This is a genomic window from Ramlibacter sp. AN1133 (assembly GCF_037890035.1).
In the GTDB taxonomy this organism is placed as follows: Bacteria; Pseudomonadota; Gammaproteobacteria; order Burkholderiales; family Burkholderiaceae_C; genus Ramlibacter.
The window spans coordinates 240,444-349,311 of record NZ_JBBKTQ010000004.1; the positions used below are offsets into that span (position 1 = coordinate 240,444).

Annotated in this window: 100 protein-coding genes, 1 tRNA gene, 1 pseudogene and 2 riboswitches (1 of these 104 running past the window's edge); of the genes and pseudogenes, 43 read left to right on the forward strand and 59 right to left on the reverse strand. The window is 67.7% G+C overall.

Annotated features, from left to right (window positions below):
• The 12 genes from WG923_RS07365 to WG923_RS07420 all read right to left on the reverse strand — a co-directional run.
• Positions 1-645, reverse strand: the 5' portion of a protein-coding gene (locus WG923_RS07365; protein ID WP_340350299.1) for an EpsG family protein. 399 nt of this gene lie to the left of the window's left edge; only the first 645 of its 1,044 coding nucleotides appear in the window; its start codon is at positions 643-645; its stop codon lies beyond the left edge, outside the window.
• Positions 646-659: 14 nt separating this feature from the next.
• Positions 660-1,712: a glycosyltransferase gene (locus WG923_RS07370; protein ID WP_340350300.1), complete on the reverse strand. Its 1,053-nt coding sequence runs from the start codon at positions 1,710-1,712 to the stop codon at positions 660-662.
• The gene (locus WG923_RS07375) at positions 1,709-2,878 is read right to left on the reverse strand and encodes a glycosyltransferase (RefSeq protein WP_340350301.1); all 1,170 of its coding nucleotides are present in this window, start codon (positions 2,876-2,878) and stop codon (positions 1,709-1,711) included. Before WG923_RS07375 ends, WG923_RS07370 begins: the two co-directional genes overlap by 4 nt.
• A gap of 13 nt (positions 2,879-2,891) precedes the next feature.
• Entirely contained in the window at positions 2,892-4,463 is a 1,572-nt protein-coding gene (locus WG923_RS07380; RefSeq protein ID WP_340350302.1) for a hypothetical protein, read from the reverse strand.
• Positions 4,464-4,533: 70 nt separating this feature from the next.
• On the reverse strand, positions 4,534-5,871 hold the full coding sequence (locus WG923_RS07385) for a lipopolysaccharide biosynthesis protein (RefSeq protein WP_340350303.1): 1,338 nt from the start codon (positions 5,869-5,871) through the stop codon (positions 4,534-4,536).
• Between the two features lie 34 nt (positions 5,872-5,905).
• On the reverse strand, positions 5,906-6,970 hold the full coding sequence (pseI, locus tag WG923_RS07390; RefSeq protein WP_340350304.1) for a pseudaminic acid synthase: 1,065 nt from the start codon (positions 6,968-6,970) through the stop codon (positions 5,906-5,908).
• A gap of 23 nt (positions 6,971-6,993) precedes the next feature.
• Complete coding sequence (locus WG923_RS07395; protein WP_340350305.1) at positions 6,994-7,668, reverse strand: class I SAM-dependent methyltransferase; 675 nt, start codon at positions 7,666-7,668, stop codon at positions 6,994-6,996.
• Positions 7,669-7,676: 8 nt separating this feature from the next.
• Positions 7,677-9,743, reverse strand: coding sequence for a pseudaminic acid cytidylyltransferase (gene pseF, locus WG923_RS07400; protein WP_340350306.1), 2,067 nt, complete (start codon positions 9,741-9,743; stop codon positions 7,677-7,679).
• On the reverse strand, positions 9,740-10,900 hold the full coding sequence (gene pseC / locus WG923_RS07405) for a UDP-4-amino-4,6-dideoxy-N-acetyl-beta-L-altrosamine transaminase (protein ID WP_340350307.1): 1,161 nt from the start codon (positions 10,898-10,900) through the stop codon (positions 9,740-9,742). The genes pseF and pseC overlap by 4 nt, the downstream gene beginning before the upstream one ends.
• Before the next feature lies 1 nt (position 10,901).
• On the reverse strand, positions 10,902-11,900 hold the full coding sequence (gene pseB, locus WG923_RS07410) for a UDP-N-acetylglucosamine 4,6-dehydratase (inverting) (protein ID WP_340350308.1): 999 nt from the start codon (positions 11,898-11,900) through the stop codon (positions 10,902-10,904).
• Between the two features lie 72 nt (positions 11,901-11,972).
• Complete coding sequence (locus WG923_RS07415; RefSeq protein WP_340350309.1) at positions 11,973-13,007, reverse strand: NAD-dependent epimerase/dehydratase family protein; 1,035 nt, start codon at positions 13,005-13,007, stop codon at positions 11,973-11,975.
• Positions 13,008-13,134: 127 nt separating this feature from the next.
• On the reverse strand, positions 13,135-13,506 hold the full coding sequence (locus WG923_RS07420; protein ID WP_340350310.1) for a MarR family EPS-associated transcriptional regulator: 372 nt from the start codon (positions 13,504-13,506) through the stop codon (positions 13,135-13,137).
• A gap of 240 nt (positions 13,507-13,746) precedes the next feature.
• Here WG923_RS07420 and WG923_RS07425 point away from each other — a divergent pair, with 240 nt between their 5' ends.
• Entirely contained in the window at positions 13,747-14,475 is a 729-nt protein-coding gene (locus WG923_RS07425) for a pseudouridine synthase (protein WP_340350311.1), read from the forward strand.
• A 66-nt stretch (positions 14,476-14,541) separates the two neighbouring features.
• Here the strand turns inward: WG923_RS07425 and WG923_RS07430 are convergent, their stop codons facing one another.
• Entirely contained in the window at positions 14,542-15,519 is a 978-nt protein-coding gene (locus tag WG923_RS07430) for a UDP-glucuronic acid decarboxylase family protein (protein ID WP_340350397.1), read from the reverse strand.
• Positions 15,520-15,700: 181 nt separating this feature from the next.
• Here WG923_RS07430 and WG923_RS07435 point away from each other — a divergent pair, with 181 nt between their 5' ends.
• The 4 genes from WG923_RS07435 to WG923_RS07450 are packed head-to-tail and all read left to right on the forward strand — an operon-like array spanning position 15,701 to position 19,120.
• Positions 15,701-16,687, forward strand: coding sequence for a YncE family protein (locus tag WG923_RS07435; RefSeq protein ID WP_445322904.1), 987 nt, complete (start codon positions 15,701-15,703; stop codon positions 16,685-16,687).
• Between the two features lie 2 nt (positions 16,688-16,689).
• Positions 16,690-17,469 carry a polysaccharide deacetylase family protein gene (locus WG923_RS07440; RefSeq protein ID WP_340350312.1) on the forward strand — a complete coding sequence of 260 codons (780 nt, stop codon included), beginning with the start codon at positions 16,690-16,692 and terminating at the stop codon, positions 17,467-17,469.
• Positions 17,470-17,471: 2 nt separating this feature from the next.
• On the forward strand, positions 17,472-18,458 hold the full coding sequence (locus tag WG923_RS07445) for a sterol desaturase family protein (protein WP_340350313.1): 987 nt from the start codon (positions 17,472-17,474) through the stop codon (positions 18,456-18,458).
• A 50-nt stretch (positions 18,459-18,508) separates the two neighbouring features.
• Positions 18,509-19,120 (forward strand): YdcF family protein, encoded by a 612-nt coding sequence (locus WG923_RS07450; protein ID WP_340350314.1) that lies wholly within the window; start codon positions 18,509-18,511, stop codon positions 19,118-19,120.
• Between the two features lie 130 nt (positions 19,121-19,250).
• On the opposite strand, the gene WG923_RS07455 is transcribed toward WG923_RS07450, so the two are convergent.
• Positions 19,251-20,417, reverse strand: a complete 1,167-nt coding sequence (locus WG923_RS07455) for a nucleotide sugar dehydrogenase (RefSeq protein WP_340350315.1) — start codon at positions 20,415-20,417, stop codon at positions 19,251-19,253.
• A 102-nt stretch (positions 20,418-20,519) separates the two neighbouring features.
• On the opposite strand from WG923_RS07455, the gene WG923_RS07460 reads away from it, so the two are divergent.
• From WG923_RS07460 to ntrC, 6 genes are all read left to right on the forward strand, one after another.
• A complete protein-coding gene (locus WG923_RS07460; protein ID WP_340350316.1) occupies positions 20,520-21,377 on the forward strand; it encodes an EI24 domain-containing protein in 858 nt (285 codons plus the stop codon).
• Positions 21,355-22,170: a competence/damage-inducible protein A gene (locus tag WG923_RS07465; protein ID WP_340350317.1), complete on the forward strand. Its 816-nt coding sequence runs from the start codon at positions 21,355-21,357 to the stop codon at positions 22,168-22,170. Before WG923_RS07460 ends, WG923_RS07465 begins: the two co-directional genes overlap by 23 nt.
• 214 nt (positions 22,171-22,384) lie before the next feature.
• On the forward strand, positions 22,385-23,806 hold the full coding sequence (gene glnA, locus WG923_RS07470) for a type I glutamate--ammonia ligase (RefSeq protein ID WP_340350318.1): 1,422 nt from the start codon (positions 22,385-22,387) through the stop codon (positions 23,804-23,806).
• 230 nt (positions 23,807-24,036) lie between these two features.
• Positions 24,037-24,567 carry a hypothetical protein gene (locus tag WG923_RS07475; RefSeq protein ID WP_340350319.1) on the forward strand — a complete coding sequence of 177 codons (531 nt, stop codon included), beginning with the start codon at positions 24,037-24,039 and terminating at the stop codon, positions 24,565-24,567.
• On the forward strand, positions 24,518-25,612 hold the full coding sequence (gene glnL, locus WG923_RS07480) for a nitrogen regulation protein NR(II) (protein WP_445322905.1): 1,095 nt from the start codon (positions 24,518-24,520) through the stop codon (positions 25,610-25,612). The genes WG923_RS07475 and glnL overlap by 50 nt, the downstream gene beginning before the upstream one ends.
• Positions 25,613-25,648: 36 nt before the next feature.
• The gene (gene ntrC, locus WG923_RS07485; protein WP_340350320.1) at positions 25,649-27,151 is read left to right on the forward strand and encodes a nitrogen regulation protein NR(I); all 1,503 of its coding nucleotides are present in this window, start codon (positions 25,649-25,651) and stop codon (positions 27,149-27,151) included.
• Between the two features lie 227 nt (positions 27,152-27,378).
• Here the strand turns inward: ntrC and galE are convergent, their stop codons facing one another.
• Complete coding sequence (gene galE / locus WG923_RS07490) at positions 27,379-28,422, reverse strand: UDP-glucose 4-epimerase GalE (RefSeq protein ID WP_340350321.1); 1,044 nt, start codon at positions 28,420-28,422, stop codon at positions 27,379-27,381.
• Positions 28,419-29,198 carry an exodeoxyribonuclease III gene (gene xth, locus WG923_RS07495; protein WP_340350322.1) on the reverse strand — a complete coding sequence of 260 codons (780 nt, stop codon included), beginning with the start codon at positions 29,196-29,198 and terminating at the stop codon, positions 28,419-28,421. Before xth ends, galE begins: the two co-directional genes overlap by 4 nt.
• Before the next feature lie 158 nt (positions 29,199-29,356).
• Between xth and WG923_RS07500 the strand changes: the two genes are divergently transcribed.
• The gene (locus WG923_RS07500; RefSeq protein WP_340350323.1) at positions 29,357-30,343 is read left to right on the forward strand and encodes a Bug family tripartite tricarboxylate transporter substrate binding protein; all 987 of its coding nucleotides are present in this window, start codon (positions 29,357-29,359) and stop codon (positions 30,341-30,343) included.
• 190 nt (positions 30,344-30,533) lie between these two features.
• Here the strand turns inward: WG923_RS07500 and WG923_RS07505 are convergent, their stop codons facing one another.
• The 5 genes from WG923_RS07505 to WG923_RS07525 all read right to left on the reverse strand — a co-directional run bounded on the left by WG923_RS07505 (position 30,534) and on the right by WG923_RS07525 (position 34,458).
• Complete coding sequence (locus tag WG923_RS07505) at positions 30,534-31,139, reverse strand: DUF4337 domain-containing protein (RefSeq protein ID WP_340350324.1); 606 nt, start codon at positions 31,137-31,139, stop codon at positions 30,534-30,536.
• A gap of 2 nt (positions 31,140-31,141) precedes the next feature.
• A complete protein-coding gene (locus WG923_RS07510; protein ID WP_340350325.1) occupies positions 31,142-31,639 on the reverse strand; it encodes a dihydrofolate reductase in 498 nt (165 codons plus the stop codon).
• A gap of 94 nt (positions 31,640-31,733) precedes the next feature.
• The gene (locus WG923_RS07515) at positions 31,734-32,546 is read right to left on the reverse strand and encodes a thymidylate synthase (protein WP_340350326.1); all 813 of its coding nucleotides are present in this window, start codon (positions 32,544-32,546) and stop codon (positions 31,734-31,736) included.
• A gap of 143 nt (positions 32,547-32,689) precedes the next feature.
• Complete coding sequence (locus WG923_RS07520) at positions 32,690-34,102, reverse strand: FAD-binding oxidoreductase (RefSeq protein ID WP_340350327.1); 1,413 nt, start codon at positions 34,100-34,102, stop codon at positions 32,690-32,692.
• The gene (locus tag WG923_RS07525) at positions 34,099-34,458 is read right to left on the reverse strand and encodes a DUF2069 domain-containing protein (protein ID WP_340350328.1); all 360 of its coding nucleotides are present in this window, start codon (positions 34,456-34,458) and stop codon (positions 34,099-34,101) included. Before WG923_RS07525 ends, WG923_RS07520 begins: the two co-directional genes overlap by 4 nt.
• 23 nt (positions 34,459-34,481) lie before the next feature.
• Here WG923_RS07525 and WG923_RS07530 point away from each other — a divergent pair, with 23 nt between their 5' ends.
• Both WG923_RS07530 and WG923_RS07535 read left to right on the forward strand, forming a co-directional pair.
• Positions 34,482-35,693: a YihY family inner membrane protein gene (locus WG923_RS07530; RefSeq protein WP_340350329.1), complete on the forward strand. Its 1,212-nt coding sequence runs from the start codon at positions 34,482-34,484 to the stop codon at positions 35,691-35,693.
• Positions 35,693-37,120 carry a class I adenylate-forming enzyme family protein gene (locus WG923_RS07535; RefSeq protein ID WP_340350330.1) on the forward strand — a complete coding sequence of 476 codons (1,428 nt, stop codon included), beginning with the start codon at positions 35,693-35,695 and terminating at the stop codon, positions 37,118-37,120. Before WG923_RS07530 ends, WG923_RS07535 begins: the two co-directional genes overlap by 1 nt.
• Positions 37,121-37,200: 80 nt before the next feature.
• Here the strand turns inward: WG923_RS07535 and WG923_RS07540 are convergent, their stop codons facing one another.
• The 3 genes from WG923_RS07540 to WG923_RS07550 are packed head-to-tail and all read right to left on the reverse strand — an operon-like array spanning position 37,201 to position 40,587.
• On the reverse strand, positions 37,201-38,457 hold the full coding sequence (locus WG923_RS07540) for a cytochrome P450 (RefSeq protein ID WP_340350331.1): 1,257 nt from the start codon (positions 38,455-38,457) through the stop codon (positions 37,201-37,203).
• Positions 38,458-38,478: 21 nt separating this feature from the next.
• A complete protein-coding gene (locus tag WG923_RS07545) occupies positions 38,479-39,282 on the reverse strand; it encodes an alpha/beta fold hydrolase (RefSeq protein ID WP_340350332.1) in 804 nt (267 codons plus the stop codon).
• Between the two features lie 9 nt (positions 39,283-39,291).
• Positions 39,292-40,587: an O-acetylhomoserine aminocarboxypropyltransferase gene (locus tag WG923_RS07550; protein ID WP_340350333.1), complete on the reverse strand. Its 1,296-nt coding sequence runs from the start codon at positions 40,585-40,587 to the stop codon at positions 39,292-39,294.
• 107 nt (positions 40,588-40,694) lie between these two features.
• On the opposite strand from WG923_RS07550, the gene WG923_RS07555 reads away from it, so the two are divergent.
• The 9 genes from WG923_RS07555 (at position 40,695) to WG923_RS07595 (ending at position 48,159) form a co-directional block, all read left to right on the forward strand.
• On the forward strand, positions 40,695-41,159 hold the full coding sequence (locus WG923_RS07555) for a CBS domain-containing protein (protein WP_340350334.1): 465 nt from the start codon (positions 40,695-40,697) through the stop codon (positions 41,157-41,159).
• 159 nt (positions 41,160-41,318) lie between these two features.
• Positions 41,319-42,281 (forward strand): MYG1 family protein, encoded by a 963-nt coding sequence (locus WG923_RS07560; RefSeq protein ID WP_340350335.1) that lies wholly within the window; start codon positions 41,319-41,321, stop codon positions 42,279-42,281.
• 7 nt (positions 42,282-42,288) lie between these two features.
• Entirely contained in the window at positions 42,289-43,386 is a 1,098-nt protein-coding gene (gene aroC, locus WG923_RS07565) for a chorismate synthase (protein WP_340350336.1), read from the forward strand.
• On the forward strand, positions 43,387-44,574 hold the full coding sequence (locus tag WG923_RS07570) for an MFS transporter (RefSeq protein ID WP_340350337.1): 1,188 nt from the start codon (positions 43,387-43,389) through the stop codon (positions 44,572-44,574). It abuts the gene before it with no gap.
• 58 nt (positions 44,575-44,632) lie between these two features.
• Positions 44,633-45,070, forward strand: a complete 438-nt coding sequence (locus tag WG923_RS07575) for a signal peptide prediction (protein WP_340350338.1) — start codon at positions 44,633-44,635, stop codon at positions 45,068-45,070.
• Between the two features lie 67 nt (positions 45,071-45,137).
• Positions 45,138-45,329, forward strand: a complete 192-nt coding sequence (locus WG923_RS07580; RefSeq protein WP_340350339.1) for a DUF3606 domain-containing protein — start codon at positions 45,138-45,140, stop codon at positions 45,327-45,329.
• Positions 45,329-46,354: an aldo/keto reductase gene (locus WG923_RS07585; protein ID WP_340350340.1), complete on the forward strand. Its 1,026-nt coding sequence runs from the start codon at positions 45,329-45,331 to the stop codon at positions 46,352-46,354. The genes WG923_RS07580 and WG923_RS07585 overlap by 1 nt, the downstream gene beginning before the upstream one ends.
• 87 nt (positions 46,355-46,441) lie before the next feature.
• Entirely contained in the window at positions 46,442-47,449 is a 1,008-nt protein-coding gene (locus WG923_RS07590) for an SDR family oxidoreductase (RefSeq protein WP_340350341.1), read from the forward strand.
• A gap of 32 nt (positions 47,450-47,481) precedes the next feature.
• Positions 47,482-48,159, forward strand: a complete 678-nt coding sequence (locus tag WG923_RS07595; protein WP_340350342.1) for a DsbA family oxidoreductase — start codon at positions 47,482-47,484, stop codon at positions 48,157-48,159.
• Here WG923_RS07595 and WG923_RS07600 read toward each other — a convergent pair.
• From WG923_RS07600 to WG923_RS07610, 3 genes are all read right to left on the reverse strand, one after another.
• Positions 48,156-48,545 (reverse strand): response regulator transcription factor, encoded by a 390-nt coding sequence (locus tag WG923_RS07600; RefSeq protein ID WP_340350343.1) that lies wholly within the window; start codon positions 48,543-48,545, stop codon positions 48,156-48,158. The two genes, WG923_RS07595 and WG923_RS07600, sit on opposite strands and share 4 nt — an antisense overlap.
• Before the next feature lie 102 nt (positions 48,546-48,647).
• Positions 48,648-49,052 carry an Hsp20/alpha crystallin family protein gene (locus WG923_RS07605; protein ID WP_340350344.1) on the reverse strand — a complete coding sequence of 135 codons (405 nt, stop codon included), beginning with the start codon at positions 49,050-49,052 and terminating at the stop codon, positions 48,648-48,650.
• An 11-nt stretch (positions 49,053-49,063) separates the two neighbouring features.
• A complete protein-coding gene (locus WG923_RS07610) occupies positions 49,064-49,507 on the reverse strand; it encodes an Hsp20/alpha crystallin family protein (protein ID WP_340350345.1) in 444 nt (147 codons plus the stop codon).
• Positions 49,508-49,716: 209 nt separating this feature from the next.
• On the opposite strand from WG923_RS07610, the gene WG923_RS07615 reads away from it, so the two are divergent.
• The 3 genes and pseudogenes from WG923_RS07615 to WG923_RS07625 all read left to right on the forward strand — a co-directional run bounded on the left by WG923_RS07615 (position 49,717) and on the right by WG923_RS07625 (position 52,774).
• Entirely contained in the window at positions 49,717-50,712 is a 996-nt protein-coding gene (locus tag WG923_RS07615; RefSeq protein WP_340350346.1) for a TRAP transporter substrate-binding protein, read from the forward strand.
• Positions 50,678-51,274: pseudogene (locus tag WG923_RS07620) on the forward strand (TRAP transporter small permease); the annotation flags it as partial. The gene WG923_RS07615 and the pseudogene WG923_RS07620, both read left to right, overlap by 35 nt.
• A 219-nt stretch (positions 51,275-51,493) precedes the next feature.
• Positions 51,494-52,774, forward strand: a complete 1,281-nt coding sequence (locus tag WG923_RS07625; protein ID WP_340350400.1) for a TRAP transporter large permease — start codon at positions 51,494-51,496, stop codon at positions 52,772-52,774.
• Between the two features lie 9 nt (positions 52,775-52,783).
• On the opposite strand, the gene WG923_RS07630 is transcribed toward WG923_RS07625, so the two are convergent.
• From WG923_RS07630 to WG923_RS07665, 8 genes are all read right to left on the reverse strand, one after another.
• Entirely contained in the window at positions 52,784-53,527 is a 744-nt protein-coding gene (locus tag WG923_RS07630) for a sulfite exporter TauE/SafE family protein (RefSeq protein ID WP_340350347.1), read from the reverse strand.
• Between the two features lie 169 nt (positions 53,528-53,696).
• On the reverse strand, positions 53,697-56,591 hold the full coding sequence (gene gcvP / locus WG923_RS07635; RefSeq protein ID WP_340350348.1) for an aminomethyl-transferring glycine dehydrogenase: 2,895 nt from the start codon (positions 56,589-56,591) through the stop codon (positions 53,697-53,699).
• Positions 56,592-56,714: 123 nt separating this feature from the next.
• A complete protein-coding gene (gene gcvH / locus WG923_RS07640) occupies positions 56,715-57,092 on the reverse strand; it encodes a glycine cleavage system protein GcvH (RefSeq protein ID WP_340350349.1) in 378 nt (125 codons plus the stop codon).
• 19 nt (positions 57,093-57,111) lie between these two features.
• Positions 57,112-58,242 (reverse strand): glycine cleavage system aminomethyltransferase GcvT, encoded by a 1,131-nt coding sequence (gene gcvT / locus WG923_RS07645; protein ID WP_445322906.1) that lies wholly within the window; start codon positions 58,240-58,242, stop codon positions 57,112-57,114.
• A gap of 43 nt (positions 58,243-58,285) precedes the next feature.
• Positions 58,286-58,394, reverse strand: a riboswitch (glycine riboswitch).
• A gap of 8 nt (positions 58,395-58,402) precedes the next feature.
• Positions 58,403-58,488, reverse strand: a riboswitch (glycine riboswitch).
• A 151-nt stretch (positions 58,489-58,639) separates the two neighbouring features.
• On the reverse strand, positions 58,640-59,917 hold the full coding sequence (locus WG923_RS07650; protein ID WP_340350350.1) for a TRAP transporter large permease: 1,278 nt from the start codon (positions 59,915-59,917) through the stop codon (positions 58,640-58,642).
• 79 nt (positions 59,918-59,996) lie between these two features.
• Entirely contained in the window at positions 59,997-60,491 is a 495-nt protein-coding gene (locus WG923_RS07655; protein WP_340350351.1) for a TRAP transporter small permease, read from the reverse strand.
• A 121-nt stretch (positions 60,492-60,612) separates the two neighbouring features.
• Positions 60,613-61,584, reverse strand: coding sequence for a TRAP transporter substrate-binding protein (locus WG923_RS07660; RefSeq protein WP_340350352.1), 972 nt, complete (start codon positions 61,582-61,584; stop codon positions 60,613-60,615).
• A 128-nt stretch (positions 61,585-61,712) separates the two neighbouring features.
• Positions 61,713-63,395, reverse strand: a complete 1,683-nt coding sequence (locus WG923_RS07665; RefSeq protein ID WP_340350353.1) for an electron transfer flavoprotein-ubiquinone oxidoreductase — start codon at positions 63,393-63,395, stop codon at positions 61,713-61,715.
• Between the two features lie 126 nt (positions 63,396-63,521).
• On the opposite strand from WG923_RS07665, the gene WG923_RS07670 reads away from it, so the two are divergent.
• A complete protein-coding gene (locus tag WG923_RS07670; protein ID WP_340350354.1) occupies positions 63,522-64,304 on the forward strand; it encodes an SDR family oxidoreductase in 783 nt (260 codons plus the stop codon).
• Positions 64,305-64,317: 13 nt separating this feature from the next.
• Entirely contained in the window at positions 64,318-64,737 is a 420-nt protein-coding gene (locus WG923_RS07675; protein ID WP_340350355.1) for an acyl-CoA thioesterase, read from the forward strand.
• 133 nt (positions 64,738-64,870) lie between these two features.
• Here the strand turns inward: WG923_RS07675 and WG923_RS07680 are convergent, their stop codons facing one another.
• Positions 64,871-65,446 (reverse strand): peroxidase-related enzyme, encoded by a 576-nt coding sequence (locus WG923_RS07680; RefSeq protein WP_340350356.1) that lies wholly within the window; start codon positions 65,444-65,446, stop codon positions 64,871-64,873.
• Between the two features lie 172 nt (positions 65,447-65,618).
• Between WG923_RS07680 and WG923_RS07685 the strand changes: the two genes are divergently transcribed.
• Together WG923_RS07685 and WG923_RS07690 are read left to right on the forward strand one after the other, a co-directional pair.
• A complete protein-coding gene (locus tag WG923_RS07685) occupies positions 65,619-66,608 on the forward strand; it encodes a hypothetical protein (protein ID WP_340350357.1) in 990 nt (329 codons plus the stop codon).
• A 61-nt stretch (positions 66,609-66,669) separates the two neighbouring features.
• A complete protein-coding gene (locus WG923_RS07690) occupies positions 66,670-67,050 on the forward strand; it encodes a carboxymuconolactone decarboxylase family protein (protein WP_340350358.1) in 381 nt (126 codons plus the stop codon).
• Positions 67,051-67,061: 11 nt separating this feature from the next.
• Here the strand turns inward: WG923_RS07690 and WG923_RS07695 are convergent, their stop codons facing one another.
• Positions 67,062-67,610, reverse strand: a complete 549-nt coding sequence (locus tag WG923_RS07695) for a LuxR C-terminal-related transcriptional regulator (RefSeq protein ID WP_340350359.1) — start codon at positions 67,608-67,610, stop codon at positions 67,062-67,064.
• Positions 67,611-67,712: 102 nt separating this feature from the next.
• Here WG923_RS07695 and WG923_RS07700 point away from each other — a divergent pair, with 102 nt between their 5' ends.
• From WG923_RS07700 to WG923_RS07715, 4 genes are all read left to right on the forward strand, one after another.
• A complete protein-coding gene (locus WG923_RS07700; RefSeq protein WP_340350360.1) occupies positions 67,713-68,414 on the forward strand; it encodes a CoA transferase subunit A in 702 nt (233 codons plus the stop codon).
• A gap of 13 nt (positions 68,415-68,427) precedes the next feature.
• Positions 68,428-69,069 (forward strand): CoA transferase subunit B, encoded by a 642-nt coding sequence (locus WG923_RS07705; RefSeq protein WP_340350361.1) that lies wholly within the window; start codon positions 68,428-68,430, stop codon positions 69,067-69,069.
• Between the two features lie 2 nt (positions 69,070-69,071).
• Positions 69,072-70,451, forward strand: a complete 1,380-nt coding sequence (locus tag WG923_RS07710) for a CoA transferase (RefSeq protein ID WP_340350362.1) — start codon at positions 69,072-69,074, stop codon at positions 70,449-70,451.
• Between the two features lie 131 nt (positions 70,452-70,582).
• Positions 70,583-71,209, forward strand: coding sequence for a hypothetical protein (locus WG923_RS07715; protein ID WP_340350363.1), 627 nt, complete (start codon positions 70,583-70,585; stop codon positions 71,207-71,209).
• 42 nt (positions 71,210-71,251) lie between these two features.
• Here the strand turns inward: WG923_RS07715 and WG923_RS07720 are convergent, their stop codons facing one another.
• Together WG923_RS07720 and WG923_RS07725 are read right to left on the reverse strand one after the other, a co-directional pair.
• Entirely contained in the window at positions 71,252-71,824 is a 573-nt protein-coding gene (locus WG923_RS07720; RefSeq protein ID WP_340350364.1) for a DNA-3-methyladenine glycosylase, read from the reverse strand.
• Positions 71,817-73,670, reverse strand: a complete 1,854-nt coding sequence (locus tag WG923_RS07725) for an ABC transporter ATP-binding protein (protein WP_340350365.1) — start codon at positions 73,668-73,670, stop codon at positions 71,817-71,819. Before WG923_RS07725 ends, WG923_RS07720 begins: the two co-directional genes overlap by 8 nt.
• Before the next feature lie 143 nt (positions 73,671-73,813).
• Between WG923_RS07725 and imuA the strand changes: the two genes are divergently transcribed.
• The 4 genes from imuA to WG923_RS07745 are packed head-to-tail and all read left to right on the forward strand — an operon-like array spanning position 73,814 to position 79,736.
• On the forward strand, positions 73,814-74,551 hold the full coding sequence (gene imuA / locus WG923_RS07730; RefSeq protein WP_340350366.1) for a translesion DNA synthesis-associated protein ImuA: 738 nt from the start codon (positions 73,814-73,816) through the stop codon (positions 74,549-74,551).
• Entirely contained in the window at positions 74,517-75,977 is a 1,461-nt protein-coding gene (locus WG923_RS07735) for a Y-family DNA polymerase (RefSeq protein WP_340350367.1), read from the forward strand. Before imuA ends, WG923_RS07735 begins: the two co-directional genes overlap by 35 nt.
• Before the next feature lie 9 nt (positions 75,978-75,986).
• Positions 75,987-79,181, forward strand: coding sequence for an error-prone DNA polymerase (locus WG923_RS07740; protein WP_340350368.1), 3,195 nt, complete (start codon positions 75,987-75,989; stop codon positions 79,179-79,181).
• A 54-nt stretch (positions 79,182-79,235) separates the two neighbouring features.
• Positions 79,236-79,736 carry a DinB family protein gene (locus tag WG923_RS07745; protein WP_340350369.1) on the forward strand — a complete coding sequence of 167 codons (501 nt, stop codon included), beginning with the start codon at positions 79,236-79,238 and terminating at the stop codon, positions 79,734-79,736.
• A gap of 42 nt (positions 79,737-79,778) precedes the next feature.
• Here WG923_RS07745 and WG923_RS07750 read toward each other — a convergent pair whose 3' ends face one another.
• From WG923_RS07750 to WG923_RS07780, 7 genes are all read right to left on the reverse strand, one after another.
• Entirely contained in the window at positions 79,779-80,942 is a 1,164-nt protein-coding gene (locus WG923_RS07750) for a helix-turn-helix transcriptional regulator (protein ID WP_340350370.1), read from the reverse strand.
• 155 nt (positions 80,943-81,097) lie between these two features.
• Positions 81,098-82,843: a hypothetical protein gene (locus tag WG923_RS07755; protein ID WP_340350371.1), complete on the reverse strand. Its 1,746-nt coding sequence runs from the start codon at positions 82,841-82,843 to the stop codon at positions 81,098-81,100.
• 170 nt (positions 82,844-83,013) lie between these two features.
• The gene (locus WG923_RS07760; protein WP_340350372.1) at positions 83,014-84,039 is read right to left on the reverse strand and encodes a DUF898 family protein; all 1,026 of its coding nucleotides are present in this window, start codon (positions 84,037-84,039) and stop codon (positions 83,014-83,016) included.
• 640 nt (positions 84,040-84,679) lie between these two features.
• The gene (locus WG923_RS07765) at positions 84,680-85,546 is read right to left on the reverse strand and encodes an SIR2 family protein (RefSeq protein WP_340350373.1); all 867 of its coding nucleotides are present in this window, start codon (positions 85,544-85,546) and stop codon (positions 84,680-84,682) included.
• Complete coding sequence (locus WG923_RS07770; RefSeq protein WP_340350374.1) at positions 85,543-86,541, reverse strand: ParA family protein; 999 nt, start codon at positions 86,539-86,541, stop codon at positions 85,543-85,545. Before WG923_RS07770 ends, WG923_RS07765 begins: the two co-directional genes overlap by 4 nt.
• Before the next feature lie 448 nt (positions 86,542-86,989).
• The gene (locus WG923_RS07775) at positions 86,990-87,829 is read right to left on the reverse strand and encodes a hypothetical protein (protein WP_340350375.1); all 840 of its coding nucleotides are present in this window, start codon (positions 87,827-87,829) and stop codon (positions 86,990-86,992) included.
• Positions 87,830-87,901: 72 nt separating this feature from the next.
• Positions 87,902-88,573, reverse strand: coding sequence for a hypothetical protein (locus WG923_RS07780; RefSeq protein WP_340350376.1), 672 nt, complete (start codon positions 88,571-88,573; stop codon positions 87,902-87,904).
• Positions 88,574-88,932: 359 nt separating this feature from the next.
• Between WG923_RS07780 and WG923_RS07785 the strand changes: the two genes are divergently transcribed.
• Positions 88,933-89,006: transfer RNA gene (locus tag WG923_RS07785), tRNA-Gly, on the forward strand.
• Between the two features lie 7 nt (positions 89,007-89,013).
• On the opposite strand, the gene WG923_RS07790 is transcribed toward WG923_RS07785, so the two are convergent.
• A complete protein-coding gene (locus WG923_RS07790; protein WP_340350377.1) occupies positions 89,014-90,057 on the reverse strand; it encodes an aldo/keto reductase in 1,044 nt (347 codons plus the stop codon).
• Between the two features lie 141 nt (positions 90,058-90,198).
• On the opposite strand from WG923_RS07790, the gene WG923_RS07795 reads away from it, so the two are divergent.
• Positions 90,199-91,284, forward strand: coding sequence for a hypothetical protein (locus WG923_RS07795; protein WP_340350378.1), 1,086 nt, complete (start codon positions 90,199-90,201; stop codon positions 91,282-91,284).
• Positions 91,285-91,378: 94 nt separating this feature from the next.
• Positions 91,379-91,582 carry a DUF3606 domain-containing protein gene (locus WG923_RS07800; RefSeq protein WP_340350379.1) on the forward strand — a complete coding sequence of 68 codons (204 nt, stop codon included), beginning with the start codon at positions 91,379-91,381 and terminating at the stop codon, positions 91,580-91,582.
• 6 nt (positions 91,583-91,588) lie between these two features.
• On the opposite strand, the gene WG923_RS07805 is transcribed toward WG923_RS07800, so the two are convergent.
• From WG923_RS07805 to gabT, 11 genes are all read right to left on the reverse strand, one after another.
• Positions 91,589-91,936, reverse strand: coding sequence for a hypothetical protein (locus WG923_RS07805; protein ID WP_340350380.1), 348 nt, complete (start codon positions 91,934-91,936; stop codon positions 91,589-91,591).
• Positions 91,933-92,847 (reverse strand): DnaJ C-terminal domain-containing protein, encoded by a 915-nt coding sequence (locus tag WG923_RS07810; RefSeq protein WP_340350381.1) that lies wholly within the window; start codon positions 92,845-92,847, stop codon positions 91,933-91,935. Before WG923_RS07810 ends, WG923_RS07805 begins: the two co-directional genes overlap by 4 nt.
• A gap of 109 nt (positions 92,848-92,956) precedes the next feature.
• Positions 92,957-94,171: a nicotinate phosphoribosyltransferase gene (gene pncB, locus WG923_RS07815; protein ID WP_340350382.1), complete on the reverse strand. Its 1,215-nt coding sequence runs from the start codon at positions 94,169-94,171 to the stop codon at positions 92,957-92,959.
• 101 nt (positions 94,172-94,272) lie between these two features.
• Positions 94,273-95,121 (reverse strand): mechanosensitive ion channel family protein, encoded by an 849-nt coding sequence (locus WG923_RS07820; RefSeq protein WP_340350383.1) that lies wholly within the window; start codon positions 95,119-95,121, stop codon positions 94,273-94,275.
• 225 nt (positions 95,122-95,346) lie between these two features.
• Positions 95,347-96,825, reverse strand: a complete 1,479-nt coding sequence (locus WG923_RS07825; protein ID WP_340350384.1) for an NAD-dependent succinate-semialdehyde dehydrogenase — start codon at positions 96,823-96,825, stop codon at positions 95,347-95,349.
• A gap of 23 nt (positions 96,826-96,848) precedes the next feature.
• Positions 96,849-97,763 carry an agmatinase gene (gene speB / locus WG923_RS07830; RefSeq protein WP_340350402.1) on the reverse strand — a complete coding sequence of 305 codons (915 nt, stop codon included), beginning with the start codon at positions 97,761-97,763 and terminating at the stop codon, positions 96,849-96,851.
• A gap of 38 nt (positions 97,764-97,801) precedes the next feature.
• The gene (locus WG923_RS07835; RefSeq protein ID WP_340350385.1) at positions 97,802-98,635 is read right to left on the reverse strand and encodes an ABC transporter permease; all 834 of its coding nucleotides are present in this window, start codon (positions 98,633-98,635) and stop codon (positions 97,802-97,804) included.
• A 4-nt stretch (positions 98,636-98,639) separates the two neighbouring features.
• Positions 98,640-99,890 carry an ABC transporter permease gene (locus WG923_RS07840; RefSeq protein ID WP_340350386.1) on the reverse strand — a complete coding sequence of 417 codons (1,251 nt, stop codon included), beginning with the start codon at positions 99,888-99,890 and terminating at the stop codon, positions 98,640-98,642.
• Between the two features lie 9 nt (positions 99,891-99,899).
• Positions 99,900-100,928, reverse strand: a complete 1,029-nt coding sequence (locus WG923_RS07845; protein WP_340350387.1) for an ABC transporter substrate-binding protein — start codon at positions 100,926-100,928, stop codon at positions 99,900-99,902.
• Positions 100,929-100,963: 35 nt separating this feature from the next.
• Positions 100,964-102,103, reverse strand: coding sequence for an ABC transporter ATP-binding protein (locus WG923_RS07850; RefSeq protein WP_340350388.1), 1,140 nt, complete (start codon positions 102,101-102,103; stop codon positions 100,964-100,966).
• Positions 102,087-103,385, reverse strand: a complete 1,299-nt coding sequence (gene gabT, locus WG923_RS07855) for a 4-aminobutyrate--2-oxoglutarate transaminase (RefSeq protein ID WP_340350389.1) — start codon at positions 103,383-103,385, stop codon at positions 102,087-102,089. The genes WG923_RS07850 and gabT overlap by 17 nt, the downstream gene beginning before the upstream one ends.
• A gap of 134 nt (positions 103,386-103,519) precedes the next feature.
• Here gabT and WG923_RS07860 point away from each other — a divergent pair, with 134 nt between their 5' ends.
• The gene (locus WG923_RS07860) at positions 103,520-104,926 is read left to right on the forward strand and encodes an aminotransferase-like domain-containing protein (protein WP_340350390.1); all 1,407 of its coding nucleotides are present in this window, start codon (positions 103,520-103,522) and stop codon (positions 104,924-104,926) included.
• A gap of 43 nt (positions 104,927-104,969) precedes the next feature.
• Here the strand turns inward: WG923_RS07860 and WG923_RS07865 are convergent, their stop codons facing one another.
• Complete coding sequence (locus tag WG923_RS07865; RefSeq protein WP_340350391.1) at positions 104,970-106,001, reverse strand: sodium:calcium antiporter; 1,032 nt, start codon at positions 105,999-106,001, stop codon at positions 104,970-104,972.
• 102 nt (positions 106,002-106,103) lie between these two features.
• Here WG923_RS07865 and alaS point away from each other — a divergent pair, with 102 nt between their 5' ends.
• A complete protein-coding gene (gene alaS, locus WG923_RS07870; protein ID WP_340350392.1) occupies positions 106,104-108,728 on the forward strand; it encodes an alanine--tRNA ligase in 2,625 nt (874 codons plus the stop codon).
• Positions 108,729-108,868: the final 140 nt, after the last annotated feature.

A 108,868-nucleotide genomic window follows, 5' to 3' on the forward strand; every position in this document is an offset into this window, starting at 1 on the left:
GACATAGTAGTCTTGATTCGGTCCGAACACGGTCAGTCCGACGGCAAGTGCGCCCAATCCCACTACGAAGAGGCGGATCGGTTGCTGTCTGCTGTCGATCACGATTAGCGAAACGAGCAGGATAGCGCTCGCGTGGAATGTGGAAGCGAGTACGATCAGGAAGATCTTCTGAACATATCCCGCGGAGTCCCACCTCCCGAGAAGGAACATGAACACGCCAATGGCGGCAGCTTGGCGGATGCCGCTCATGCCGACTACAACGATCAGGTAAGGCGTGGCGACGGCGATCGCCAAGAACTTGTCGGGACACTTCTTGTACGCGAAGTAGAACAGCCCTCCCAAGAAAATTGAAGCGTGGACCAGATTCACGAAGTTGATTCCGAGGCCTGTCTCGTAAGCAATCCAGTTGATCAGGAAGAACGCCGGTTCACGGGCGAAGTCCAGCGCTGTCAGGCTTGCACCCGAAAGCGCCGTGTACAACTCCAGATAATTGGACCAATCTCGGCCGACCCGATCTCGCAATCCCACTACGCCCACGAAGAAGACGAACAGGACAATCAGGGCAGCCTTGATGTTGCCCGCGCGTCGGACACCTACCGCAGAAAACGCGGAGATGGATCCGAGAAGAGCCCAGTAGATCGCCATGGGGCAGGAATGGTTCAGGTCGTTGCGTACAGAAGGCGTTGCCATCTCGCGGCGATAGCGCTGAATGAATAGCGGCTGAACGCGTCGTCACGGAAGCGACCTGCCTTGCAATCGATCGCCGGGTCATGGATTGTTCGCTGCAAGGCTGCCGCCAACGCCGGCACGTCTCCGATCGGGACGACATGTTCAGGGTAACCCCGGAGGATTTCCCTGGGTCCATCCGCCGCGAATGCCAAGGGCACCGCGCCGTGGGACATCGCTTCCGGTAGCACCATTGAGAATACCTCGGAGATCGATGGGATCATCACGATTCTTGCGCGGCGATACCAATCGTCGATAGCCTGAGTGGCCGGAACCAGGCGAATGTAGTCGGCGGCGCCGTGGTGCAGGATCAGTCGTTGCAGTTCTTCTCCTTCGCTGCCATTGCCGACTATGACTGCCTGCCATCCAGCTTCCCTTATCTTCGCAGCGACGCAGGCCTCGATGAAATAAGCAAAGCCCTTCCGCTTGATTAGATGGCCGACGCCGAGGATCAGATTCTCTTTTGCCGGAGCGTGTTCGGAATTCCCCGATGCGCTCAGAACGGGGTTCGGAACGAGTTCAACATTACGCGCGAACCGCCCGTAGTAGTCCATCTCGGAACTGTTCAGAAGGAGCAACTTGTGCGCGGTGGGGTAAATCCACCGTCGCATCAGCCGAATCCATCCGGGGAATTGGTCATGGCAAAAGTGCTCTGACAGAATCAGTCGGGTGCGGCTTCCGAGGAGCGCAACAGCGGCACACAAATTCTCGTGGGCCCAGAACGAGAGCACATAGTCGTAGCCACGCGAGCGCACTGCCACCAGATTGAGGAGCAGATTCAGCGGAGATATGGCTGCGAACCACTGGTGAGCCGGCACCAGCCGGGCCTCGGGGGACAGAGGATAAGTCGAACCCCGATACGGCTTCACGTGAAGAACGTGGACTTCGACCCCTTCCAGGCATTGGAACATGTACGTCAAGTTCGCGATGACGCGGTTGACGCCACCGCCATCCGAGAGATCCGATGTGACTAGCAGGATCTTCATGGCCCGGCGAGGAGATCTGTGTATTCCCGCGCGATCCGGGCAGGCTCGAATTGTTTCGCGAAAGCTATGCACTCGGTGTTCCGTTCCAGCGAGCTTCTGCAGGCTTGGTACTCGATGCCTCTAGCGAGGGCCTCTGGGTCGCCCACGCGGACCAGAACACCGTGCGCGGTGGGCAGAAAACCTTCCTGGAATTCGATCTCCTGCTCGACGTCTAAGTGCGGCGCCAGCAATTCTCGCGGGCCGCTGACGCAATCGGTTGCCACAACCGGAATGCCGGATGCGAGGGATTCCACGACGGAGTTGGGAAAGCCTTCCGTGTCGGAACAAAGCAGTGTCATTGCGCACCCGCGCAGGATTTCCCCAGGTTCGTCGGTCCAACCGTGCATCACGACCCTGTCGCCCAGGTTCAGTTCAGCAACCATGGATCGGATCGCTTGTTCCTGGGGCCCTTCTCCCATGATGTGGAGTACGTAGTGACCAGGACGACTCTCTTTGAGAATTCGCATGGCTCGGAGCGCCAAGTCATGGCGCTTCACAGGGTGGAGGCGGGCCACCATGCCTATGTGCACCGTCGTCGGTTTCTGTGACACGCTGCCCCCACTGGATGCGAGCGAGGTCCCAGTGTGCACCGGGTTGTAGATGGTGATGACGGAGTTCTTCCTGAACTTCCACAGCCGCTGGTAATCGGCGGTCATTCGCTTTGAGACGCAGATCGTTCGATACGCCAATGGGAAGAACAGTCCTTCCGCCATCAACAGAAAAGTCCGGCCGATACCCCTCTTGCGGTAATAGTCTACCGAGGCGTGCGAAACGCAGAATGCCCTGTGATGCGGCATCACCACCGCGAGCGCAATGTTGATAAGGTTGCTGCGTGTGAGGTTGCTGAGAAGAAAAGTGTGTTTGGTCCCCGACGCTTCGAGTGTGCGCCGTGTCCACCACAGCCCCCGCAGCAATTCGCCGACCGAATGGAGCCAACCCTTCGGGAACGGCTTGTCGCTCATCGTCAGCAGCTTGACCTTCTCATTGAGCTCATAGCCAATGTTTCGACGCAGGAGTAGGAGGGTGACCGAATGACCCTGCCGGGCCAGCTCGTTAGCCAACGTCACCACGATCTTCTCGGCGCCGCCGCGGCCGATGCAATCAATGAGTATGTGGATATCGCTCATGGACAGAACGCCATCACGCGCCCGGGGTTCCGCTGGCGCGCATTTCCGCGCCCTGGGGCCCTTGAAAGGTGGTGGACAGCCCCAGCAAATCGAGTTTCGCGTCTACCAGTTGTTTGAACTCGGCGAAGCGGAAATCGCCGACACGTTCCGAATTCTTCTTCTTGGCGTGAGGCGCATAGCGCTCGAACGGATACGGCCCGGGCAGCTCTGGGGCCTTGTGCAGATAGTGCATAAACATGAAATCGCCTACTTCGGCCACCCGTTCCGGGGTGACCCGCAGCATGTCTGCGTTCACGAGGAAATTCAAGTACTCATCCTTGGAGCGCGCCTCGAACGTGAACCCGAACGACGAGGTTGGATTGTCTCCACACGTGATCACCGGAACACCGAAATAAGAAAACTCGGCAGCAACGGACCCATACACGGTCAGGATGCAAGCGGGCCGCATGCTCACGATTGCGTTGTTCGACGTCTCTGCTGGGAGCAATTTCGCGAACGGATATTCGGTGAGAATCTGCTGGATCACCGCGTCCTCAGCGGGGAAGCGATTGGGATGGGGTTTGATCAGGATTTCTAAACGGGCCTGGAACTCCGGCGATCGGCAGGCCTCGAGCGTCTCCCGCGCCCACTCCAGAAAGTCGGGAAATACCATGGCCGCATACACGTGGGGACTGTCGAAGAAGCTGTGGAGCATCATTACCACGGGTTTCTTGTCGGGCGCGACTGCCACCCGGACGGCTGTCGCATCACCCGCATAAGCCGACGATGCCATGTACGAAATCCCGGGGTCGATTTCGCCGCCCACGCGCCGTCGGAGCAGTTCCATCCCCTCTTTGCGTCCACGGGCCCGCACTGCCTCGGGAAGGGCGCCGAATTCCTGCTTGTAGCGGCTATGGTCGGTCGTCTGGAGACCTCGGTTGCCATTGACGTCGTGAAGCGGGATCGATCGCGAATTGTAGGTGACGAATACCTGCGCTCCGCGCAGGCGCGCATAGTCGCTGAGGATCTGCCAATTGTTGTAGACGCAATGGCCCAGCACGACCATCTTGACGTGGTGGTGCTCGAAATACTCTGCCACGCAGCGGAGCGTGATGAAGGCCTCGAAGACGATGCGACGGAAAAGAGGCGATGCGGTGTCCACGGTGGGTTCTAGGGCCTCTCGCAAGTAGCTGTCGTAGATCGACACGCCAATCTTCACGCCGAGGAGTTGGTACTTGAGAACCTCCTCCTTCGTGCATGCCGTCGCAAAGAATACGCGTGTGTCCCGCGCCGCCGTCCTGCGAATACGGCTATCGACGAGCGCCGCGTCGAGGCCGTGACCCATGCCCAGTTCACGGGCCATGCGATATCCCCGGGAAACGAGGAACGCAGCCCGGCGCCCCAGAGCGCGATACAGAAGCTGTCTGCGGGGTGTGAAGCCCGGCACGTACGCGACTGGCTGGTATTGAAGGCGGTCGCAGAAGTAGCGGGCAAATGCGAATTGCTCGAGCCCCTCGCACAAATTATCGGCGATGTCGACCAGCACCTCAGGGGAACCTGGCTCCGCTGCTGGCAAGTGCAACTCGTGCTTCAGCTTGCGGTACACATTGTGCTCGTAAAAGCGGAGCTGCAGGTTGTCAAGGAGATGACGCATAAGAAAGCGGAAAAAACGGAGTTCAGCAACGACGCGGCGCGAGGAGCGCGAACCACGGCATGGGCTCGCACCGGTGCGCAGCCCACCACGTGGCACCCAAGCGGAAGGCCATGCCCGCAGCATATGCGATGGCGGCGCCCTTTAAACCCAGCATCCGGACCAGGATGAGGAGAAGCAGGAGATAAACTGACGCAGAGACTACTGTCACGAGCGACAGCACTCCGGTGCGCTTTGCATACATCAGGTAGTTGCTCAACAGGGCATACATGCCCATGAAGCATTGTCCGAGTACGAGCCAGCCAAGCACTTCGCCGCCCCCTGCGTAACGCTCGCCGGCGATCATAACGACGATAGGGGGACCGACCAGAAAGGCAACGCCCGCGCCAACCAGGAACAGGAGGAACCATGCATAAGTGGAGCGGACAACACGGGCCCGTTCTGTCTCGTCGCCGCGGGCCAGGCACTCGAACAACCAAGGGGTGTACGCTTTGCCGACGGCGTCGAACAAAAGGGAAACCACCCCGGCCAGTTGGGCCGCAACCACGTAAATGCCGGCGTTGGTCAGCCCGAGTTCGGTGGTGATGACCACCCGGTCGATCGAAAACAGCACGAACGCGGAGAGAACGTGGGGAATGAGAGGCACGCCGTAGGCGATCAGCTCCTTGAGGAACTGGGGGCGCCACGAGAGCAGCGAAATGGCGCCGTCCCTCCGCAGCACGAGGAGCCCCGCCGCTGCGAAGACCACCACTGAGAGTGACTGCGCGGTGATCCTTCCGGCGGCGCCAAGCAGTAATACGGTCACGAACAGCAGCGAAAGGACCACGTTGGAGACGCTTTGGCCGACCTGGAACGCACCGTAGCTTGCCGCGCGCCCACGTACTTGCCACATCGTCAGCCGTATCTGGATCAGAACGCTGCCCATAGCCACTGGTATCGCCCAGGGTATCCACTTTGCGTCGAGACCCAGGAACCCGCCCAGCGGGGAGGAGAAAGGCAGCAGCAGCGCCAAGACGATTAGGCTGACGATGACCAAGAGTTGCACGCAGGCGCCGAGGAAATCGCGCGCGTCCGGGGAAGACAGATCGGGTTCGTAGTACTTGCGGGTAAGCGCGGCCGCCATTCCGACCCCGATGACAGCCCCTATCGCCCCGACGAGGGTCTGAAACATCGCGACCCGCCCATATTCCGCAGGGGAGAGGTAGCGGGTGAGGACCGGCAGCAGCGCGAATGGGATGGCCGCGTTTAGCACGTTGGTCAAGAGGTAGACCGCCGAAGTAGAAACGAGCTTGGGCGAAGGAGTCTTTGCTCGGCACGCCACAGCGGGCTCGCTAGTCTGCTCTTCCAATGTGACCTCTTTCATAGGTGTACGGAACTGCGCGAATCAGTACGCCAGCTCAGCGGTCTTCGAGTCTTGCCAGATCCACCGGCGTGTTGGCAGGCTGATCGAACTTGACCCGGCGGCCGATCACCTGGTCCAAGAATTTCGGGGCGGCGCCGAAGCCGGGACGAACGCTGCGAACTGCGTCGGCGGTCACGAGTTCCCCTGCCTTGAGGCTCTTCACGAAATACAGCGAGCGACGGAACTTCACGTTGCCGATCTCGCTCGACTTGCGGCCGTAATCTATATGGCCCAAGGCCTCCCAAGCGGTGCGTGCTGCACGGCACAGGTCCGCGAGTTCGCCGGGCAGCAGGGAAAAGCTGTCGTCGGGACCGCCGCCGTGGCGGTCGAGCGTCATGTGTTTCTCGATGAGGCAGCCACCGAGCGCGACGCTCGCGATGGCAGTGGTGTTGTCGAGTGTGTGGTCGGACAAGCCGGCAAGCACGCCGAACCGCTCGATCATGTCGGGAATCGTGCGCAGGTTGTAGTCGCCGGCGGGCGCGGGGTAGCTGCTGACGCAGCGCAGGATGGCTAGTTCGCGGCAGCCGCCTGAACGCGCAGCCTCGATGGCCTCGCCGATCTCCTCAGCATTAGCCATGCCCGTCGAGATGATCATCGGCTTGCCGGTGCGAGCGACATAGCGGATGAGTGGAAGGTCTACCGCCTCGAAGGATGCAATCTTGTACGCGGGTGCACCGAGGCTTTCCAGTAAGTCCACGGCAGTCGAATCAAACGGTGAACTGAAGATCGTGATGCCGGCTTCCCGAGCGTGCCTGAACAAGGGTTCATGCCATTCCCAAGGCATCTGAGCCTCGGTGTACAGGTCGTAAAGTGTCCGACCTCCCCAGAGGCCACCTTCGATGAGGAAGTCCGGATCGCTGCTGTCGAGGGTGATGGTGTCAGGCCTGTAAGTCTGAAGCTTCACTGCGTCCGCGCCAGCCTTCTTCGCTTCGCTAATGATTCGCAGCGCGTTCTCGAACTGTCCGTTGTGGTTCGCCGACATTTCGGCGATCACGTAAGGCGGCTGGTCGGGTCCGATGGCCCGGCCCTGGATGCGGATGGGATTCAGTGGCTTGGACATTGGGCTTGGATGTGGATGGCCACTCAGGAGACCACCGGATATCCGTCCACTTCCTTGAAGAGGATGGAGGTGGAGACGCGCTCGCCCGGGTCTTCGTCGAAGAACGGCCGCCGGTGCGAGAACGAGTGCTTCGCCATCAGGTAGTACAGCCCGCTCGACGTATAGATGTCGGAGTAGTCCTGCTTGGCGGAGAACACTCCTTCGCGGTGGGTGTAACGTCGCTTCTGGCGTAGGCCCGGATCGAAGTCCGTGATAGCCAGGAATCCGCCAGGCCTGAGCACCCGGTCGGCTTCGGCCAGCGATTGCATTAGGGACTCACGCCCGAACAGGTACAGGCAGAAGCCAAAGTGGATCAAGTCGAAGGTGGCCGCCTCAAATGGGAGCCTCTCTCCCGTACCTACTTGGAGGCGGATATCAACCGACTTGATGCGGGCATTTCCCTCATCGACCGCCATACGAGACGGCTCAATGCCGTCGCCGCGGGCGGCAAGGCGGTCGCACAGAGCTTCGAGCTTGATGCCGCTGCTGCAGCCAATTTCCAGGACGCGGACGATCCGGTCGCGGAATGGCGAGAGGGCGTCTGAAAGGAAAGCGACGTCTTCCTGCTCGCCGGCGACGTCCGGCGGTGGCAGGTGCTCCCGATTGCGGCGATACCAGGCATCGCCCTCGTCGCGCAGAAACAACGCATCCTGATTCATGGGCATCCTCAGTTCAGACGCTTGAAACCCGCATGGCACACCGGGCCCTTCAGCAGTCCCATCACGTCGCGGCCGTCCTCACACTCGCGAATGAGCGCCAAAACCGAGTCCAGGGCCTCGAAGTAGCCGTCGAGGACGGCTGGGGTGTGCTCGGTGCACACATACACACTGTTGCCGGCGAGGTAACCCTTGGACAACATCTCTTGGGTGATCAGGGTCTTGTAGGCGAGATTTTGCGGGCTCTGGAAGGTGAAGCCCGTCAGCGCCGGCAGCCCCCAGTGCTCGATCTTCAGGCCGTGGCGGTCCGCCAACTGCTGCCAGCGGCCGCGGATACGCTGGCCTGTGGCAGTGATCGTGTCCCACGAGCGGACGCGCTCCATCACCTCCAGCGTCTTCAGCGCCGCCGAGGGCCCGATCCGCTCAGTCCAGAAGGTGCTGCTGATGAACGTGGACTGTGCCGCTTCCATGATTTCGCGACGGCCGATGGTGGCGGTGATTGCATAGCCGTTGCCCATGGCCTTGCCGAACATCGCCATGTCCGGCTCGACCCCGTACAACTTGTGGATGCCGCCAAAGGTCTGGCGGAAGCCCGAGGTGCACTCGTCGAAGATCAGGACGATGTTTCGGCGTGTGGCCAGTGACCGCACTTTGTGCAGGAAGTCGTTCTCCGGCCCCTGGTTGCGCACCACTTCCATCTTGATCACGCCGATGTCGTGCGTGCTGACAAGGTCCTCGAGCTCCTGGTAGTTGTTGTAATTGAAGGGGAAGACGGTGCCGCGCAGGCTCTGCGGAACGCCGTTAGGAGCAAGGCCTGGCAGCAAATGCCCGGCCAGGTTCTCGGCGTCTACGAGGTTGGCGGACAGATACCAATCGTGCCAACCGTGGTAGCCGCACACTGCCACCTTTTCGCGACCACTCGCCGCACGCGCGATGCGGATCGCAATGGCGTTGGCTTCGCCTCCGGTGCGGGCCAGCCTTACCATGTCCGCCCACGGATGCAGTTGTACGAGCTTCTCGGCCAGAAAAACCTCTTCCGGACAATTGAACGTCGACATGTTGCCCGCGTCGACGGTGCGGTGCACCGCCGCGTCTACCTCCGGATGTCCATAGCCGAGAGTGTTGGTACCGATGCCCATGATCGAGACGTCGGTATATGCCCTTCCGTCCAGGTCCCATACTTGGCAACCCTTCGCCTTGCTGAAATAGGCGGGCCACTGTTCGGGGAGAAACATCTCTGCACGCTTGGACAGCAGCATGTTCCCTCCCGGAATCACCCGCTTTGCGTGGCTCCAGAGCTTTTGCCCGGTGGCAATCAACGCCCCTTCGTCGCTGGACGTCTTCTCGCTGGTCGTGAACACCTCCGTCTTCGTTTGCCGGAGTTCCAGTTGCTGCGCCTGGAGGGCCGGATACATCAGGTTCAGGCGCTCGAAGTCTTCCGGCGTGTCGATGTCGTGCACCCGCGAGCGCGGGATGGGGATCACGCGCGAGTGGCTTTCGAAAATGGGGCTCAGCGCGCTCCACGCGTCCGCGCGGCCCCAGTAGAACTGCGCGGCGTCGTGCCAGCCGCACTCGAGATCCTGCGAACGCGCCTGGGCGAACTCTGGCGAGAACATCCGGACTCCCCCTTCGTGGTCCACGCGCAGCGCTCGCTGGATCGGGTAAGGGAAGGTTGTCGCCGAGAACACGTACTCGCAGCCCGAGCTGCGAAGCAACTCCCAGCCCCGCCGGATGTCTTGCGGATCCAGGGTCGGCGCCGTCGCGTAGATGCAGCAGACGTCCTGGGCGTCCATACCGTCGCCACGTAACCAGTCCACAGCATGCTTGATCACTGCGGTTGTGCCGGTGTGCTCGTCGGACAGTTCCGCGGGCCGGATAAACGGCACGCTGGCTCCCCACGCACGTGCGATGTCAGCGGCCTCCTCGTCATCGGTGGAAACCATGACGTAGTCGAAGCAGTCGCTTCCGAGCGCGGCCTCGATTGACCAGGCGATCATCGGCTTTCCGTGGAACGGGAGGATGTTCTTGCGCGGAATCCGCTTGCTGCCAGCGCGAGCAGGAATGACGGCGACTCTCATGCGCAGACGGCCTCACGAAGTGCGGTGCACACCCGCACGAGTTCCGCCTCGCCGAGGGTGGGATACATCGGCAGGCTGATCGCCTCCCTGTAATAACGCTCCGCTTCCGGGTAGTCTCCGGGCCGGAACCCCATGGCCGCATACCAAGGTTGCGTGTGGACTGGGATGTAGTGCACGTTGACCCCGATGCCGTGCTCGCGCAGCGCCTCGAAGACTTCCTTGTGGCTGGCGCGGATCCGTTCCCGCTGCAAGCGCACCACATACAGATGGAACGCCGAGTACGTGTCGGGATGCTGCCAAGGCAGGGTGATCGGCAACCCGGCCAGTTCCCGCTCGTATTGCGCCGCCAGTTCATGCCTGCGGGAAACGTATCGTTCCAGTCGCTCCAACTGGCTCAGGCCTAACGCGGCCTGCAGCTCCGTCATGCGGTAATTGAACCCGAGCGCCACCTGCTGGTAGTACCACGGGCCGTCTGGCGCGTGACTCATCAGCGCCGGGTCGCGGGTCATCCCGTGGCTGCGCAGCAAGTCCAGTTTTCGTGCGAGTTCCGGGCTGTTGGTGAGCGCCACTCCGCCTTCTGCGGTCGTGATGATCTTCACCGGGTGGAAGCTGAACACTGTGATATCGCTGAAGCTGCAGCTGCCGACCGGCTGGCCCAGGTACCTGCCACCGATTGCGTGCGACGCGTCTTCGATGATCCTGAATCCGTAACGTTGCGACAAGGCATGGATCGCACGCATGTCGCAGGCCTGCCCCGCAAGATGCACGGGCACGACCACCTTGGGCAGGCGGCCTTCACGCGCGGCCTTCTCCAGTTTCGCCTCGAGCGCCTGCGCGCTCATGTTGTACGTACGGGGGTCGATGTCGACGAAATCGACCTGCGCGCCGCAGTACAGCGCGCAGTTAGCCGAGGCGAGGAAGGTGATGGGGCTCGTCCACAAGATGTCCCCGGTGCCCAGGCCCAACGCCAAGCACGCTATGTGCAGCGCGGAGGTGGCGCTGTTCACGGCCAGCGCGTGGGCCGCGCCGCAGCGTCTCGCCAGCTCGCGTTCGAAGCGGGGCACGACCGGCCCCTGCGTTAGGAAATCCGAGCGCAAGACATCAACGACTGCTTCGATGTCTGCCTGCGTGATCTCCTGGCGGCCGTACGGGATCATGTCAGATGTTCCCGATCTTCTCGCGATTACGGGCAACCCAGGCCTGCAGCTTCTCGGGCGTCATCCACTCGCTGTTGTTGTCGCTCGTGTAGCTGAATCCTTCGGCGACCTTGCGGCCATTCTTGATGCGGTTGCTGTCCAGGTTCCAACTGTGGATCGCAGGCAGGATCTTGAAGTGTTCCTCGTACTCGTAGGTGTAGTGGGAGTCCTCGGTGCCGATCATCTGCTCGTGCAGTTTTTCGCCCGGTCGGATGCCGATGATCTCGTGGTGCGCGTCCGGCGCGATTACCCGCGCGATGTCCGTCACCTTCATGGACGGGATCTTCTTCACGTAGATTTCGCCGCCCACCATGTCGTCGAATGCATGCCAGACGAGCTCGACACCTTGCTCGAGGGAGATCATGAAGCGCGTCATGCGCTCATCGGTGATGGGAAGGGTGCCCTTGTCCTTGATCGAGAGGAAGAAGGGAATGACCGAACCGCGCGAACCCATGACGTTGCCATAACGCACGACGGAGAAGCGCGTCTCGTGCCCCCCGGCGTATGAATTGCCGGCGACGAACAGCTTGTCGGAGGCCAGTTTCGTGGCCCCATACAGGTTGACGGGGCTGCTCGCTTTGTCGGTGGAGAGCGCCACCACACGCTTCACCTTGCGGTCGATGCACGCGTCGATGAGATTCATCGCGCCGATGACGTTCGTCTTCACGCATTCGAACGGGTTGTATTCCGCCGTGGGTACGATCTTCGTGGCAGCGGCGTGCACGACGTAGTCGACCCCGTCGAGTGCACGGTACAGCCGCTCGCGATCGCGCACGTCGCCGATGAAGAACCGTACCCGGTCATCGTCCTGGAAGCGCTTGGCCATCTCCCACTGCTTCATTTCGTCGCGGGAGTAGATGATCAGTTTGCGTGGGTTGTACTTGGCCAGCGTCAATGGCACGAACGTGTGCCCGAAGGAGCCGGTACCGCCGGTGACGAGGATGCTGGCGTTCTGGTGCATGATTCCTGTAACTATGTTATTCAATGGCCCATCGGCTTGGGTGTTCGGCAGCGGATTCCGCAATGGGAGACGTCACCGGGGAGCCGAAAGGAAGCGCAGATACCACGGCATCGCCGAGGCGATGCCCGCCCGGATGTCGAACCGCGGCTCGTATCCGAGCAGCCGGCCCGCCTTGCCGACGTCGGCCTGCGAATGCCGCACGTCCCCGGCGCGGAAGTCCCGGTACACGGGAGCGCGATCGTACTGCACGCCGTTCTGCGCCAGCGCGCCACGCAGCGCTGCGTACAGGTCGTTCAGCGTGGTGCGGTCACCCACGGCCACGTTGTAGACCTGGTTGCGCGCCTCGTCGGAGCTCGTCGTGGCTGCCAGCAGGTTCGCCTGCACTGCGTTGTCGACGAAGCAGAAGTCGCGGCTCGTCTCGCCGTCGCCGTTGATGAAGACGTCCTGGCCCTGGATCATGGCGGCCGTCCACTTCGGCACGACCGCCGCGTAGGCACCCTCGGGGTCCTGGCGCGGCCCGAACACGTTGAAATACCGCAGGCCGACGGCCTGGAAGCCGTAGCTGCGCGCGAACACTTCCGCGTACAGCTCGTTGACGTACTTGGTCACGGCATAGGGCGACAACGGCTTGCCGATGCGTTCCTCGACCTTCGGCAGGCCCGGATGGTCGCCGTAGGTGGAACTGCTCGCGGCATAGGTGAAGCTGCGCACCTTCGCGTCGCGGGCGGCCACCAGCATGTTCAGGAAGCCGCCGATGTTGGTGCCGTCGGTGGTGATCGGGTCCGCGAGCGAGCGCGGCACCGAGCCCAGCGCCGCCTGGTGCAGCACGTGGTCGACTCCTTCCACGGCGCGGCGACAGTCGTCCAGCTTGCGGATGTCGCCCTCGATGAAGCGGAAACGGTCCCACTGCGCCGGGCTGACCAGCGACCGGACCTCGTCCAGGTTGCGCTTGTGGCCGGTGGCGAAGTTGTCGAGGCCGACGACGCGCTGGTCCAGGCGCAGCAGCGCTTCGAGCAGGTTGGAGCCGATGAAGCCCGCGCAGCCGGTCACGAGCCAGGTGCGGGGCTCGCGCGGCAGGCGCGCCAGCAGGTCCTCGTAGGCGGTCATGCGGTGCGGTTCCTCACAGGCGCCCGGCGGCGTGCGCACGATGTCCACCATCCGTCGGCACGCCCACATGCCCGGGGGCGATCACGGCAGGCATCTTGTCTCTCAGGTCCATCGTTGCGATCCCTCTTCAATTCGTGCTGCTTCTTGTCGTGGCGTGCTGCTCGCCCGCCATCTCTGCCTGCAACGCCGCGATCTCCGCGTGCAGCGCCTCGTACTCCGCCATCTTCCGTTTCAGGAACCGGCTGGTCATGCTCGCCTTCTGGGCGATGCCCGCCGGCGTGAGCAGGTAGGCATAGCCGAGGTGGTGCTTCGAATGGGCGAAGTTCCCCAGCTTGACCAGCCCCTTGTCGATCAGCGCCTTCATGCAGTAGTGCAGCTTCCCGTTGCTCACGCCCAGGAGCCGTGCCAGCTCGCGCTGCGACATGTCGGGGTTGTCCTGGAGGTGCTTCAGGACGCGGAAGTGGAGGTCCTCGACCTCTTGGGGGTGTTTGCTGGCCATGGCGCCGGTATCTGCTGCAAGGCCGCTGGATGGCCTTGACCGCTCAAGACTGAGCACTTTAACAGGCGACGCGATGGTCGAGCAATATTCTTGCTCCTTTATGAGCGGTTTTCTTACATCGCGTGGCGGCAGCGCCGCTAACAGCGGACTCCCGTGCAGTTCTGCACGGCAATGCGCCCGACGCGAGTACTTCTGCGGTACCAGGTTCGGTTGCCCGCCTTCGTCCATACTCCCGCCCCCATGGAACTGCAGGATCTCCTCTATTCGCAAGGCTTCGGCGCCCGCCGCGTCTGCCTGGGCCTTGTGCAGCATGGCCTGGTCACGGTCGACGGCGCCCTCGTCACGGACCCGCATGCGCAGGTCGATCCGGAGAACCTCTCCTTCACCGTGGAAGGCAAGGACTGGACCTACCACGCCAAGGCCTACCTGATGCTGCACAAGCCCGTCGGGTACGAATGCTCGCAGAAGCCGTCCGCCTGGCCGAGTATCTACACGCTGCTTCCGGCTCCCTTACGCCAGCGGCCGAACAAGGGCGGCACGCCCGGCGTCCAGGCGATCGGTCGGCTGGACCAGGATACGACCGGGCTGCTGCTCCTGACCGACGACGGCACGTTCATCCATCGCATGGGGTCGCCGAAGCACCACGTGCCCAAGGTGTACGAGGTGACGAATGCCGATCCGGTGACGGAGGAGCAGGTGCGGCGGCTGTTGGCGGGAGTGGTGCTGGACGACGATCCCCGGCCCGTGCGGGCGGCGGCTTGCGAGCGGACGGGGAGCCATGCGCTGCGGCTGACGCTGACGGAGGGGAAGTACCACCAGGTCAAGAGGATGGTGGCGGCGGTGGGGAATCGGGTGACCGGGTTGCATCGGTCGCGGATTGGCAGGCTGGAGCTGGGGGATCTGGCGCCGGGGCAGTGGCGCTGGTTGACGGCGGAGGAAGTGAAGGACGCTTCGGCGAAGGTGGGATAGGGCAGGCAGAGCGCGGGGAGCGCCCCCACCCCGGCCCTCCCCGGAGGGGGAGGGTGGAAGACGGGGTCAGGTGGAGAGCAGGGCGTCGAAATAGGCGATCGTTTGCTGCAGGCCATCCTCTAGGCCCACCTTCGGCTCCCACCCCCCCAGCCGCTCCCGCGCCCGCGTGATGTCCGGCTGGCGCTGCATCGGGTCGTCCGCCGGCGCCGGCCTGTGCACGATCCGCGAGCGGGATCCGGTCAGCCGCAGCACCGTCTCCGCCAGTTGCCGCATCGTGAACTCGCCCGGGTTGCCCAGGTTCAGCGGGCCGGGGAACCCCGGCGCGCCGTCCTCGCCGGCCGGCAGGTCCATGAACCGCAGGAACGCCTCGACCAGGTCGTCCACGTAGCAGAAGCTGCGCGTCTGCTCGCCCGTGCCATAGAGGGTGAGATCCTCCCCGCGCAGCGCCTGCACGATGAAGTTGCTGACCACCCGGCCGTCGTTGGGATGCATCCGCGGGCCGTAGGTGTTGAAGATGCGCGCCACGCGGATGTCCAGCGCGAGCTGCCGGTGGTAGTCGAAGAACAGGGTCTCGGCGCAGCGCTTGCCCTCGTCGTAGCAGCTGCGCGGCCCGATCGGGTTGACGTTGCCCCAGTAGTCCTCGGTCTGCGGATGGACGGTGGGGTCGCCGTAGACCTCGGAGGTGGAGGCCTGGAAGATGCGCGCCCGCAGCCGCTTGGCCAGCCCCAGCATGTTGATGGCGCCGTGGACGCTGGTCTTGGTGGTCTGGACGGGGTCGTGCTGGTAGTGCACCGGGCTGGCCGGGCACGCCAGGTTGTAGATCTCGTCCACCTCGATGTACAGCGGAAAGGTGACGTCGTGCCGCAGGAACTCGAAGCGGGGGTGCGCCAGCAGGTGCTCGATGTTGCGCTTGGTGCCGGTGAACAGGTTGTCGGCGCAGACGACCTCGTCGCCGCGTTCGAGCAGGCGGTCGATCAGGTGCGAGCCCAGGAAGCCGGCGCCGCCGGTCACCAGGATGCGGCGGCGCTCGTTGTAGCGCCGCAGGCCCTGCGCACTGCCGCTGGTGTCATGCGTACTCACTGCGTCCCTTATTCCGTTGGGGCAACATTCTTGCATGCGGACTTGTCCGCCCCTCGCGCGCGCCCGGATCACGGACAATGACGATCCCGTCCACCACCGGCTGCGCCGGCGCGTTGTGGCGCAATCCTTCCCGAGACGCCGACCCGTGAACCTTTTCCTCGTCCGCCGCTGCTGGCTGCTGGCCGTGCTGCTGGTGACCACCGGGCTGGCCCTGGCCCAGCCCTCGCCAATCTTCGTCCTCAATTCGCTGGATGCGGACATCAGCGTGATCGACCCCGTCACCTTCAACGAGATCAAGCGCATCCCCACGGGCAAGGAGCCGCACCACCTGTACATGACGCCGGACGAGAAGTCGATCATCGTCGCCAACGCCCTGGCCGATTCGCTCACCTTCGTGGACCCGCGCACCGCCACCATCCAGAAGACGGTGCGCGGCATCGTGGACCCGTACCACCTGCGCTTCTCGCCGGACATGAAGTGGCTGGTCACGGCGGGCAACCGCCTGCAGCACGTCGACCTGTACCGCTGGGACGGCAAGGACCTCACGCTCGTCAAGCGCATCGCCACCGGCAAGACGCCCAGCCACATCTTCATCGACAGCAAGAGCACGGTGGCCTACGTCACGATGCAGGACAGCGACGAGCTCGTGGCGGTGGATCTCGAGCAGCAGCGCATCCGCTGGCGCATCCGCACCGGGCCGATGCCGGCGGACGTGTTCGGCACGCCCGACGACAAGAAGGTGCTGGTCGGCCTGACCGGCAGCGACAGCGTGCAGATCTTCGACGTGAGCTACGTGAAGGTGCCCCGTTCGGTCGGCTTCATCCGCACCGGCGCCGGTGCCCATGCCTTTCGCGCGGCGGGGGATGGCAAGCATGTCTTCCTGAGCAACCGGGTGGCCAACACGATCAGCAAGATCGACCTCACCACCTTCAAGGTGGTCGAGTCGTACCCGGCCCCGGGCGGCCCCGATTGCATGGAGGTGCTGGCCGGCGGCCGCTACCTGCTGGCCACGGCCCGCTGGAACAGGAAGCTGATCGTGATCGACACCCACACGAAGCAGCTGGCGCGGGAGGTGAACGTGGGCAAGTCGCCGCACGGCGTCTGGACGCTCGAGCACACGCCGAGGTCCTGAGCATGCTGCGGCGGCGCCTGCTGGCCCTGTCCGTCCTGGCGCCGCCGCTCGCCCTGGCCCAGGGCTGCGCAAAGACGGTCTACCTCACGCTGGACACCGGCCACATGGGCGTGGCGAACCTCATGGCGGACGTGCTGAACCGCCACCAGGTGAAGGTCACCTTCTTCGCCGCCAACGAGAAGACGCAGGAGGGCGACGGCAGCCTTGGCAGCTTCTGGGCGCCCTGGTGGAAGGCCCGGGCCGCCGAAGGGCACGAGTTCGGCTCCCACACCTTCGACCACGTCTACTGGCGCGCGGACTTGCCCGGAGAGCCGCCCCGCTTTCGCGTCCGGCCTTCCGCGGGGCCCAACGCCGGCAAGGACTTCACCTGGACAGCGCCGGAATATTGCGCGGAAATCGAGCGCGCGTCGCGCCGCCTGCAAGAAGTTACTGGACGTAAACCGCTGCCCCTGTATCGTGCGCCTGGGGGAAAGGTGTCGCCTCGATTGCTGGCCGCCGCAAAAAACTGCGGTTTCCTGCATGTCGGCTGGGCGCCGGCGGGTTTTCTCGGCGATGAACTGCCGAGCGAGTCCGCCGGCAATCAGCAATTACTCCATAAGGCCTTGCGCGACGTGCGCGGTGGCGACATCCTGTTGGCTCATCTGGGGATCTGGTCCCGCAAGGATCCGTGGGCGCCGGCCGTGCTGGAGCCCCTGGTCGCCGGGCTGAAACAGAGGGGATTCTGCTTTGCCACCTTGCGCGAACACCCTGTCTATCGCGAATGGGTGGCGCGCGTTCGATAGCCATGCAGTGGATACAGAACATGTTTGAACTGGCCCAGCAGGGGCTGTTCCAGTGGGTCGTGCAGCCGATCCTGTATTCCTTCGGCCTGGGAGGAATGCTGGACGACGCGTTCGTGGGCACGGGCTGGCTGGTGGCCGGCCTGGTGCAGATCGCGGTGATGCTGGCCCTCATCGGCCCGCTGCAGCGCTGGCGCCCGGTGGACCCGAGCCTGGACGCGACGGAGATCCGCACCGACGTCGTCTACACGCTCCTGCACCGGCTGGGCCTCTTCCGCGTCGCGCTGTTCTTCAGCGTGGAGCCGCTCTTCGACCAGTTGTTCGGCTGGCTGCGCGTGATGGGCATGGGCACGGTGCACATCGACCAGGTGATGGCGGGGGTGACGGATCACCCTCTGATCAGCTTCGTGATGTACCTGGTGGTCTTCGACTTCTTCGACTACTGGATCCACCGCGGCCAGCACCGCTTCGACTGGTGGTGGAGCCTGCACTCGCTGCACCATTCGCAGCGCTCCATGACGATGTGGAGCGACAACCGCAACCACCTGCTCGACGACCTGATCCGCGACAGCCTGATCGTGATCCTGGGCCAGCTGATCGGCGTGGGGCCCGGCCAGTTCATCGGGCTGGTGGTGATCGCGCAGCTGAGCGAAAGCCTGCAGCATGCCAACGTGCGCCTGCATTTCGGCTGGCTGGGCGAGCGGCTGTGGATCAGCCCGCGCTACCACCGGCTGCACCACAGCATCGGGATGGGGCACGAGAACGACGCCGTCAGCGGCGAGCACCTCGTCTACGGTCACAGCCCCGCGATGGGCGGGCACAACTTCGGCGTCCTGCTGCCGTGGTGGGACATGCTGTTCGGCACCGCGAACTTCGAGCTGCGCTACGACCCCACGGGCATCCGCGACCAGGTGGAGACGGGGCGGGAGTATGGGCGCGGGTTCTGGGAGCAGCAGAAGCTGGGGTTGTTGCGGCTGATGGGGCGGGCCTGAGCGGCCAGGTGCGGCGGGCGCTTCGAGCGGGTCTTCCCTTGGCGGTCCTGGTGGCTGTCGTCTTCCTGGCAGGCACCGAAGCCGGGGCGAGATTCCTCCTTTCCTTCGTGCACGATGACTCCCCGGCCGTTCGCAAGGAGCAGGCGGCGCAAGCGCAGGCCATCGTCGTCCTGGGCGGCAACCGGGACCGGGTGCACGAGGCTGCCCGGCTGCATTCGCTGACGCGGCTGCCCATCCTGCTGGCAGGCAAGGGCACCGGCGATTCGCCCTACGAGGCGGAATCGGAAAAGATGGCGTGGATGCTGCGCACGCAGCACGGCATCGAGCCGCGCTGGGTGGAGAAGCACTCGGTGAACACCCATGAGAACGCCCAGGAGTCCTGGTGCCTGCTGAAGGCCGAGGGCGTGCAGCGGATCGTGCTGGTCACGCATGCGAAGCACATGGCGCGTGCCCGATACGAATTCCGGTGGGCCGGGTTCACGGTGGTGAGCGACCCGATCCCGGATCCCTCTGCGCCGCCGCCGCGCCCGTCCGACTTCGTTCCGGGCCAGGCTGGCTGGCGCAGCGTGGTCCGGGCGCTCGATGAATACCGCGATCTCGCCTTTGCGGTCGTGGAGGACCTGGTCACCGAGCCGCGCTGCGGCACGGGTGCGGCGCCTTGACCTCTCTCCCTCTCCCTCTGGGAGAGGGCAGGGGTGAGGGCAAGCGGCGCCTGATCCGCCGCGGTGAGAGGTCACGGCCGCGCGTGCCCTCACCCCGCCCCTCTCCCAGGGGGAGAGGGAGGAAAACCATTCAATCCGTGCCGAACAGGTCGCGGGTGTAGACCTTCTCCCGCACGTCCTCCAGCTCCACCGCCGGGCGGTTGGCGATGATCACGTCGGCTTCGCGCTTGAAGCGCGCCAGGTCGCGCAGCACGGGGGAGTTGAAGAACACGTCGTCCTTCAGCGCGGGCTCGTACACCATCACGTGCACGCCCTTGGCCTTCAGCCGCTTCATCACGCCCTGCACGCTGCTGGCGCGGAAGTTGTCGGAGCCCGCTTTCATGACCAGCCGGTACACGCCCACCACCTTGGGCTGCCGCCGCAGGATGTTGTCCGCGATGAAGTCCTTGCGCGTGCTGTTCGCCTCCACGATGGCGCCGATCAGCGTCTGCGGCACGTCGCGGTAGTTGGCCAGCAGCTGCTTGGTGTCCTTGGGCAGGCAGTAGCCGCCGTAGCCGAAGCTCGGGTTGTTGTAGTGGTTGCCGACGCGCGGGTCGAGGCAGACGCCGTCGATGATCTGGCGCGGGTTCAGCCCGTGGGTCACGGCGTAGCTATCGAGTTCGTTGAAGAACGCGACGCGCATCGCGAGATACGTGTTGGCGAACAGCTTGATCGCCTCGGCCTCGGTGCTGTCCGTGTGGAGCACCGTCACGTCCGGCTTGCGCGAACCGCGCACCAGCAATTGCGCGAAGGTGCGGGCGCGCTCCGAGTCCTCGCCGATGACGATGCGGCTCGGATAGAGGTTGTCGTGCAGGGCGCGGCCTTCGCGCAGGAACTCGGGGCTGAAGAAGACCTTGGCGGCGGGAAAGCGCTGCCGCAGCGACTCGGTGAAGCCGACGGGCACGGTGGACTTCACCACCATCACGGCCTGGGGGTTGATGCGCAGCACGTCCTTCACCACCGACTCCACCGAGCTGGTGTTGAAGTAGTTGGTCTGCGGGTCGTAGTCGGTGGGCGTGGCGATCAGCACGTACTGCGCGCCGGCGTAGGCCTCCTGCGGGTCCTGCGTCGCGCGCAGGTCCAGCTTCTCGCTGCGCAGGAAGTGCTCGATGTCCGGATCCTCGATCGGCGAGTGCCGCGCGTTGATCATGTCCACCTTGGACTTCGCGATGTCGAGCGCGACCACCTGCTGGTGCTGCGCGAGCAGGACGGCATTGGCGAGGCCGACGTAGCCGGTGCCTGCGATGGCGATTTTCATGGGGGGATTGTCCCCGATTCGAGCGCTGAGTTCGTGGCGCGGAGCGCCCCCACCCCGGCCCTCCCCCGGAGGGGGAGGGAGAAATACATACACTCACCGGCCATGTCCCTGTTCCTGGATTCCTTCTGGCGCGCCGTCTTCTATTGCCTGCACCCGCGCGTGATCGGCCTGTCCCTGCTGCCCCTGGTGCTGATGGTCCTGGCCGCCGGCGGCCTGGGCTACTTCTTCTGGGACAACGCGGTGAACACCGTGTTCGTCTGGCTCGAATCGACCGAGTGGATGGAGAGCCTCACGCGCTGGCTCGCCGCCATGGGCTTCGGCAGCCTGAAGAACGCCCTGGCGCCCCTGCTGGTGATCTTCGCCATCACGCCGGTGCTGGTGGTGGTGGTGCTGTTCCTGGTCGCGGTGATGATGATGCCGGCGGTGGTGAGCCTGGTCGCGCGCCGGCGCTTTCCCGAGCTGGAGCGCCGGCACGGCGCCTCCTTCACGCGCAGCGCGCTGTGGTCCTTCGGTTCCACGCTGCTCGCGGTGGTCGCGCTCCTGGTGTCCTTGCCGCTGTGGTTCATCCCGCCGCTGGTGCTGGTGCTGCCGCCGCTGATCTGGGGCTGGCTCACCTACCGCGTCATGGCGTTCGACGCGCTGGCGGACCACGCCAGCGGCGATGAGCGCAGCCTCGTCTTCCGCGGCCACCGCATGTGGCTGCTGTTGATGGGGGTGGCCACGGGCTACCTCGGCGCGGCGCCCAGCATCGTGTGGGCGTCCGGCTGGTTCTTCGCCGCGGCCTTCCCGATCCTCATCCCGGTGGCGATCTGGATCTACACGCTGGTGTTCGCGTTCGCCTCGCTGTGGTTCGCGCACTACTGCCTGGCCGCGCTGGACCAGATGCGCGCGCGGCCGGCTCCGGAACCCGACCCTGCCACCCCGCTAGCATTGCGAAATGACCGCCCCAGCCCGCCCTGACATCGGCCTCATCATCGTCGGCGACGAAATCCTCTCCGGCAAGCGCGCCGACAAGCACCTGCCCAGGCTGGTCGAACTGCTCACCGAGCGCGGCCTGCAGCTCGGGTGGGCCGAGTACGTGGGCGACAAGCCCGAGCGCATCACGGAAACGCTGCGGCGCGCCTTCGCTTCGGGCGACATCGTGTTTTCCTGCGGCGGCATCGGCGCCACGCCGGACGACCACACCCGCCAGTGCGCCGCCCGCGCCCTGGGCGTGGAACTCGCCCTGCACCCCGAGGCCGAAGTCCTGATCCGCGAACGCATGCAGGACGTGGCCAGGGAGCAGGGCGTGCCCTACGAGCCGGACCGCCCGGACAACATCCACCGCCTCAACATGGGCGTGTTCCCGAAGGGCGCGGCGATCATCGCCAACCCGTACAACAAGATTCCCGGCTTCACGGTGGGCACGGTGCACTTCGTTCCGGGCTTTCCGGTGATGGCCTGGCCGATGATGCAGAACGTCCTGGACACCTTCTACGCGCACCTGTTCCAGCGCGGCGCGTACGTCGAGAAGTCCGTGATCGTGTTCGGCTCCATGGAGGCCACCCTGACGCCCCTGATGGAGCAGGTGGAGCGCGAGCACCCCAACGTGAAGGTCTTCAGCCTCCCGAGCGTCGACCATCCGACCTACGGCCGCCACATCGACCTGGGCGTCAAGGGCGAGCCGGACCACGTCGAACCGGCGTACCGCAGTCTCCTCGACGGCCTGAACGTCCTGAAAGTCCGCCTCGGCCCCGAATTGGTGCGCCCCTGAGGCGCACCATGGCGGTGCATGCGAAAATTTGCACCGCCGAGGTGCACTGTCGCGTTGAAACCGCAAGCGTCCAGTAGGGAAAAGGCATCAGATTGCGGGACAATCCTCGAGCTTTGTGGCGTGCCGCGTGCACCAGCTTTTGGCACAGAACCTGCATCCCCGCAAGCCGCACTTTGCGTTCACAACCAACCAACCATCCCCCAGGAGAAACCTGATGGCAGCAGCCAAGAGCGTCGCAGACGTGATGAAGATGGTGAAGGACAACGAGGTCAAGTTCGTTGACTTCCGCTTCACCGACACGCGCGGCAAGGAACAGCACGTGACCGTGCCCGTGTCCCACTTCGACGAGGACAAGTTCAGCAGCGGTCACGCCTTCGACGGCTCGTCCATCGCCGGCTGGAAGGGCATCGAAGCGTCCGACATGCTGCTGATGCCGGACCCGGCCACCGCCAACATCGACCCGTTCTTCGAAGAGACGACCATCATCCTGTCGTGCGACGTGCTGGAGCCGGGCGACGGCAAGGCCTACGACCGCGACCCGCGCTCGATCGCCAAGCGCGCCGAGGCCTACCTGAAGGCCTCCGGCTTCGGCGACACGGCCTTCTTCGGCCCCGAGCCCGAATTCTTCATCTTCGACGACGTGCGCTGGAGCGACGACCCGTCCGGCTCCTTCGTCGAGATCGACGAGTACGAAGCCCCCTGGAACACCGGCAAGAAGCAGGAAGGCGGCAACAAGGGCCACCGTCCCACCACCAAGGGCGGCTACTTCCCCGTGCCCCCGGTCGACAGCATGCAGGACATGCGCGCCGAGATGTCCCTGATCCTCGAATCCCTGGGCATCCCGGTCGAAGTGTTCCACCACGAAGTGGCCGGCGCCGGCCAGAACGAGATCGGCACCCGCTTCAGCACCCTGGTGCAGCGCGCCGACTGGACGATCCTGCTGAAGTACGTGGTGCACAACGTCGCTGCCGCCTACGGCAAGACGGCCACCTTCATGCCCAAGCCGATCGTGGGCGACAACGGCTCCGGCATGCACGTGCACCAGTCCGTGTGGAAGGACGGCAAGAACCTGTTCGCCGGCGACGGCTACGCGGGCCTGTCCGAGTTCGCGCTGTACTACATCGGCGGCGTGATCAAGCACGCGCGTTCGCTGAACGCCATCACGAACCCCGGCACCAACAGCTACAAGCGCCTGGTGCCCGGCTTCGAGGCGCCGGTGAAGCTGGCCTACTCGGCCCGCAACCGCTCCGCCTCGATCCGCATCCCCTACGTGGCGAACCCGAAGGGCCGCCGCATCGAGGTGCGCTTCCCCGATCCCACGATGAACCCCTACCTGGGTTTCGCCGCCATGCTGATGGCGGGTCTCGACGGCGTCGAGAACAAGATCCACCCGGGCGAGGCCGCCACGAAGGACCTGTACCACCTGCCGCCGGAAGAAGACGCGAAGATCCCGACCGTGTGCCACAGCCTCGACCAGGCGCTGGAGTACCTGGACCAGGACCGTGCCTTCCTCACCAAGGGCGGCGTGTTCACGGATTCGATGCTGGACGCCTACATCGAGCTGAAGATGCAGGAAGTCACCCGCTACCGCATGACGACCCACCCGGTGGAGTTCGACATGTACTACTCGCTCTAAAGGCGGGAATCGCTGGGGTTCGCGCGCTGCGCGGCTCACCGCCAGCCTACCGGTTTGCTTCACGTAGGCTGGTGGTGACGCGCGAAGCGCAGGAACCCCAGCAAATCACCAAAGGGCGACTTTTGTCGCCCTTTTCCATTTCAAATCAACACCTTATTTGCCAATCTGCAGAGTTTGCGTGATACTGAAAGGCCGTCCCCTGCGCATCTTGGGATGCGAGGAGCACCCGCATGAAGCTGTATTACGCCCTGATTCCCCTGGCGGCCCTGGCCTTCGCCACGCAGGCCGATGCGCAGACGAAGATCTTTCGCTGCGGCAACACCTACACGAACGACGAGGCCGTCGCCCGCGCGCAGAACTGCAAGCTGGTCGAGGGCGGCAACGTCACGGTGGTCACGGGCACGCGCGTCAACGGCAATGCCCCGCAGGAGAACACGCGCGCGCGCGCGCGTGACAACGTGGCCACCGCGCCCCAGACGGCCGGCTCCGGCGGCCAGCGCGTGGATGCGGGCGAGCAGAAGGCCCGCGACAACGATGCGCGCGCGATCCTCGAAGCCGAACTGAAGAAGGCCGAGGCCCGCCAAGGCGAGCTGCTGCAGGAATGGAACAAGGGCGAGCCCGAGAAGCTCGGCCCCGAACACCGCAACCACCAGAAATACCTCGATCGCGTCGCCGAACTCAAGGCCGCCATCGAGCGCAACGAGAAAGACATTGCCGGCCTCAAGCGCGAGCTCGGGCGCGCCACCAGCGCCGCCCGGTAAAGGCCGCTTCCAGGCCTTCGACCTGCTGGCCACGCTGGTGGCCGTGGTGCGCGGCGACGGCACGGTGCTGTTCGCCAATTCCGCGCTGGAAGACGCCCTGGGCCTGTCCCGCCGCACCATCGAGGGCGCCAGCCTGCTGCCCCTGTTCGCCGAGCCGCACATCCTGCGCACCGCGCTCGACGGCGCGCGCATCAACGAATACGCGGCGCTGCGCTACGACACGCGCCTCGTGCGCCAGCAGGGTGAGGCGCTGCCGGTGCACGTGGTGCTGGCGCAGACCGACGTGCAGGACGAATTCGTGGTCGAACTGCTGCCGCTGGAAGCCCAGACCCGGCAGGACCGCGAGGAACGCCTGATCGACCAGGCGCAGGCCAACAAGGAACTGATCCGCAACCTCGCGCACGAGATCAAGAACCCGCTGGGCGGCATCCGCGGCGCGGCGCAGCTGCTGGAGATGGAGATCGACCCGCAGCTCAAGGAGTACACGCGCGTCGTGATCCACGAGGCCGATCGCCTGCAGACGCTGGTCGATCGCCTGCTGGCGCCGCATCGCCGCCCGCACCTGGTGGGCGACGTGAACATCCACGAGGTCTGCGAACGCGTGCGCTCGCTGATCCTGGCGGAGTTCCCCAAGGGGCTGAAGTTCGTGCGTGACTACGACACGTCGATCCCCGAGTTCCGCGGCGACCGCGAGCAGCTGATCCAGGCGCTGCTGAACATCGCGCACAACGCCTGCCAGGCGCTCACCCATCGCATCGAGGCGGGCGACGCCCAACTCACGTTCAAGTCGCGCATCGGCCGGCAGGTCACCTTCGGCAAACAGCGCTATCGACTGGCACTGGAATTGCATGTCATCGACAACGGGCCCGGTGTACCGGATTCGATCAAGGACCGCATCTTCTTCCCGCTGGTCTCGGGGAGGGAGGGCGGATCCGGCCTGGGACTGACGCTGGCGCAGACCTTCGTGCAGCAGCACCATGGCCTGATCGAGTGCGACAGCGTGCCGGGGAGGACGGATTTCAAGATCCTCATCCCCCTGCCCTAGGGAAGAACGTGCAGACCTGAGGTGACGAAAGAGGACATGAAGCCGATCTGGATCGTTGACGATGACCAATCCATCCGCTTCGTGCTCGAGAAGGCGCTGATGCGGGAGGACCTTCCCACCCGCAGCTTCACGAGCGCCAAGGAAGTGCTGACGGCGCTCGATGCCGCCAGCGACGAGGACGGGCCGCAGATCCTGGTGAGCGACATCCGCATGCCGGGGAGCTCGGGGCTGGACCTGCTCACGCGCGTGAAGGAGAAGCATCCGGGCCTGCCGGTCATCATCATGACCGCGTTTTCGGACCTCGATTCGGCCGTCTCCGCGTTCCAGGGCGGCGCCTTCGAATACCTGCCCAAGCCCTTCGACCTGCCCAAGGCCATCGAGCTGATCCGCCGCGCGGTGGAGGAAAGCCAGCGCGAGGAAGTGGCCGAGGAGCGCATGGCCGACGCGCCCGAGATGCTGGGGCAGGCGCCGGCGATGCAGGACGTGTTCCGCGCGATCGGTCGCCTGTCGCAATCGAACGTGACGGTGATGATCACGGGCGAATCGGGCTCGGGCAAGGAGCTGGTGGCGCGCGCGCTGCACAAGCACTCGCCGCGCGCCAACGGGCCCTTCGTGGCGATCAACACCGCGGCCATTCCGAAGGACCTGCTGGAGTCGGAGCTGTTCGGCCACGAGCGCGGCGCCTTCACGGGCGCGCAGACGATGCGGCGCGGCCGCTTCGAGCAGGCCGAGGGCGGCACGCTGTTCCTCGACGAGATCGGCGACATGCCGTTCGACCTGCAGACGCGCCTGCTGCGCGTGCTGTCGGACGGGCACTTCTACCGCGTGGGCGGGCACAACGCGATCAAGGCCAACGTGCGCGTGATCGCCGCGACGCACCAGGACCTGGAGCAGCGCGTGAAGGAGGGCGTGTTCCGCGAGGACCTGTTCCACCGCCTCAACGTGATCCGCCTGCGGCTGCCGGCGCTGCGCGAGCGGCGCGAGGACATCCCGATGCTGGCGCGTCACTTCATCCAGCAGAGCGCGCAGCAGCTCGGGGTGGAGCCCAAGCGCATCTCGGATGCGGCGCTGGCGCGGCTGATGACTTTCGATTTCCCCGGCAACGTGCGCCAGCTGGAGAACATCTGCCACTGGCTCACGGTGATGGCGCCGGCGCAGCTGGTGGAGCCGAAGGACCTGCCGCCGGAAGTCGGCAGTGCGCCTGTCGATCCGGCCCTCGCGCGCCTGGTGCCGGCGGCGTTCGATGCCGCGCCTGCTTCCATCACGCCGGCGGAAGCGGTGCCTGGCGCGAGTGCCGCGCCCGCGGCGCCGGCGCCGGTCGGCGCGACCTGGGAATCGGCGCTGGAGGTCGAAGCCATGCAGTTGCTGGTGAGCGGCCACCACGACGTGTGGGAGCAGCTCACGCGCCGCTTCGAATCGCGCCTGATCCTGACCGCGCTGCAGAACACGCGCGGGCGGCGGATCGAAGCGGCGCAGAAGCTGGGGATCGGCCGCAACACGATCACGCGCAAGATCCAGGAACTCGGGCTGGAGGGGTAGCCACCAGGAAGCGCTGGGGTTCCGCGCTTCGCGCGCTCACCGCCAGCCTGCGGCTTGCTTCCTCCCCCTCCGAGGGAGGGGCGCGCTCGCGCCCTGCGGCAACCCGTAGGCTGGGACGGCCCTGGCCGCCGCAGGTGAGCCGCGCAGCGCGCGAACCCCAGCGCTTGCGCGCAACGCTGGGGTTCGCGCGCTATCGCGGCTCACCGCCAGCCTACGCAGCCTCTGCCTCAGGTCGCATATCCCTTCGGATTGCCGCTCTGCCACCGCCACGCATCCGCGCACATCTCCTCCAGCCCCTTGCGCGCCTGCCACCCGAGGACACGCTTCGCCAGCGACGGATCCGCATAGCACTGCGCCACATCCCCCGCCCGCCGCGCGACGACCTGGTATGGCACCTTGCGCCCGCTCGCCTGCTCGAACGCGCGCACCACCTGCAGCACGCTGTACCCCTGGCCCGTGCCCAGGTTCACCGTGAAGCTGGCGCCCGACGACAGCGCCCGCAAGGCCGCCACGTGCCCCGCCGCGAGGTCGTCGACGTGGATGTAGTCGCGCACGCCGGTGCCGTCCGGCGTGGGGTAGTCGCCGCCGAACACGCTCAGTTGCGGGCGCAGGCCCACGGCCACCTGCGTCACGTACGGCATCAGGTTGTTGGGGATGCCGGCCGGGTCCTCGCCGATGAGGCCGCTCGCATGCGCGCCCACCGGGTTGAAGTAGCGCAGCACGCCGACGCGCCACGCCGGCTGCGCCTGGCGCACCGCGGCCAGCATGTCCTCGATCACCAGCTTGGTGTGGCCGTAGGGATTGGTGTGGCTGCGCGGGAAGTCTTCCGTGATCGGCACGGTGGCCGGGTCCCCGTACACCGTGGCGCTGCTGGAAAACACCAGCGTCGGCGGCGCCCAGCTCCCGGGCCCCAGGAACACGGCCTCCATCGCGCGCAGCAGGCTGATCGCCCCGCCGATGTTGTTCCCGAAATACTTCAGCGGCTGCGCGACGCTCTCGCCGACGGCCTTGGAGCCGGCGAAGTGCACCACGCCCGCGATGCGGTGGCGGCGCAGCACAGCTTCCACGAAGGCCGTGTCCAGCACGTTGCCGCGCTCCAGCACCGGGGCGCGGCCGGTGATCCGCTCCAGCCGATCGAGCACCGCCGGATGGCTGTTGGAGAAGTCGTCCAGGATCACGGGCGCAAAGCCCGCCTCGTGCAGCGCCACGAAGGTGTGGCTGCCGATGTAGCCGGCGCCGCCGGTGAGGAGGATCGCCTGTTCGTTCTTCATTGGATGTCCACGGTCACCGGCGCGTGGTCGCTCGGCTGCTTCCACTTGCGCGGCGCGCGGTCGATGGCGCAGGCTGCCACGCGCGGCTTGAGCGGCTCGCTCACCAGGATGTGGTCGATGCGCAGCCCGCGGTTCTTCTGGTAGCCCAGCATGCGGTAGTCCCACCAGCTGAAGCTCTTTTCCGGCTGCTCGAACAGGCGGAAGCTGTCCACCAGCCCCAGTCCGAGCAACTGGCGGAAGTGCTCGCGCTCCTCGGTGGTGTGGTGGATGGTTTCACGCAGGCCTTCGGGGTCGAAGGAGTCGCGGTCTTCCGGCGCGATGTTGAAGTCACCCACCAGCACGAGCTCGGGGTGGCGCGCGATTTCCTCGCGCAGCCAGGCGTGCAGACCGCGCAGCCACGCCATCTTGTACGCGAACTTCTCCGTGCCCGGCGCCTGGCCGTTGACGAAGTAGCCGTTGACGAGGCGCAGCGCGCCGGCGGGCGTGTCCAGCGTCACGGACAGCAGGCGCGAGTGCTCGTCCTCGAAACCGCCGATGTTCTTCACGATGTCGCGCACCGGGAAGCGGCTCATGACGGCCACGCCGTTGTAGGTCTTCTGGCCGAACACGGCGCAATGTTCGTAGCCGATGCCGCGCAGCACGTCGAGCGGGAACTTGTCGTCCGTGAGCTTGAGCTCCTGGATGCACAGGACGTCCACCGGGTTGGCGGCCGTCCAGTCCAGCACGTGCTGCAGGCGGGCGGTGAGGGAATTGACGTTCCAGGTGGTGATCTTCAAGGCGTTCGGGCGGTGGGGTGTTTCGGTCTGGTGCGCGGGCGGGCCGAAGGGGGGCGTCGTTCCCCGGCGCGGTGCGGCGGCCCAACTAGGGGCGGGCCCGATGCGGATTCTGCCGCACGCGTGCCAGCATGCCCCGGTCGCCCTCCAAGGAAGTCCCGATGAAGCATCTTCTCGTCCGCGGCCTGCTCCAGGCCGCCGCCTGCGGCCTGGCCGTCCTCGCGAGCGCGCCCGCGCTGGCGCAGGCCGATTACCCGAAGCAGCCGATCCGCATGATCGTGGGCTTCGCGCCCGGCGGCATCTCGGACGTGCTGGCGCGTGCGCTGGCGGCCAAGGTGTCCAGCCAGGTCGGGCAGGGCGTGATCGTGGAGAACCGGCCGGGCGCGGGCACCACCATCGCCGGCGACATGGTGGCCAAGGCGCCGCCCGACGGCTACACGATCTGGCTGCAGGACATCACCACGCACGCCATCAACGCCAGCCTCTACCCGAAGCTGCCCTACGACACGGCGAAGGACTTCTCGCCGATCGCGCTCGTCGCTTCGACGCCGCTGATGCTGGTGGTGCACCCGTCGTCGCCCGCCAGGAGCGTGCGCGAACTGGCGACGCAGGCAAAGGCGGAGCAGGGCAAGATGTCCTACGGCTCCTCGGGCAACGGCACGATCATCCACCTGGCCAGCGAGATGCTGAAGGCCAGCCAGGGGCTGGACGCCGTGCACGTGCCGTACAAGGGCAGCGGCCCGGCCACGCAGGCGATCCTGGCGGGCGAGGTGAGCTTCGTGTTCTCGACGATGCCGCCGGCGGTGAGCAATGCGCGCGCGGGCAAGCTGCGGGCCCTCGCCGTCACCACGCCCAAGCGCGTGGCGGCGGCGCCGGACGTGCCGACGATGGCCGAGGCGGGCGTGCCGAACTTCGAGCTGGTGCTCTACACGGGGATCCTGGGACCCAAGGGCATGGACCCGGCCGTCGTGCGCCGGCTGAACGCGGAGTTCGCCAAGGCGGTGCAGAGCGAGGAGATCCGCAAGGTCTACGAGAACCTGGGCGCCGACCCGATCGCGGTGGCGCCGGAGGCCTTCGGCGACATGCTGGTCAAGGAGATGGCGCGGTATGCACCGGTGGTCAAGGCCTCGGGGGCGAAGGTGGATTGAGCGGGGGCCGAACGCGGGCGATGGTCGGGCGGACGATGCCGGTCGGGCCGTGCCCGGTCGGGCGGTGCCCGGTCGGGCGGTGCGTGGCGGACGATGCGTAGGCTGGCGGTGGAGCGAAGCGAAACCCCAGCGCTGGGGTTCCGGCGCTTTGCGCCTCACCGCCAGCCTACGAAGTCACCGCGATCGACCCTCAGATGTGGAACACCGCCAGCCCGCCAATGGCGAGCCCCACCGCCGCCACCCCGAACATCCCCATCTCCAGCCACTTCTTCTTCGTCATCAGCGCGATCGCCGCCAGCGCGATCGACACCTGCAGCGCCGTGGTGGCCTGCGCCCACCGGTGGTGGACGTGCATCTCGGCGTCGCTCTTCTTGTCCCAGTCGGTGGCTTCCGCCTCGAGCTTGTCGGCGGCCAGCTTGATCTCCGCCTTCTCCAGCTTGTAGCGCTCGATCTCCTTCTTGTAGAAGTCCTTCTTGTCGTCGGCCACCAGCACCATCGCCAGCTCGGAGAGGTTCTGCTTGCTGCTCTTGGACTGGTAGTAGTTCCACTGGTTGGACGCTTCGGTCTTCCTGATCGCCGCGTTGTTCTTGTACAGGCCCGCGTTGGCTTGCGTGGCCCCGCCCAGGTACGCGAAGATCGCGCCGACGGTGGCGATCACCGCCGTGAACATCGCGATCTGGTTGGTCATGCTGCCGCCGGCCACGCCGTGGTGGGCGCTGTCGCCCGCGGCGCGCTGCGTCGCGTGTTCCAGTTCGTGGTCGTGGGGGCCGTGGACGTGGAAGGTTCCGCCAGACATGGTCACTCCTCGGTGTGCGTGTTGTGGTACGTAACGAAGCTGAAGGCCAATCCGTTGGCAGAGACGTGGCTTTCCCTCGCCACCTCCCGCCAGCCGGGGCCGAGTTCGGGCGCATGCGTGTCGCCCTCGAACTCCGCGTCGATTTCGGTGACGACGGCGATGTCCGCCCGCGGCAGCGCGAGGCGGAACACCTCGGCGCCACCGGTCACCCAGACCGTATCGGCGCCCGCTCCGAGCGCCAGCGCCTCGTCCAGGGAGGCTGCGCGCTCGGCGCCGTCCGCGTGCCATTGCGCATCGCGCGTGATCACGATGTTGCGGCGCCCCGGCAGCGGCCTGAAGCGCGGAGGCACCGAATCCCAGGTCTTGCGGCCCATGATCACGGGCGCGCCCAGGGTGGTCCGCTTGAAGTGCGCGAGGTCCTCCGGCAGGTGCCAGGGCATGCTGCCGCCCTGGCCGATCACGCCGTTGCGGGACTGCGCGTAGACGAGGCCGATTTTCATTGGAAACCTCCCCCAGGATCCGTCCGCCGGGCGGACTCCTCCTCCCCCCTCCGCAAGCGGAGGGGGCCCGCGCCTTCGGGCGGCCGGGCGGCGCTCATACCGCCACGGGCGCCTTGATCGCGCCGTGGCACTGGTAGTCCAGCACCTCGAAATCCTCGTACACGTAGTCGAAGATGGAAGGCGGGCGGCGCTTGATGTCCAGCGTGGGATACGGGTAGGGCGTGCGGCTCAATTGCAGCTCCACCTGCTCGTGGTGATTGCTGTAGATGTGGCAGTCGCCGCCGGTCCAGATGAAGTCGCCCACGCCCAGGTCGCATTGCTGCGCGATCATGTGCGTGAGCAAGGCGTAGCTGGCGATGTTGAAGGGCACGCCGAGGAAGATGTCGGCGCTGCGCTGATAGAGCTGGCAGGACAGCTTGCCCTCCGCCACGTAGAACTGGAAGAACGCGTGGCAGGGCATCAGCGCCATCTTCGGCAGGTCCGCCACGTTCCAGGCGCTCACGATGATGCGGCGCGAGTCGGGATTGGTCCTGATCGTCCTGACCGCTTCGGCGATCTGGTCGATGTGGCCGCCCTCGGGCGTGGGCCAGCTGCGCCACTGCACGCCGTACACCGGGCCGAGGTCGCCGTCCTCGCGCGCCCATTCGTCCCAGATGGTGACGCCGCGTTCCTTGAGCCAGTTGTTGTTGCTGGAGCCCTGCAGGAACCAGAGCAGCTCGAGGATGATGGACTTGAGGTGGACCTTCTTCGTCGTCACCAGCGGGAAGCCCTCGGCGAGGTCGAAGCGCATCTGGTAGCCGAACACGCTGCGCGTGCCGGTGCCGGTGCGGTCGGTCTTGGGCGTGCCATGCGTGTAGACATGGCGCATGAAGTCCTCGTACTGCGAGCGGACGGGGCGGGAGGTCATGGGGCGCAATTATCGGGTGTTTGGCTTTTCCCTCCCCTCCGGGGGAGGGCAGGGTAGGGGCGCTGCGGGATTAATTCCGGCGCGGCGTTGCGTGGGCGCCGGAGTGCCCCCACCCCAGCCCTCCCCCGGAGGGGAGGGAGGAACTACAGGGACACCACCCGCCCCGGATTCAGCAAGTTCTTGGGATCCAGCGCCCTCTTCAGCGCCTGCATCATCCCCAGCGCCACGGGCGACTTGTACTCCGGCAGCTTGCCCGCCTTGAGCATCCCGATCCCGTGCTCCGCCGAGATCGAGCCGTCGAAACGCTTCACCTGGTCGTACACCAGCGTGTTCACGCGCTCCTCGTTGCCCTCCAGGAAGGCCTTCATGTCGCCGCCCTCCGGTGCCTGCACGTTGTAGTGCAGGTTGCCGTCGCCCAGGTGCCCGAAGTTCACCAGCCGCACGCCGGCGATCTCCCGCTGCAGCAGGGCGTCGGTGTCGGCGCAGAACGCCGGGATGCGCGAGACCGGGATCGAGATGTCGTGCTTGATGTTCAGGCCTTCCTCCGCCTGCGCCAAGGGGATCGCCTCGCGGATGTGCCACAGCTGGTGCGCCTGCGTGAGGTTTTCCGCGACCACCGCGTCGGCCACGCAACCGTCCTCCAGCGCCACCTCCAGCAGCCGCTCGAACAGCGTGCGCGCATGCTCCTCCGACTCCTGGTCGGCGTTCTCCAGCAGCACGCAATAGGGCACCGATTGGTACAGCGGCACGCGCAGCTGCGGATAGTGCCTGGCGACCAGCGACAGCGCGAACTGGCCCATCACCTCGAAGCCGGTCAGGCCCGCGCCCAGGTGCCGGTGTGCCAGCCCGAGCAGCTTCACCGCCGCTTCCATCGACGGCACCGCGGCCCACGCGGTGAGAGTGGCGGCCGGACGCGGGTACAGCTTCATCGTGGCACCGGTGATCACGCCCAGCGTTCCCTCGCTGCCGATGAACAGGTCGCGCAGGTCGTAGCCGGTGTTGTCCTTGCGCAGGCCGGTGAGGCCGTCCCAGACCTCGCCCTGGGCGGTGACGACCTCCAGCCCCAGGCACAGCTCGCGCGTGTTGCCGTAGCGGACCACCTGCGTGCCGCCCGCATTGGTGGCCAGGTTGCCGCCGATCGTGCAGCTGCCCTCCGCCGCCAGGCTCAGGGGGAACAACAAGCCCGCATCGTCCGCCGCCTGCTGCAGGTTCTGCAGCACGCAGCCGGCATCGACCGTCATCGTGAGGTTGTCGCCATCGATGGCGCGCACGCGGTTCAGGCGCGTGAGGCTCAGCACCACCTCGCGGCCCGACGCATCCGGCACGCCGCCCACCACCAGCCCGGTGTTGCCGCCCTGCGGCACGACCGGCGTGCCCGCCGCGGCGCAGGCGCGCACGACGGCCGCCACTTCCGCGGTGGACCCGGGCCGCACCACGGCCAGGGCCTTGCCGCGGGAGCGCTTGCGCCAGTCGGTTTCCCAGGCGCTCAGGTCGCCTTCGGTCAGGACGTGCGCGGCGCCGACGGCACCGCGCAACTGCGAAATCAGTTCGTTCATGGCTTGGCGTTGCGCAGGCGGATCCGCACGTGCAGGGCGCAGGCAACGAAGAGGATGAGGGACAGGGCGATCTCCAGCGCGGGCATCAGGCCTTCGGCGGCGCGCACCGCGCCGTCCATGAAGTAGGGCCACACCAGCAGGCTGGTCCAGCGGTAGGTGTACATCTGGCGCTTCAGGAGACCCGCGAGCGGGACGCACAGCGGCAACGCCTTCACCGCCCAGAGGCTGGGCCTGGCCGGCAGCCACAGGTGCCAGGCGAGCTCCACCGCGATCAACCCGAGCAGGCAGGCCACGGCGATCCAGCGCGTGGCTTCGACGATGGGCGGGACGGCGGCGGCGGTTTCGGACGACTGCATGTGCGGTGGCATCATAGCGACCGATGAATTGGCGCCAGCTGCTTGCCGAACTCGCGGCCGAACTCGTTCGGTTCCCCTGGCGCTCCACCGCGCTGACCCTGCGCGAACGCTTCCGGGAGGACCGCCTGGGCCTGTCGGCCAGCAGCCTCACCTTCACGACCACGATCGCGCTCGTGCCCTTCTTCACGGTGGCCCTGGCGCTGTTCACGGCCTTCCCGATCTTCGGCAAGCTGCAGTCCAACCTGCAGGCCTGGCTGGTGCAGAGCCTGGTGCCCGAATCCATCGCGCGCCAGGTGCTCGGGTACCTGACCCAGTTCGCCGGCAAGGCGAGCCGGCTCGGGAGCGTCGGCCTCGCGGCGTTGCTGGTGAGCGCGCTGGCGCTGGTGCTCACCATCGACCGCACGCTCAACGGCATCTGGCGCGTGCGGCGGCCGCGGCCGCTGGCGCAGCGCGTGCTGATCTACTGGGCGGCGATGACGCTCGGCCCGCTGCTGCTGGCCGCCAGCCTCAGCACGACCTCGTACGTCGTCTCGGCCTCGCGCGGGCTGGTGCAGCTCCCCGGCTTCTTCGCCTTCGTCATCGATGTCTTCGAATTCGTGATGCTCGCCGCGGCGCTGTCGGCGCTGTACCACTACGTGCCCAACACGCCGGTGCGGCGCGGGCATGCCATTGCGGGCGGCGCATCGGCGGCGATCGGCATCGAGCTCGCCAAGCGCTTGCTGGCCTGGTACATCGGCAAGGTGCCCACGTATTCGATCGTGTACGGCGCCTTCGCGACGCTGCCGATCCTGCTGGTGTGGATCTACATCGTGTGGCTGATCGTGCTGTTCGGCGCGGTGCTCGCCGCCTACCTGCCCAGCCTGCTGGCCGGCGCGCACCGGCGCCCCGGCGGCCACGGCTGGCAGTTCCAGCTGGCGCTGGAGGTGCTGCACCAGTTGCACCGCGCGCAGGGATCGGCGCGGCGAGGGATGACCGCCGGCGAACTCTCCGAGGCCATGCAGGTGGACGCGCTGCAGCTCGAGCCGGTGCTGCACACGCTGGTGCAGCTCGATTGGATCGCGCGGCTGAACGAGGTCGACGACCAGGTGGCGACGCGCTTCGTGCTGCTGGCCGACGTGCAGTCCACCGCGCTGGAGCCGCTGATCCGGCACCTGCTGCTGCCCGTGTCGGACGCGACGGCGAAGCTCTGGCACACCGGGCGGCTGTCGACGATCTACCTGAAGGACGTGCTCTGATGCGCGCGCCGGCCTCCACGCTGGAGATCGTCCAGGCCTGGGCCGCGCAGGACCCCGCACGTCCGGTGCTGCGGGAGGACGATTCGGAACTGGGCTACGGCGCGTTCGCCGGCATGCTGCTGCAGTGCGCCGCCTTGCTGCGCGCCGACGGTGTGCGCAAGGGCGAGCGCGTCGCGGTGTCGGGACCCGGCTTCGGCATCCAGATGGTGGTGCTGCTGGCGTGCGAGGCGCTCGGCGCCGTCACCCTGTCGTTCCAGGCGGAGGGCGATCCGGATGCCGGGTTCCTGTTCACGCAGGTGGATCGGGTGTTCTCGGGGCGGGCGCAGGCGCTGCCGGCAGGGGTGCGTTTCCATCTCCTCGATGCCGGCTTCGTCGAGCGCATCGCCGCGCCGTACCGGGGTGATCCGCCGCAATGGACGCCGGCCGCATGGGACGAGCCGGCGCGCATCAGCCGCACCTCCGGCTCCACCGGGCGATCGAAATTCATGCTGCTGCGGCGGCAGGCGCAGGAGCAGTGGGTGCGGCCGGCGCGGGACCTCCTCGGCTACGGGCGCGACACGCGCCTGCTGCTGCTCGGCCCGCTGGTGATCAACGCGATCTTCGCCCGCGCGAGCCAGTGCCTGCGCCAGGGTGGGATGCTGCTGGCCGGCCACGGGCGCGACATCGCGCGCCTGGCCCCGACCGACATCTATGGCCTGCCGCTGCAACTGGAGCGCCTGCTGGCCGAACTGCCGGGCGGCTACGTGGCGCACCGCCCCGTGAGCGTGGCGACGGCCGGCGGGCTGGCCTCGCCCGCGCTGCGGGCGCAGGCCGCCGCGGTGTTCGGCGGCCGCATCCTCAATCGCTACGGCGGCAACGAGGTGCACGTGGTGTGCGACGAACTCGATGCCGACGGCACCGGCGTGCTGGCGCCGGGGGTGGAGGTGCGCGTCCTCGACGAGGGCGGGCGGCCGCTGCCGGACGGCGAGGTCGGCATCCTGGCGGTGCGCACGCCGGCGATGGTGGAGGGCTACCTCGATCGGCCCGAGGAGACGGCCGCGGCCTTTCGCGATGGCTGGTTCGTGAGCGGGGACCTCGGCGCGATCGTCGGGTCGCGGCGGCTGCGGCTGGTCGGCAGGCACGACGAGCTGGTGAACATCGGCGGCTTGAAGGTGCCTTGCGCGAAGCTGGAGGAGCTGCTGCGCGGCCAGCCGGGGATTGCCGACGCGGCGGTGCTGGCGGTGCATTTGCAGGGCGGCGCCGTGAGCCTCGGAGTGGCGGTGGTGGCCGCGGCGGGGATGACACAGGAGCAGGCGGCGCAGGCGGTGCAGCGGGCGCTGCAGCTGGGGCCGCAGCAGGCCGTGCGCTTGCTGTTCCTGGATGCGATTCCTCGGCTGGCTATGGGGAAGACGGACCGGATGGCGCTCATGCGCCTGTTCTCCTCGTAGGCTGGCGGTGGAGCGCCAGCGAAACCCCAGCGATGCGCAAAGGCGCTGGGGTTCGCGCGCTGGCGCGGCCCACCGCCAGCCTACGAAACCGCAAACGGCGCGCGAAGAAAGCCGCGGAACCGCGCCCGCCCGCCGCGCGTCGGCGCCGCCGTCAGCCGATACCGCGGAAACCGCGCCAGGAACCTTCCGATCGCCACCCGTCCCTCCAGCCGCGCCAGGCTCAAGCCCGCGCACTGGTGGATCCCGAACCCGAACGCGAGATGCCGGTTGTCCGCTCGCTGCAGATCCAGCACGTCCGGATTCGCGAATTGCGCGGGATCGCGGTTCGCCGCGCCGATGCACAGCGTGACCAGCGCGCCGGCCGGCAGCGCCACGCCGCCCACCTCGCAGGCCTGCAGCGCCCGCCGGTTCCCCAGCTGGTTCGACGACTCGAAGCGCAGGAATTCGTCGACCGCCAGCGTCATCGCGGGCTCCAGCGCGTTCCAGTCCGGCCGCGGGCCGATCGCGCGCAGCAGCCGCTCCTTCTCGCCCGGCCACTCCTGCAGCGCCACCAGCGCATTGCCGATCAGGTTGGTCGTGGTTTCGTGCCCCGCGTTCAGGATGAACACGCAGTTCTGCAGCAGCTCGGCCTCCGAAAGCTTCTCCCCGGCTTCCTCACCCTGGATCAGCCGCGTGAGCACGTCGTGCTCCGGATCGCCCGGGCTGCGGCGCCGGTCGGCCACCAGCTCGCGCAGGTACGCCACGAACTCGCGCACGCTGCGGTTGCCTGCATCCTCCTGCTCGCGCGTGAGCTTCGGCTCCAGCGCGCCCAGGATCGCCAGCGACCAGCCGCGCAGCGGGCCGCGGTCCGCATGCGGTACGCCCAGCAGGTTGCCGATGATCTCCACCGGAATCGCGCAGGCGAAGTCCTCGATCAAGTCGCCGCCGCCGCGCGCCTCGATCGCATCGAGCAACCGGTCCACCAGCTGCACCAGCCCAGGCTCCATCTCCGCGATCGCGCGGCGGGTGAGGGCGCCCATGATCAGCTTGCGCACCCGCGTGTGCAGCGGCGGATCGTTGAACACGAGGCTGGTCGTGTGGTGTTCCAGCAGCGGCGCGCCGGCGCCGTACTTGGGCGTGAACTCCACCTTCTTGTCGGAGCTGAAGACCTGCGCGTCGCGGTACACCGCCACCAGGTCGGCATGGCGGGTGAGGAACCAGGAGCCGTCCGGCATGGCCCGCACCGGCGCGCCCTCGCGCAGCGCCGCATACACCGGGTACGGATTGGCGTAGAAGTCCGGCGGCAGGGCGCGCAGGTCGAAGGAGGCCGCGATCTCGCGCGCGCGCTCCGGGCTCATGCGCGGCGTCACCTCCATGGCTCAGCGCAGGAAGTCGCGCAGCGCGAACAGCACCTGGTCGGGCGCTTCCGTCATCATCTGGTGGCCGCCGTCGACCAGCACGGTGCGCGCATTGCGCGCCTTCTGCTGCAGCGACTGCGCGGCCTTCGGCGGCGTCATCGCATCGGCCTTGCCCAGCACGAACAGGATGGGGCACATGACCTGCTCGATCGCGGCCTCCCCGCCCGTGTAGCTGTCGCAGGCGGAGAATCCGCGATGGAACACGTTGACGCGCGGGTTGCTGGCCAGCACCCGCTTCATCAGCGCGCGCGAGCCGCCATACAGCCAGGTGCCCGGCCCGAGCGCCGAAGGCGGCGGCGCCATGAGCGAATGCGAGTAGACGTTGACCATGTCGATGGCCTTCATCGGCTGGTGCTGCGAGTTCTCCAGCAGCGCCGGGGAGACCTTCATCGGGAAAGCGGTGCCCACCAGCGCGAGGTGCGAGACGCGCTCGGGCGCGCGCGCCGCGGCTTCCATGGCCACCAGCGACCCGAAGCTGTGGCCTACCAGCGCCGCCTTCTGCACGCCGGCCGCATCGAGCAGGGCCAGGACGAAGGCCGCCGCTTCCTCCACGCTCTTGGGCGGCTCGCCCTCGCTCTTGCAGTGCCCGGGCAGGTCGGGCGCCAGCACGTTCCAGCCGTGGTGGGCGAAATAGCGGGTCTGCAGGATCCATACGCTGTGGTCGTTCAGCACCCCGTGCAGGAAGACCACGGTGGGTTTTTCGCGATCGAAAGGCTTGCCGCCGGTGTAGCAGAAGGTCCTGGCGCCGTTGACGGTCAGTTCCATGTGTCCTCCTCAGGCCTTCTCGGCGGCTTTCAGGGCGCGCTTGAGGTCGTCGATCAGGTCGTCCGGGTCCTCCAGGCCGATCGACAGGCGGATCGTGCCGGGGCCGATGCCGGCGCTTTGCAGCGCCTCGTCGCTCATGCGGAAATGCGTCGTGCTGGCGGGGTGGATCACCAGCGAGCGGCAGTCGCCCACGTTGGCGAGGTGGCTGAACAGCTTGAGCGTCTCGATGAACTTCTTGCCCTGTTCGCGGCTGCCCTTCATGTCGAAGCTGAACACCGAGCTGGCGCCCTTGGGCAGGAGCTTCTGCGCCAGCGCGTGGCTGGGGTGCGATGCGAGCATCGGGTGGCCCACCCGCTCGACGAAGGATTGCCCCGCCAGGAACTCCACCACCTTGCGGGTGTTGCTCATGTGGCGTTCCATCCGCAGCGGCAGCGTCTCGATGCCCTGCAGGATCAGCCAGGCGGTGTGCGGGCTCATGCTGGCGCCGAAATCGCGCAGCCCTTCGCGGCGGGCCCGCAGCAGGAAGGCGCCCACCGTGGACTCCTCGCTGAACACCATGCCGTGGAAGCCGTCGTAGGGCGCCGTGAGTTCGGGGAAGCGGCCCGAGCGCTCCCAGTCGAAGCTGCCGCCATCGACCACCACGCCGCCGATCACGGTGCCGTGGCCGGACAGGAACTTGGTCGCCGAGTGATAGACCAGGTCCGCGCCCAGGTCCAGGGGCTTCATCAGGTAAGGGGTCGTGAAAGTGGAATCCACCAGCAAGGGCACGCCGGCCTCGTGGGCCAGCGCGGAGACTGTGGGGATGTCCAGCACATCGAGCCCGGGGTTGCCCACGGTTTCGCCGAACAGCAACTTGGTGTCGGGCCGGATCGCCGCGCGCCAGCCGTCGATGTCGCCCGGCTTGACGAAGGTCGTTTCGATGCCGAAGCGGCGCAGGGTGTAGTGCAGCAGGTTCTGCGAACCGCCGTAGAGGGCCGTGCTGGCGACGATGTGAGAGCCCGCCCCCATCAGGGTGGCGATCGCCAGGTGCAGCGCCGCCTGTCCGCTGGCGGTGGCGATGGCGCCGATGCCGCCTTCGAGCGCCGCCACCCGCTGCTCGAACACCGCGTTGGTCGGATTGCTGATGCGCGAATAGACGTGGCCCGAGCGCTCCAGGTTGAACAGCGCCGCGGCGTGGTCGCTCGACTCGAAGACGAAGGAGGTGCTGAGGTGGATGGGGACGGCCCGGGCGCCGGTCGCCGGGTCGGGCGCGGCGCCGGCGTGCAGGGCCAGCGTATCGAATCCGGGGTCGGAGTAACCGGACATAGGGCAATTCCTCCTTATTGGACTGGCCCGGATTGTGGGCTATATTCATCCGGACGCGACCATGGTCTTTCCGCTTCCGTGGCCGCCCCACCGATTGGAGGCCAGCCATGAAAGTCAGCGACATCCTGCGCGTCAAGGGCAACACGCTCTACACCGCCGCTCCCGACGAGCCGCTGTCCCGCGCGATCGACCTCATGGCCGAAAAAGACATCGGCTCCCTGGTGGTGATGGACCACGGGGACCTGGTGGGCATGCTCACCTTCCGCGAGGTGATCCAGTGCATCGTCGCCAACAAGCACGTGGTGGGCGACATCCTCGTGCGCACCGCGATGGACGACCACCCGCTGACCTGCACGCTCGAGACCGAGCTGGACGAAGTGCGCCGCATGATGCTCGATCGGCACGCCCGCTACATGCCGGTGATGGACCAGCGCATGCTCATGGGCGTGATCAGCTTCTACGACGTCGCCAAGGCGGTGGTGGACAGCCAGAACTTCGAGAACCGGATGCTCAAGGCGTACATCCGGGATTGGCCGGCGGCGGAAGATTCGCAGCCGACCGCGCAGCTCTGACGGGTCCGCGCAGTTTGCCTTTCGTAGGCTGGTGGTGAGCCGCGCAGCGCGCGAACCCCAGCGTTCGCCGCGCTTCGCGCATCGCTGGGGTTGCGGCTTCGCCTGCACCGCCAGCCTACCTTGCCGCCTTCGCAGGGGCGGAGGACGTAAGCTCGGTCCGTGACCAAGCGCATCGCCACCCACAACGGTTCCCACCACGCCGACGACACCTTCGGCGTCGCCGTGCTCGCAGCCCTGTTCCCCGACCACGTGCTGCTGCGCACGCGCGATCCCGCGACGATCGCCGCGGCCGACTTCGCCGTCGACGTCGGCGGCGAATGGGACCCCGCGCGCGGCCGCTTCGACCACCACCAGCGCGGGTTCGACGGCGCCCGCACGCGGCTCGACGAGCAGGGCCGGACTGTGCGCGCCGAACCGTATGCGAGCGCGGGCCTCGTGTGGCGAGAGTTCGGCCCGGCCTACGTGCGGCAGGTCGCCGACCGCATGGGCCAGCGCGTGGAAGAGGCCACGCTCGCCGCCATCGCGCAGGACGTCGACTCCGCCCTGGTGCGCTACCTGGACCTGGTCGACAACGGCGAGGATTCCGTCGCGCCGGGGATCTTCGGCCTGTCCGAACTCATCTCGCTCCTGAACACCGACTGGATGGAGGAGCAGGCCCTGCCGCGCGAAGCGCACGCCGCGCTGCAGGTGGAGCGCTTCCGGGAAGGCATGGCGCTGCTGCGCCGCTTCCTCGACGCCTTCCTGCGCCGCAAGATCGGCCAGCTGCTGGCGGCCGACAAGGTGCGCGCCGGCCAGCGCCTGTTCGACGGCCGCCTGCTGTACCTGCCCGAAGGCGGCATGCCCTGGACGCGCGTCGTCGTGGAGGAAATGCCGGACGTGCAGCTGGTGCTCTATCCCGATACGGAACCGGGCCGGCACCAGGTCCGCACCGTGCCGCAGCGCCTGGGCTCCTTCCAGTCCCGACTGGACCTGCCCGCCGCCTGGGCCGGCCTGCGCGACGAGGAACTCGCGGCCGCCACCGGCGTGCCCGACGCCGCCTTCTGCCACCGCAACCTCTTCATCGCCGTGGCGCGCAGCTACGAAGGCGCGCTGCGGCTGGCCCAACAGGCGCTTGGCCGATAATCGAGGCATGAGCGGCAACACCTTCGGCAAGGCCTTTGCGGTCACCAACTTCGGCGAATCGCACGGGCCGGCGATCGGCTGCGTCATCGACGGCTGCCCGCCCGGCATGGAGCTCTCCGAAGCCGACCTGCAGCCCGACCTGGATCGCCGCCGCCCCGGCACCAGCCGCTACGTCACGCAGCGCCAGGAAGAGGACAAGGTGGAGATCCTCTCCGGCGTCTACGAGGGCAAGACCAGCGGCACGCCGATCTGCCTGATGATCCGCAACACGGACCAGCGCAGCAAGGACTACAGCGAGGTCGCGCGCAAGTTCCGCCCCGGCCACGCCGACTACACCTACCTCGAGAAGTACGGCCTGCGCGACCCCCGCGGCGGCGGCCGGGCGTCCGCCCGCCTCACCGCCCCCATGGTGGCCGCCGGCGCTGTCGCCAAGAAGTGGCTCCAGCTGAAGTACGGCACCGAATTCCGCGGCTGCATGCAGCAGATCGGCGACGTGGAGATTCCCTTCGAGGGCTGGGAGCACGTGCCGCACAACCCGTTCTTCGCGCCGGTCGCCGACACCTCCAAGCTCGAGGCGTACATGGACGAACTGCGCAAGTCCGGCGACTCCTGCGGCGCGCGGCTGCGCGTGACCGCGATCAACATGCCGGTCGGCCTGGGCCAGCCCCTGTTCGACAAGCTCGATGCCGAGATCGCCTACGCGATGATGGGCATCAACGCCGTCAAGGGCGTGGAGATCGGCGCCGGCTTCGGCTGCGTCACGCAGCGCGGCTCCAACCACGGCGACTCGCTCACGCCCACCGGCTTCGCCACCAACAACGCGGGCGGCGTGCTGGGCGGCATCAGCACCGGGCAGGACCTCGAGGTCTCCATCGCGATCAAGCCCACCAGCTCGATCCTGGTGCCGCGCGAGACGATCGACATCGACGGTGCGCCCACGCAGGTGATCACCAAGGGCCGCCACGACCCGTGCGTGGGCATCCGCGCGACGCCGATCGCCGAGGCGATGCTGGCGCTGGTGGTGATGGACGCCGTGCTGCGCCACCGCGCCCAGTGCGCCGACGTGCTGCCGCCGCTGACGCCCATCGCTGCTTCGCTCGGCTAAATGGCGAGCGGCCCCGAGCCGGTTGGCTACCGCCAGCTGGTGCCCTTCGCTGCGTTGTCGGCGACCTACTTCGCGCACATCGGCTTCTTCAATCCCTACCTGCCGCTGTGGCTCAAGGCCCAGGGACTGCCGATCACGATCATCAGCCTGCTGGCCTCGGTGCAGTCGGTCACGCGCGTGTTCGCGCCGTACGCGTGGGGCGCCCTGAGCGACCGCACCGGCGAGCGCGTGAAGCTGCTGCGCGTCAGCGCCGCGATCGCGCTGGCCGCATCGCTGGGCCTGTGGTGGCCCGGCAGCGCCTGGTGGATCGCCCTCGTGCTGCTGCTGCTGTTCACGCATACCAGCTCGATGATGGGCCTGACCGAGGCCGCGATGGCGCACCTGGTCGCCGGCGACTGGGGCCGCTACGGCAGGGTCCGCCTGTGGGGCTCGCTGGGCTTCATGGTCACGGTGTTCGTGGCCGGCGCCTGGTTCGAGCGCTTCGGCATGGGCAGCTTCCCGGCCTGGGCGCTGGTGACGCTGGCCGGCGTCCTGGCGTGCACCTGGTGGCTGCCCGACGCGAAAGAGGCGCCGCACGAGGGGAGGGCGGCGCACGCACCCATCGGGGCAGCCTTGCGGCAGCCGGTGGTGCGCTGGTTCTTCGCCTCGCTGCTGTTCCACGTGATGGCGCATTTCTCCATCTACGGCTTCCTGTCGCTGTACCTCGATGCGCTGGGCTACAGCAAGACCACCATCGGCGTGCTGTGGGCGGTGTCGGTGGTGGTGGAGGTGGCGTGGTTCTACGCCCAGGGCCGGTTGCTGCCGCGCTTTCCCATGGAGCAGTGGCTGCTGGTGTGCGGCCTGGCGACCGTCCTGCGCATGGCGATCACGGCGGGGCTGGCCAGCTGGTTCCTGGCGCTGCTCGTTGCGCAGATGCTGCATGCACTGACCTTCGCCACCCACCACACGGCCTGCATCGCCATGGTCACGAAGCACTTCCCCGGCCGGCTGCGGGCACGCGGGCAGGCGCTGTTCACCGTGACGGGCTACGGCATCGGCGGCGTGGTGGGCGTGCTGGCGGGCGGCGCGATCGCGGCCCGCTGGGGCTTCCGCCCGGTGTTTGCCGCCGCCGCCCTGCTGGGGTTGGTGGCGGCCTTGTGCGCCCAGCGGGTGCGCACCTTGCAGGAACGCGAAGCCGCCCCCGTCTGACGCATGGACGGGCCGGCCCGCGCCAGCAGGAATTCGGCGGACGCCGCAGAATGCCCCCATGGTTGCGGCCGTTCGCCTGTTCCGTTATCTCTGGGCCATCCCCTACACGCTGCTCGGCCTGCTGCTGGGCGGCTTGGCGGCGCTGTTGGGGGCAACCGTGCGCCGGCACCATGGCGTGATCGAGATCTACGGCGGCCGGGCCGGTGCCGCGGTGGCGCGCCTGCCGCGCCTGCTGGGCTTTTCCGCGATGACGCTGGGCCACGTGATCCTGGCGGTGGACCGCTCCGCGCTCGCCCAGCTGCGCCGGCACGAGCACGTGCACGTGCGCCAGTACGAACGCTGGGGGCCGCTGTTCGTGCCCGCGTACCTGCTGTCGAGCCTCGTGCAGCTGCTGCGCGGCCGCAACCCCTACCGTGAAAACCATTTCGAGCGTCAGGCCTACGCGCTGGCGCCCGCGCGGCGGCGCGCGTCCGCCACGCATGAGCAGGTCCCCTAAGGGAGAGCCCGGCCACGCGCGCAAGCGATTCGCTGCATCATCCCTCCCCTGGCGAAAGGAGTTCCTCATGGACCACGTGAGTTCCCATCCCGGCGAGTCCTCCCGCCGCATCGACCTGACGCGGCAGACCGACGTGCAGTTCTGGTGCCGGGTCTTCGATGTCAGCATGGACCAGTTGCGCGATGCCGTGCATCACGCGGGGCACCAGGTCGAGGAAGTGGAACGCTACCTGCGCCAGAAGAACATCCACGCCCATTGATGCAATACACCCGCCTGGGCCGCACGGGCCTGAAAGTCTCGCGCATCTGCCTGGGCATGATGACCTACGGCACGCCGCAATGGCGGCCGTGGGTGCTCGACGAGGAAGCTTCGCGCGCCGTCGTGCGGCACGCGGCGGAGCTGGGGATCAACTTCTTCGACACCGCGGACATGTACTCGGGCGGGGAGAGCGAGGTGCTCACCGGGCGCTTCGTGCGCGAGTTCTGCCGCCGCGAGGAAGCGGTGATCGCCACCAAGCTGTTCCATCCCGTGGACGTGAACTTCAAGGGTGGCGCCTCCGCGGCCGCCAAGCCGCCCAAGAGGCCCAACATGGATGGGCTCTCGCGCAAGCGCGTGTTCCACGCGGTCGACGAGAGCCTCAAGCGCCTGGGCACCGACTACATCGACCTGTACCAGATCCACCGCTTCGACCCCGCCACGCCGATGGAAGAGACGATGGAAGCGCTGCACGACGTGGTGAAGGCCGGCAAGGCACGCTACATCGGCGCGAGCAGCATGTACGCGTGGCAGTTCGCCAGGATGCAGCAGATCGCCAAGGAGCACGGCTGGACGCCCTTCGTGAGCATGCAGAACCACTACAACCTGGCCTACCGCGAGGAAGAGCGCGAGATGATCCCGCTGTGCCGCGACCAGGGCGTGGGCCTGATCCCCTGGAGCCCGCTGGCGCGCGGCTTCCTCGCCGGCAACCGCAAGCGCGGCGACAGGCAAGCGGGCGCGACCTCGCGCGCCCAGACCGACGAAATCGCGCAGAACTACTACTACCGCGACAGTGACTTCCAGGTGGTCGAGGCGCTGGGTGCGCTGGCGGCGCGCAGGGGCGCCACCAATGCGACGCTGGCGTATGCCTGGCTGCTGCACAAGGGCGTGACGGCGCCCATCGTCGGGGCCAGCAAGACCTGGCAGCTCGACGAGGCCGTGGCGGCGCTCGACGTGGAACTGGCCGCCGACGAAGTGCGGCAGCTCGAGGCGCCGTACCAGCCGCATCCCGTGCTCGGGCACGCGTAGGTCCGCGCCGACAAGGCGGTTCGTCCTTTTCCGCGGCCGCGCGGCGGCGGTGCGCCGCACCATGGAGGTTTGCCACAGGAGGCCTCCATGGACAAGAAACCCACAGCCAGGGACAAGGCGCGCGGCGCCGGTGAAGCAACCGCCGAGAAGCAACGCGAACTGCAACGTGAACAGGATCGCAAGGAGCCCCACGAGAGCGGCTCCGGCGGCGCCAAGGACAAGGGCGCGCCGCAGACCAGCAGCCAGAAGTACCCCGAGGACCTGCCGGCGCAGCACCTGCGCAAGCCGGGGCAGGAAGCGGACATGCAACTCAAGCCGCAGTTCATGGCCCCCGACTACAAGGGCAGCGGCAAGCTCGAGGGCATGGCCGCGCTGATCACCGGCGGCGACTCCGGCATCGGCCGCGCGGTGGCGGTGCTCTACGCGCGCGAAGGCGCCGACGTGGCGATCGTCTACCTGTCCTCGCACGAGGATGCCGAGGAGACGAAACGCTGCATCGAGAAGGAAGGCCAGCGCTGCGTGCTGATTCCCGGCGACGTGAAGGACAGCGCTTTCTGCCAGCAGGCCGTCGAGAAGACGGTCAAGGCCTTCGGCAAGCTGGACATCCTGGTGAACAACGCGGCGTTCCAGGAACATGCGCACTCGCTGGAGGACATCACCGACGAGCGCATGCGCGAGACCTTCGAGACCAACATCATGGGCTACATGCGCATGGCCCGCTCCGCGCTGCCGCACCTGAAGAAGGGCGCTTGCATCATCAACACCGGCTCCGTCACCGGCCTGCAGGGCAGCGCGAAGCTGCTGGACTACTCGGGGACCAAGGGCGCGATCCACGCCTTCACGATGTCGCTGGCCTCGTCGCTCATCGACAAGGGCATCCGCGTGAACGCCGTGGCCCCCGGGCCGGTGTGGACGCCGCTGAACCCGGCCGACCAGAGCGCCGAGGAGATCGTGGAATTCGGCAAGAAGACCGACTTCAAGCGGCCGGCGCAGCCGGAGGAGCTGTCGCCCGCCTACGTGTTCCTGGCCTCGCCGGCGTGCGCGAGCTACATCACGGGGATCGTCTTGCCGATCACCGGTTCGGTGGGGAGCTGACGGGGTCTTTGCCGCGGCGCGAGAATGGCCCCATGACGCAACCCCTCCACATCGACTTCGTCTCCGACGTGGCGTGCCCCTGGTGCGCCGTCGGGCTCGCCTCCCTCGAGCGCGCGCTGCAGAACCTCGCCGGCGAAGTGCCGGTGGAGGTCCGCTTCCAGCCCTTCGAGCTCAATCCGCAGATGGGCCCGGAAGGCCAGGACGTCACCGAGCACCTGACGCAGAAGTACGGCTCCACGCCCGAACAGCAGGCCCAGTCGCGCGCCGGCATCGCGCAGCGCGGCGCCGCCCTGGGCTTCGAATTCCGCAAGGAAGGCCGCGGGCGCGTCTGGAACACCTTCGATGCCCACCGCCTGCTGGCCTGGGCCGGCGAGCAGGGTGCCAGGCAGCAGCGCGACCTGAAGATGGCGCTGCTGCGGGCGTACCACGGCGAGGGCCGCAATCCTTCGGACCCGGCGGTGCTGGCCGAAGTGGCCGAGTCGGTGGGCCTGGACCGCAAGGCGGCCGAGGACATGCTCGCCAGCAGCCGCTATGCGCAGGAGGTGCGCGATGCCGAGCAGCATTGGCAAAGCCTGGGCATCCATGCGGTGCCCTCGGTGATCATCAACAACCGCCACCTGATCCAGGGCGGCCAGCCGCCGGAGCTGTTCGAGCAGGCCTTGCGGCAGCTGGCGCAGCAGCCGGAAGGGTCGGCGACGACGGAGGCTTAATGCCCGCCGGCGGCGCGTGACAGCTTGGCGCAGTAATCGAGCATCGCCTCGGTCTCCATCGCCTTGTCGAACACGCCGTCCGCGCCCATCTCCTCGCAGCGCTGGCGCACCTGCGGATCGGCGGTGCCGGTGAGCACGATCATCTGCCGCGTGCGGCCGCGCGCGCGCAGCGCCTGCAGCACGCCGTAGCCGCTGCCGCCGCCGTACAGGACGAGGTCGACCACGGCGATGTCCCAGTGATGCGAGGGATCGCGCAGCCAGGCGACGGCCGACTTTTCATCGGCGGCCCAGCCCGCGATCTCGAAGCCGGCGATTTCGGACAGCGCCTCGACCAGGCTGTCGCGCATGGACGGCTGGTCTTCCACCAGGAATGCCTTCAGCGCCAACGACGGCCTCCCGCGCCGTGCGGCGGAGGGGCCGCCGCCTCCGGATCATTGTGCACCGAAGGTGCGCGCCGCGCCGTGGCGGCGCGCCAACGGGCCGGGGCCTTATCCGGCCTGCACCTGGATGCGGCGCGGCTTCGCTTCCTCGGCCTTCGGGATCGTCAGGCGCAGCACGCCGTCGCGCAATTGCGCTTCGATCCTCGAGGCATCGAGCTCGCGGCTCAGGGTGAACTGGCGCCGGTAGGCGGGGCACTGCAGCTCGCCGTAGACCAGCTCCATGCCGGCCGGCGTGCTCGCCGCGCTGGCCGTGGCCTCGATCACCAGCGTGTCGCCGTCGACGCGCAGGTTCAACTGGTCCTTGGGCACGCCGGGCAGGTCGGCCAGCAGCGTGATGGCGTTCTCGTTCTCGAAGACGTCCACCGGCGGCACGACGAAGGCCTGCGGCGCGTTGCCGCCGGCGGCCGTCGCGGGCGAACGATCCTGGGATGCAGTCTGGACAGCGTTCGTCATGGCGATCTCCTTCAGTTCACTTCGATGCGGCGGGGCAGCGAGGACTCGCGCTTGGCCACGCTCACGCGCAGCACGCCATCGCGGTAGCTCGCGTCCACCCGGGCCGGGTCGGCGTCCTCCGGCAGGCTCACGACGCGGCGGAAGCGCCCGGAAAAGCGCTCGCTCGCGTAGACGCTGGCGCGTTCGTCGCCGGGCGGCAGGTCGCTCTTGCGCTCGCCGGCGATCACCAGCAGGCCGCGGTCGACGGTGATTTCCAGCCGGGCCGGGTCGAGCCCGGGCGCGAGGGCCTGCACTTCGATGGAGGTCGGCGAGGTGCCGACATTCAGCACCGGGAAGCCGGCGCCAGCCTGGGAACGGATGCTGGAGCCGGGGCTGGGGAAGACCCGGTCGAGCATCGATTGCATACGGTTGAGTTCCGCGAACAGGTCCGCGGTCGATCGAAACGAGGGACTCATGGCTCTTTCTCCTTTCTGCGCGTCGGGCGATCCGGAATTAGGGCCGGGCCGCGGCGGTTTCAAGGGCAGGGGCGTGGCTCCGTACGGGCGTTCCCTTGTCGAGCGTCGCGGCGCCCCCGCGCGCGAGTTAACCCGCAGCCCCCCGCGCCGCACCGCTCGGGAGAATGCGGCGTCCCTTGGCGCTTGCTTCATTCCCAGGAGGTCCATCCATGAAACGTCGCACCGCACTCTCGACCATGGGGCTGGCGCTCGCGGCCCCGCATGCGCTCGCGCAGCAGCCGGTCGTGATCAAGTTCAGCCACGTCGTCACCAACGACACGCCCAAGGGCAAGGGCGCGCTGAAGTTCCAGGAGCTCGCCGAGAAGTACACCGGCGGACGCGTGAAGGTGGAGGTCTACCCCAACTCCACGCTCTACAAGGACAAGGAGGAGCTCGATGCCCTGAACAGCGGCTCGGTCCAGATGCTGGCGCCCTCCACCGCGAAGTTCAGGCCGATCGGCGTGCCCGAATTCGAGGCCATGGACCTGCCCTTCATCTTCAACGGCGAGGAGGGCTACTACAAGACGGTGGACGGCCCGATCGGCGCGGGGCTGCTCAAGCGCCTGGAGGCCAAGGGCATCACCGGCCTGGCTTACTGGGACAACGGCTTCCACATGGTGTCGGCCAACCGGCCGCTGCTGCTGCCCGCCGACTTCCAGGGCCTGAAGGTGCGCATCTCGGGCTCCAAGGTGGCCGACCTGTATTTCCGCAAGCTCGGCGCGCTGCCGCAGATCATGGCCTTCTCGGAGGTCTACCACGCGCTGCAGACGGGCGTCGTGGACGGCTGCGAGAACACGCCGTCGAACTACTGGACGCAGAAGTTCTACGAGGTGCAGAAGCACATCACGGTGTCGAGCCACGCGCACCTGCAGTACGCGGTGGTCACCAACGCGAAGTTCTGGAACGGGCTGCCGGCGGACCTCCGCGGCCAGTTGACCAAGGCGATGAACGAGGCCACGCAGTACACGAACTCCATCGCGAAGTCGGAGAACGTGGAGGCGCTGGAGAAGATCAAGGCCTCGGGCAAGACCACGCTGCACTACCTGACGCCGCAGCAGCGCGCCGCGTGGGTGACCGCCGTCAAGCCGGTGTACCACGAGGCCGAGGCGCGCGTGGGCAAGCAGATCGTGGATGACCTCCTCAAGTCGGCTGGCATCGTGGCCTGAGCCGCGCGCCGGGGCCCGCCTGGGGCGGGCCTTCGGCGCGCTGCTGGACCACCTGGAAGAGTGGCTGATCGCGACGCTGGTCGCCGTCGCCACCGCGGTGGTCTTCGTGGCCGTGCTGCACCGGTACGGCACTTCCACCGCGATCGACCTCGCCAAGTGGCTCGAGGCGCACGGGCTCGCGTTCGCGGCGCCGCCGCTGCGCGCGCTGTTTGCCTGGCTGGCGGCGCGCGACCTGTCCTGGGCCCAGGAGTTCTGCATCTACCTGTTCATCTGGATGGCCAAGTTCGGCGCCGCCTATGGCGTGCGCACCGGCATCCACGTCGGCGTGGACGTGCTGGTGGCCCGCATGGACCCGGAGCGCGCCCGCAAGGTGATCCTGTTCGGCCTGTTCGCGGGCGCCCTGTTCACGGGCACGATCGCCAACTTCGGCGTGCACTTCACCGCCGGCGTGTGGGACTCGGGCAGCCGCTCCAACGACCTGGAAGCGCCGATGTGGATCGTGTACCTCGCGATCCCGCTGGGCTCCGGCCTGATGTGCCTGCGCTTCCTGCAGGCGGCCTGGCAGTACTGGCAGCACGGCACGCTGGCGCGCCACGATGCCGCGCACGTGCAGGGCGTGGAGGCCGCCGAGGCGCCGCCACCGCCGCTGCAGGCCGATGCGCCGGCGCACGGTGCCCCGGGCCGCGGCGCCGTGCTCGCCTGGGTGGTGCTGGCCCTGCCGTTCCTGCTGCTCGGGCTGGGGCTGCTGGCCAAGTACGGCGTGGTCCACCTGGGCGGCGGGCTGCGCTCGGCCGTCGTGTTCGGGCTGCTCGTGTCGCTGATGCTCACCGGCATGCCGATCTCGATCGCGCTGGGCCTCACGGTGCTGTCCTTCATGTTCCTGCTCAGCGACATCTCGCTGGACTCGGTGGCCATGAAGCTGTTCACCGGGATCGAGAACTTCGAGATCATGGCGATCCCGTTCTTCATCCTGGCGGGCAACTTCCTCACCCACGGCGGGGTGGCACGCCGCATGATCGCCTTCGCGACCTCGATGGTCGGCCACTGGCACGGCGGCCTCGGCCTGTCGGCGGTGCTGGCCTGTGCGCTGTTCGCCGCCGTCTCCGGCTCCTCGCCCGCCACGGTGGTGGCCATCGGCTCCGTGCTGATCCCCGCCATGGTGGCGCAGGGCTATCCGCGCCGCTTCGGCGCCGGGGTGGTCACCACCAGCGGCGCGCTGGGCATCCTGATCCCGCCGTCGATCGCGATGGTGCTCTACTCGGTGTCGACCAACACCTCGGTGGGCAAGCTGTTCGTGGCTGGCGTGGTGCCGGGCGCGATGCTGGCCACCATGCTGGGCCTGACCACCTGGTACCGCGCCTGGCGCAACGGCTATCCGCGCATGGAGCGCGCGGCCTGGGCCACGCGGGCGCGCGCGGCGCGCGAATCCGCCTGGGGCGTGCTGCTGATCGTGATCGTGCTGGGCGGCATCTACTCGGGCCTGTTCACGCCCACCGAAGCGGCCGCGGTGAGTGCCGTCTACGCGTTCTGGATCGCCGTGTTCGTCTACAAGGACCTGCGCCTGTCCGAGGTGCCGCGGGTGCTGCTGGCGTCGGCGAACATGAGCGCGATGCTGCTGTACATCATCACCAACGCGGTGCTGTTCTCCTTCCTCATGACGAGCGAGCAGATCCCGCAGGCGATGGCGGCCTGGATGGTGGACCGCGGCCTGGGGCCCGTGTCCTACCTGCTGCTGGTCAACGTGATGCTGCTGCTGGCGGGCAACGTGATGGAGCCCTCGTCGATCATCCTGATCATGGCGCCCATCCTGTTCCCCGTCGCCGTCCAGCTGGGCATCGACCCGATCCACTTCGGCGTGCTGATGACCGTCAACATGGAAGTGGGCCTGTGCCACCCGCCGGTGGGGCTGAACCTGTACGTCGCCTCCGGCATCGCGCACATGGGCATCACCGAACTGACGGTGGCGGTGTGGCCGTGGCTGCTGACGATGCTGGTCTTCCTGGGCCTGGTCACCTACGTGCCGGAGATCTCGCTGGCCCTGCCGCGGCTGCTGGGGATGTGAGCGCGGGCCTCAGCGCGCCAGCAGCACGGGCACCGAGGCGACCAGCAGCGCCACGCCGCTGGCGGCCAGCAGGCCCAGGACGACCTTGCGGAAGGTGATGTCGCTGATCCCGAGGTACACGCGCGTGCCGACCAGCACCGGCACCAGCACGGCCGGCGCCACCACGGCCAGCAGCGGCAGCATGCGCGGCTCGAGGATGCCGGTGGCCAGGTAGCTGCCGAAGGTCACGACCTGCATCGTCAGGTTGAAGTTCTGGATGATGGCGCGCTGGCGGTCCTTGTCGAAGCCGCGCACGGTGCACCACAGCGTGGGCACCACGCCGGTGAAGCCGCCGAGCCCGCCCATCACGCCGCCGGCCGCGCCCGCCAGCGCGTCGCCCGTGCGGCCGCCGTTCACGCGCGGCAGCCGCGAGGCGAAGAACATCAGCGGGCAGATGATCACCAGCATCGCGCCGAGCACCGCCTTGAACAGCGGCACGTCGAGGCGCGGCAGCAGGTACAGGCCCAGCGGCAGGCCCGCCAGGCCGCCGGCCAGGAAAGGGATCAGCGCCTTGAAGTCCCAGCCGCGCCGCACGGTGAACGCGGCGAGCAGCTGGCCGACCAGGGCGCCGAACACCGCCAGCGACGCGGCCAGCTTCGGGTCCAGCGTCCAGGCCCACAGCGCCATGGCGGTGAGCCCGAACCCGAAGCCGGACAGCCCCTGCACGAAGCCGGCGAGGGCGGCGCCGACGGCGACGGTGAGGATCAGGTCCACGACGTTTCGGGGCCGGTACCGGCATCTACTTCAACGGCCGGACGCAGAGGACGCGAAAGATACGCAGAGGACGCAGAAAAGACAAAGAAAACTTCAGAAGGTTTTCTTTTGCGTCCTCTGCGTACCCTTTGCGTCCTCTGCGTCCGGCTGTTCGGTCTTGACGGCCTGCTCACTCGTACGCCGCCACCGGCACGCAGCTGCAGAACAGGTTCCTGTCCCCGTACACGTTGTCGACGCGGGCCACCGGCGGCCAGAACTTCAGCTGGCGGCCGGAGCCGGCCTTGGGGTCGGCCATCGCGGCGCCTACCTCGCGCGGGTAGGGATGCGTCCACTCCGCCACCAGCAGCGATTCCGCCGTGTGCGGCGCGTTCTTCAGCGGGTTGTCGTCCTGCGGCCACTCGCCCCGCTCGATGCGGCGGATCTCCCCGCGGATCGCGATCATCGCGTCGCAGAAGCGGTCGATCTCCTCCAGCGTCTCGCTCTCGGTGGGTTCCACCATCAGCGTGTTGGGCACCGGGAAGCTCAGGGTCGGCGCGTGGAAGCCGTAGTCCATCAGCCGCTTGGCGACATCCTCCGCCATCACGCCGCTCGAGTCCTTCAGCGGCCGCAGGTCCAGGATGCATTCGTGCGCGACGTGCCCGTTGGCGCTCGCATAGAGCGTCGGGTAGTGCTCGCGCAGCCGCGCGCTGATGTAGTTGGCGCTCAGGATGGCGGTCTCGGTCGCGCGCGTGAGGCCTTCCGCGCCCATCATGCGGCAGTACATCCACGAGATCGGCAGCACCGCGGCGTTGCCCAGCGGCGCGGCCGAAATCGCGCCGACCGGATGCTCCGGCAGGCCGCCGGCCTTGTGCCCGGGCAGGAAGGGCACGAGGTCCTCCACCACGCAGACCGGGCCCACGCCCGGGCCGCCGCCGCCGTGCGGGATGCAGAAGGTCTTGTGCAGGTTCAGGTGGCTCACGTCGCCGCCGAACTCGCCCGGCGCGGCCACGCCCACCAGCGCGTTCATGTTGGCGCCGTCCACGTACACGCGCCCGCCGTGCTGGTGCACCAGCGCGCACAGCTCCTTGACCTGCATCTCGAACACGCCGTGCGTGCTGGGATACGTGATCATGATGCAGGCCAGCTGCTCGCTGTGCTGCTCGCACTTGGCCTTCAGGTCCGCGAGGTCCACGTTGCCGTTGTCGTCGCAGGCGGTCACCACCACCTGCAGGCCCGCCATCTGCGCGCTCGCCGGGTTGGTGCCGTGGGCGGAAGAGGGGATCAGGCAGATGTTGCGATGCGCCTGCCCGCGGCTCGCGTGCCAGGCCCGGATCGCCAGCAGGCCCGCGTATTCGCCTTGCGAGCCGGCGTTGGGCTGCAGGCTGATGCCCGCGTAGCCCGTCGCCTCGCACAGCCACGCGCGCAGCTGCTCGTCGAGTTCCGCGTAGCCCTGGAGCTGGTCGCGCGGGGCGAACGGGTGCACGTGCGCGAACTCGGGCCAGGTGATGGGGATCATCTCGCTGGTCGCGTTGAGCTTCATCGTGCAGCTGCCCAGGGGGATCATGCTGCGGTCCAGCGCGAGGTCCTTGTCCGAGAGGCTGCGGATGTAGCGCAGCATGCCGGTCTCGCTGTGGTGGCTGTGGAAGACCGGGTGCGACAGGAAGGTGCTGGTGCGGCGCAGCTCCTGCGGGATCAGCGGCTCGACGCCCTTCTCGAAGGCCGCGACGTCCGGCAGTGCCTGGCCCGGCTTGGCGAAGAAGGACCAGAGCAGGCGCAGGTCCCCGCGCGTGGTCGTCTCGTCCAGCGAGATGCCCAGGCAGCCGGGGAAGGTGGCGCGCAGGTTGGCGCGGGCGGCGTGGGCGCGGCTGGCGATCATGTCGGTGGATTCGCCCGTCTTCACCACCAGCGTGTCGAAGGCGCTGGGCGAAGCCAGCTGCCAACCCATCTGCTTCAGCCCCTCGGCCAGGATCGCCGTGTACGAGGCCACGCGGAGGGCGATGCGCTTGAGCCCCTCCGGCCCGTGATACACGGCATACATGCTCGCGATCACCGCCGGCAGCACCTGCGCCGTGCAGATGTTGGAGGTGGCCTTCTCGCGCCGGATGTGCTGCTCGCGCGTCTGCAGCGCCAGCCGGTAGGCCGGGTTGCCGTGCGCATCGACGCTCACGCCGACCAGCCGGCCGGGCATGGAGCGCTTGTAGTCGTCGCGGCAGGCGAGATAGGCCGCATGCGGGCCGCCCGCGCCCATGGGCATGCCGAAGCGCTGCGTGCTGCCCACCACGACGTCCGCGCCCCATTCGCCGGGCGGCGCCAGCACCGCCAGCGCCAGCAGGTCGGCGGCCACGAGGAAGGCGGCCTGCTTCGCATGCGCCGCGTCCACCTGCTCGCGCATGTCGTGGATCACCCCGCTGGTCGACGGATACTGCGCCAGCACGGCGAAGTAGTCGTGCTGCTGCATCAGCTCCGGCGCGAAGCCGACGATCACGTTGATGCCCAGCGGCGCCGCGCGCGTGCGCACCACCTCGATCGTCTGCGGATGGCAGTCGCCCGCGACGATGAAGTTGGCGCTCCTGCTCTTGACCATGCGCCTGGCCAGCGTCATGGCTTCGGCAGCGGCGGTGGCTTCGTCCAGCATCGAGGCGTTGGCGATCGGCATGGCCGTGAGCTCGCACACCATGGTCTGGAAGTTCACCAGCGCCTCCATGCGGCCCTGGCTGATCTCCGCCTGGTAGGGCGTGTACGCCGTGTACCAGGCCGGGTTTTCGAGGATGTTGCGCAGGATGACGCCCGGCGTGAAGGTGCCGTAGTAGCCCTGGCCGATGAAGTTGCGGAAGACCTGGTTGCGCTTCGCGATCGCGCGCAGCTCCAGCAGCGCGGCCGCCTCGGTGGCCGGCGGCGGCAGCTGCATCTCGCGCGCGCGGACGATGGAGCGCGGGACGATGCTCTCGATCAGCGCGCGGCGGGAGGCCTCGCCGATCACGGACAGCATGTGCTGCTCGTCGGCCTCGGCGATGCCGATGTGGCGCGGGATGAACTCGTTGGGGTTTTCCAGCTCGCGCAGCGGCCGGGCGGATTGCATCAGCATTCGACTTCCAATGACGAAATGACGTTGCCGCTGGCGCGGCTCGATGACGGAACGACGCGGTCCTGGCGCGCAGCGCCGTCATCGACGCGCCGCGGGCGCGAGGTCATGCGCGTGCAGCGCGCCTCAGGTGTTGGCCTTGACGAACTTGGCGTACTCGGGTTCGTCCATGAGCGCGTCGAATTCCGCCATGTCCTTGATCAGGATCTTGAAGAACCAGCCGTTGCCCATCGGGTCCTTGTTCGCGAGCGAGGGGTCGTTGCGCAGCTCCTCGTTCACCTCGGAGACCTCGCCGGCGATCGGCATGTACACGTCCGCCGCCGCCTTCACGGATTCGACCACGCCGGCCTGCTCGCCCCTGACGTAGCTGCGGCCCACTTCCGGCAGGTCCACGAACACGACGTCGCCCAGCGCGTCCTGCGCATGCAGCGTGATGCCGACCACGGCGTACTCGTGGTCCTCGAGCTGGATCCATTCGTGCTCGGGCGTGTACTTGACGGTCATGTTTCTTCTCCTGGCGGCTTCAGCCGCGGTGGTAACGGTTGGGGACGAAGGGCATGGCAGTGGTTTCCATGGGCACCGGCTTGCCGCGGACGACGGCCTGCAACCGGGTGCCCGCGGCGGCAAGCCGGGGTGGCACGTAGCCCATCGCGATCGGCTGGTCGATGGAGGGGCCGAGCAGGCCGCTGGTGACCTCGCCCACGCGCTGGCCGTGCGGATCCTGCAGTTCGACGTGTTCGCGCACCGGGATGCGCTGCAGCGCGACGAGGCCCACGCGCTTGCGGGCGATCGCCTCGCGGCCATCGAGCTGCGCCAGCACGCGCTGCGCGCCGGGGAAGCCGCCGGCGCGCGCGCCGCCGGTGCGCCGCACCTTCTGGATCGCCCACTGCAGGGCCGCTTCGACCGGCGTGGTGGTGGTGTCGATGTCGCTGCCGTAGAGGCACAGGCCGGCCTCCAGCCGCAGCGAGTTGCGCGCGCCGAGGCCGACCGGTTTCACTTCGGGCTGGGCGAGCAGTTCGCGCGCGAACGCTTCGGCGCGGTCGGCCGGCACGGAGATCTCGAAGCCGTCCTCGCCGGTGTAGCCGCTGCGCGTGGCGAACAGGTCCGCGCCCTGCCATGCGAAGCCGGCGCCGGTCATGAACACCAGCTTCTCCACCCCGGGCAGCACGCGCCGCAGCGCATCGACGGCCTTGGGGCCCTGCAGCGCGAGCAGGCCGCGGTCGAACATCGGCACGACCTGGCAGCGCGAGGCGATGCGTTCGTGGATGTGGGCGAGGTCGCCGTGCTTGCAGGCGCCGTTGACGATCACGAACAGCTCGCCGCCGCGGTTGACGAACATCAGGTCGTCGATGATCGTGCCTTCGTCGGTGAGCAGCAGGCCGTAGCGCTGCTTGCCGGGGGCGAGGTCGATCACGTCGACCGGCACCAGCGTCTCGAAGGCGGCCGCGGCGTCGGGGCCGACCAGCCGCAGCTGGCCCATGTGCGAGACGTCGAAGAGGCCCGCGCTGGCGCGCGTGTGGTGGTGCTCGGCCATCAGGCCGGCGGGGTACTGGACCGGCATCGCGTAGCCGGCAAAGGGGACCATGCGTGCACCGAGCTCGAGGTGCAGGGCATGCAGGGGTGTCTTCTGTAGCTCTTCTTCAGGGGCGGACACGCGGACTCCAACAGGCTTGGGGACCATCGTACTTCACGATGGGCGGGCCCGTGCTGTCCGCTTTACCTGAGAGATTCGCCCGGCATCGGCCGGGGTTGCTCCTTCGGTGGGTGGCTACCTCGCGGTGGCCGCCTCTCTCCAGCAAGGTGACGCCCTCGTCGGGCGTTTGTCAGTCCTGGGTACCTGAGCGTTGCAGCGCCTTCGGCGGCTCCGCGACGTTGCGAAGCTCTCTCCTGACGTGGGGGATTCTAGCCGAGAGAAGAAGCCGGACTTCCGGACGCAGAGGACGCAGAGGGTACGCAGAGGACGCAAAGAATACTTCGAAGTCTTCTCTTTGATTTCTTTGCGTCCTCTGCGTACCCTTCGCGTCCTCTGCGTCCGGCTGTTCGGTTTTGACTTATTTCGCGTACACGAGATCCCGCAGCCCCAGCGACAGCCCCGGCACGTACGTGATCACCAGCAGGCACGCCAGCACCACCAGCACGAAGGGGATCAGCTGCGTGACGATGCGGTCCAGGGAGATCTTGGCGACGGTGCAGGCCGCGAACAGGTTCACGCCGAAGGGCGGGGTGATCATGCCCAGCGCCAGGTTCACCACCATGATCAGCCCGAAGTGCACCGGGTCGATGCCGAAGTGCATCGCCACCGGCGCCAGGATCGGTGCCAGCACGATGATCGACGCGCTGGTCTCGATGAACATGCCGATCACGAACAGCGCCGCGTTCACCCCCAGCAGGAACATCTGCGGGCTCTTGAGCACGTCCTGCAGCCACAGGCCGATGGCCTCCGGCACGCCGGCGCGCGTGATCAGGAACGCGAACAGGCCCGCGTTGGCGATGATGAACATGATCACCGCCGACGACATCACCGACTTGCGCAGGATCGCATAGAGCTGGCGCACGTCGATCTCGCGGTACACCACCATGCCGACGACCAGCGCGTAGAACACGGCCACCGCGGACGCTTCCGTCGGCGTGAAGACACCGCCGTAGATGCCGCCCAGGATGATCACCGGCATCAGCAGCGCCCAGCCGGCCTGCTTGAGCGCGGCGCCGAAGGGCAGGCGGCCGTCGCCGTCGTTCTTGCCCCAGCCCTTGTACTTGCAGTACGCCCAGGCGAAGAACATCAGCGCGCCGCCGATCAGGAGGCCCGGGCCGAAGCCGGCGATGAACATCTCGCCGATGGAGACTTCGGCGCTCACGCCGTACAGGATCATGGGGATCGAGGGCGGGATGATCACTCCCAGTTCCGCGCTGGTGGCCTGCAGGGCGGCGGCGTAGCTCCGGGGATAGCCGTGCTTCAGCAGGGCCGGGATCAGGATCGCGCCGATGGCGAAGGTGGTCGCCACCGAGGAGCCCGACACCGCGGCGAAGATCATGCAGGTGAGCACGCAGGTCATGGGCAGGCCGCCCTGGATGCCGCCCACGATGCTCTTGGCGAATTCCACCAGGCGGCGCGAGATGCCGCCGGTTTCCATCAGGTTGCCCGCGAGGATGAAGAACGGGATGGCCGCGAGCGGAAACTTGTTGATCGAGTTGAACATCTCCTTGACGGAGATGAGCATGTTGGCATTCGTCACCTGGATGCCGAGGATGGCGGACAGGCCGATGGAGACGGCGACCGAGACGCTGAGCGCGAAGCACAGCACCATCGTGGCGAGCATCGCGGTGGTCATGTGAGCCCCCACGCGCTGCACTGCATGTCAACGCTGCCCCCCGAGGGGGCCTTCGCGCCTTCGGGCGGCCGTGCGGCGCTCATTGCGCGGTCTCCAGTTCCTCGCGCTTCGGATCCAGCAGGTTGCCGATGATCCCGAAGATGCAGAACACCGCTCCCACGGGCAGCGCGAGGTAGCCCCAGAACATCGAGATCGATTCCAGGCCCGCCATCGACTGCACCTTGCCGCGCACGGCGTAGTCCCAGCCCCACCAGAGGATCACCGCGATCAGGATCAGCGCGGCGATGGCCACCGCCCAGTCGAGCGCGCGCCGAGCCCTGGGAGGAACGGAGCGGTAGAGGACATCCACGCTCACCATCGCGCCGTGGCGGAAGGCCGCGGGGATGCCGAGGAACACCATCCAGATCAGCGACAGGCGGATCAGGATCTCGCTCCACTCGGCCGGCTGCTCCAGGATGAAGCGGGTGACGATCTGGAACATGCCCAGCACGCTGGCCACCACCAGCATGGCGCAGGCACCCGCCATGGCCAGGCCGCTGGTGAAGTGCTCGATGCGCAGGAAGGTTTCTTTCACGGGAGGCTCTTGGTCGTCGTGCAAAGGCCCGCTGATGCGGGCCTTCCGGATCCCCGCCTGCGCGGGGCTGGCGCGAGGCGCGGGGATGACAGGCGAAGGCGCGCCAGCGCGCCGACGCACCTTACTTGAAATTGCGGATGCGTTCCAGGTTCGCCTTGCCGAACTGCTTCTCGAATTCGGCGTTCACCGGCGCCAGCGCCTGCACGAACTTCGCCTTGTCGACGTTGTCGATCACCGTCATGCCCTTGGCGCGCAGGTCGGCCACGCCCTTGGCGTCGTCCTCGTCCACGCGCGCGCGGTTGGCCTTGGTGCCTTCCTTGGCGGCCTCGATGAAGGCCTGCTTGTCGGCGGCCGAGAGCTTCTCGAAGACCGCCTTGTTCATCACGAAGAGAGCCGGCGAGTAGACGTGGCCGGTCAGCGTCAGGTGCTTCTGCACCTGGTCGAACTTGGCGGAGATGATCACCGACAGCGGGTTCTCCTGGCCGTCCACGGTGCCCTGCTGCAGGGCGGTGAACACTTCGGGGAAGGCCATGGGCGTGGTGATGATGCCGAAGCCCTTGTAGGCGGCGATGTGCACCGGGTTCTCCATGGTGCGCATCTTCAGGCCCTTGAGGTCCCCGGGCTCCTTCACGTCGCGCTTGCTGTTGGTCATGTGGCGGAAGCCGTTCTCCGCCCAGGCCAGCGCCTTGAAGCCCTTGGCGTCGAACTTGGTCAGCAGCTCCTGGCCGATGGGGCCATCGAGCACCGCGCGCGCATGCGCCTTGTCGCGGAACAGGAAGGGCACGTCGAGGATCTTGGTCTCGGGCACGAAGTTCGGCACCGGGCCGGTGGAGGAGAAGGCGAGTTCCTGCGTGCCCAGCTGCACGGCCTCGATCGACTCGCGCTCGCCGCCGAGGGCGCCGTTGTAGAAGGTCTGGATCTTGTAGCGGCCGGCGGTGCGCTTTTCCACTTCCTTGGCGAAGGTGTCGATCGCGATGCCCTGGTGCGAATTCTGGGCGGTGGAAATGCTGATCTTCATCGTGGTCTGCGCGGCGGCCAGCGAGCTGGCCAGCAGGCCGGCGGCGAGGACGGCGAAGAGCTTGGTGTACTTCATGAGGTCTCCTGGGGAACGTTCGGACAAACCCGGCGATCATGCCGCAGTCGGGCAGGGGCCCGCCACGGGACTTCTCCGGACGCAAGTCGTCAGCTCCAGTCAGGAGCCGGCGACACTGCGTGAATCGATCACATGTTGGTGTAGTTGGGCCCGCCGCCGCCTTCCGGCGTCACCCACACGATGTTCTGCGTCGGGTCCTTGATGTCGCAGGTCTTGCAGTGCACGCAGTTGGCCGCGTTGATCTGCAGCCGCTCGCCGCCGCCGTCGGTGGCGACGAACTCGTACACGCCGGCGGGGCAGTAGCGGGCCTCGGGCCCGGCGAACTTCGCGAGGTTCACGTTCACCGGCACGGACGGGTCCTTCAGCGTCAGGTGCGAGGGCTGGTTCTCCTCGTGGTTGACGTTGGCGATGAACACCGAGGAGAGCCGGTCGAAGGTCAGCTTGCCGTCCGGCTTGGGGTAGACGATCGGCTTGCAGTCGGCCGCCGGCTTGAGGTACACGTGGTCCGGCTTCTCGCGGTGGATGGTCCAGGGGATCGTGCCGCGCAGCAGGAACTGCTCCACGCCCGTCATCAGCGTGGCGACCGTGCGGCCCTTCTTGAACCACTGCTTGAAGTTGCGCGCCTTGTTCAGTTCCTTGTAGAGCCACGACTGCTCGAAGGCTTCGGGGTAGGCCGTCAGCTCGTCGCGCTGGCGACCGCCGGTCACCGCGTCGAACGCGGCGCGCGCGGCCAGCATGCCGGACTTGATCGCCGCATGGGTGCCCTTGATGCGCGAGGCGTTGAGGAAGCCCGCGTCGTCGCCCACCATCGCGCCGCCGGGGAACACGAGTTTCGGCAGCGAGAGGATGCCGCCCACCGTGAGCGCGCGCGCGCCGTAGGCCAGGCGCTTGGCGCCGGTCGGACCTTCGAAGTACCAGCGGATGTTGGGGTGCGTCTTCCAGCGCTGGAATTCCTCGAACGGCGACAGGTACGGGTTCTGGTAGTCCAGGCCGACCACGAAGCCGGTCGCCACCAGGTTGTTCTCCATGTGGTACATGAAGGTGCCGCCGTAGGTCATCTCGTCGAGCGGCCAGCCCGAGCTGTGCAGCGTGAGGCCCGGTGTGTGGCGCGAGGGATCGATCTCCCACAGCTCCTTGATGCCGATGCTGTAGGTCTGCGGGTCGCGGTCGGCATCGAGCCTGTAGCGGCCGATCAGCTGCTTGCCCAGGTGCCCGCGCGCGCCTTCCGCGAAGATCGTGTACTTGGCGTGCAGCTCCATCCCGAGCTGGAAGTTCTCGGTCGGCTCGCCATCCTTGCCGATGCCCATGTTTCCGGTGGCCACGCCCTTCACCGCGCCGTTCTCGTCGTAGAGCACTTCGGCGGCGGCGAAGCCGGGGAAGATCTCCACGCCCAGGCCTTCGGCCTGCTGCGCGAGCCAGCGCGTGACGTTGGCCAGGCTCACGATGTAGCAGCCGTGGCTGACGAAGTTGGGCGGCAGCAGGAAGTTCGGGATGCGCGTGGCGCCGCGCTCGCCGAGCATCAGGAACACGTCTTCCGTCACCGGCTGGTTCAGGGGCGCGCCCCTGGCCTTCCAGTCGGGGATCAGCTCGTCGAGGGCGATCGGGTCGACCACCGCGCCGGAGAGGATGTGGGCGCCGGGCTCGGAGCCCTTCTCCAGCACCACGACGGAGACCTCCTTGCCCTCCTGTGCGGCGAGCTGCTTGAGGTGGATCGCGGTGGAGAGGCCGGCGGGCCCCCCGCCCACCACGACCACGTCGTATTCCATCGCTTCGCGCGGGCCGAACTGGGCCAGGATCTCTTCTTGGGTCATCGGAGTGTCGTTGATAATGGTCCGCAAACCGCGCGTGTCTTGCGCCGCGCTCCACCGCCGATTCTATTCCCCGTGAACGGCGGCCCCGAACGACCGTTCGCATCGCAGAGAGAAGAGGAGTTCCACGTGGCCTACAGCCTCGACCTGTCAGGGCGGGTCGCCCTGGTGACCGGCGCGTCCAGCGGACTGGGCGCGCAGTTCGCGCGCGTGCTGGCGCGCTCCGGCGCGGCCGTGGTGCTGGCCGCGCGCCGGCTGGAGAAACTCAAGGACCTGCGGGCGCAGATCGAGGGCGAGGGCGGCGACGCGCACGTCGTCGGCCTCGACGTCACCAGCCTCGAGAGCATCCGCGCCGCGGTGGCCCACGCCGAGACCGAAGTCGGCTCGATCGACATCCTGGTGAACAACTCCGGCGTCAGCACCACGCAGCGCATCCAGGAGGTGGGCGAGGAGGACTTCGACTACGTCTTCGACACCAACGTCAAGGGTGCCTTCTTCGTCGCGCAGGAAGTGGGCAAGCGCATGCTGGCGCGCGCCAAGGGCTCGGCGCCGGGCACCTACACGGGCGGGCGCATCATCAACATCGCGTCGATGGCGGGCATCCGGCCGCTGCCGCAGATCGGCGTCTATGCCATGAGCAAGGCGGCGGTGATCCAGATGACCAAGGCCTTCGCGCTGGAGTGGGGCCGCTTCGGCATCAACGTCAACGCGCTGTGCCCGGGCTACATCGACACCGAGATCAACCACCACCACTGGTCCGGCGAGCAGGGGCAGAAGCTGATCCAGATGCTGCCGCGCAAGCGCGTGGGCAAGCCGGAGGACCTGGACGCGCTGCTGGTGATGCTGGCCTCCAACGAAAGCCATTTCGTCAACGGCGCCGTGATCGCGGCGGACGACGGCTTCGGCCTCTGAGGAAAGCGCGCGGATGAAACTGGAGCTGCCGGAACAAAAGAAGCTGGTCCACGCCATGCGCATGCCGATCCGCTGGGGCGACATGGACGCGATGGGCCACGTGAACAACACGCTTTACTTCCGCTACCTGGAGGTCGCGCGCATCGACTGGTTCCAGGCGATCGGCTGCAACGTCAACCCGAACGGAGAGGGGCCGCTGATCGTCAATGCGTTCTGCAATTTCTACAAGCAGCTCGAGTACCCCGGCGACATCACGGTGAAGATGTACGCGAGCGACCCGGGCCGCAGCAGCTTCGAGAGCTGGGCCACGATCGAGCGCGACGACGACCCGGGCACGGTGTATGCGGCCGGCGGGGCGACGACGGTGTGGGTGGACTTCCCGAAGCAGAAGTCGGTGCCGATGCCCGGCTGGTTCCGCGAGCTGATCGCTTGAACCTGGTTTTTCCCTCCCCCTCCGGGGGAGGGCAGGGTGGGGGCGCTCCCTGCAGCCGATTCGGCCACTGCAGCTGCCGAAGCGCCCGGGAGCGCCCCCACCCCAACCCTCCCCCGGAGGGGGAGGGACCAAGTCACTTCTTCTCGCGCGGAATGCGCCCCAGCAGGTAGAACTCCGGATTCGGCTGCATGTTCGAGAAGCTCGCCATCCGGTTCGACAGCCCGAAGAAGGCCGTGATCGCGGCGATGTCCCAGATGTCCTCGTCGTCGAAGCCGTGCGGGTACAGCGCCTGGAAGTCGGCCTCGTCGATCTCGTGCGCGCGCAGGCACACCTTCATCGCGAAATCGAGCATCGCGCGCTGGCGCGGCGTGATGTCGGCCTTGCGGTAATTCACCGCCACCTGGTCGGCCACCAGCGGCTTCTTCTCGTAGATGCGCAGGATCGCGCCGTGCGCGACCACGCAATAGAGGCACTGGTTCTCCGCGCTGGTCGTCGTCACGATCATCTCGCGCTCGCCCTTGGTGAGCGAGCCGGTCTCCTTGAGCATGAGCGCATCGTGATAGGCGAAGAAGGCGCGCCACTCGGCGGGCCGGCGCGCCAGCGCCAGGAACACGTTCGGCACGAAGCCGCTCTTTTCCTGCACCTCCAGGATGCGCTGGCGCATGTCCTCGGGCAGGTCCTTCAGTTCGGGCATCGGGTAGCGGGTCATGGCATCTCCTCTCTCGAGTCCTGTAGGGTACTGCAGCGGCTGAGGCAGCGCCCGAGGCTGGGCCACGGCTGAGGCAGGCCAGCAGGCTCTGCGCTGGCGTCGCTGAATGTGACGCCTGCCGCAGGATGTGATCCGACACTGCGCGCCCGCACGGGGGCGTATATGTTGGGGCATGTCCAGAGTCTTCCTCAGCCCCGCGACCCTCGTCGGCGGCTCGCTCGTCGGGGCTTTCCTGCTGGCGGCCTGGTTCGGAGCGTTCACGCGCGACGAGCAGCCGGTGACGCCTGCCGCCGCCGTCCGGCCCGCGACCCTGCCGCCCGAGGTCGACACCGCCCCGCGGATCGCACCCGCTCTGGTGCCTGCCGCGCCCGCCGCGCCGGGCCCGCAGGCGCCCGCCATGGGCCAGGTGCAATCCGTCTCGCTGGCCGAGACCTGTCCGGCCCAGGCGCTGGCCGCCGCGCAAGGAAGCGGCGACGGCCGCTTCGCGCTGGAAGCGGCCCTGGCCTCGGGCGCGCACGTGGACCCCTCGGCGTATGTCGCCGTCGCGCGCGAATCGGCGCAGAAGGGCCGCCTGCGCGACGCGGAAGTGGCGCTGCTGGCCGCCTGCCACGTGGCCGAGAAAGCCTCCGGCAGCCAGTCCGTCGCCGTGGCCGACCTGAAGTCGCAGATGGCGCAGCAGTACGCTGCCCTGGCCGCCGCGCAGCCGCCGGGCGGTGCGCGCGACAGCCTGCTGCAGCGCGCTTCGACGCTGCTGTCCGAAAGCGCGATCACCTACTCCGCGGCGCTCGGTCGCGAGGCCTCGAAGACGCGGCTGGCGGAGCAGCGACTGGCGTCGCTGCGCGACCCGGTCACGCTGCAGCAGGCCCGCGCGGAGCTGCGCAGCGATCCCGACACGCGCGTGCTGGGCGCGGCCCCCCGTTCCGCGGAGGAGGCCCGCACCGGACCGGCTTCGCGCCTGATCTCCTCCGACCCCGAGCTCTCGCAGCTCGAACGCGACATCCAGCGGTTGCACGCGCAGGCCAGCAGCGTCACGCGCGATCCCGACGGCCTGCACCGGCGCGACAGCCAGGCGCTGGCGCAGCGCGATGCGGCCTGCCAGGACAAGGCCTGCCTGCTGCGCTGGTACGCGCAGCGGCGCACCCAGCTGCTCGACGAGTTCTGACCGGGTCCTCCATCGAAACCCGCGGGCGTATGCTCGCGGCTTTCGTCATCGTGGAGGTCCCATGCCCTTGTCCCAGGATCCCGAAACCCAGGCCGGCCTGGCCACCCGCCGCAAGGTGCTCGGCAACGAGTACGTGGACAACGCGCTGAACCGCGCCACGTCCTTCACGGACCCCATGCAGGAACTCGTGACCAAGCATGCGTGGGGCAACACCTGGCAGCGCCCGGGGCTGGACCTGAAGACCCGCAGCATCGTCACCGTCTCGATGCTGGTGGCGCTGAACCGGCCGCACGAACTGAAGGCGCATGTGCGGGGGGCGCTGAACAACGGCGTGACGCGCGAGGAGCTGCAGGAGATCTTCCTGCACGCGAGCGTGTATTGCGGGTTCCCGGCGGCGATCGATGCGCTGCGGACGGCGGCGGAGGTGATCGACGCGAAGTGAGCGCTGGGCAATCACGTCGCCCCCGCCATCAACTTGTGCACCAGGTCCGCCGTCGTATTCGCCCGGTACTTGCGCATCAGGCGCGCGCGGTAGATCTCCACCGTCCGATGGCTGATGGCGAGCGTCTTGCCGATCTCCTTCGACGTCAGCCCTTCCAGCAGCCGCGCGGCCACCTCGCGTTCGCGCGCCGTCAGTTCGGCCTTCACCGGCCGCTGCGAACTGAGGTCCTCGAAGGCCCAGATGCCGGCCTCGTGCGGCGCTTCGCGGTTCAGCGCCCGGCCGGTCACGTGGCACCAGAACACCTCGCCGCTGGCGCGCTTCATGATGCGATCGTCGGCGTAGTGGCCCTTGGCGTTGAGGATGGGCGCCATGCGCGCGCCCAGGCGCTCGTACTCGTCGGCGCTCGGGTACAGCACCAGGAAGGACTGGCCCTTGAGCAATTCGCGCGACCAGCCGAACATCTCGCACAATGCGACGTTGCAATCCACGATGGCGCGGTTGCGCGACACGCACAGGCCCACGGGCGCGAGCTCGAAGGCGAGCCGGTAATCGACGTCCATGGGGCTATTCTCTAGGGAGTACTACGTAGCGTCATAAGTAGTATCGTACTTCCCGCCGGCCCGCCCTCCGCGGGCACGCGGCGACCAGCAGGAGAGCGGAGCGTGAACAAGATCTATCCCAGTGCGGCAGCGGCGATCGAAGGCGTGATCAAGAGCGGCCAGCTCATCGCCGTCGGCGGCTTCGGCCTGTGCGGCATCCCCGAAGCGCTGATCGAGGCGGTCAAGGAGAGCGGCGTCAAGGACCTGACCGCCATCTCCAACAACGCGGGCGTCGACGACTTCGGCCTCGGCAAGCTGCTGCAGACGCGGCAGATCAGGAAGATGATCTCGTCGTACGTCGGCGAGAACAAGGAGTTCGAGCGCCAGTACCTGGCCGGCGAACTCGAACTGGAATTCACCCCGCAGGGCACGCTGGCCGAGAAGCTGCGCGCCGGCGGCGCCGGCATCCCGGCCTTCTTCACCAAGACGGGCGTGGGCACCATCGTGGCCGAAGGCAAGGAGCTGCGCGAATTCGACGGCGAGACCTACGTCATGGAGCGCTCGCTGCGCCCCGATGTGTCGCTGGTCAAGGCCGACGTGGCCGACCGCTCCGGCAACCTGCGCTTCAACCTGACGGCGCGCAACTTCAATCCGGCCGCCGCGATGGCCGGCAGGATCTGCATCGTCGAAGTCGAGCGCATCGTCGCCACCGGCGAGATCGCGCCGGACGACGTGCACCTGCCGGGCATCTACGTGCACCGCATCGTGCACAACCCCACGCCCGAGAAGCGCATCGAGAAGCGCACGCTGCGCGACCGGAAATAAGGAGAGAAGCAACATGCCCTGGAACCAGGATCAGATGGCCGCGCGGGCCGCGAAAGAACTGCAGGACGGCTTCTACGTCAACCTCGGGATCGGCATCCCGACGCTGGTGGCGAACTTCGTGCCGGACAACATGGAAGTCTGGCTGCAAAGCGAGAACGGCATGCTGGGCATCGGCCCCTTCCCGTACGAGGACGAAGTCGACGCCGACCTGATCAACGCCGGCAAGCAGACCGTCACCACCATCAAGGGCTCGTCGATCTTCGGCAGCCACGACAGCTTCGCGATGATCCGCGGCGGCAAGATCAACCTCTCCATCCTGGGCGCGCTGCAGGTGAGCGAGAAGGGCGACCTGGCCAACTGGATGATCCCCGGCAAGATGGTCAAGGGCATGGGCGGCGCGATGGACCTCGTGGCCGGCGTGCCGCGCGTGATCGTGCTGATGGAGCACGTGGCCAAGAAGAAGGACGGCACCGAGGACCTGAAGATCCTGCCCGAGTGCACGCTGCCCCTGACCGGCAAGGCCGTGGTGGACCGCATCATCACCGACCTCGCGGTGCTGGACGTCACGCCGCAGGGCCTGAAGGTGGCGGAGCTCGCGCCCGAAGTGAGCTTCGATTTCGTGCAGTCCAAGACGGGCGTCAAGCTGATTCGCTGACCGTGGACGGCGCGCGGGCCCTGGCCGATCTCTGGCGGCTCGCGCAGCTGCCCGAGGAAGCGCTGGCCGGCGCCGAGCTCTCCGGCGGCGATCCCGTCTTTCCCTCCTCCTTCGCCGTCGCGACGGCGGCGCAATCGACCATCGCTGCGGCGGCGCTCGCCGCCTGCGAGCTCGCCCACGTGCGCGGCACCCCGCGCCAGCGCGTGGCGGTCGATGCGCGGCATGCGGCGGCCGAATGCCTCGGCTGGTTCAGCCTCGACGGCCGCGAGCCCCAGCTCTGGGACAAGTTCTCCGGCCTCTACCGCGCACGTGACGGCTGGGTGCGGGTGCACGCGAACTTCCGCCACCATCGCGACGGCGCGCTGCGCCTGCTCGGGCTGGATTCGGGGACGGCCGAGCGCAAGGACGCCGAAGACGCCATGGCGCACTGGGAGGCCCTGGCCTTCGAACAGGCCGCCGCCGACGCCGGCCTGGTGGCGACCGCGCTGCGCTCCTTCGACCAATGGGACGCCACGGAGCAGGGCCGCGCGGTCGCCGCGCAGCCCCTCTTCAACCTCACGCGCATCGGCGATGCGCCCCCGCGCGCGCTGCCGGCACTCGCGCTGGCGCAGCGGCCGCTGGAAGGCGTGCGCGTGCTGGACCTCACGCGCATCCTGGCCGGTCCGGTCGGCGGCCGGGCCCTGGCGGCTTACGGCGCCGACGTGATGCTGGTCAACGCGCCGCACCTGCCCAACATCGAAGCCATCGCCGACACGAGCCGCGGCAAGCGCTCGGTGCTGCTGGACCTGCGCACGCCCGGCGACCGCGCCACCATGGACACGCTGCTGCAGGACGCCCATGTCTTCCTGCAGGGCTACCGCCCCGGCGCACTGGCTTCGCTGGGCTACGGCCCCGGGCAGCTCGCCGCGCGGCGGCCGGGCATCGTCTGCGTGTCTCTCAGCGCCTACGGCACGCAAGGGCCGTGGCAGGACCGCCGGGGTTTCGACTCGCTGGTGCAGACGGCCATGGGCTTCAACCGGGCCGAAGCCGAGGCCTTCGGGGACACGCAGCGCCCGCGGCCGCTGCCGATGCAGATCCTCGACGAGGCCACCGGCTACCTGATCGCATTCGGCGCCGCGGTAGCGCTGCGGCGGCAGCAGCTCGAAGGCGGGAGCTGGCATGTCCAGCTCTCGCTGGCACAGACCGGCCACTGGATCCGGCAACTCGGCCGGGTGGCGGACGGCTTCTCCGTCACGCCGCCCGCCCTGGAGCCCTACCTGGAGACCGTGCCTTCCGGCTTCGGCCAGCTGTGTGGCCTGCGCCACAGCGCCCATCTCGGCCGCACGCCGGCGGGTTGGCCGCGTCCTTCCGAACCGCCGGGCCACTCTCCACCCCGCTGGTGACGTCCGCTAAGGCCGCGGGATGGGCGCTGACAAGCTCTCACTGGCTTGACCTGCGGACTTTGCGCGGTATCGTGCTCATCATCGCGGCAGTTGAACCCGAGCCGCGTCTGCGTGGCGAAAGGACCGAAAAGATGAAATTCAAGTTCGCACTGCTGGGAGGCCTCCTTCTCGCCGGCGCCAATGCCATGGCCTGCTACACCGTCTACGACGGCAGCAACCGCGTGGTCTACCAGGGTTTGGAGTCGCCCGTCGACATGAGCCTGCCGCTGCACGAGGCGCTGTCGCAGCGCTTCCCGCGCGGCTCGCAGATGGTCTTCGACCAGACCGCCAACTGCCGTCCGGTGGGGCTGGCGCAGTTGCCGCGTCCCTCGGGCACCGACGTGCCGCCCAACACGATCCGGCTGGAACGCACCGGCACGCAGCGTCCGTCCTCGTCCTCGCCGGCGCCGCTGTTCACCGACCGGCAGACCGCCGAGCGCGCCGGACTGCCGCACACGCAGGTGGCGGGCGACATCGTGCTGGTGCCGCCGGCTGCGGCCGATCGTGCGATGCATGCAAGCGTGACCGTGCTGCCGGCCACCACCTTCGCTGCGGCGCCCGTGGCGCCCAACACGGCGGCCCTGGGCGCCGGCCCGGCCCGCGCGTCCGCGGCCAGCGCGCGCACGAGCGGCAAGCCCAGCGTGGTGATCACGGAAATGCGCGATCCGCCGATCACGGTGATCGAGACCAACGGCACGCGCGTCTACTCGCCGCGGTAAACGGTTCCACCCGTCCTTCCCGCGCAGGCGGGAATCCCGGGTTCACCCCTTCGGGAACGGCCGGCTCAGGAACCTCGAGCCGGCCAGCCCGAAGCGCCACGGCACGTCCGCGGCTTTCGAGATCCCGATCCTCGGCCCCACGACCACCTCGTAGTCCCGGTCCGCCGCATGCACCTCGAACGGCCGCTGGTCCAGCCGGTGGCCGTTGAACGCATGCACGATGCCCAGCGCCTGCCCCACGCGCCCCGGTCCTGAGCACAGCAGGCGCGGCTCGTGCAAGCCCCGCCTTTCGCACATCGTCTCCAGCCCCGCCAGCGGCTCGATCGCGCGGATCAGCACGCCCGCGCCGTGCCCTTCCTCGCGGCAGACGAAGTTCAGGCACCAGTGGATCCCGTACGAGCGGTACACGTACGCCCGCCCCGGCGGCCCGAACATCGCCTGGTTGCGCGGCGTCGGCCCCGAGTGGCTGTGCGATGCGGGATCTTCCCGGTCGTAGGCCTCCGTCTCGACGATCCGGCCGCCCACGCCGTCCACCAGCAGCACGGCCCCGATCAGCACGCGGGCCATCTCCGGCGCATCGCGCAGGAAGTCCGCCGGCTTCAGCCGCTTAGGCATGTTCCGACTCCTCTTCCTCGGTGCTCTCGCCGAGGAAGCCGCCGCTCTGGTGCTGCCACAGGCGCGCGTACAGGCCGCCGCGCGCGAGCAGGCTGCGGTGGTCGCCTTCCTCCACGATGCGGCCCTGGTCCATCACCACCAGCCGGTCGAGCGCGGCGATGGTCGACAGCCGGTGCGCGATGGCGATCACCGTCTTGCCCTGCATCAGGTCGACCAGGCTGGCCTGGATCGCGGACTCCACTTCGGAATCGAGCGCGCTGGTCGCTTCGTCCAGCAGCAGGATGGGCGCGTCCTTGAGCATCACCCGCGCGATCGCGACGCGCTGGCGCTGGCCACCGGAGAGCTTCACGCCGCGCTCGCCGACGTGCGCGTCGTAGCCCTTGCGGCCGTGCGGATCGCCCAGGTGCGCGATGAAGTCGTCCGCCTGCGCGCGCTGCGCCGCCCGCACCATCTCCTCCTCGGTGGCGGTGGGGCGGCCGTACACGATGTTGTCGCGCACGGAGCGGTGCAGCAGCGAGGTGTCCTGCGTCACCATGCCGATGGCGGCGCGCAGGCTGTCCTGCGTGACCTGCGAAATGTCCTGGCCGTCGATCAGGATGCGGCCGCCTTCCACGTCGTAGAAGCGCAGCAGCAGGTTCACGAGCGTGGACTTGCCCGCGCCCGAGCGGCCGATCAGGCCCACCTTCTCGCCCGGCCGGATCGCCAGGTTGAAGTCGTCGATGATCGGTTCCGGCTTGCCGTAGCCGAAGCGCACCCCCTCGAAGCGCACCTCGCCGCGCGTGATCGCCAGCGGCCGCGCGCCGGGCTGGTCCACCACCAGCTTGGGCCGGGTGAGGGTGGCGATGCCGTCCTGGATGGTGCCGATGTTCTCGAACAGCGACGCCATCTCCCACATGATCGTCGTGCCCATGCCGCTGATGCGCAGGGCCATGGCCGTGACGGCAGCCACCGCGCCGGGGCCGACCTGCCCGGCATTCCACAGCCACACGGCGTAGCCCGAGGACGCGAGGAGCAGGAACACCGTGATCACGTGGTTGACGATGTTCAGGCCGCTCACCAGCCGCATCTGCCGGTAGCCGGTGGCCCGGAACTCGGACATGGCCTCGCGCGCGAAGCCGGCCTCGCGGTGCGTGTGCGAGAACAGCTTGACGGTGGAGATGTTGGTGTACGCATCGGTGATGCGGCCGGTCATCATCGCCCGCGCATCCGCCTGCTTCTTGCCGATGCGCCCCAGCCGCGGCACGAAGTACCAGATGGAGATGCCGTACAGCGTCATCCAGCCCAGGAAGGGCAGCATCAGCCGCTTCTCGAATCCCGCGACCAGCCCCAGGATCGCCACGAAGTACACGCCGAGCCCGATCACGATCTCGATGAACGTGAACAGCAGTTCGCGCACCGCCAGGCCGGTCTGCATCACCTTGGTCGTGATGCGGCCGGCGAATTCGTCGGAGTAGAAGCCGATGCTCTGGCCCAGCATCATGCGGTGGAAGTTCCAGCGCAGCCGCAGCGGGAAGTTGATCGACAGCGCCTGGTGCTTCAGCGTGGTGTAGCCGGCCAGCAGGAACGTGCTCGCGAGCAGGACGGAGGCGAACAGGAAGATGGCGTGGCGCTGCTGCTCCCACAACTGCCCCGGCTGGGTGTGGGTGAGCCATTCCACGACGCGGCCCAGCACGGAGAACAGCCAGGCCTCGTACGCATTGAAGGCCGCCACCAGCAGCGCGAAGGCGAGCAGGTAGCGGCGCAAGCCGGCCGTGCAGGCCCAGAGGAAGGCGAAGAAGCCCTTCGGTAGATCCTGCGGAACCTGCTCCGGATAGGGGTGGACCAGTTTTTCGAACAGCCGGAACAAGGCCAGAAACTCCCGGGGAATGCGCTGTGGTGGGTGAAGTGGGGAGTTTGTACGGAATCGGCCGGCGGATAGCGACGGGGGGCGATCGTCTTGTATCCGGCGTGCCGAAAAAGCTGTATAAACAACCAGTAGTTTAGCTTCCCATGACCGCCGCCGCCCCTTGCCCCGAGTTCGTCCTTCCGCCCCAGGTGTGGCGGGGGCGCGAGCTCGCGCAGGCGCAGGAACGCACGCTGCCCACCGGCCATGCCGCGCTCGACGCGCAGCTGCCCGGCGGCGGCTGGCCCCTGGGAAGCCTGGTGGAAGTGCTGCAGCAGGAACAGCAGCAGCACGTCTGGCAGCTCGTGGGGCCGGCGCTGGCGCAGGCCATGCAGCCACGCGGCGAGCCGGCCGTGCTGGTGAATGCACCTTACCAGCCTTTCGGCCCGTCCCTGCGCGCGCTGGGCATCGTTCCCGAGCGGCTGTTGTGCGTGCACGCCGAAAAGCCCGCGGCCCGCCTGTGGGCCGCGGAACAGTCGTTGCATTGCGCGGACGTCTGCGCCGTGCTGGCGTGGCTGCCGCAGGCTCGCAGCGAGGACCTGCGGCGCCTGCACCTGTGCGCGCAGGCGTCGGAAAAGCTGCTGGTGGTGTTCCGCCCGATGCCGGCGCGCCACCAGTCGAGCCCGGCGCGGCTGCGCCTGATGGTGCAAGGCGCCGAGGAGATGCAGGTCAGCATCCTCAAGCGCCGCGGGCCGCCGCTGCTGCAGCCGCTGGCGCTGCAGGCGCAGCCCGCGCGGCTGGCGGCGCTGCTGGCCGCGCGCAAGTCCCGGCGCACCGCCGAACCGGCCGTGCCGCCACGGAGTGGATCGCATGTACTGGATCGCACTGCAACCCTCGCCGGATGAAGACCGCACCGCCTGGGGATGGCGAGCCTTGCAGTTCACTCCCCGGGTGGCGTCGGTCGACGAAGCGATCCTGCTGGAGGCGGGCGCGTCCGAGCGCCTGTTCGGCGGGCGCAAGCGCCTGCTGCGCAGGCTGCTGAAGGAAGGCTGCGAACTGCGCTTCGACGCCTGGGCGGCGGGGGCGACCGCGCTCGTGGCATTGTCGTTGCTGCGCATGAAGCGCAATGCGGTGGAGGCGCCGGAGCAGGTCCCCGACGACCTGCCGCTGTCCACCCTGAGTGCAGCCGCGCCGCACCTCGCGACGCTGGAGCGCATCGGCTGCACCACCTTCGGCCAGTTGCGCGCCTTGCCGCGCGCGGGGGTGAGCCGGCGCTTCGGCGCGGAACTGCTGCAGGCGCTGGACAGCGCGTACGGGCAGCGGCCCGAGCGCTATGCCTGGCTCGCCTTGCCGCCGGAATTCGACCAGAAGCTGGAACTGCCGGCGCTCGCGAGCACGACGCAGGATCTTCTCTTCACCGGGCAGCACCTGCTGTCGCGGCTGCAATCGTGGCTGCAGGGCCGCAACCTGGGCGTGCTGGCGCTGGAACTGGAATGGACGCTGGACCTGCGGCGGCTCGATGGCAGGCTGCTGCCGCCCAGCGAGCGGCTGGAATTGCGCACCGCGCAGCCCACGCAGGAGATCGGGCACCTGCGGCGGCTGGCGGGCGAACAGCTCGCGCGCACCGCGCTCTCCGCGCCGGCCAACGCGCTGCGCCTCCGCACGTTGGAAACCGTGCCTTGGGGCGGCCTCACGACGAGCCTGCTGCCGGAGGACAACAAGCCGGGGGAGAAGCTGCACCAGCTGGTGGAGCGATTGAGCGTGCGCCTGGGGGAGCAGAACGTGAGCGTGCTGGCGCCGCAGGAGGACCATCGGCCGGAGTGCATGCAGCAGTCGGTCCCCGCGCGCGGCGATGGTGGGGTGCGCGGGCTGGCGGTTGGTGGGGGGCGCGGGCTGGCGGTTGGTGGGGTGCGCGGGCTGGCGGTTGGTGGGGCGCGCGGGCTGGCGGTTGGTGGGGTTCGTAGGCTGGCGGTGAGCCCGAAGGCGAACCCCAGCGATGTTCCGGTGCCCCCCGCTGGGGTTCCCTCCGGTCACCACCAGCCTACGAAGAGCGCATCCATCCACGAAGCGCTCCTTCCCCCCTGGATCCTCCGCGAGCCCCTGAAGCTGCACGTCAAGGGCGACAAGCCCCTGTACCAGGGGCCCTTGCAGCTCCTCACCCGCGCCCGCCGCCTCGAAGCCGCCTGGTGGGACCCGCAATCCCCCGCCCCCGTGCTGCGCGACTACTTCATCGCCCGCAGCGTCTCCGCGGGCCTGCTGTGGGTGTTCCGCGAGCGGCTCGCGGCCGACCAGGACCGCGCGCAGTGGTTCCTGCATGGCCTCTACGCCTGAAGGCCCACCATGTCCTGGCTGCCCGACTACGCCGAGCTGCATTGCCTCTCGAATTTCAGCTTCCAGCGCGGGGCTTCGCATCCGCAGGAATTGGTGCAGCGCGCGCAGGAACTGGGCTATACGGCGCTGGCGATCACCGACGAATGCTCGGTGGCGGGCGTGGTGCGCGCGCATGCGCAGGCGAAGAAGCTCGGGCTCAAGCTGATCCTGGGTTCCGAATTCGCCCTCGACGGATTCCGTCTCGTCGCGCTCGCCCGCAACGTGCGCGGCTGGGGCAACCTGTGCGAATTCATCACCGCGGCGCGCATGCAGGCGGACAAGGGCGAGTACGTCTGCGCGCGGGACCGCAGCGATTTCCCCCTGCTGCAGGACTGCGAGATCCTGCTCGCGCCCGAACACGGCCTGCCGCTCGAAGACCTTTGCGAACGCATCGCATGGGCCTGCCGAATCTTCGGCGAGCGCGCCTGGCTCGCCGGCGAACTGCTGCTCGATGGCGACGACGAACTCTGGCAGCAGGCCTTGCAGCAGGCCAGCGACCGCACCGGCATCGAAGTGGTGGCCGCCGGCGACGTGCACATGCACGCGCGCTCGCGCAAGCCGCTGCAGGACGTGATGACCGCCGTGCGCGTGGGCAAGCCCGTGCCCGAATGCGGTTTCGCGCTGCAGCCGAATGCCGAGCGCCACCTGCGCCATCGCATGCGGCTGGCCACGCTCTATCCCGCGGAATGGCTGGAACACACGATCACGGTGGCGGACCGCTGCAGCTTCAGCCTGGAGGAGATCAAGTACCAGTACCCGCTGGAGACGGTGCCCGCGGGGCTCACGCCGCGCCAGGCCCTGCGCCGCTTCACGATCGAGGGTGCGGGCCAGCGCTATCCGCAAGGGGTGCCCTGGCGCGTGCGCAAGCAGCTCGTGCGCGAGCTGGACCTGATCTCCGACTGCGCCTACGAGATGTACTTCCTGACGGTGCACGACATCGTGCGCTATGCGCGCTCGCAGCGCATCCTGTGCCAGGGGCGCGGCTCGGCGGCCAATTCCGCCGTCTGCTATTGCCTGGGCATCACCGCCGTCGACCCCGCGCGCTCCGACCTGCTGTTCGAGCGCTTCATCAGCCGCGAGCGCAAGGAGCCGCCCGACATCGACGTCGACTTCGAGCACGAGCGGCGCGAGGAGGTGATCCAGTACATCTACCGCAAGTACGGGCGCGACCGCTCCGCCATCGCCGCCGTGGTCGCGAGCTACCGCTCGCGCAGCGCGATCCGCGATGCGGGCAAGGCGCTCGCCGTGCCGGAGGCGCTGGTCGACGCCTTCGCCAAGGACCACTTCTGGTTCGACGAGCGGGGCTTGCGCGTCGGCAAGCTGGGCGAACTGGCGGCGCACCTGGGCCTCGAGGTCGCGGAGAAGACGCTGGCGTTGTGGATGGAGCTCTCCGAGGAGCTGATGGGATTTCCGCGCCATCTCTCGCAGCACGTGGGCGGCTTCGTCCTCACGCAGGGCAAGCTCACGCGGCTGGTGCCGGTGGAAAACGCGGCGATGCCCGATCGCTCCGTGATCCAGTGGGACAAGGACGACCTCGACGAGATGGGCCTGCTGAAGGTGGACGTGCTGGCGCTGGGCATGCTCACGGCCATCCGCCGCTGCCTCGATTTCGTGGGCCAGCGCCGCGGCCGCCCGTTCGCTCTCACCGACATCCCCGACAAGGACCAGGCCACCTACGACATGATCTGCCGCTCCGACACGGTGGGCGTGTTCCAGATCGAGAGCCGGGCGCAGATGTCGATGCTGCCGCGCCTGAAGCCGCAGGTGTTCTACGACCTCGTGATCGAGGTCGCGATCGTGCGGCCCGGCCCCATCCAGGGCGGCATGATCCATCCGTACCTGAAGGCGCGCGAGCGGCTGCGCAATGGCGGGGAGGTCCTCTTCGAGAAAGAGGCGCTGCGGCCCGCGCTGGAGCGCACGCTGGGCATCCCGATCTTCCAGGAGCAGGTGATGCAGATCTCCATGATCGCCGCCGGCTTCTCGCCCGACGAGGCCGACCAGTTGCGGCGTTCCATGGCGGCGTGGAAGCGCAGCGGCGGCGTGCACAAGTTCCAGGACCGCCTGATCCAGGGCATGCTGAAGAACGGCTACCGGCTGGAATTCGCCGAGTCCATCTTCAAGCAGATCCTGGGCTTCGGCGAATACGGCTTTCCCGAAAGCCATGCCTACAGCTTCGCGCTGCTCGCGTACGACAGCAGCTGGCTCAAATGCCACGAGCCCGAGGCCTTCCTCGCCGCGATGCTCAACTCGCAGCCCATGGGCTTCTATGCGCCCGCGCAGTTGATCCAGGATGCGCAGCGGCATCGCGTGAAGGTGCTGCCGCCGGATGTCTCGTTCTCCGACTGGGATTGCACGTTGGCGGCAGATAGCAAATTGGGGTCAGATTCCAATTTCGGAACGAAATTGGAATCTGACCCCAATTTGCGGCCCCAGTTGCGCCCCAGCGTCCGACTCGGCCTGAGGATGGTCGGCTCCCTCACCGAAGCCGGCGCCCAACGCATCGTCCAGGCCCGCTGCGACCGCCCCTTCACCACCGTCGAAGACCTCGCCCTGCGCGCGCAGCTCGATCTCAAGGACCTCAACGCCCTCGCCGCCGCCGACGCGCTGCAGTCCCTCGCCGGCCACCGCCGCCAGCAGGTCTGGGAAGCCTCGGCGCAGCACAAGGCGCCGGGCATGCTGCGCGGAGCGCCGATCAACGAACAGGCGCTGCTGCTGCCCGAGGCCAGGGAAGGCGAGGAGATCTTCTTCGACTACAGCGCGATGGGCTTCACGCTGCGGCGCCATCCCGTCGCCCTGCTGCGATCGCGCCTCAAGCGCATGAAGCTCCTGACCGCGCAGGAACTGGACCAGCTACCCCACAACCGCAAGGCCGCCGCCTGCGGCATCGTCACCGTGCGCCAGCAGCCGCAGACCGCCAACGGCACCATCTTCGTCACGCTCGAGGACGAGACCGGCCCGGTCAACGTGATCGTGTGGAAGCACGTGCGCGAACAGCAGCGCGATGCACTGCTCCACTCGAAGCTGATGGCCGTGCGCGGCGTGTGGCAGCGCGACGTCGACAGCGGCGGGCAGGTCAAGCACCTGATCGCGGAGCAGCTGGAGGACCTCACGCCCTTGCTGGGTCGTCTTGGCCGCGGCCGGGACCCTGCGCGGAATTTCCACTGAACGATCCGTGGCGCCACGGCGCTGCCGGCAGCTGGCCCGAAGTAGCATGCGGACATGAGTGCCGCCACCCAGATCCGAAGGCTCACGCGCTACAGCGCCTGGGCCAATGCCAGGCTGTTCCAGGCCGTCTCCGAACTGCCGGAGGGAGTGGCGACCGCCGCGCGCCCCACGCTGTTCGGCAACATGGTGCACACGCTGAACCACGCGTACGTGGTCGACCAGATCTGGCAGGCGCACCTGGAAGGGCGGCCGCATGGCTTCACCGCACTCAACACGAAGGAGCCCACGCCGCTGGCCCAACTGCGCCAGGCCCAGGCGCTCATGGACCAGTGGTACGTGGCCTACGCCGACGCGCTGCCGGAAGACGCGCACGCCGAGGTCGTCGCGTTCCGCTTCGTCGACGGCGGCCCGGGGGCCATGAGCCGTGCCGACATCCTGCTGCACGTCGTCAACCACAAGACCTATCACCGCGGGTGGGTGGCCGACCTGTTCTTCCAGGCAGGGGCCAGGCCGCCGAGCATGGACCTGCCGGTGTATCTGCGGCAAGCGGGGTAAGGGGCCTTTCGCACGCGTGCGAAAGGAAACGGCCAGTCCCCCTCAGTACTGCACGGCCTGGTGCGGCAGGTGCAACAGCAGGCGGACCAGTTCGGGCTGGCGATTGGTCGCGGTCTTTTCGTAGATCGACCGCAGCTGCTTGCGCACCGTGTCGTGCTGCGTGCCCTGCACCTCGGCGATCTGCTTGAGCGACAGCCCCTCGGCCAGCAGCGTCGCGATGCGCGCTTCCGCCGGCGAGAGGCCGAACACCGCGTGCAGCAGGTTGCCGTCGCTCGCGGGCGCGGAGGCCGGGTGGTAGAACAGCAGCATCACCACCGGCCGCAGCCCGAAGGTGCCCATCGCGCCCTGCGGCGACAGCAGGGTGAAGAAGGCATAGAGCGCGTCGGGCTGGTCCGGCGCCGTGATGCGCAGCGAGCGGAACTGCGTGTCCTCGCCATCCTCCGCCGCCTCGCTGTCCGGGCCCTTCAGGGCCTGTTCCATCTCCGCGCAGCGCCGCAGCAGTTCCTCCTGGTGCGGCGAGGGCAGGCGCAGCCGCCCCTCCTCCACCCTTACCAGGTCCACCGTCCGCAGCAGTTCCTTGGCCGCCGGATTGGTGTGCACCACCTCCCCTTCGGGGCCGGTCAGGATCACCGGCTGGCGCAGCCGGTTCACCAGCAGGTGCCCCACGAGCGCCTGCGTCGAATACACGAAGCTGCGCAGGCTGATGCGGCAGGCGCGCGCCAGGTGCGGCAGCAGCCGATCGAGGACGGCGAGCGCTTCGGGCGCGAGCGGCCCTTCCGCCGCGCCGCCGAGGGTGGAGAAGACCACGCTCGCCTCGGGCGTGTCCACCAGCACGCAGGCGCTGCCGAACGCGCGGTCGTAGGGGACGAGGAATTCCTGGTAGAGCGGGTGCGTGGCCACCATGTCGGGCGGCAGGTCCTGCGGGAAGTGCGTCCAGGTCCCCACGGGTTTCGACAGCACGAGCGGGATGCGCGGATCGATGAAGCGGTAGCGCTGCAGGTAGGCCAGTTCGCCTTCCACCGGCAGGTTCGCGCCGTCGCTGTACGACAGCGTGCCGTGGCGCTTGTCGAGGGCGAACATGTGGATCGACTTGACCCGCAGCACGTCCCGCAGCCGGTCGTACACCGCGCGCCAGCGCTCCTGGTGTTCCGCCGCGTCGTAGACCAGCTCGATCAACCCGTGCAACGACTGCTCTGACAAATCCATCGCGAGGCCTTGGCTCTTGTTGGTTCTGGCCGGGCGCGCCCCGGGGGGCGGGCCGCGCGGAGTGTAGCGGCGGATGCGGATCCGTGCAGGGGGCCCATGAAAAAGCCCGGACGGCGAAACCGTCCGGGCCTGCCATCGAGCAGCGGAAGGGCGCCTTACGGCCGGTTCACGCTGATGTTGACGATGTACGTGCTCGTCGCGCTGGCCGGCACGCTGTTGACCGACAGGGTCAGGCCCATGCCCGGCAGCGGGATCTGGTGGACGGCAGCGAAGGGCTGGTTGTTGAAGCTTCCGGCATCGCGCGTGCGCACCCCGGCCAGCGGGTCGTTGTAGTGCACGACATCCTCGCGGCCATCCGAGGAGCGCTTGCGCGTCACCGTCTGCGTGGCGGCATCCACCGTGAGGACCGTGTTCGAGTCCGGGCTGGGGGCGGTGGTGGTGCGCGTGGTGCCGGTGATGGCCAGCTGCACGTCCCAGAACTTCACCTCGGTGCCCACGGCGGGCAGCGGCAGCGTGGAAAGCTTGCCCGCGATCAGCGTGCTCGCCGGGTCCGTGGTCGGCGTGCCGCCGTTGGCATCGGTCGTGCCGAACAGCGCGAAGCTGCCGTTCGGGGCGCGGTATGCATACAGCGTCACGCCGGTGCCGCTGGCGTCGCCCACGTCGATGCCGCCGTCCGCCCGTTCGGTGGCCGTGATGTTGGCCGTCGTGTCGGCGACGCACTGCCAGGTGCTGGTGTTGTAGTCGCACACGCTCACCTTGCGCTCCTCGCCGAAGGTGACCTGGCCGGGCAGGTGGGTGAGGCTGCCGGGGTCGACCACGCCGCTTTGCAGGAAGGTCCACGTGCCGCGGAAGGCGGAATAGGAGTGCGACTGCGCCGGGAAGATGTAGCCCACCGTGCCCGGCGTGGCCGGGTTCAGGTTGCGCGACCGATAGGCGCCCAGGCCGTTCGGCCCCATCACCACCTGGTACTCCGCCGCCTGGCCGCCCACCGTGCCGCTGGCCGTGAACTCGCAAGGCCTGGTGGCATCGGCGGTGATGTCGAGCATGTCCGTGCCGGTCGCGGCCTGGAACTTCATCGTCTTGAAGTCGACGGAGCGCGTGACCAGCCGGCCGAAGTGGTCCACCGTGCGGTACTTGCCGCTCACGGCCACCGGGCAGCCGGCCAGGCTGCCGCCGGACACGGCCTCCATCGCGTCCTTCAGGCCGTCGTCGGACTTGGCGAGCGCGGCGGCGGCGATCTGGTTCACCACGATCTTCAGCGCGTCGTCGTCCACCTTCGCGCCCAGCGCGTCGAGCAGCTGGTCGTAGGCGTTGCCCTTGCCGGAGGACGTGCCGGCCACGAGTTCCGCCTTCAGCGGATCGATGCCGCTCACGTCGATGCCGGCGTTCTTCAGCGCGGTGACGATTGCGGCCTTGGCCGCATCGATCTGGGCCTGCGTGATCGCGTCGCCCTTGAAGCCCTTGAAGCTGTCCTCGGGCAGCGCGGCGCCCAGGTGCGCCACGATCATCTCGGTGATCGGCGTGACGTTCGCGACCGCGCTGGTTCGGCGGTCGGTCTCGTTCAGCGTGCCGGCCTCCACCACCGAGTGCAGCGTGATCGTGGTGCCGCCGACGGTCTTCTTCACTTCCACCAGGCAGGGCAGGGCGCCGCCGGTGATCGTGACCGTGTACATGCCGGTCGCGCCGGTGGTGGCCGTGCCCGTGCCGGTGGCGCACTTCACTTCCACCGAGGCGTCGGCGAGCGCCGCGCCGGTGGCGGCCGTGCCGGAGACCTGCAGCGAAGGATCGGGTGCGGGAGCAGGCGCTGGCGGGGCATCGCCACCACCGCCGCCGCCGCAGGCGGCCACCAGCATCGCGACCGCGCCGGCGGCCAGAGTCAAGGCAATCGTTTTGGGCTTCAAGTGCGTTCCCCTCGTGTTGACGGCTGTCGCCCCGCGACCCGGGCCGACTTGCCGCCGGCATTCGAGCATGCAACGGCGCGGTTTTGCGCGGCCGGCGCGCGTGTCTCCTCCCTTTGTGCGAGCTGCGAGGCGGCGTCGGGCAACAACGCACATGCCGATTGCGAAGCGCGTTACGCGGCCCAGACCCTCAGGGCCGCCAGCCTGGCCTGGTACGCCGCGACGACGGCGCGGGGATGGTGCAAGCCGAAGGTGATGAACGTGCGCCACGCGCCTGCGGTGCGCGTGAGGACGAAAGCACGCACGTCGAGGCCGCACTCGACGCGCAGCCGGTCATCCACCCGCAGCCCGTCCCAGGTGAGATGGAAGACCTCGGCTTCGTACCATGCGCGTGCCGGCACCGACAGCAGGAAGGCCAGCAGGATCGCGGCGAGGTACACCAGAGCGGCCTGGGTCTCCGGCAAGTCCGCCAGCGAGCCGAAGAGGGCCTGGCGCAGGAGCAGCACGGGCGCGACCGCCGTCACGAGCACGGCCAGCGCAGCGAGGAACCACAGGCGCAGGTAACGCGCGAAGGGCGCGTCCCAGGTGATGGGAACACCGGCCACGCGCGTGTGCGTAAGGCGCAGGCGGCGCCAGTTGAAGGACTGGCGTGCGAGCAGCGGAAAGGCGACGATCGCCGCTGCGGCCAGGGCCGCGAGCCATCGCAGGTCGATCGCGCCGGGCGCGGGTGCGATGGCGGCGACGCGCGGCTGCGCGATGGCCCACGCCGCCCCGAGCAGGAGCAGCGGCCAGCTTTGCAGGTAGATCTCCTTCCACCTCGGCGTGAACCAGGGCTGCAGTTGCCGCCAGCGCACGGCGCCGACGGCCCGCATCGTCACGGTGCCCCACAGGTAGGGAAGAAGCAGCACGCCGCACACGATCACGAGGGGCAGCGGCGGCCCGGCGCCGAATTCGTTGGCGACGCGCAGCGCGACGAAGGCGAGCACCAGCAGGATCGCGGGCCAGCGCGAGTGCGGCAGGTCGACGTGCACGAGCGGCGTGCCGTCGAGGGTGGTGTGGGCAGCGAGGTATTCGTTAGTGTGCCGGCGCGCGATGGGTGTGTAGAGGCCGCCGAGGACGATGTTGATCAGGAGATCGCGGCGGGTGTGGCGGCGGAGGTCGTCGGGGCCGCCGGTGAAGGTGAGGGGCAGGGGACGCATGTGCGATCGGGATTGGGCCCGGACCGATGAATGCGACGCGCGAGCCCAATTAAAGCAATGCCGGCTTGTGTTTAATAGCCGGAATTCTTGTTCAAGCTGGGAAGGCACGGCTCGCAGTTCCGCATCGGCGGCGTGAACCTACGTCTTGAGCTTGGGAAGCTCAGGTCCTGCCACTGAACGACGCCCGCGGTTCAGGAGCGGATTCTAAGCGGGATTCGGCGGAGCCTTCCAGTGGCTGGGCACAGAAATGGCGTCACTTGCGAGGCGGCGACCAGGGCTGCATCTGGCCCAAGAGCGAACTGACGCTCGCTTGAAACTGGGGCAGCAGTGACCTCTCCTTGTCGGCGAGAAACGACTGCTTTGCAGCGGTTGCGGTCAGCGGCGACTGCTGCCTGAACTCACGGTTGCGGCAGGATCACCGTCATACGAGCAACAAGCCTGATTCCGTCGCCGACCGATTGAAAAGCGATGCGAACAATGCTGGCAAACTTCAAGCGCTGCGGTCACCGCAGGCATGCTCTCCTAGAGTTCAAGATTCGTGCTCCAGACATTGGCGGCCGGCCATTGGCGTACCTGGAGATCCACGAACCGAACACTCGTAGGTGCGTCACGGTAAGAATAGCGTCGAATTCAAGACGAGTTACCAGTCGCGTGAGGCGGCCAAACCATCTCGACGAGACTCAACCAGTCCAACCAGTTGTTCAAGTGCTTCGGTCAGTGCAACGTGATTGTCTGTAGATCGATACGGAAGGACCTCGAGATTCAATGTTCGCCGGTATGCTTTCAGGACCTGAGCACTCGCCGTGGTACCCATCGCGATGTAGTGTGGAAATGTCGAAGGGTGGAGCTGGACCGCTCGCTCCAGCATCATCGAAATATCCGGATCGTTGAGTCCACATCCGATGAATAGGCATGTGTGAGTGAGGATTAACCCGTCTAAGAGCGCATAGAACCCCGCGTGCGCGTGCCGCGCCCTTGCATAGTCGCCGCGAGTGAAAACCATCTCGTTGGGAGAATCGATTGAGCCGTGTGCCTTCAGCACGACCCGTTGCCTCTTTCGAATGAACGTTGCAGCATCGTCCTCGCTGTACGACTTAACCACGACCGTGCCTTGCGACTGGGCCGCCGCCAGCGTGTCATAGATCTTGTCGAAGTTCTGCGTCACAACAAGCCTGACGTCGAGCTTGAAGATCAGATCATGAATCCGCGATGGCTGATAGTGAGGATTAACGAACTCATCGTCGATCAACGGCCCCCAACCATTGCCAAGCGCTTCCTTAAGTAGCTCACAAGCCATTAGCAGTTCGCCAGCTTTGATGAAGCTTCGCACTTCTCTGGCTTGCTTGGCTTGCGCGCAGCGAGCGACTCCAGCCTCCAGGAATTCATTCCACAGAGGGGGTCTCTTGCCGCCAACTCCTGTCGACTGCTTCGAAACACCCGATCCAAGGAACAAAATCGCGCGACGGCGTGCAATCTCTTCGATCAATGGCGTCGGCCACGCGATCATTCGAAGGCCTTGATATTGGTGAGTAACCGGGTCGCTATCGAACCGATCGTCTTTCGGTACTCTGTTACCTTGGCGAAGTGGGCTCCTACAACACCATCCGCGGCGCGCAATGCGAAGATTGGTCGCCTGCTGGTCTGACTGAGAGGGATCAGGCTATGGAGAGTCGGAATTGTTCCCAAGGAATAGTTGATCGCGGCGTGTTCAGGTTGCAGCGGTGCAACTAGCTCCTTGGCCACTGCCGAAGGCACCTTCCTATGGATTTGCTCGAAAGCTCGAACAGCTCGCGGTTCACCGCCAGCATCGCGCTTTGCAGTGTACTGCTGAGTGACATAGCCGACAAAGCGCAAGCGCCAAGTCAGATCGCCGACACCTACCTCGCTAACCTCATCTTCATTGATCGACTCTACCGAGGCGGTGAACTGCTTCCGCCATTTCTGCAGTGACAGCGAAATGTTTTCGAGCGCTCGCAAACTAAAGATGTCTGTCGACATCGGCGTCAAGAAGTAATCGGCCGCAAGCAAGACTGAACGATTAATTGCACCGAGTGAAGGTCCTACGTCGAAAAACACGTAGTCGTAGTCACTAGCAAATTCCAGAAGGTGTCGAAAGAGTAGCGTTGTTCTCAGGCCGCGGACGCTCCCAGACGTGGCCTGCCCCCAGTCCGTCGCAAGCAGATCCTCGGTGAGTGCAAGACGCGGATCTCCAGGCAAGACATCGGTCCCAAACGACGGGCTACGTATCGGTTGGAAGTCGCTCGTAAATCCTTTGCCGAGTGACAAGGGTCTAACGACGCTGTCAATCGTGAACGACTTCTTCTCGTAGAGGTTCGACAGCGTTGTGTCGCTGAACATGCTCTGAGTCGCGTTGCACTGCGGATCGGCATCAATCACCAAGACCTTGGCATGTCTTTCGAGAGCGAGGTAGCCGGCCAGATTGCACAGCAGCGTCGTCTTCCCGACGCCGCCCTTATTGTTGAAAAACACGACGGTTTTCATCTTCGCTCAATGTTGGCCTGGTTGCATTGATGCTACACCAAGCGGCGCCAAAGCGAGCATACGCCGCGAGCAAGAGCGATAGTGGCGAGCAACAGAGTACGCTGGCGTCCTAAGCTGGCGTATGGTCCGACCCGTGCGGACTCGAAGCTCAATCCTTCGTCAGATCGGTAGAGAGATGCGTTCAGCGTTCGTCATATTGCATAGGGCCATCACCCCTCGACTGACTGGCGAACGGCACGTTCCGAAAAAAGGCGTCACTCGGGTACAAGATTCGGGGCCGTCAGCAATCAGTCTGGAGCCGCCATCCGGGGCGGAACGCCGCCACTGTTGATCGCGTGAAGCCAATGAGCGGCGTCAGCGCTCCAGAGAAGTACGCGGCATCCATACGCCTTAGCCTACGATCTTGAACTCGTTGTCGGCCCAGGACACGATGCGCGGCTCGAAGAGGTCAGAGATTGATTCCGAAGGCGCTGGCCGCGACCTTCACGACGTCCCATGCGCCTTGCAGGCTGCCCATGGTCTGGATAAGGGTGCCCACTCCCGACAGAGTCGCCGTTACCTTAAACTTGTTCGGAGCTTCACGCGCCAGCTCTCCGTGAGCCTGGTCGACTTGCTCCACGATTGCCTGCTTTGCATCTGCGGGAACGTCCTCCGCCTCGGCGAGGTGAGCGCGGAGCGTCCCGAGCGCCTCGATCAGCCTGGTCGCGTCGGCGCCGATCTGCAGCGTCTGCTGGATATGCGTAACCGAATTCGCGCCGGCCTGAACCGCAGTCATCACGGTTCCGTGCACGTTCATCGTGTTCTGAGTGGTCGGCGCGGGCATAGGTTTCGGCACGTTGTGGAGCTTCCAAAGAAATCGACGCACACCATTGGATAGACCCGCCGAAGCAGCGGCGATTTTCGTGTCCGTGAGGTATGCCACCTGCTCAGGGAGTTGAGCTGAAAGGCTTTCGATTTCCCGTTTGTAGGCGCCCCTCAGTGCCTCGACTTGCGGCGTGAAGCGGGATTCCGCGAGTTGGACGATCTCTTCATCCATTAGAGGCGAGAGGTCTGTTCGAAAAGCAACCGCGGCTGTCTCGAGCGCCGCCATGATCGCCTTACTGCGCTCCTGCACCTCACTCGAATAAATGTCTCGCAACCCGCCTATGTATCCTCCCGAGAGCATGCCGCCGCGCCGCTCAGCCGCATCAAGCAGCCGCTGCAGGGGCTCCTTCATTGCGCTCCAGCGGTCTGCGAATGCGCTGCTGCACTCGTGGTCAAAGTAGGTCCTGAAGTTCTCCGGCAGCATGAGAAATCCCTCGCTGTGAGCGGTCAGGGGTGGCGCAGGTAGTTCGGCCTAGGGAAAGAGGAATCGAACCCCCTACGACGCCTTCGATTTGCTCCCGCTTAGCTTCTTTTCCAATTCGTCGAACAGATTGGGAGCGATGCCAGCATCCGGCCCAAGAGTCGTCTGTACCCACGCTGCCTTCGGTCTGAGAGACTTTAGTTGTTGAAGACCTTCAGCATCAGCTTTCTCCTTGTCCTCGATGGCCTTCTTCAGATCCCGCTGGGCTTCCTGGAGTTGTTCCAATCTAAAACTGACGCTGAAACTTCCGCCGGCAATCCGATCGACGCGGTCCGAGACTGAACTGGCGCTCATGGTAGCGCGCGTGCCCGCGTTCAAGGTGCGGATCAGATCCTGCACTTGCTTGATGTATCCGAGGCTCGGGTCCAAGTATGGGTTGGCACCCGTCGCAGCGCTCTTTAGCTGGATCGCTGACTTGTCGATCTCCGAAAGAGCAGCTTCAGTCTTTTTGAAGTACTCCCCGAAAGTGATCTTGGACGACTTCGTCTCAAGCTCGCCGATGTCGGTGGCATAGATGCTCGCCATCTTCACCGCTGCGCGAACCGCGTCCTTATGAGCTGCGTTTTGGGCGGCCTGCTGCTTTCTTTCGTGGAAGACGACTGCGCCAGTGCCGCTTGCCGCGACGAGTACAACGGCCACCGTCCACGCTACCCACTTACGCCTGCCGGCGCCACCTGTCGAAGCCATAGTGTTCTCTTCCTCCTCATCGCAGCTTACCGTAACCAGGCGTTTCGAAGAGGAGGTGACCGAACGGAGCACTTGGAAATTGGCCCAGCCAAGTGGAGAACATCAGCCGACATTCCTCCGCCAGATTCGAACGGCAGCAGCCAGTCTGAAGCGGCCACTCGTTCGCCGCGCGAACCGTATGTTTGGTCCGGAAGGACGCCACCAGCGCAGTTAAAGCGTGACAACAGCAATCGAGTCGAAGCAGACACCAAAGATGGACCTTGGAAGCAGCCCTGGTCGCCGCCTCGCAAGTGACGCCATTTCTATGCCCAGCCGCTGGAAGGCTCCGCCGAATCCCGCTTAGAATCCGCTCCTGAACCGCGGGCGTCGTTCAATGGCAGGACCTGAGCTTCCCAAGCTCAAGACGTGGGTTCGATTCCCATCGCCCGCTCCAGTCGGTTTCAGCGCGCTGCGTCCCGCAGCTGTTTCCTCCGCGCTTCTCCCTGCCTCTCGAACATCCACCCCGGATACTCCCCCGGCAGCTTGCTCACCGCATCCAGCTTCTCCATCTCCCCCGCCTCCAGCCGCACCTGCGTCGCCCCGATGTTGTCGGCCAGCTGCTCCGGCTTCTTCGCGCCCACGATCACGCTCGTCACCTGCGGCTGGTGCAGCAGCCACGCCAGCGCCACCTGCGGCACCGTGCAGCCGCGCGCCTGCGCGATCTCGCGCATCACGTCGACGACATCCCACGCACGGTCCTTGTTCACCGGCGGGAAGTCGAAGGAAACACGCCGGCTGCCTGCCTCCGCCTGCTGCGCTCGCCCGTACTTGCCGCTTAGCAGCCCGCCCGCCAGCGGGCTCCACACCATCAGCCCCACCCCCTCGCTGCGCAGCATCGGGATCAGCTCGCGTTCGAGGTCGCGGCCCGCCACCGTGTAGTACGCCTGCAGCGACTCGAAGCGCGCGAGGCCCAGGCGCTCGGAGATGCCCAGCGCCTTCACGATCTGCCAGGCCGCCCAGTTCGAGACGCCCACGTAGCGCACGTGCCCGTGGCGCACCAGTTGGTCCAGCGCCCGCACGGTCTCCTCGATGGGCGTGGCGGGGTCGAAGCCGTGGATCTGGTACAGGTCGATGTGTTCGAGCTGCAGGCGCTTCAGGCTCGCCTTCACGCCGTCGAGGATGTGGCTGCGCGTGGCGCCTCGCATGTTGGCGCCGGGGCCGGTCTCGCCGAACACCTTGGTGGCGACCACCACCTGGTCGCGCGCCACCTTCAGGTTGCGCAGCGCCTGCCCGGTGATCTGCTCCGAGGCGCCGCCCGCGTACACGTCGGCGGTGTCGATGAAGTTGATGCCCGCGTCCAGCGCCTGGCCCACCAGCCGCTCCGCGTCGGATTGCTGCAGCTTGCCGATGGCGCCCCACATGCCCTCGCTGCCGCCGAAGGTCATGGTGCCGAGGCACAGCTCGGAGACGAACAGGCCGGTGCGGCCCAGGGGAACGTGGCGCATGCTGGGGCTCCTGTCTTTCGCGAAGCATCGATTGTGCGGCGCTTCGTGCGGGTTTGCGCGCGATCAAACAATGCGCACGCCGCGCGCTGCGGGTCAGCAAAGCTTCACGATGCGGTGGCCGCCGACCCTACAGTAGCGCGCATGAAGCGAATCGGGTCGGCAGCGCCGCGCGACGTGGCGGGCATCGACGCCTGGGAGGTGCCTGGCCTCATCGGCGCGGAGCTCGCGCACCACGTCACCCCCGCGCTGGAGGTCGTCCAGCGGCTCAAGGCCGCGGGCCTCATGACGCATTCCGAAGCACGCGCCTTCACCGACGCGGCAGACCACCTGCAGCGCATCGCCATCACCAGCCAGCAGATCACGCGCCTGGCGCACGGGCGGCTGCGCCAGTCGCACGAGCGCCTGGACCTTGCGGAGGTGATCCGCCACGTGCTGGACGAGAACGAGGGGCGCTACCTGCGCCAGGGCATCGAGATCGAGCCGCACCTGCAGCCCCTGGAGGTGATCACCGATCCGGCGCTGCTGGTGAGCCTGTGCGAAATCGCGCTGGAATGCGCCGCCTGCGACGGCGAGCGGCTGCAGGTGTGGCTGGCGATGCAGCACTGGCCCGAGCACGCGCTGCTCACCATCCGCTCGCGGCCGCACTTCCGCGACGGCCGCGAGATCGAGGCTTCGCACTCGCTGCACTGGATCTACCTGTGCCGGCTGGCCGACGCCACCGGCGTGACGGTGCGCCGCAGCAGCGAGACGGAGTTCGTGCAGATCACGGTGGAATTCCCGCGCACGGTCAAGCAGCTGGCCGGCCTCACGGCGATGGAGGTGGATGCCGGCGCGGACCTGTCGGCGGCCTCGTCCTCGTTCGCCGGCCACCACCTGCTGCTGGTCACGCGCAATACCGAGACGGCCTGGGAGATCGACATGGTCTGCCGCCGCATGCGGCTGGTGCTCGACGTGGTGCAGGACTGCGCGCAGGCGGTGCGCTTCTGCGAGCTGGAACTGCCGGACATGATCATCCTCGACGAGGCCGTGCGCGAGGGCGGCTTCGAGGCGCTGCGCCAGCACGTGCTGCGGCGGAACCTGAACTTCCCGTTCCTGGAGATCGTGGAGGCCGACAACGTCGTCGAGCTCGGCACCTGGCACGATGGCGCCACCAGCCGCGTGAGCCGCTCGGAGTTGCGCAATCAACTGCAGGCGCTGCTGGCGATGGAACTGGCCAAGGTCTTCTAGGCCACTGCCGCGCTGTCGCGCAGGCTGGGCCGCGTCCTACACCGGCGGCGTGGGCCGCTGGCTAGCATCGTCGCTTTCGGAGATGACACAAGCGATGGTCCCCCAGCAGAACCCCACCCGTTCCGCCCGCAAGGAACGCATCGACATCAGCTACGACTACGCCGTCTGCGCCTGGGCGCGGCACTTCAACGTGAGCGAGAAGCGCGTGAAGGAAGCCGTGGCCGCGGTGGGCGACGAGGCGGACAAGGTGCGCGCCCACCTGAAGCGCGCGCCGGCCTCGGAGCGTCCCTCGGCCTGAGGCCGCCTAGCCCGCGCCGTGCACGTGCACGGCGGTGTAGGAGACCTCGGTGTACACGCTGCGCGCCGCCGATTGCGCCCGCAGCCGCTGCACTTCCGATCGCAGTTCGCCCACTTGCCGGATGTAGCGCGCCAGCAGGCCGGCGGTGAACAGGTCGAGGTCGAAGTCCGTGCCCAGCGTCCGGGCTTCGCGCAGCGCGAGCGCGGTGCGCAGATCGAGTTCCGCAGGGTTCAGGAGGCGGTAGTCCTGCAGTTCGCGCAGCTCGGGCTCGGTCAGGCCGGCCGCGGCTGCGAATTCGGCCGGGGAGAGCACCCGGCGGTCGTCGGGCATCAGGTGGTCGGTTTCGCCGTTCATGGCTGCCCCTCCTTCGCCATCCTTGGATCGAAGCGGCTCTCCTTGGCGAGGGCTTCGAACAGTTCGCGTTCGCGCGCGCTCAGGTCGCGTGGCACGTCGATGTGCGCGATCGCATACAGGTCCCCGCGGCTGCTGGGCGGGCCCAGGCCGCGGCCGCGCAGGCGCAGCTTCTGCCCGGAGTGCGTGCCTTCGGGCACCTTCAGCAGCACCTCGCCGTCCAGGGTGGGCACGCGCACCTCGGCGCCCAGCGCCGCTTCCCACGGCGCCAGGGCGAGGTCGAAGAACAGGTCCTTGCCGGTGACCCGGTAGTGCGGGTCGGGCAGCAATTGCAGGTGCACGTAGATGTCGCCGTCCGCGCCGCCGTTGCTGCCCTTGCCGCCGCGGCCGCGCAGGCGCAGCTTCTGGCCGTCGGTCACGCCCGGCGGCACCGTGACCTGCAGCGTCTGCGGGCCCTCGGGCCGCTGCACGGTCATCTCGAAAGTCGTCCCGCGCTGCGCGTCGCGCAGGCTGATCGCCGCCGTCACGTCGAAGTCGCGGCCCGGCCGCGGGCGCGCCGCACGGTGGCCGCCGCCATGGCGCCCGCGGCCCAGGGCGTCGAGCAGGTCGGCCAGGTCGATATCCTCGAATGCCGCGCCGGCGGCGCCCGCGTGGAAGTGCTCGCGCCAGTCGGGCGGCGCGCTGAACTCCTCGCCGGGCCGGCGCTGGCCGAGGGCGTCGTAGGCGGCGCGCTTTTCCTCGTCCTTGAGCGTCTCGTAGGCTTCGCCGAGCTCCTTGAAGCGGGCCTCGGCCTCCGGTTCCTTCGACACGTCCGGGTGGTACTTGCGCGCCAGCCGCCGATAGGCCTTCTTGATGGCCTCGGGTTGCGCGTCACGCGGTACTTCCAGGATGGAGTAGTAGTCCTTGTACTTCACGTTCGCCTCGATCGACTTTGCGCGCCGGCAGCGCTTTGGCCATTATTCGCCCATCGGCGGCGATCGGGAAGGGCGTGCTCGCGATTCGTGGGTTCGCGCACGAGCGGTCTCACGGCGCCGCGACCCCGAACACCTGCCGCAGGTACGCCAGGAAGGTTTCGTCCGTCGCCAGCGTCTTGCCCGGCGCATCGGAGAGCTTGGCCACCGGCTGGCCGTTCACCTCCACCAGCTTCATCACGATGTTCAGCGGCTGGTGGCCCACGTCGTTGGTGAGGTTCGTGCCGATGCCGAACCCCATGTTCACGCGATCGCCGAAGTGCCGGTACAGCGCCAGGGCCTTGTCGACGTCGAGGCTGTCCGAGAACACCAGGCGCTTGTCGTGCGCGTTGATCCGCAGCCGGGCGTAGTGCGCCAGCGCCTTTTCGCCCCAGGCGAACGGGTCGCCCGAGTCCTGCCGCAGGCCGTCGAACAGCTTGGCGAAGTAGAGGTCGAAGTCGGCCAGGAAGGCCTCCATGCCCACCGTGTCGGTGAGCGCGATGCCCAGGTCGCCACGGTACTCCTGCACCCATTCCTCCAGCGCCGCGCGCTGGAAGTCGCGCAGGCGCACGCCCGTGGCCTGGAAGGTCTGCAGGTACTCGTGCCCCATGGTGCCGATCGGCGTGATGCCGCATTCGCGCGCCAGCAGCACGTTGGACGTGCCCTTGAAGGACTGCGGCAGCTCGCGCGCCAGCGTGGCCACCACCTCGGCCTGCCAGTCGCGCGCGTAGCGGCGCCGCACGCCGAAGTCGAAGAACTCGAACGGGTGCGCCAGCGCGGGCTCGTGCTCGAAGGCGCGCAACTGCGCGATCTTGGCCTGCAGGCGCCGGCGGCCCTCGGCCCAGGCGGCGGCGCGGTCGAAACGGCCGAAATACAGCTCGTTGACGATCGCCAGCACGAAGATCTCGAAGCCCATCACATGCACCTGCGGCCCGCGGGCCTCGATGCGCAGGTGCTCGCCCTCGGCCCACGCGCGGATGAAATCGCGCTGGAAGCGGAAGATCCGCAGGAAGTCGACGAAATCGGACTTGATGAAGCGCAGCGCGCCCAGGTAGTCGAGTTCGTCGCGGGCGAAGGACAGGCGGCACAGCGCGTCGAGCTGCGCGTTCACGTCGTCGCACAGTTCAGCCAGGGGGTACTCGGGCGTGTTGCGCAGCACGAAGCGGTACAGCGCCTGCGTCTGCGGATGCCTGTGCAGCATCGGCTGCCACATCGTGAACTTGTAGAGGTCGGTGTCGAGGAGGCTGCGCACGACGGGGTCGTGCGCTGTCGGGGCGGGGGCTGCCATGGCTGCATTCTGGGCTACCGGCGCGTGCACTGAAAGCTGCGCCCCAATGAAAAGGAGCCCGCGCTTGCGGGCTCCTTCGCATGGGGCGGCTGCTGGGAGGATCAGCCGCCTTCCGCGTCGTGGCGCTTGTCGGCCGGCACCGGGCCGCCCTGCATGCCCCCGCCTTGCGGGTAGCCGCCGGTGGGCCACTGGGCGCGCTCGGCATCCATCTTCTCGCGGGCCTGGTCGCCCATGTTGTCGGCCGCCTGCACGATCTTGCCCTTGTTCTCCTGCGCCTTGTCGTACCACTTGCGCAGGATCTCTCCGGCCGTTTCGCGGCCGCCCAGGCCGAAGGCCAGGCCCATGCCGAGGGCGATGGCGCCGACCACGGCCATGAAGAGCGTGTTCACCAGTTCGGTGGCGATGCCCAGCTGGTTGACCGCGACGACGATCGCGAAGGCCCAGACGATGACCGCGGAGGTCTTGGCCAGGAAGTTGGTGTTCGACAGGCCCGCTTCGCTGGCCGCGCCGCGCACCAGGTTGCTCAGGGCGCGGGCCGCGAGGCCGCCGATCACCAGCACCACCATCGCGACGACCACGTTCGGCAGCCACAGCAGCAGCTGGCGCAGCACTTCGGAGACGGCGGGCAGGCCCAGCGCGTCGAAGGCGACCACCAGCGCGATCAGGCGCACGAACCACTTGACGACGAGGCCGATCATGCCGGCGGCGTCGGTGTTCATTCCCATGCGCTGCACGAAGTCCGCCAGCCCGGCGCGCTCGGCCAGGTGGTTGAACTTGATGGTGCGCAGGATGGCCGACAGCCCGCGCTCGATGAGCGAGGCGATGAACCAGCCGGCGATGATGATCAGCGCGAAACCGATGATCTTCGGTATCGCCGAGAACAGCAGCGCCATGGCTGCTGCCAGCGACGTGAACATGGCGTCGCTCCAATGGGTGACTGCGGTGGGCATGGACGGATCTCCTGTGGCGGATGGCGTTAACTACCGCACACTTTCATCCAATGCGTGAGCCGCCCAAGTCAGCGGTCGTCAGGGCCGGGTGTAGGAGCGCTTTACAAAGAGGGAGGGCGGTGTCCGTCAGCGTGAGTGTTCGCGTATCTCGTAGGCTGGCGGTGAGCCTTGCGAACCCCAGCGCTTTCGCGCAGCGCTGGGGTTGCGCTGCGCTCCACCTCCAGCCTACTTGAGCACATCCCCAACGCAGAGGTACTTGATCTCCACGTACTCGTCGATCCCGTGGTGCGAGCCTTCGCGGCCCAGCCCCGACTGCTTCACCCCGCCGAAGGGCACGTGCTCGGTGGCGATGATGCCGACGTTGATGCCCACCATGCCGTATTCCAGCGCCTCGCTCACGCGGAAGATGCGGCCGACGTCGCGGCTGTAGAAGTAGCTGGCCAGGCCGAACTCGGTGTTGTTGGCGGCAGCGATCGCTTCCTGCTCGGTCTTGAACTTGAAGACAGGGGCCAGCGGCCCGAAAGTCTCTTCCTTGGCGCACAGCATGTCGCCGGTGGCGCCGGAGAGCACCGTCGGCTCGAAGAACTGGCCCTTGAGCCTGCTGCCACCCGTGACGATCTGCGCGCCCTTGGCCTTTGCGTCGTCGAGGTGCTTCTGCACCTTGTCGACCGCGGCGGGTTCGATCAGCGGGCCCTGCACCACGCCGTCCTCGAAGCCGTTGCCGACCTTCATCGTCCCCACCTTGGCGGCGAACTTCTGCACGAAGGCGTCGTACACGCCCTCCTGCACGTAGATGCGGTTGGCGCAGACGCAGGTCTGGCCGGCGTTGCGGTACTTGCTGGCGATCGCGCCTTCGACGGCGGAGTCGATGTCGGCGTCGTCGAACACGATGAACGGCGCATTGCCGCCCAGCTCCAGCGAGAGCTTCTTGACGGTGGGCGCGCTCTGGCCCATCAGGATGCGGCCCACTTCGGTGGAGCCGGTGAAGCTGATGTGCCGCACGACGTCGCTGGCGCAGAACACCTTGCCGATCGCGATGCTGTTGGGGCCGTCGGCCGTCAGCAGGTTGAGCACGCCCGCCGGGATGCCGGCGCGCATCGCCAGTTCGGCGGCGGCCAGGGCGGTGAGCGGCGTGAGTTCGGCCGGCTTGATCACCACCGGGCAGCCGGCGGCCAGGGCCGGCGCGACCTTGCGCGTGATCATGGCCAGCGGGAAGTTCCACGGCGTGATGGCGGCGCAGACGCCGATCGGCTGGCGGATCACCAGCAGGCGGCGGTTGTTGTCGAATTGCGGCAGGGTCTCGCCGTTGATGCGCTTGGCTTCCTCGGCGAACCATTCGACGAAGCTGGCGCCGTAGGCCACCTCGCCCTTGGCTTCGGGGAAGGGCTTGCCCTGTTCGGCGGTCATGAGCCGGCCCAGGTCTTCCTGGTTGGCCATCAGCAGGTCGTACCACTTGCGCAGGATGATGCTGCGCTCCTTGGCCGTCTTGTTGCGCCAGGCGGGCCAGGCGCGGTTCGCCGCCTCGATGGCCTGTTCGGCTTCGCGCTCGCCGAGGTTTGCCACGTCGGCCAGCTTCATGCCGGTGGCGGGATCGTGCACGTCGAAGCGCGAGGGGCCCTTGACCCATTCGCCGTTGATCAGCGCGTCCGTCTTCAGCAGGCTCGGATCCTTGAGCAGGGCGAGCGGGGAGGTCTTCATGTCCATGGCCGTCTCCGTGAGTTCCTGTATCAGCGATATCGTACGCCCGGCAGCACGCAGAGCATTTCGTACAGCAGGTTGGCGCCGAGCAGCGCCGTGTTGCCGGACGGGTCGTAGGGCGGGGAGACCTCCACGAGGTCGGCGCCCACGATGTTCAGGCCGCGGCAGCCCCGCACGATCTCCAGCGCCTGCGGCACCGTCAGGCCGCCGATTTCCGGCGTGCCCGTGCCGCCCGCGAACGCGGGGTCGATGCCGTCGATGTCGAACGAGAGGTACACCGCCTGTTCGCTCCCGATGCGCTCGCGCACCTGGGCCATCAGCGGCGCGAGCGAGCGCCACCAGACCTCGTGCGCCGGCACCACCGTGAAGCCCTGCGCGCGCGGCCAGTCGAAGTCGTCGGCCGCATAGCCGGTGCCGCGCAGGCCGATCTGCCAGACGCGGTCGGTGACGAGCAGGCCTTCCTCCACGGCGCGGCGGAACGGCGTGCCGTGCGCGATGCGCTCGCCGAACATCTCGTCGTTGACGTCGGCATGGGCATCGACATGCACGAGCGCCACGGGCCCGTGCCTGCGAGCCAGCGCGCGCAGGATCGGCAGGGCGATCGTGTGGTCGCCGCCGATCGTCAGCGGCCGGCAGTTCGCGGCCAGCACCTCGTCGTAGAAGGCGCTGATGATGTCCAGCGACTTGTCCAGCGAATACGTGTTGATCGCGACATCGCCGAGGTCGGCGACCTGCAGCGTGTCGAACGGCGCCGCACCCGTGGCCATGTTGTAAGGCCGCAGGAGCGCGGACTCGGCGCGCACCTGGCGCGGCCCGAAGCGCGCTCCGGGGCGGTGGGAGGCGCCGATGTCCAGCGGCACGCCGATGAAGGCAGCGTCCAGGCCGTCGGCCGAGGAGGCCGCGGGCAGCCGCATCATGGTGCCCGGCCCCGCGAAGCGCGGCATGGCATTGCCGCTCAGGGGCTGGTTGCGCGCACCTTCGGTCACTTCATCTCCCGGCGCCCGCGCAGCCATTCCAGCACCAGCAGCAGGCTGGTGGTGAAGAGGATCAGCAGGGTCGCCACGGCGGCGATGGTGGGCGTGATGTTCTCGCGGATGCCGGTGAACATCTGCCGCGGCAGCGTCACCTGAGAGGGGCCGGCCAGGAACAGCGTGACCACCACCTCGTCGAAGGAGGTGGCGAACGCGAACAGCGCGCCGGAGATCACGCCGGGCGCGATCACCGGCAGCGTGACGCGGAAGAACGTGGTCAGCTGGCTGGCACCCAGGCTCTGGGAGGCGCGCACGAGGTTGTGGTTGAAGCCTTGCAGTGTCGCCAGCACCGTGGTCAGCACGAAGGGCGCGCCCAGCGCCGCGTGCACGATGATCAGTCCGGCGTAGCTGTCCACCAGGCCCAGGGGCGCGAAGAACAGGTAGGTGGCCACGCCCACCACCACGATCGGCACCACCATGGGCGCGATCAGGAGGCTCATGAGCGCGCCCTTGAAGGCGAAGTCGGTGCGGGCGAGCCCCACGGCGGCCAGCGTGCCCAGCACCGTCGCGAGCACGGTGGCGAGCGGCGCGACGATGAAGCTGTTGCGCGCCGCCCGGATCCAGTCGTCCGAGGTGAACAGGTTCTGGTACCACTTGAACGACCAGCCCGGGATGGGGTAGACGAGGAAGGACGAGTCGGAGAACGACAGCGGCACGATCACGATGATCGGCACCAGCAGGAAGGCCAGCACGCCCACGCAGGCGGCGCGCAGGCTCCACCACCCCAGCTTGTCCAGCGGGGTGGCGTAGGCGGGGAAGTCGGGCAGCAGGGTGCGCAGTTTCATGGACTCACCCCAGGCTCAGTTCGGACTTGACGATGCGCCGGTACAGGCCGTACAGCAGCAGCGTGGCGGCCAGCAGCAGCGCGCCCAGTGCCGCCGCCATGCCCCAGTTCACCGTGACGTTGGTGTACTGGGCCACGTAGTACGAGAGCATCTGGTCGTCGGCGCCCCCGAGCAGGGCGGGCGTCACGTAGTAGCCGATGGCCAGGATGAAGACCAGCAGCCCGCCCGCACCGATGCCGGCATAGGTCTGCGGCACGTACACGCGCAGGAAGGCGGCCAGCGGCGCGCTCCCCAGCGACACCGCGGCGCGCACATAGGTCGAAGGCACGCTCTTCATCACGCTGTACAGCGGCAGGATCATGAAGGGCAGCAGGATGTGCACCATGGCGATCACGACGCCGGTGCGGTTGAACAGCAGCGCGAGCGGCTGTTCGATGAAACCCAGGCCCATCAGCGCCCGGTTGACCAGCCCGCCGGACTGCAGCAGCACGATCCAGGCGGCAACCCGCACGAGGATCGAGGTCCAGAACGGCACCAGCACCAGGATCATCAGCACGTTGGCGCGCCGGGCGGGCAGGGTGCTGAGCCAGTAGGCCAGCGGATAGCCCAGCGCCAGGCACCAGAGCGTGACGACCGCGCTGATGCCGAAGGTGCGCGCCAGGATGCCGCCGAAGGCGCGCTGGTCCTCGGGCATGCGCTCGATGCCGCCCTGCGCGCCCCGGCGCAGGTCCAGCGCCGCGAGCAGGTAGTCGGCGGTCCAGCGCGAACCGTTCTTGGCGATCGCCTGCCAGTAGCTCGATTCGGCCCAGCGGCCGTCGACCTCGAGCAGCCTGGCCTTGGCGGCGGCCGGCGTGGTGGCGCCTTCGAGCGGCAGCGCGCGGTAGGTGTTCATGACCAGCGAGCGGGCGCCGGCCACCTCGGTATTGAGCCGCCGGGCCAGCGCGCCGGCATCGGCGCGGTCCGGCAGCGCGCCGAGGTCCGCCGCGATGGCGGCGAAGGCCTCGGGCGCGGGCACGCCCTCCCGGTTCCACTGCTCCAGCGCCACCACCGTGCGCGGCAGCGCGTTGGCGACCTCCGGGTTCTCGACCGCCCGCTTGAGGAGGGCGGCGATCGGCACCAGGAACGTGAGCAGCAGGAACAGCAGCAGCGGCAGCGTGAGCGCGAAGGCGCGCACCTTGCGGCGGCGCTCGGCGCGCGCCAGCGCCGAGCGCAACCTGCGGGGGTTGCCGGGCAGGGGGAGGGCGATGGCGGTCATGGACGCGGCTTACTGCGTGGCCCAGGCGGCGAAGCGCTTCTCCAGTTCCTCGCCCTGGTCGGCCCAGAACTTCACGTTGAACTGCAGCGCGGTCTTCGCGTTGGCGGGCGCCGTGGGCAGGTTGGCCAGCACCTTGGCGTCGAGCTTCATCAGCGACTTGGTGTTGGTCGGCCCGTACGCGATGTTGCGCGCGTACTCCGCCTGCGCGTCCGGCGTGCTGGCGTAGGCGATGAACTTCATCGCGGCGTCCTTGTTCGGGGAGCCCTTCGGGATCGTCCAGTAGTCCAGGTCGTAGATGCCGCCGGTCCACGTGATCTTCAGGTTCTTGCCTTCGCGGTTGGCGGCATCGATGCGGCCGTTGTACGCGGTGCTCATCACGACGTCGCCCGCGACCAGGAACTGCGGCGGCTGCGCGCCGGCCTCCCACCACTGGATGTTCGGCTTGAGCTCGGAGAGCTTCTTGAACGCACGCTCCGCGCCGCCCTTGCTCGACAGCACCTTGTACACGTCGGCCGGCGCCACGCCGTCGGCCATCAGCGCGAACTCCACGTTGTAGCGCGCGCCCTTGCGCATGCCGCGCTTGCCGGGGAATTTCTTCGTGTCCCAGAAGTCGGCCCAGGTGGTGGGCGGCGTCTTGACCTTGTCGGCGTTGTAGGCCATCACGGTGGACCACACGAAGATGCCGACGCCGCACTCGGTGACGGCGGCGGGCACGAAATCGCCCTTGGGCGCGATCTTCGCGTAATCGAGCTTCTCGAACAGGCCCTCGTCGCAGCCGCGGGCGACATCGGGGGATTCGACTTCCACCACGTCCCAGGTGACCTTCTTCGTCTCCACCATGGCCTTGATCTTGGCCTGCTCGCCGTTGTATTCCACCGGCACGACCTTCAGGCCGCGCTTCTCGAGCGGCTCGTAGAACGCCTTCTTCTGCGCGTTGCCGTTGGCACCGCCGAAGTTGACGACCGTGATCTGCGTCTGCGCGAAGGCGGGCAGCGCGAGGGCGGCCGCGGCCGCGAATGCGAGGGTCTTCGGGATCATGAGGCTTGGTCTCCTGGTAGGGTTGGAAGGGGGCTTCAGCGGTAGACCCGCAGGTATTCCTCTGCGGCGTAGAGGAAGACGGTGTCGCCGATGGCGGGAGCGTCGTGCCGGCCGAGCGGCAGCTTCACCATCGCGTCCTCCTGCTGGGGGATGGTGCAGCGCAGGCGCAGGTGGTCGCCGAAATAGATCACGTCGGCCACCGTCGCCTCGAAGGTGTTGGCCTGGTTCAGCACGCCGGTGAGCTCCACGCGCTCGGGGCGGATCCCGCAGGTCACGCGGTCGCCCGTCTGCGCGGCGTTGACGTTGACGCCGGTGACGCGGGCGCCGCTCGGCAGGCCCACCGTGCAGCCGGCGTCCGTGACGGCGGTCACCACGCCTTCGAGTCGCGTGCTGTCGCCGACAAAGCCGGCCACGAAGCGGTTGGCGGGCGCCTCGTACAGGCGCTCCACGCGGTCGACCTGCTGGATCGCGCCGTCGTTGAACACCGCCACGCGGTCGGACATCGTGAGCGCCTCCGACTGGTCGTGCGTGACGTAGACGAAGGTCAGGCCCAGCTGCCGGTGCAGTTCCTTCAGTTCGAGCTGCATGTGCTCGCGCAGCTGCTTGTCCAGGGCGCCCAGGGGCTCGTCCATCAGCACCAGCTGCGGCTCGAACACGAGCGCGCGCGCCAGGGCCACGCGCTGCTGCTGCCCGCCCGAGAGCTGCGCCGGATAGCGCGCACCCAGCGGGCCCAGGCGCACCATCTCGAGCGCCCGCGCGACCTTCTTCTTCTGGTCGTCGCGCGAGAGGCCGCGCACGGTGAGGGGATACGCGACGTTCTGTTCCACCGTCATGTGCGGGAACAGGGCGTAGTTCTGGAACACCATGCCGAAGTTGCGCTTGTGCGGCGGCGTGCGGGTGATCGGCACGCCGGCCAGGCAGATCTCGCCTTCGGTGGGGGTTTCGAAGCCGGCGAGCATCATCAGCGTGGTCGTCTTGCCGGAGCCCGAGGGCCCCAGCAGGCTGAGGAACTCGCCGCGGCGGATCTCGAGGTCGAGATCGCGCACGACCAGCGCGGTGCCGTCGAAGCTTTTCTGCACGCCCGTGAAGCTCACGAGCGGCGGTTGCACCAGCTTGAGGACCGGTGCCGATGCGGCATCCGCGCTGCGCACGGCGCGTTCAGGCAGCGCCGACATGGCCCAGCGCGCTGGCGAGGATCGCCAGGCCCTCGTCGATGGTGGCGTCGCTCGCGGTGAGCGGCACCAGGATGCGGACCACGTTGCCCCAGGTCCCGCAGGTCAGCAGGATGAGGCCGCGCTCCGCGGCGGCGGCGACGACCTTCTTCGCCAGGTCCGCATCGGGCTGCGACAGGTCGCCGTCGCGGCCGAACTCGATGGCCACCATGGCGCCCAGGCCGCGCACCTCCGCGATGCTCTTGTGGCGGCGCGCCAGGATGCGCAGCGACGACATCATCTTCTCGCCCAGGTGGCGCGCGCGGGCGAGCAGCTGCTCCTCCTCGAACACCTCCAGCACGGCCAGGGCCGCGGCGCAGCCGAGCGGGCTGCCGGCGTAGGTGCCGCCGAGGCCGCCGGCCGCGGGTGCGTCCATCACCTCGGCGCGGCCGGTGACGGCGGAGATCGGGAAGCCGCCGGCCATCGACTTGGCCAGCGTGATCAGGTCCGGCGCGGCGCCGAGCTGCTCGCTCGCGAACCAGGTCCCGGTGCGGCCGGCGCCGGTCTGCACCTCGTCGGCGATCAGCAGGATGCCATGGGCGTCGCACAGCTGGCGCAGGCGCGGGAAGAACTCCGGCGGGGCCACGTGGAAGCCGCCTTCGCCCTGCACCGGCTCGGCGATGATCGCGGCCACGCGCCCCGGCTCGATGTCGTTGCGGAAGATCGCCTCGATCGAGGCGATGGCGTCGTCCACCGAGATGCCGCGCGAGGGCATCGGGTAGGTGGCGTGGAACACGTCGGACGGGAACGGCCCGAAGCCCAGCTTGTAGGGCGCGACCTTGCCCGTCAGGGCGAGCGTCATGTTGGTGCGGCCGTGGTAGCCGCCGCCGAAGGCGATCACGCCCGGGCGCCCGGTGTAGGAGCGCGCGATCTTGACCGCGTTCTCCACCGCTTCGGCACCGGTGGTGAGGAACAGGGTCTTCTTCGGCCAGGCGCCGGGGGCCAGCGCGTTCAGGCGCTCGGCCAGTTCGACGTAAGGTTCGTAAGCCAGCACCTGGAAGCAGGTGTGGGTGAAGCGGTCCATCTGCGCCTTGACGGCGGCGATCACCTTCGGGTGGCAGTGGCCGGTGTTGAGCACGGCGATGCCGCCCGCGAAGTCGATGTAGCGGCGGCCCTCGACATCCCACACCTCGGCGTTCACCGCACGCTCGGCGAAGATGGTGTGCGCGTGGCCGACCCCGCGCACGACGGCGGCCTGCCGGCGCGCGAGCAGGGCCGCGTTGGTCAGGTGCTGTTCTCTCTGCATGGCGCTCCTTTGATTTGCCTCAAGTCCCGTGAACGGGGTGGGGCGAACTTTAGGCAGCGGAGCCTAGGACTAACATATACAGATGGACCTGCACGGCGGATGCACTGTGCAGGCCGCCGCACCAGTACAGATCCATGTTCACGCTCGACCCGCGTTCGGCCACGCCTCTGGTGACCCAGATCGTGGACGGCTTTCGCCGCATGGTGGAAGACGGCACGCTGCGCGCGGGCACCAAGCTGCCGTCGATCCGCCAGTTCGCCGCCACCCACGAGGTGAGCGTGTACACGGTGGTGGATGCCTACGACCGGCTGGTGGCGCTGGGCTTCTTCGCCTCGCGGCCGCATTCGGGATTCTTCGTGCGCAGCCGCGCGAGCGGCGCCCTGGCGCAGACCAGCACGCGCGGCAACTACACCTTCGACTCGATGTGGTACATGCGCCGCATCTTCGAGAACCGGTCGCTGAGCAGCAAGCCGGGCTGCGGCTGGCTGCCCAGCGAGTGGCTGTTCGGCGAGGGCGTCAGGCGCAGCCTGCGCGCGCTGGCGACGGAGGGCGTGGACCTGGGGGGCTACGGCGAACCCAAGGGCTATCCGCCGCTGCGGCAGCTGGTGCGAGACCTGCTGGCCGAACACCAGGTGAACGCCAACACCGACCAGGTGCTGCTCACGCAAGGCTCCAGCCAGGCGCTGGACCTCGCCGCGCGCCGCCTCGTGCGTGCGGGCGATTCGGTGCTGGTGGAGGAGCCGGGCTACGCCAACCTGCTGTCCTCGCTGCGCTTCCTGCGCGCGCGGCTGGTGGGCGCGCCGCGCACCCCGCAGGGCTGGGACCTCGAGGCGCTGGAGGCGCGCGTGCGCGAGCACCGGCCCAAGGTCTTCTTCACCCAGCCGCGGCTGCAAAGCCCCACCGGCTCCTCCGCGCAGCTGGCGCACCTGCACCGCGTGCTGCAGCTGGCCGAGAAGTACGACTTCGTGATCGTGGAGAACGACATCTACGTCGACCTCGATCCGGAAACGCGGCCTTCGCTGGCCAGCCTGGACCAGTTGCAGCGCGTGGTCCACATCGGCAGCTTCTCCAAGACCATCTCGCCCAACATCCGGGTGGGCTACATGGCGGCGCAGCCCGACCTGCTGGAGGAGCTGGCGCAGCTGAAGATGCTCTCGGGGCTGACGTCCTCCGAGTTCACCGAGCGCCTGGCCTATGGCGCGCTGGTGGACGGCCGCTGGCGCAAGCACGTGAAGCATGTGCGCGAGCGGCTGGCCGAGGCGCACCAGCGCACGGCGGCGCAGCTCCTGGGCCTGGGCTTCGAGCTGTTCTGCGAGCCCGAGGCGGGCATGCTGCTGTGGGCGCGCCACCCCGCCATCGCCAATTCGGCGGAACTCGCCTACAAGGCCGCGGAGAGCGACATCCTGCTCGGCCCCGGCCACCTGTTCCTGACCGACCTGGCGCCCAGTCCCTGGCTGCGCTTCAACGTGGCCTTCTGCACCGAGAACGTGATCGCCTTCCTGCGGGAGGAACTCGGCGCGGTGCAGCGGCAGGCGGCCTGAGGCTGCTCAGGAGCCGAAGCGCAGGGCCCGCGCCCGCGCCCCTTCACGCCAGGGCGTACAGCACGACCAGCCCCGTGCCATAGGTCAGCAGCGCAAACAGGGAGTCGATCCCCAGCCCCGCGAAGGTGCGATCGCGCCGCTCGATGAGGCCGATCAGGAACAGCGCGGTGAGCAGCAAGGCCAGCAGGGCGCCGAAACTCGCGCCGCGGCCGGCCTGCAGCAGCACCGGGGGACCGGGATGCAGGGCATCCACCAGCACGATGATCGTGGCGTTGAACAGGTTGGTGCCGAGCACGTCCGAGATCGCCATGGCATAGCGCTTCAGGCGAACCGCCGCGAACACCGTGCTGGCCTCTGGCAGCGAGGTGGCGCAGGCCAGGAACACCATGCCGAAGAAGGTGGAGCCGAGCCCGGTCTGGCGGGCCAGCGCGTCGCCGGTGCGCGCGAGCAGGAAGCCGGCGACCAGGATCACGGCGGCGGCCGCTGCCGCGCGCCACAGCAGTGGCGCCAGGCCTGGCTGCAGCAGTGCAGCGGCGCGACCCTCCTCGGGCACGGCCGCGTCGCGCCGCAGCGGCTGCCAGGCTGCTTCCGCCTGCGAATGGCTCATGATCCAGACCGCCGCTGCGTACACCAGCAGCATCGCCCAGCTCCAGCCGCCGATCCCCAGCACCAGCACGTCGCCCGTGATCGCCGGCGCCACGATCACCGCCATCATCACGATCCCGAGCACGCCCACCAGCATCACCTTGGGCGATCCCTGGATCGACGTGAGCGGGCGGCTGCGCACCGTCGCGTCCGCGAGCGCCAGCAGCACCACGTTGAGTGCCGCGGAGCCCAGCAGGTCGCCGATGGTCAGCGCCGGCGAACCCTGCAGCGTGGCGGTCACCGCCACCGCAAGTTCGGGCAGCGAGGTGACGGCGCCGAGGAGCAGCAGGCCGAGGATCTCCTGGCTCAGGCCGGTGACGGTGGCGATCGCGTCGGCGCAGCGCGTGAGCCGGACGGCGGCGAACCAGACGGCCGCGGCGGCGGCCACGAACACGAGAAGGTTGGCGGACAGCGGCAGGGGGTCGGGCATGGGCAGCGAAGCTCAGGCCATTGTCTGCCATGGTGCGGGCATGTCCGCCCCCGAGCGGGACGAAGGGCCCAAACCTATAATCAAAGGTTCAGCTGGACCCCTATGAGCACTCCCCAATTCACCGTCGCCGACATCCGCCAGACCTTCCTCGACTTCTTCAGGGACAAGGGGCACACGGTCGTCGCCTCGAGCCCGCTCGTGCCGGGCAACGACCCGACGCTGATGTTCACCAACTCCGGCATGGTGCAGTTCAAGGACGTGTTCCTCGGCACCGACAAGCGCCCTTACGTGCGCGCGGCTTCGGTGCAGGCCTGCCTGCGCGCCGGCGGCAAGCACAACGACCTCGAGAACGTGGGCTACACGGCCCGCCACCACACCTTCTTCGAGATGCTGGGCAACTGGTCCTTCGGCGACTACTTCAAGCGCGATTCGCTCAAGTGGGGCTGGGAGCTGCTCACGCAGGTGTACAAGCTGCCGGCGGACAAGCTCTGGGCCACCGTCTACATCGACGACGACGAGGCCTACGAGATCTGGACGAAGGACATCGGCCTGCCGCCCGAGCGCGTGGTGCGCATCGGCGACAACAAGGGCGCCCGCTACGCCAGCGACAACTTCTGGATGATGGCCGACACCGGCCCCTGCGGCCCCTGCTCGGAGATCTTCTTCGACCACGGCCCCGGCATCCCCGGCGGCCCGCCCGGCAGCCCGGACGCCGACGGCGACCGCTACATCGAGATCTGGAACCACGTGTTCATGCAGTTCGACATGCAGCCCGATGGCAGCGTGAAGAAGCTGCCCGCGCCCTGCGTGGACACGGGCATGGGCCTGGAGCGCCTGGCGGCGATCCTGCAGCACGTGCACAGCAACTACGAGATCGACATCTTCCAGGCGCTGATCGCCGCCGCCGGCCGCGAGACCGGCACGAAGGACCTGGCGAACCCGTCGCTGAAGGTGATCGCCGACCACATCCGCGCCACCGCCTTCCTGGTGGCCGACGGCGTGATCCCCTCCAACGAGGGCCGGGGCTACGTGCAGCGCCGCATCATCCGCCGCGCGATCCGCCACGGCTACAAGCTCGGTCGCAAGACGCCGTTCTTCCACAAGCTGGTGCCGGACCTGGTCCGGCAGATGGGCGATGCCTATCCGAACCTCAAGGCTTCCGAACAGCGCGTGATGGAGGTGCTGAAGGCGGAAGAAGAGCGCTTCTACGAGACGCTCGCCAACGGCATGGAGATCCTGGACCTGACGCTTGCCGGCGATCGCAAGGTGCTGCCCGGCGACGTCGCCTTCAAGCTGCACGACACCTACGGCTTTCCGCTGGACCTGACCAACGACGTCTGCCGCGAGCGCGGCGTGACGGTGGACGCCGCCGGCTTCGATGCCGCCATGGAGCGGCAGAAGGCCGCCGGCCGCGCGGCGGGCAAGTTCAAGATGGACCGCGCGCTGGAATACACCGGCGAGGGCAACGTCTTCACCGGCTACGAGAGCCTGGAGGAGTCCGCGCGCGTCGTGGCCCTGTACCGCGACGGCCTGCCGGTGCAGGAACTGGCCGAGGGCCAGCCCGGCGTGGTGGTGCTGGACACGACCCCGTTCTATGCCGAAAGCGGCGGCCAGGTGGGCGACAGCGGCATCCTCGCGGCCGAGGGGGTGCAGTTCGGCGTGGAGGACACGCAGAAGATCAAGGGCGACGTGTACGGCCACCATGGCACGCAGACGCAGGGCACGCTGAAGGTGGGCGATACGGTGCGCGCCGCGGTGGACCTGCAGCGCCGCCACGCGACCATGCGCAACCACAGCGTGACGCACCTGATGCACAAGGCGCTGCGCGAGGTGCTGGGCGGCCACGTGCAGCAGAAGGGCTCGCTGGTCGACGCCGACAAGACGCGCTTCGACTTCACGCACAACGCGCCGGTCACCGCGGAACAGGTGCGCGAAGTGGAAGCGCGCGTGAACGCCGAGATCCTGGCCAACCACCCGACGCAGGCGCGCGTGATGGACATCGAGTCGGCCAAGGCGACCGGCGCGATGATGCTGTTCGGCGAGAAGTACGGCGACTCGGTGCGCGTGCTGGACATCGGCTCCTCGCGCGAGCTGTGCGGCGGCACGCACGTGAGGCGCACCGGCGACATCGGCCTGTTCAAGGTGGTGAGCGAAGGCGGCGTGGCCGCGGGCGTGCGCCGCATCGAGGCGGTGACGGGCGCGAATGCGCTGGCCTACCTGCAGCAGCTCGAGTCCACGGTGCAGACGGTGGCCGGCTCGCTGAAGGCCGCGCCGACGGAACTGCAAGGCCGCGTGACGCAGGTGCTGGACCAGGTGCGCGCGCTGGAGAAGGAAGTCGCCACGCTGAAAGGCAAGCTGGCTTCGTCGCAGGGCGACGAGCTGGTGAACCAGGCGGTGGACGTCAAGGGCGTGAAGGTGCTGGCGGCGCGCCTGGACGGCGCGGATGCGAAGACCCTGCGCGACACCATGGACAAGCTCAAGGACAAGCTCAAGACGGCGGCGATCGTCCTGGCGGCGGTGGACGGCGCGAAGGTGCAGCTGGCCGCGGGCGTGACGGCCGACAGCATGGGCAAGGTCAAGGCCGGCGACCTGGTGAACTTCGTGGCGCAGCAGGTGGGCGGCAAGGGCGGCGGCAAGGCCGACATGGCCATGGCCGGCGGCACGGACGCGAGCAAGCTGTCCGGCGCGCTGCAATCGGTCCAGGCCTGGGTGTCCGAGCGGGTTTGACGGACTTGTCTTTTCCCTCCCCCTCCGGGGGAGGGTAGGGTGGGGGCGCTTCGAGGCGCCCCTTTTCCATTCAGGCGTCCGGGAGTGGGGGGGGGGCCCGCCCCCCCCCCCCCGCCCGGGCGCGGGCCGCAGCTAAAAAA

What these genes read in the sequence shown, in the direction of transcription:
- WG923_RS07370 (WP_340350300.1), bottom strand. Translation starts at nt 1,712, where the DNA reads ATGAAGATCCTGCTAGTCACATCGGATCTCTCGGATGGCGGTGGCGTC.
- WG923_RS07375 (WP_340350301.1), bottom strand. Translation starts at nt 2,878, where the DNA reads ATGAGCGATATCCACATACTCATTGATTGCATCGGCCGCGGCGGCGCC.
- WG923_RS07385 (WP_340350303.1), bottom strand. Translation starts at nt 5,871, where the DNA reads ATGAAAGAGGTCACATTGGAAGAGCAGACTAGCGAGCCCGCTGTGGCG.
- pseI (WP_340350304.1), bottom strand. Translation starts at nt 6,970, where the DNA reads ATGTCCAAGCCACTGAATCCCATCCGCATCCAGGGCCGGGCCATCGGA.
- WG923_RS07395 (WP_340350305.1), bottom strand. Translation starts at nt 7,668, where the DNA reads ATGAATCAGGATGCGTTGTTTCTGCGCGACGAGGGCGATGCCTGGTAT.
- pseF (WP_340350306.1), bottom strand. Translation starts at nt 9,743, where the DNA reads ATGAGAGTCGCCGTCATTCCTGCTCGCGCTGGCAGCAAGCGGATTCCG.
- pseC (WP_340350307.1), bottom strand. Translation starts at nt 10,900, where the DNA reads ATGATCCCGTACGGCCGCCAGGAGATCACGCAGGCAGACATCGAAGCA.
- pseB (WP_340350308.1), bottom strand. Translation starts at nt 11,900, where the DNA reads ATGCACCAGAACGCCAGCATCCTCGTCACCGGCGGTACCGGCTCCTTC.
- WG923_RS07415 (WP_340350309.1), bottom strand. Translation starts at nt 13,007, where the DNA reads ATGACCGCCTACGAGGACCTGCTGGCGCGCCTGCCGCGCGAGCCCCGC.
- WG923_RS07420 (WP_340350310.1), bottom strand. Translation starts at nt 13,506, where the DNA reads ATGGCCAGCAAACACCCCCAAGAGGTCGAGGACCTCCACTTCCGCGTC.
- WG923_RS07425 (WP_340350311.1), top strand. Translation starts at nt 13,747, where the DNA reads ATGGAACTGCAGGATCTCCTCTATTCGCAAGGCTTCGGCGCCCGCCGC.
- WG923_RS07440 (WP_340350312.1), top strand. Translation starts at nt 16,690, where the DNA reads ATGCTGCGGCGGCGCCTGCTGGCCCTGTCCGTCCTGGCGCCGCCGCTC.
- WG923_RS07445 (WP_340350313.1), top strand. Translation starts at nt 17,472, where the DNA reads ATGCAGTGGATACAGAACATGTTTGAACTGGCCCAGCAGGGGCTGTTC.
- WG923_RS07455 (WP_340350315.1), bottom strand. Translation starts at nt 20,417, where the DNA reads ATGAAAATCGCCATCGCAGGCACCGGCTACGTCGGCCTCGCCAATGCC.
- WG923_RS07460 (WP_340350316.1), top strand. Translation starts at nt 20,520, where the DNA reads ATGTCCCTGTTCCTGGATTCCTTCTGGCGCGCCGTCTTCTATTGCCTG.
- WG923_RS07465 (WP_340350317.1), top strand. Translation starts at nt 21,355, where the DNA reads ATGACCGCCCCAGCCCGCCCTGACATCGGCCTCATCATCGTCGGCGAC.
- glnA (WP_340350318.1), top strand. Translation starts at nt 22,385, where the DNA reads ATGGCAGCAGCCAAGAGCGTCGCAGACGTGATGAAGATGGTGAAGGAC.
- WG923_RS07475 (WP_340350319.1), top strand. Translation starts at nt 24,037, where the DNA reads ATGAAGCTGTATTACGCCCTGATTCCCCTGGCGGCCCTGGCCTTCGCC.
- ntrC (WP_340350320.1), top strand. Translation starts at nt 25,649, where the DNA reads ATGAAGCCGATCTGGATCGTTGACGATGACCAATCCATCCGCTTCGTG.
- galE (WP_340350321.1), bottom strand. Translation starts at nt 28,422, where the DNA reads ATGAAGAACGAACAGGCGATCCTCCTCACCGGCGGCGCCGGCTACATC.
- WG923_RS07500 (WP_340350323.1), top strand. Translation starts at nt 29,357, where the DNA reads ATGAAGCATCTTCTCGTCCGCGGCCTGCTCCAGGCCGCCGCCTGCGGC.
- WG923_RS07505 (WP_340350324.1), bottom strand. Translation starts at nt 31,139, where the DNA reads ATGTCTGGCGGAACCTTCCACGTCCACGGCCCCCACGACCACGAACTG.
- WG923_RS07510 (WP_340350325.1), bottom strand. Translation starts at nt 31,639, where the DNA reads ATGAAAATCGGCCTCGTCTACGCGCAGTCCCGCAACGGCGTGATCGGC.
- WG923_RS07515 (WP_340350326.1), bottom strand. Translation starts at nt 32,546, where the DNA reads ATGACCTCCCGCCCCGTCCGCTCGCAGTACGAGGACTTCATGCGCCAT.
- WG923_RS07520 (WP_340350327.1), bottom strand. Translation starts at nt 34,102, where the DNA reads ATGAACGAACTGATTTCGCAGTTGCGCGGTGCCGTCGGCGCCGCGCAC.
- WG923_RS07525 (WP_340350328.1), bottom strand. Translation starts at nt 34,458, where the DNA reads ATGCAGTCGTCCGAAACCGCCGCCGCCGTCCCGCCCATCGTCGAAGCC.
- WG923_RS07530 (WP_340350329.1), top strand. Translation starts at nt 34,482, where the DNA reads ATGAATTGGCGCCAGCTGCTTGCCGAACTCGCGGCCGAACTCGTTCGG.
- WG923_RS07535 (WP_340350330.1), top strand. Translation starts at nt 35,693, where the DNA reads ATGCGCGCGCCGGCCTCCACGCTGGAGATCGTCCAGGCCTGGGCCGCG.
- WG923_RS07540 (WP_340350331.1), bottom strand. Translation starts at nt 38,457, where the DNA reads ATGAGCCCGGAGCGCGCGCGCGAGATCGCGGCCTCCTTCGACCTGCGC.
- WG923_RS07545 (WP_340350332.1), bottom strand. Translation starts at nt 39,282, where the DNA reads ATGGAACTGACCGTCAACGGCGCCAGGACCTTCTGCTACACCGGCGGC.
- WG923_RS07550 (WP_340350333.1), bottom strand. Translation starts at nt 40,587, where the DNA reads ATGTCCGGTTACTCCGACCCCGGATTCGATACGCTGGCCCTGCACGCC.
- WG923_RS07555 (WP_340350334.1), top strand. Translation starts at nt 40,695, where the DNA reads ATGAAAGTCAGCGACATCCTGCGCGTCAAGGGCAACACGCTCTACACC.
- aroC (WP_340350336.1), top strand. Translation starts at nt 42,289, where the DNA reads ATGAGCGGCAACACCTTCGGCAAGGCCTTTGCGGTCACCAACTTCGGC.
- WG923_RS07570 (WP_340350337.1), top strand. Translation starts at nt 43,387, where the DNA reads ATGGCGAGCGGCCCCGAGCCGGTTGGCTACCGCCAGCTGGTGCCCTTC.
- WG923_RS07575 (WP_340350338.1), top strand. Translation starts at nt 44,633, where the DNA reads ATGGTTGCGGCCGTTCGCCTGTTCCGTTATCTCTGGGCCATCCCCTAC.
- WG923_RS07580 (WP_340350339.1), top strand. Translation starts at nt 45,138, where the DNA reads ATGGACCACGTGAGTTCCCATCCCGGCGAGTCCTCCCGCCGCATCGAC.
- WG923_RS07585 (WP_340350340.1), top strand. Translation starts at nt 45,329, where the DNA reads ATGCAATACACCCGCCTGGGCCGCACGGGCCTGAAAGTCTCGCGCATC.
- WG923_RS07590 (WP_340350341.1), top strand. Translation starts at nt 46,442, where the DNA reads ATGGACAAGAAACCCACAGCCAGGGACAAGGCGCGCGGCGCCGGTGAA.
- WG923_RS07595 (WP_340350342.1), top strand. Translation starts at nt 47,482, where the DNA reads ATGACGCAACCCCTCCACATCGACTTCGTCTCCGACGTGGCGTGCCCC.
- WG923_RS07605 (WP_340350344.1), bottom strand. Translation starts at nt 49,052, where the DNA reads ATGACGAACGCTGTCCAGACTGCATCCCAGGATCGTTCGCCCGCGACG.
- WG923_RS07610 (WP_340350345.1), bottom strand. Translation starts at nt 49,507, where the DNA reads ATGAGTCCCTCGTTTCGATCGACCGCGGACCTGTTCGCGGAACTCAAC.
- WG923_RS07615 (WP_340350346.1), top strand. Translation starts at nt 49,717, where the DNA reads ATGAAACGTCGCACCGCACTCTCGACCATGGGGCTGGCGCTCGCGGCC.
- gcvP (WP_340350348.1), bottom strand. Translation starts at nt 56,591, where the DNA reads ATGCTGATGCAATCCGCCCGGCCGCTGCGCGAGCTGGAAAACCCCAAC.
- gcvH (WP_340350349.1), bottom strand. Translation starts at nt 57,092, where the DNA reads ATGACCGTCAAGTACACGCCCGAGCACGAATGGATCCAGCTCGAGGAC.
- WG923_RS07650 (WP_340350350.1), bottom strand. Translation starts at nt 59,917, where the DNA reads ATGACCACCGCGATGCTCGCCACGATGGTGCTGTGCTTCGCGCTCAGC.
- WG923_RS07660 (WP_340350352.1), bottom strand. Translation starts at nt 61,584, where the DNA reads ATGAAGTACACCAAGCTCTTCGCCGTCCTCGCCGCCGGCCTGCTGGCC.
- WG923_RS07665 (WP_340350353.1), bottom strand. Translation starts at nt 63,395, where the DNA reads ATGACCCAAGAAGAGATCCTGGCCCAGTTCGGCCCGCGCGAAGCGATG.
- WG923_RS07675 (WP_340350355.1), top strand. Translation starts at nt 64,318, where the DNA reads ATGAAACTGGAGCTGCCGGAACAAAAGAAGCTGGTCCACGCCATGCGC.
- WG923_RS07680 (WP_340350356.1), bottom strand. Translation starts at nt 65,446, where the DNA reads ATGACCCGCTACCCGATGCCCGAACTGAAGGACCTGCCCGAGGACATG.
- WG923_RS07685 (WP_340350357.1), top strand. Translation starts at nt 65,619, where the DNA reads ATGTCCAGAGTCTTCCTCAGCCCCGCGACCCTCGTCGGCGGCTCGCTC.
- WG923_RS07690 (WP_340350358.1), top strand. Translation starts at nt 66,670, where the DNA reads ATGCCCTTGTCCCAGGATCCCGAAACCCAGGCCGGCCTGGCCACCCGC.
- WG923_RS07695 (WP_340350359.1), bottom strand. Translation starts at nt 67,610, where the DNA reads ATGGACGTCGATTACCGGCTCGCCTTCGAGCTCGCGCCCGTGGGCCTG.
- WG923_RS07705 (WP_340350361.1), top strand. Translation starts at nt 68,428, where the DNA reads ATGCCCTGGAACCAGGATCAGATGGCCGCGCGGGCCGCGAAAGAACTG.
- WG923_RS07715 (WP_340350363.1), top strand. Translation starts at nt 70,583, where the DNA reads ATGAAATTCAAGTTCGCACTGCTGGGAGGCCTCCTTCTCGCCGGCGCC.
- WG923_RS07720 (WP_340350364.1), bottom strand. Translation starts at nt 71,824, where the DNA reads ATGCCTAAGCGGCTGAAGCCGGCGGACTTCCTGCGCGATGCGCCGGAG.
- imuA (WP_340350366.1), top strand. Translation starts at nt 73,814, where the DNA reads ATGACCGCCGCCGCCCCTTGCCCCGAGTTCGTCCTTCCGCCCCAGGTG.
- WG923_RS07735 (WP_340350367.1), top strand. Translation starts at nt 74,517, where the DNA reads ATGTACTGGATCGCACTGCAACCCTCGCCGGATGAAGACCGCACCGCC.
- WG923_RS07740 (WP_340350368.1), top strand. Translation starts at nt 75,987, where the DNA reads ATGTCCTGGCTGCCCGACTACGCCGAGCTGCATTGCCTCTCGAATTTC.
- WG923_RS07745 (WP_340350369.1), top strand. Translation starts at nt 79,236, where the DNA reads ATGAGTGCCGCCACCCAGATCCGAAGGCTCACGCGCTACAGCGCCTGG.
- WG923_RS07750 (WP_340350370.1), bottom strand. Translation starts at nt 80,942, where the DNA reads ATGGATTTGTCAGAGCAGTCGTTGCACGGGTTGATCGAGCTGGTCTAC.
- WG923_RS07760 (WP_340350372.1), bottom strand. Translation starts at nt 84,039, where the DNA reads ATGCGTCCCCTGCCCCTCACCTTCACCGGCGGCCCCGACGACCTCCGC.
- WG923_RS07765 (WP_340350373.1), bottom strand. Translation starts at nt 85,546, where the DNA reads ATGATCGCGTGGCCGACGCCATTGATCGAAGAGATTGCACGCCGTCGC.
- WG923_RS07770 (WP_340350374.1), bottom strand. Translation starts at nt 86,541, where the DNA reads ATGAAAACCGTCGTGTTTTTCAACAATAAGGGCGGCGTCGGGAAGACG.
- WG923_RS07775 (WP_340350375.1), bottom strand. Translation starts at nt 87,829, where the DNA reads ATGCTGCCGGAGAACTTCAGGACCTACTTTGACCACGAGTGCAGCAGC.
- WG923_RS07780 (WP_340350376.1), bottom strand. Translation starts at nt 88,573, where the DNA reads ATGGCTTCGACAGGTGGCGCCGGCAGGCGTAAGTGGGTAGCGTGGACG.
- WG923_RS07790 (WP_340350377.1), bottom strand. Translation starts at nt 90,057, where the DNA reads ATGCGCCACGTTCCCCTGGGCCGCACCGGCCTGTTCGTCTCCGAGCTG.
- WG923_RS07795 (WP_340350378.1), top strand. Translation starts at nt 90,199, where the DNA reads ATGAAGCGAATCGGGTCGGCAGCGCCGCGCGACGTGGCGGGCATCGAC.
- WG923_RS07800 (WP_340350379.1), top strand. Translation starts at nt 91,379, where the DNA reads ATGGTCCCCCAGCAGAACCCCACCCGTTCCGCCCGCAAGGAACGCATC.
- WG923_RS07805 (WP_340350380.1), bottom strand. Translation starts at nt 91,936, where the DNA reads ATGAACGGCGAAACCGACCACCTGATGCCCGACGACCGCCGGGTGCTC.
- pncB (WP_340350382.1), bottom strand. Translation starts at nt 94,171, where the DNA reads ATGGCAGCCCCCGCCCCGACAGCGCACGACCCCGTCGTGCGCAGCCTC.
- WG923_RS07820 (WP_340350383.1), bottom strand. Translation starts at nt 95,121, where the DNA reads ATGCCCACCGCAGTCACCCATTGGAGCGACGCCATGTTCACGTCGCTG.
- WG923_RS07825 (WP_340350384.1), bottom strand. Translation starts at nt 96,825, where the DNA reads ATGGACATGAAGACCTCCCCGCTCGCCCTGCTCAAGGATCCGAGCCTG.
- speB (WP_340350402.1), bottom strand. Translation starts at nt 97,763, where the DNA reads ATGCCGCGCTTCGCGGGGCCGGGCACCATGATGCGGCTGCCCGCGGCC.
- WG923_RS07835 (WP_340350385.1), bottom strand. Translation starts at nt 98,635, where the DNA reads ATGAAACTGCGCACCCTGCTGCCCGACTTCCCCGCCTACGCCACCCCG.
- WG923_RS07840 (WP_340350386.1), bottom strand. Translation starts at nt 99,890, where the DNA reads ATGACCGCCATCGCCCTCCCCCTGCCCGGCAACCCCCGCAGGTTGCGC.
- WG923_RS07845 (WP_340350387.1), bottom strand. Translation starts at nt 100,928, where the DNA reads ATGATCCCGAAGACCCTCGCATTCGCGGCCGCGGCCGCCCTCGCGCTG.
- WG923_RS07850 (WP_340350388.1), bottom strand. Translation starts at nt 102,103, where the DNA reads ATGTCGGCGCTGCCTGAACGCGCCGTGCGCAGCGCGGATGCCGCATCG.
- gabT (WP_340350389.1), bottom strand. Translation starts at nt 103,385, where the DNA reads ATGCAGAGAGAACAGCACCTGACCAACGCGGCCCTGCTCGCGCGCCGG.
- WG923_RS07860 (WP_340350390.1), top strand. Translation starts at nt 103,520, where the DNA reads ATGTTCACGCTCGACCCGCGTTCGGCCACGCCTCTGGTGACCCAGATC.
- WG923_RS07865 (WP_340350391.1), bottom strand. Translation starts at nt 106,001, where the DNA reads ATGCCCGACCCCCTGCCGCTGTCCGCCAACCTTCTCGTGTTCGTGGCC.
- alaS (WP_340350392.1), top strand. Translation starts at nt 106,104, where the DNA reads ATGAGCACTCCCCAATTCACCGTCGCCGACATCCGCCAGACCTTCCTC.